Source organism: Amycolatopsis sp. NPDC114478, assembly GCF_055633805.1.
In genome coordinates this window covers 1-98,106 of the sequence record NZ_JBVKDO010000031.1, presented here as the reverse complement: position 1 = coordinate 98,106, position 98,106 = coordinate 1, and the positions used below count along the sequence as shown (strand labels likewise).

Below are 98,106 nucleotides of genomic sequence, written 5' to 3'. Positions count from 1 at the left end.
CTGCGCGTCCACAACCGCGTCACCGACCTCTACAACAACCCGATGAACCAGCTCGAACAACAGCTGCGGCTCACCGTGGAAGCGCTGCGGGAACGGCAAGAACACGAACTGGTCAACAACACCGACTTCGGGCTCCTGCACAACGTCGACCTCAAACACCGCCTCACCACCCGCACCGGACCACCCACCCCGCTGGACCTCGACGACCTGCTCTGCCGGCGCCGCAAGACGAAGTTCTTCCTCGCCCACCCCCGCGCGATCGCCGCGTTCGGCCGCGAATGCACCCGCACCCGCGTCTACCCCGACACCACCCTCCTCGACGGCAAACGCGTGATGGCCTGGCGTGGCGTCCCGATCCTGCCGTGCGACAAGATTCCCGTCACCGACGCCGGGACGACGTCGATCCTGGCGATGCGGACGGGCGAGGACGACGCCGGCGTCATCGCCCTGCGCCCGAAGGAGCTCCCCGACCAGTACCAGCCCGGGCTGAACGTCCGGTTCATGGGCATCAACGACCGGGCCGTGACGTCCTACCTGGTCAGTGCCTACCACTCGGCCGCCGTGCTGGTGCCGGACGCGCTCGGCGTCCTGGATCACGTGGAAACGGGTTCCTGACTTGCGTCTGACGCAATCATCAATTGTCAAAGTTGCGTGGCACGAGTACCACCGCGGCTCCTAACTTCGGAAGCGTCAACGAGTTCCCCGAAGAAGGAGCAGCACCATGCACGTGTTCGTCACCGGAGCGACGGGGTGGATCGGCACCGCCGTCGTCGACGAACTGCTCGGCGCCGGGCACGAGGTCACCGGCCTCGCCCGCTCGGACGCCGCGGCCCTCGCGCTCGCCAAGAAGGGCGCCCGGGTCCGCCGCGGCGACCTCGACGACCTCGACGGCCTCCGCGACGGCGCGATCGACGCCCACGCCGTCGTCCACCTGGGCAACAAGCACGACTGGGCGAACCCGGCCGAGAACAACCGGACCGAGCGCGCCGCCATCGAGGCGATGGCCGGAGCGCTCGCGGGCACCGACCGGCCGTTCCTGCTCGCCGGCGCGCTCGCGGGCCTGGTCCAGGGCCGGCCCGCGCTCGAAACCGACGTCTCCCCCGCGGTCGGCCCGGACTCGATGCGCGGTGGCGGCGAAAACCTCGCGTTCGAGTACGTCGAGAAGGGCGTCCGGGTGGTCAGCGTCCGCTTCGCGCCGTCGGTGCACGGCGTCGGCGACCACGGGTTCCTGGCCTCCGTCGCGGCGGCGGCCCGCCGGCACGGCGTGTCCGCGTACGTCGGCGACGGCACCGCGGCCTGGTCGGCGGTCCACCGCCCGGCCGCGGCCCGGCTCGTCCGGCTCGGCCTCGAGGCCGCCCCGGCGGGCGCGCGCCTGCACGCGGTCGCCGAGGAAGCCGTCACGACGCGCGAGATCGCCGAAGCGATCGGGCGCACGCTCGACGTGCCGGTGGTCTCGGTCGCCCCGGAGGACGCGGCGGAGCACTTCGGGTTCGTCGGCCGGTTCTTCGCGACGGACATGTCCGCGTCGAGCGCCCGCACCCGCGAGCTGCTCGGCTGGACCCCGTCCGGGCCGACGCTGGTCGAGGACATCGAGGCGGGTGCGTACGCGTGAACGCGACGGTAACCGCCTTCATGCTGGTCAAGACCACGCCCGAGTGGCTGGCCATGACGGTCGAGCAGCGGATCGAGGCGTTCCGCACCGAGATCGTCCCCGCGGTCGAGGAGAAGTCCAAGGGCGTCCGGTCGCGCTTTTACGACACCGAGTTCTACTCGGCGCGCGTGACCGACGTCTGGGTGTGGGAGGCCGTCGACCACGAGGCCTATCAGCTCCTGGTCGACGCCCTGCGCGAAACCCCCTTCTGGGACCGCTGGTTCGAGGTCGCCGAGATCCTGGTCGGGGTCGAGAACGGGTACGCAAGGAACTACGGCGTCGACGCGGTCGCCAGCATCACCTCCTAGAGCACGAAACCCGTCGGGAAGGGGTCATCGGGATCGAGCAGGTAGGTGGCGGTCCCGGTGATCCACGCCCGGCCCGAGAACTCGGGGATCACGGCCGGGACGCCGCCCACCTCCGTCTCGCCCACCAGTTCGCCGGTGAACGTCGTGCCGATGAACGAGCTGTTCTCGAACGGCGTGTGCAGCGGCAGCTCGCCCCGCGCGTGCAGCTGGGCCATCCGGGCGGAGGTGCCCGTGCCGCACGGCGAGCGGTCGAACCAACCGGGGTGGATGGCCATCGCGTTCTGCGATCTACGCGCGTCCGAGCCGGGCGCGAGGAACTGGACGTGCTTGCAGCCGCCGATCAGCGGGTCGGCCGGGTGCTTCGGCGGCCGCTGCTCGTTGATCGAGGCCATGATCTCCAGGCCCGCGCTCAGCATGCGGTCCTTCTCGGACCGCTCGAACGGGATGTCCACTTGGGACAGTTCGAGGATGGCGTAGAAGTTGCCGCCGTAGGCCAGGTCGTAGCGGACCTCGCCGAGGCCGGGCACGTCCACGACCGCGTCGCGCTCGGCGAGGAACGACGCCACGTTCCGCAGCTTGACCCGTTCGGCGCGCCCGTCGTGGACCGTGACCTCCGCGTGCACGAGCCCGGCCGGGGTGTCCAGGCGCACCACGGTCGTCGGCTCGGTCACCTCGACCATGCCCGTCTCGACCAGCACCGTCGCGACGCCGATCGTGCCGTGGCCGCACATCGGCAGGCAGCCGGACACCTCGATGTAGACGACGCCCCAGTCGGCGTCGTCGCGGCAGGGCGGCTGCAGGATCGCGCCGCTCATCGCCGAGTGCCCGCGCGGCTCGTGCATCAGGAACTGCCGGAGGTGGTCGAGGTGCGCCATGAAGTACCGGCGGCGCTCGGCCATCGTGTCGCCGGGGATCGGGCCGACGCCGCCGGTCACCACCCGGGTCGGCATGCCCTCGGTGTGCGAGTCGACCGCCGTGATCGCGCGTGAAGACCGCACCTACGCCACCCCCAGCGCGGCCAGCGCCCGGCCCATGTCGGCGCGGACCTGCTCGCGGTGGACGTCGGAGAGCGGCCCGCGCGGTGGCCGGCACGGCCCGCCGTAGCGGCCCACCATGTCCATCCCGAGCTTGATGGCCTGGACGAACTCGGTGCGCGAGTCCCAGCGGAACGCGGCCACCAGGGGCTCGTAGAGGGCGCGGGCCTCGTCGAGCTTGCCCGCCGTGGCCAGCTCGAACAGGCGCGCCGACTCGGCCGGGAACACGTTGGGGAACCCGGCGAACCAGCCGGTCGCGCCCATCAGGAGGCTTTCCACGACGACGTCGTCGGCGCCGCTGATCACGGCGAGTTCCGGTGCCCGTTCGCGGATTTCCAGCACGCGCCGGACGTCGCCGGAGAACTCCTTGACGGCGACGACGTTGTCGATCTGCGCGATTTCGGCGAGGAGGTCGGGTGTGAGGTCGACCTTCGTGTCGAAGGGGTTGTTGTAGACCATCACCGGCAGCCCGACCGACGCGACGGCTTCGAAGTGGGCGAGCACCTCGCCGCGGTTGGCGCGGTAGAGCGTCGGCGGGAGGCAGAGGACGCCGTGCGCGCCGTCTTCTGCCGCTGCCTCGGCCCAGTACTTGGCCTGGTGCGCGCCGGGTCCGTGGACGCCGACGACGACGATCCCGTCGCTGCCGACGGCCTCGATCGCGGTGCGGGCGACCCGGCGGCGTTCGTCGTCGGTGAGCGAGGAGTATTCGCCGAGGGAGCCGTTCGGGCCGACGCCGCGGCAGCCGTTCCCGACGAGCCAGCGGCAGTGTTCGGCGTAGGCGTCGTAGTCGACGGCCAGCCCGGCGGGGGCGGCGTCGTCGGTCTTGTACGGCAGCGCGGCGGCGACGACCACACCGCCGAGATCGCGAGTGCTCATGACTCTCCTTCGGGTGCGGCGAGCTCGCCCAGGCGGATCGGCTGGGCGATCGGTCGGTGGTGGCGTTCGGCGCCGCCGCAGAGCTCGGCGACGGTGGGGCCGCACATCCGGCCCTGGCACGGCCCGAGGCCGGCGCGGGTGCCGAGCTTGAGCGCGTGCGGACCCGGCATGACGGGGTCGGCGACGGCTTTCTTCAGCTGGCCGTAGGTGGTTTCTTCACAGCGGCAGACGATCGTGTCGTCGCGCAGCCAGCCGGACCAGGCGGCGCCGATCGGATGGGCGGTGTTCAGCCGGTGCGCGAACGCCCGGGCACGGTCACGTTTGCCGAGCAGGTCGCGGCTCGGGGTGCCCCCGGCGGCGGCGCACCCGGCGATCGCGCCTTCCGCGCGTGCGGCGTCCGCTCCGCCGATCCCGGTGATCTCTCCCGCAGCGAAAACGTTTGCGACGCTGGTGCGCTGGTCGTCGTCGATGCGGACGAAGCCGTCGTCGAGCACGCAGCCGGCGGCGACGGCCAGCTCGGGTTGCGGCACGAAGCCGTGCCCGACGCAGACGGCGTCGACGGCGTGGGTGCGTTCGGTGCCGGGGACGACCGACCAGTCCGCGCGGACGCGGGCGGTGACGACTTCGCGGACCCGGTCGTCCCCGCGGGCTTCGACCACGACGCGGCCGAAGCGGTACGGGACGCGGTGGCGGGCGAGCGTGGCGGCGTACCGGGCGAGTTCGGCGGCTTTGCCGGGGTGGACTTTCCCGGACCATCCTTTGAGGACGGTGGCGGCGGTGTTGGCTTCGAGGACGGCGACGACATCGGAGCCGACGGCCAGCAGCGACTCGGCGACGGGCAGCAGGAAGGGCCCGGCCCCGGCGACGAGAACGCGCTTGCCGACGGCGACCCGCTCCCCCTTGGCGAGGGCCTGGGCGGCGCCCGCGGTGTAGACGCCGGGCAGCTGCCAGCCGGGGAAAGGGAGGACGCGATCGTGCGCGCCGGTGGCGAGGACGAGGGCATCGGGTTCGAGGGTGAGCTTCTGCCGGGCGGAGCCGTCGGCCGGGCCGCGCAGGATGTGGATCCGGAGGGCGGGTGGAGGTCCGCCCGGGCTGGGGCTGCCGCCCCGGGCCGCCGCCGCGCCGGCCCCGACAGCCGCCCCGCCGGCACCAACAACCGCCGAGCCAGCACCGCCAGGCCCGGCAGCCGCCGCGCCGGCACCGCTGAAGCCGGAATCGCCCGTCCCAGGACTGCCGGGCCCGAGATCGCCAATCCCAGCACTGCCGTGCCCGAGATCGCCGGGCCCGGCGGCCGCGCCAGCGGCGGGGCCGAACTCGGCACCGCCGACCTCGCCGCCGCCCGCTGCTCCGGCGGCTGCGGCTTCGATGGCCCACACCGTGCTCTCCGGCCACCACTCGCAGCGGCTCAGCACTTCCCCGAAACCGTGCGGGTCCGCGTGGAACTTCCGGTGGTACTGCCCGCCCGGCGCGTCCGACTGGTCCACTACCGTCACCTCGGCCCCGGCCCTCAGGGCGTGCTCGGCGGCCGCCAGTCCGGCGGGCCCCGCGCCGATGATCACCACCCGCGTCATGCTTCCTCCTGGCGGGACTGGGTGCGGATCTCATCGCCGTCGGCGGCTCGGCGGCGGCAGGCGCGGACGTCGGGCACTCCGTTCACCGTCACCAGGCAGTCGAAGCACGCTCCGATCCCGCAGAACATCCCGCGCGGCGCGCCGGATCGCGTGGTGCGCCACGATGTTCGCCCGGTCGCCAGCAGGATCCCGGCCACCGTCTGTCCCGCGATGCCCGCCACCGGCTCGCCGTCGACGCTGATCTCGATCATGCCACCACCGCCGGACGGTCCACCGTGAACTCCTCCACCGGCATCGACAGCGGGGACCCGGTCAGCAGCTCGCGCAGCAGCCGAGCCGTGCCGACGCTCAGGCCGATGCCCGCGCCTTCGTGTCCCGTTGCGTGCCAAAGGTTTCCGAGCCGTGGGTCCTCGCCCAGGACCGGGAGGTGATCGTCCACATAGGGCCGGAAGCCGCCGTACGCGCGCATCACCGCGGCGTCCGCCAGCGACGGGAACAACCGCAGCGCCTTGACCGCGATCGCGCTCAGCACCGACGGCGCGATCGTGTCGTCGAACCCCACGCGGCGGCGCGACGAGCCGATCAGGACCGTGCCGCCCCGCGTCGACTCGACGACCGCCGACGTCTGCAGCTCGCCGTCGCCGGACCCGACCGCGCCCACGTAGTCGGCGTCGTACACCTTGTGCCGGACCACGCCGGGCATCGGCGTCGTCACCAGCACCTCGCCGCGGCGGGGCCGGACCGCGATCGGCGCACCCAGGCGCGCCGAAACCTCGCCCGCCCACGGGCCGGCCGCGTTCACGACGACGTCCGCCTCGAGGACCTCGCCGGGCACGCGGACCCCGGTGATCCGGTCACCGCGCACGACCGCGCCGGTGACCTCGGTGCCGGTGCGCAGGCGAGCGCCGTGCGCGAGGGCCGAACCGAGCAGGGCGAGGGTCGCGCCGGCCGGCTGGACCTGCGCGTCCTCCGGGTAGCGGACGGCGGCCGTCACCGCGCGGGTCAACCGAGGTTCGGCCGCGAAAAGGTCCACTGTGGACAGTTCTTCGACCAGCACCCCCGCCGAGACCTGCGAAGCCGCGAACGCCGTGAGCGCTTTCGCCCCGGCTTCGGTGGTGGCCACGACGATGCCGCCCTTCGGGTCGAACTCGCAGCCTTCGCCGAGTTCCGCCGCGATCTCCGGCCACAGCCGCGCCGAGAGCTGCGCGAGCCGGAGCTCCGCGCCCGGCCCCTTGTCCGAGACGAGCAGATTGCCTTCGCCGTGCGAAGTGGTGCCGCCCGCGGGCCGGCCGCGGTCGACGACCACGACGTCGAACCCGGCGAGGCTCAGCTCCCGGGCGCACGCCGCCCCGACGACACCGGCCCCGATCACCACCACCCGCGTTCGGTTCATCAACCCTCCGGTGTTCGGTAAAGCGAACGATCGGAGGTTAGGACTCGGGGGCCGGGGGTGTCAACGGGTGCGGCCGCCCGTCGAGCCGTTCGCCGTCGCGGTACTGCAGCAGCAGCACCGAACGCACGGGCGCCGCCAGCGCCGTGTAGCTGTGCGGCTCGCGGGCGTCGAAGGCGACGTAGTCCCCGGGTCCGAGGTCGACGGTCCGGCCGGCGACCTCCACGCGCAGCCCGCCGGTCTGCACGACGGTGTGCTCGACCCCGACGTGCCCCTGCGACCGCTGCGGCGCGTCCCCGCGGACGACCTGGTCGTAGACCTCGAAAACGCTGTTCCCCTCCTCGATCCGGCGCAGCGGCCGCAGGTCGACGCCCTCGCCGCGGAGCACCTCCACGTCGGCGGCGCGCACGACGGTCAGGCCGCCGCGGGGCCGGTGGTCGAGCAGGTCGGAGATGGCGACTTCGAGGGCGCGGGACAGGCTGAAGACGGTCTCGATGGTCGGGTTGCCGGTGCCCGCTTCCAGTTGCGAGAGGGTCGCCTTGCCGATGCCCGACCGCCGCGAGAGCTCGGACAGCGACAGGCCCCGGGCGGCCCGCGCGGCACGCAGGTTGACGGCGAGCATGTCCCGGATCGACGGCTCGGTCGCGGTCGTGCCGCCGTTCGGTAAAGCGTCCATCGAGCGTCGTCTCCGTTCGGTTTGCCGATCGCGGCCCATGATGCCACGCCGGACCGCCGTTGTCGTTCGGCTACACACCGGAAATGGCGAAGCAGTCGTTCCGCGCCTGCCACCCGAAAGCCCCGGTCGCCCGGTGGCTGCCGGCCGGGATCTACGTGGTGCTCGGGATCCTCGCGCTGGCCGAAGCTCTCCAGGGCGCGGAGCCGGCCCCGGTCGGGCTCGCCGTCGGCGTCGTGGTCCTGCTGCTCGGCCTCGGCTGGCCGGTCTTCTACGCGCGGCGCGTCGCCCGGGCGCTGCGGCCCTTCGCCGAGCCCGGGACCACCCGGCTCGAGCTGACCGACGCGGGGTACGCGGCCGAGGCTCCCGGGCGGGCGATCAGCCGGCTGTGGCCGACGTTCAAGAGCGCCGCGCTGGTGCGGGGGTTCTGGGTGCTGCGGACGGAGTCCGAGGGCACGCTCGCGTTCCCGGCGAGCGTGCTCGACGCCGCGCAGAACGAAGTGTTCCGCGCGGTCATGCGGGAAAAGGGTCTGCTGAAGCGTTAACTGCGGAGCCAGCCGCGGTAGGCGGCCAGGTCGACGTTGCTCCCGCAGACGATGGTGGCCACGTGCCGCCCGGCGAAGCGGTCGCGGTCTTCGAGGACCGCCGCCAGGCCGAGGGCCGCCGACGGCTCGACGACGAGACCCGCCTGCTCCAGGAACAGCCGCAGCCCGGCGATGATCGACGTCTCCCGCACCAGGACTGCGTCGTCGGCGACCTGCAGCAGGTCGTCGAGGACCTCCGGGATGGGGAAGCGGCCCGCGACGCCGTCGGCGATCGTGTCGGCCGAATCCGTGGTGACGACACGGCGTTCGCGCCACGACCGAGCCATCGCCGGCGCGCGTTCGGGCTGGATCGCGATCACTTCGGTGCCGGGGGCGAGAGATTTCAGGACGTGGCCGACGCCGGTCGCGAGCGCGCCGCCGCCGAGGGCGACGAGGACGGCGTCGAACGGGCCGGCGTCGGCCAGTTCGAGGCCGATCGTCGCCGCGCCTTCGCAGGTCTCGACGTCCAGGCTGTCCTCGACGAGCCGGACGCCCCGCTCCCGCGCCAGGTCCGCCGCACGGGAGCGGGCCGCCTCGAAGTCACCGTCCACCAGCTCCAAGCGGGCGCCGAACGCCCGGATGCGCTCGAGCTTCGCCGTGGGCGCGAACCGCGACGCCACGACGGTCACGTCGATCCCGCGGGGCCGTCCGGACAGGGCGAGGGCCTGCCCGAGGTTGCCGGCACTGGCGCACACGGCGGCGCGCTCACCGCGTTCGGCGAGACCGTGCGTGACGAGCTCGGTGCCGCGGCCTTTGAAGCTGCGGACGGGGTTGGCGGTTTCGAGCTTGACGCTGACCCCGCAGCCGAGTTCGCGTTCGAGGGGTTCGCAGCGGTAGAGCGGGCTGTCGAGGAAGACCGGATCGATCACCCGGCGGGCGGCCCGGATCCGGTCGAGGTCGAGGCGCGTGTCCGGCACAGTTTCGAGCCTAGTCGCGGAAATGAAGCCTGCCGACCGACGCGGGTTCCCGGGTCCGGAGCGCCCAGCGGGTCAGCCGCGGGAGGGGCGCGACGGCGACCAGGAACACCAGCGCGACGAGCACCCATCCCAGCGCGCCGAGGCCGCCGACCGCGAGGGTGAACACGCCGGGCCCGACCATCTGGACCGTCGCTGTGGCCGCTTCGCTCGCCCCTTGGTACGCCCCCTTCGCCTCCTCGCGCATGAGCCGCACCGACAGTCCCCAGTTCGCGGCCACGTAGCTCAGCTCGCCGACGACGTGCAGCACCGCGGCCAGGACGACGACCGTCACCGCGCCCGCTCCCCCGCCGCCGGCGGTCGTCGCCAGGAGCAGGCAGCTCGCAGCCAGGACCACCCCGGACACCACCGCCGTCCGGGCCGCCTGGCGCGCCGTGCGGCCAAAGCGGGCGAACGGGACCTGGAACACCGCGATGCCCACCGAGCTGAGCACGACCACGACCCCGCCGAGCCCCAGCGGCAGCCGCGTCGAGCCGGACAGCCACAGCGGCAACCCGGCCGACAGCATCGCCCAGCACAGGGACAGCACCGCCGTCACGCCGGCGACGCACAGGTACGGCCGGTCGCGCAGCACCTCCCGGGCGCCCGGGCGCCGGGCCGGGCGCTCTGAAGGTGCGGGCACCAGCAGCGTCGCGCCGGCCAGGACCAGGAAGCTCAGCACGTTGCCCACGATGGCCAGGGTGTACGCCCACTTCGCGTCGGCGGTCAGGACGAGCGCCCCGAGGCCGGCGCCGGCGGCGTACCCGACGTGCTGGGCGACCCGCTGCTGCGCCAGCGCGCGCAGCCGGTGCGCCGGGTCGGCGACCAGGCCGGTGACCAGCGCCGTCCGGATCGCGGTCCCGCCGGTGGCCAGCGCGGTGAAGGGCACCGTCACGGCCAGGAACGAGACCGGGCCGTCGACCACCAGGTAGCCGCCCATCGCGGCGGCGCGCACCAGGGTCACCGCCACCAGCACCGCCCGGGGACCGGCGCGGTCGGCGAACGCGCCCAGCGGCACCGCGGCGGCCATGCCCACGGCGCTCGCCACGGCCATGCCCGCGCCCACCGTCACCACCGGCAGCCCGAGGATCCGGGTGAAGTAGAGCGCCCAGATCGTGAACCACAGGCCGTCGCCGAGCGCGGAGACGCCGCGGCCCCACAGGAGACTTCTCATGCACCCACCCTTCACGAGAGCCTGAATGGTAAGCACGGCAATCACCGTTCAGCAACCCGTGAACGATGCTAGGATTCCGGCGTGCGCGGAATGGTCGAACCGGAAAGCGCGGTCCAGGCCGCGATCGTCGGGCTGACGCGGGAGCTGTCGGATCCCGTGCGGCTCACGGCGTTGCAGCTGCTCGCGGCCGAAGGCCCGCACACGATGGTGCAGCTGGCCGACGCGCTGGGCGTCACCGCGCCGCGGCTGGGCAACCACCTGGCACGGCTGCGGGAGGCCGGGCTGGTGACGGTCGAGCACTCCGGGCGCCACGCGCTGTACCGCGTCGGCCGCGACGACCTCCTGCCGGTGCTCACCGCGCTCGCCCGCTACGGCGGCAACGACTCGGTGACGCCCCCGCGCCCGGCAGAGTCCACTGTGGACATCGCGCACACGTGCTACGACCACGCGGCCGGCCGGCTCGGCGTGGCCGTGTTCGCCATGCTGGTCGACCGCGGCGCGCTGCGGCCCCCGGACGGCTCGGCGGCCGACCTGGCGCTGGGCAGTGACGCCTCGGCGTTCCACGACCTCGGCGTCGACCCGGCCACGGTGAACCCCGGCCGCCGGCGCTGGGCGACGGCGTGCCTCGACCGGACCAACCGCGTCCCCCACCTCGGCGGCGCCCTCGGCGGGCGGGTCCTGGACGCGCTCCTCGACGCGGAGCTCGTCCGGCGCGGGGACGCCGACCGCGAGCTCGTCGTCACCCCGCTCGGCCGCCGGAAACTCGGAGCGCTGCTGCCCGGCTTCTGAGCCCGCCGTATCCGGCGGGCCCCGTTCCGCCTCCTACAGACCTCGGGACTGTAACCGCGGGCGAGATCGATGCGACTCCCAAGCATCCCGAGTGGAGCGAAGGTGAACCGGATGAGCGAGCCGAGCCGCGCGCGGCGGCACCTGGTCGTCTGCTGCGACGGCACGTGGAACACGCCGGACCAGCAGCAACAGGGCCAGCCGGCCCCGTCGAACGTCGCGCGGATCCACCACGTGGTGGCCGAGCGCGACAACCAGCTGCGGTACTACCACCCCGGCGTCGGGACCGGGCCCGGCCTGCTCGACCACCTCGAAGGCGGGCTGGTCGGCAAAGGACTGTCCGAAAACATCAAGAGCGCCTACGGCTGGCTCGCCCGCACCTACGAGCCCGGCGACGCGATCCACCTGTTCGGGTTCAGCCGCGGGGCGTTCACCGTCCGCAGCCTCTCCGGCATGCTCAAGCGCTGCGGCCTGCCCGCGACGCTCAAGGACGCGGATTCGACGAAGTTCTGGGCCGAGGTCGACCGGCTCTTCGCCGACGTCTACCGGGCCGGGGCCGGCGAGGCGGCCTCACCGGTCCCGATCGAGTTCCTCGGGGTCTGGGACACCGTCGGCTCGCTCGGCATCCCGGACTGGCTCGGCCCGCTGAAGCTCGTCGAGGACCACGTCGGGCACCTCCCCCGGTTCCACGACACCAAGCTCGGCGAGCACGTCCGGCACGCCCGTCAGGCGCTCGCGATCGACGAGATGCGCGGCCCGTTCATGCCGACTCTGTGGTCCGAGGTGGCCGAGGACCGCGACGTCGCGCAGGTCTGGTTCCCGGGCGACCACTGCGACGTCGGCGGCGGCCACGACCGCACCGGCCTCTCCGACGCCGCACTCCGGTGGATGATCGACCAGTGCCAAGCCGCCGTTCCGGATCTCGTCTTCGACAAGGCGATGTACGAGCAGATCACGCCGGACGCCCAGGACGTGCTGCACAACTCGCTCCACAGCGTCTACACGGTCCTGTGCCCGGCGCCGCGGGCGTTCCCGTTCATCACCGCGGAGTCCCCCGACGTCGCTCAGTCCACTGTGGACCGGCAGACGGCACCGCCGATCACGACCGGCCCGTACCGCCCGGGAAAGCGGCTGGAGGTCGGCGGCTCCGCGACCGTCGACGTCTACGCGGGGAAACCGTGGAACTGGACGGGCCTCTACCTCGAGCCCGGCGACTACGCGTTCAGCGCCGAAGGGAGCTGGCTGAACGGGAAGGTCGCGCACCACCCCGACGGCACCGAAACCGACGCCCGCCTGGACCTCCAGGACGTCCTGCACGCCCTGGCCACGACGTCCTCCTGGCTCCAGACCCAGCTGGCGCGGCTGAACCACGCCGACGCCCGCTCGTTCGGCGGCCGCCGCTGCGAGGACGCGAAGTGGATGGCCCTGATCGGCGCGGTGGCGGCCCCGAACCTCGACGCCCACGACGTCCAGCAGCCGTACGACGCCATCCCGATCGGCGGCGGGGTGAAGCGGTGGACCAACAGGAAACCGGGCTACTTCTACGCCTACGCCAACGACAGCTGGCTGGGGTATTCGAGCAACCGGGGTTCGCTCAGGCTGACCGTCACGCGGCTCTGACCGTCCCTTCAGGTCCAGGTGGTCGCGGCGACGAACTGCTCGAACGTCCGGGGCGGCCGGCCGAGCGCGCGTTCGACGCCGTCGCGGAGGTCGGCACCCCGGCCTTCGCGCAGGTCCGCGAGCAAACCGGTGAGCAGCCGCGCCACCGGCGACGGGACGCCGAGGGAGATCTGCCGCTCGATGAATGCCTCAGGCTCGACGTCGACGTACTCGATCTCCCGGCCGGCGGCCCGTGAGATGAGCTCGACCGCCTCGCCGAACCCGACCGCCCGCGGGCCGGTCAGCTCGTAGACCTCGCCGTGGTGCCGGTCGCCGGTCAGTGCCGCCGCAGCGACGTCGGCGATGTCCTCCGCGTCGACGAAGGGGGCACCGCCGTCGCCGGCCGGCAGGCTCAGCACGCCATCGCGGACTCCCGGCGCCCACGGGCCTTCGCTGAAGTTCTGCGCGAACCACTGCGGACGCAGGATGGTCCAGCCCACACCCGAGCCGCGGACGGCCTGTTCGGCGGCGTGCAGCGGATGTCCCTCCTCCCCCGCCCGCGGGGCGGACAACAGGACCAGCCGGGACGCACCCGCGGCGACCGCGTCGGCGATGAAACGCGGCAGTCGCGCGGCCTGCAGGTCGGGTTCAACCAGGTAGACGGCTGTGACGCCGGCCAGCGACCAGGTGGCCGGGTCGCCGAGGTCGAACCCGCCGGCCCGGGAGGCGATCCGGGCGTTGCCGACTCGCTGGGCGACACGACGGCCGGTCTTGCCGGTGCCGCCGAGGATCAAAGTGGTCATGCCTCCAGGCAACCGCGAACTGGCAAGACGATCCATGGGAAAACGTCGATGATTCCTTTGTGATCGTCTACGGTCGGGTCATGGACGTGCTGAGCGACCTGCTGCACCGGGCCCGCGCCGCGGACGCGCTCGTCCGGCAGCTGATCCAGCGGCCGCCGTGGTCGATGACCTTCGCCGACCCCCCGGCGCTCACGCTCGTCGCCACCCTGGGCGGGCACGCGTTCGTCAGCCTCCGCGACGCCGAACCCGTCCGCCTCGCCGCCGGCGACATCGCCCTGGTTTCGGCCGCCGGCCACACGATCGCGGACGACCCGGCCACCGCACCCCAGGTCGTGATCCGGGGCGCGAAGAAGTACCCGCTCACCGCCGACGTGAGCCCGCGGGCGCCGCGCACCTACGGCGACGGCGCACCCGGCGCGACGACGATGCTGCGCGGTGCCTACGAACTCCACGGCGCCGCCGCCGAGCGGCTCCTGGGCACGCTCCCGCCGCTGGCGGTCGTGCCCGCCGGCCCCCGGACGCAGGCGGCGCTCGACCTCCTGGCCGGCGAGGTCGCCCGCGACGAACCGGGCCAGGACGCGGTGCTCCGCCGATTGCTGGACCTGGTCCTCGTGCTGGCGCTGCGCGCGTGGTGCGCGGCGACGGACACGCCGCCGGCCTGGTACCGCGCACTCGACGACGAGAGCGTCGGGGAGGCGCTGCGCCTGCTGCACGCCGAGCCCGCGCACCGGTGGACGGTCGCCTCGCTGGCCGCGCGAGTGGGGCTGTCGCGGGCCGCGTTCGCCGCGCGCTTCGCCCACCTCGTCGGCGAGCCGCCGCTGACCTACCTCACCGGCTGGCGGATGACGCTCGCCGCGGATCTGTTGCGCGACACCGAAGACACCGTCACCGCCGTCGCGAAGGCGGTCGGCTACGCAGACCCGTTCGCGTTCAGCGTGGCCTTCAAACGCCACCGCGGCGCCAGCCCGTCGGACTGGCGCCGCGGCCGGGTGGACGTCAGTCCGTGAGCGTGGCCGGGTCGCTGGTGCTCGGCCGGCCGTTCTCGAGGTGCCCCGCCAGGCGGCGCAGGAACTTCGGGTCGCGGTCCGAGGTCACCGAGACGTCGTACCAGTTGCCGCTGCGGTGGGTGTCGACGTGCTCGACGACCCGCGCGCCCGGCCGGAGCCGGCGCGTCGTCGAGCAGCGGCCGTACGCGTCCGCCACCGTCAGCTGCACGGTCGTGGTGCCGCTGTTGGTCAGGACCAGCGCGAAGTCGTCACCGTCCTGGTGAACGCTCACCTCCGGACCGGCGGTGCCGCCCCGGAACTGCCGCACGAACCCGTTGGGCCCGTAGGCGGTGTAGTCGTACGCCCCGGCGGCGGGCAACGCGGCCGCCAGCGACTTGCCGGCACCCACCGTGTACGTGCGCGGCTCGCCCGACGGCGTCACGACGTAGAACGCCGCCCCCGCGCGGCCGTGGTTGGCGAAGGTCACCGTCAGCTTGCCGTCCGCCAGCCGGGCGTCGGCCGCCAGGTCGTACGGGAGCGCCCGCGCCGGGCGCTGGCCGCGTTCCTGCTTGGGCAGCACGTTGTGCGCCGGGACGGCGGGCACGTAGTCCGGGTGCCGCTTGCGGTCCGGCGGCTCGTAGCCGGCGGTGTCCGGCAGCGCGGGCACCCGGGCGTCGGTGCGCGCGAAGTCGAACGCCGAGGTCAGGTCGCCGCAGACCGACCGGCGCCACGGCGTGATGTTCGGCTCCTGGACCCCGAAGCGGCGTTCGATGAACCGGATGATCGAGGTGTGGTCGAACGTCTCCGAGCAGACGTAGCCGCCCTTGCTCCACGGCGAGACCACGAGCATCGGGACGCGCTGGCCGAGCCCGTACGGACCGGCCGGGTGCGCCGCCGAGCCCGCGAAGATCTCACCCGTCGTGTCCACAGTGGACTGCCCGGCCGACGCGTACGGCGGGACGACGTGGTCGAAGAAGCCGTCGTTCTCGTCGTAGGTGATGAGCAGCGCGGTCTTGCTCCACACGTCCGGGTTCGCGGTCAGCGCGTCGAGCACCTGCGCGATGTACCAGGCGCCGTAGTTCACCGGCCAGTTCGGGTGCTCGCAGAACGCCTCGGGCGCGGTGATCCACGAGACCTGCGGCAGCTTCCCGGCCTTGACGTCGGCGCGCAGCTGGTCGAAGTAGCCTTCGCCGGCCTTGGCGTTCGTGCCGGTGCGGGCCTTGTCGTACAGCGGGTCGCCGGGCTTGGCGTCGCGGTAGGAGTTGAAGTACAGCAACGAGTTGTCGCCGTAGTTGCCGCGGTAGGCGTCGTCGATCCAGCCCCAGCCACCGGCGGCGTCGAGGCCGTCGCCGATGTCCTGGTAGATCTTCCACGAGACGCCGGCCCGCTCGAGCCGCTCGGGGTAGGTCGTCCAGGAGTAGCCCTTTTCGTCGTTGCCGAGGACCGGGCCGCCGCCCTGGCCGTCGTTGCCCGTGTACCCGGTCCACATGTAGTAGCGGTTCGGGTCGGTCGAGCCCATGAACGAGCAGTGGTAGGCGTCGCAGACGGTGAACGCGTCGGCCAGCGCGTAGTGGAACGGGATGTCCTCGCGCGTCAGGTACGCCATCGTGGTCGAGCCCTTGGCGGGCACCCACTTGTCGTACTTGCCGCCGTTCCACGCCGCGTGCGTGTCGTTCCAGCCGTGGGGCAGGTCCTGGATGAACTGCAGGCCCAGGTTGTCCGCTTCGGGGCGGAAGGGGTAGATGTCGCGCTTGCCGTCGGACTGCGCCCACACCGGCTTGCCGTTCGAAAGGGTCGCCGGCCGCGGGTCGCCGAAGCCGCGTACGCCGCGCATCGTGCCGAAGTAGTGGTCGAACGACCGGTTCTCCTGCATGAGGACCACGATGTGTTCGACGTCCCGAAGGGTGCCGGTGCGGTGGGCGGCGGGGATTTCGGCCGCGCGCGCGATGCTCGTCGAGAGCGCGGAAAGGGCGGCGGTGCCGCCGGCCAGCTGCAGGAAACGCCGTCGGTTGACGTCCGTCATGGGGACTCCGGGGGTGTGGGGGTGAAGAGCCGGGTCATTGTGCGTAGGGCTACGAGAACCTGTGCCGGGCCCGAGGCTAACTCCGGGCGAAACTCCGGTAAACGGCTTGACGCAGATACAGAAGTACGTACTAATGTAGTGTTTCACAATGAACGACTTCTCGAATGACCCCGACGACTCCCTGTACTCCCCCGACGTCCGAAGCGCGCTCGCCGGCTTCACCCGCGGCGAGGACACCGGCGCGCTCGAAGCGGCGGCCGCCGTCCGCGCGGCCGCGCGCAGCCTGGACCAGCTGCGCTCGCACGGCACCGACAGCCGCGGCCTCAGCTCCGGCGCGCTCGACATCCTGATCCGGCTCAGCGCGGCGGAGGCGAACGTCAAGGACCTCGCCGCGTCGGCCGGGGTCAGCTCGCGGAACGTGACGGGCCTGGTCGACACGCTGGAACGGGCCGGGCACGCGCGAAGGGTCCCGGACCCCCGCGACCGCCGGTCGGTCCTGGTCCGCATCACCGACGAGGGCCGGAGGTGGCTCGAGGAGTTCCGGCGGCCGTCGCAGCTGGCGATGGCGGCGTTGTTCCGCGGGTTCACGGAAGAGGAAACGACCCGGCTGCGCCACCTCTGCCTGCGGCTGGTGGAGAACCAGCAGCACCTCGCCCGGCACCTGGAGAACCGATGACCACTCGCGACACCGTCCAGGCCTACTCCCGCGCCCGCTTCGCCGGCGACGTCACGGCGGCGGCCGGGCAGCTCGCCGGCACGTTCACCTTCCGCAGCCCGCTGATCAGCTCCGACGACGCCCGCGGCCACCTCGCCGGCCTCGGCGGGTTCGTCAGCGTGATCACCGGCGTGGACATGCTCAGCGAGCTGTACGGCGAGTCGGAGGCGACGCTCGTCTACGACGTGCACACGGCGACGCCGGTCGGCACCCAGCGCACCGCCGAGCACTTCCGGCTCGAGGACGGGAAGATCACGGCGATCACGCTGATCTTCGACGCCACCCCGTGGCACCCGATCATGGCGGCGGCCGGGATGTGACAGCGGCGCCCGCCCGACTGCCCGGATCATGGAGGTCACGGGCTGAGCTCGAACACGGGCGGGGCACCGCCGCGAGCCGTGTACCCGGGCTCGCCGGGCACAAACGTCAGCCCGCGCGCAACGCGTAGCGGCGTTCGGCGTAGGCGAGGTCGTCCCGCCACAAGCGGGCCGCCGTGTGGCGCATCAACGGGCGGATCGCCGGTGCCAGCTTCGCCGCCACCGCGAAGCCCGGCCGCTCGGAAGCGGCGATCGTCGCCTCGATGACCGCCGTGCGCGGGCGGCCGTCGGGGCCCGGGCCGAGCGGGGTCGCGTGCGTCTCCACCACGCTGTCCAGCCCCTCGCCCTCGACGATGCGCATCACCACCGTGCGCGGCTCGGGGCACGTGAACTCCGCCAGCACCGGCACGCCCCAGCGGCCCGCCAGCCGGAACGTCACCTCCACCAGGAACCGGTCGTCGGCGTCGGGCACGTCGATCCCCTGCGGCGCTTCGAGCACCCGCAGGCGGCTGAACGAATACGGGTGGAACCACGCGCCGTGCCACGGGTCGAGGCGGTTGGCCACCACGTCCTCGGGTTCGCACGTCCCGGTCAGCGTCGCGACGGCGTCGATGCGGGACGGCCCCGCCGGGCGGGCCGGCACCACCGGCGAGTCCGACGGCTGCTCGCCGCCCAGGCTGTCCAGACGCGCCCAGACGAGCACGCCGTCGTCGTGCGCCGGCACCGGGGACCACGTCCCGCACCGGGAGCCGTCGATCCGCAGGCCGTGCCAGCGGCAGACCAGGCCGCCACCGTCGACCCGCGCGTCGGCCAGCGGCGCGCCGAGGTGCGGGCACGCGCCGGGGCCGATCCGGACGTCCCCCTCCGGTCCGCGCCACGCGACCAGCTCGCGGCCGCCGACGGTGACGCCGAACGGCCGGTCCGCGCGCACCTGCCGGCTCGCCGCGACGACGAACCAGTTGCCCGACGGGCGGGCCGAAGCGCGCTTACCCGCCGCCTCGATCACGGCGGGCGAGCAGTCTCGGTAGGTCGGTTCCTGCTTCGCCCAGCGCGGTTCCGCGAACGGCTGGACGGGCCATCGCCGCGGCCACCGCGCGGCGATCCGGCGGCTGACGTTCATCGGTCCATCGTGGCCGATCCGCATCGGGCTCGCAACGTCACCGAATTCGGCTGCCCAGCGAGCGCAAACGCGTTTGTCACGGTAAAACCGGGGTACCAGCCAGGCGATCCGGCGTGCCCCTCGATGCTCGCCGACTGGGTGCATCGTTTTTGCATCGCAAGACGGCGAGAGAGGAGCCCGGATGACCGCGACCTCCACGGCCGCCGGACCGGCGGCGTGGCTCGACGCGCTGCGCCGGCGCTGCGGGACCGACGTCCACGCCTTCGTCACCGAGCGGGTGCGCGAGCACTTCACCGGGCGGGCGGCGGACACCCCCGCCGCCCGCGCGCTGCCGGAGTTCGTCACCGGCGGCAAGTTCCTCCGCCCGATGTTCGCCTACACCGGCTGGCGCTGCGGCGGCCCCGAAGACGCCGCGGCCCTGCGCGCCGCGGCCAGCCTGGAGCTCCTGCACTGCTTCGCGCTGGCCCAGGACGACGTCATGGACGGCTCGGCCCGGCGCCGCGGCCGCCCGTCGCTGCACGTCCGGTTCGCGCGCTGGCACGAGGAACAGGGGCTGAGCGGCTCGGCGGCCCGGTTCGGCGAGTCGGCCGCGGTGCTCATGGGCGACCTGTTCCTCGTCTGGTCCGAACAGCTGCTGCGGGAAAGCGGTCTCGACGCCGGCGCCCTCGCCCGCGGTCGGCCCAGCTACGACCTGCTGCGGTCCGAACTGGCCGTCGGCCAGCTCGGCGACCTGGTGAACGACGCCCGCACGCTGCCGTCCTGGGCCGACGTCCTCGACGTCATCCGCCGCAAGTCCGGCAACTACACCGTCCGCCGCCCCCTGGAGTTCGGCGCGGCCCTGGCCGGCTGTCCCGAAGACGTCGTCACGGCACTCGGCACCTACGGCGGCCTGCTGGGCGAGGCGTTCCAGTTCCGCGACGACCTGCTGGGCGTGTTCGGCGACCCGGCGGTCACCGGCAAACCCGCGGGCGACGACCTGCGCGAGCGCAAGGCGTCCAGCGTCGTCGTGCTCGCCCGCGACCTGGCCGACCGCCGTCAGCGCACCGAGCTGAGCGAGCTCCTCGCCCTGGAGGAGGTCGACGACGCCGCCGTCACCGCGTGGCGCGCGCTGATCACGGCGACCGGCGCCCGCGACCAGCTCGAGAAGTTCATCGACGAGCGCGTCCGGCGCGCCTTGGAGGCGATCGACCTGGTCACCTTGCCGCGGCAGCCCGCTTCCGCGCTCACGGTCCTGGCGAACCGCTGCACCGAGCGCGTCCGATGAGGACGGTCACCGGGCGCACCGACCACGTCGTGGTGGTCGGGGCCGGCCTCGCCGGGCTGTCCGCCGCGCTGCACCTGGCGGGCCGGGGCCGGAAGGTCACCGTCGTCGAACGCGATCCCGGCCCCGGCGGCCGCGCCGGCCGGGTCGAGACCGGCGGCTACCACCTCGACACCGGGCCGACGGTGCTGACCATGCCGTCGATCCTCGCCGGCGCGTTCGCCGCCGCCGGCGCGGAACTGGCCGACCACCTGCGGCTCACGCGGCTCGACCCGGCCTACACCGCCCGGTTCGCCGACGGGTCCGTCCTGCCGGTGCACTCCGACGCCGACCGGATGACCGACGCCGTCCGCGAGTTCGCCGGGCCGGACGAAGCCGCCGGGTACCGCCGGCTGCGCGCCTGGCTGACCCGGCTGTACGCGGCGGAGTTCGACCGGTTCGTCGCGAGCAACATCGACTCGCCGCTCGGCCTGCTGTCGACGGACCTCGCCCGGCTCGTCGCGCTCGGCGGGTTCCGGCGCCTGGACCGGCGGATCGGCGCGTTCCTGCGCGACGAACGCCTCAAGCGCGTCTTCACCTTCCAGGCGCTCTACGCCGGTGAGTCGCCGATGCGGGCGCTCGCACTGTACGCGGTCATCTCCTACATGGACACCGTCGGCGGCGTGTACTTCCCCGAAGGCGGGATGGCGGCGGTGCCCCGGGCCATGGCCCGCGTCGCGGAAGGGGCCGGCGTGCGGTTCCGGTTCGGCGAACCGGTCCTGGCGCTCGAACGCCGGGGCGCGCGGGTCACCGCCGTCCGGACGTCCGAGGGCCGGCTCCCGTGCGACGCCGTGGTGCTGACGACGGAACCGCACGAGTCCTACCGCCTGCTGGGCCGCGCGCCGCGCCGCCCGGTCCCGCTGCGCCCGGCGCCGTCGGCGCTGGTGCTGCACACCGGCGGTGCCGGGGACTGGCCGGTCGGGCACCACACGATCTCCTTCGGCCGCGACTGGGCGTCGACCTTCCGCGAGCTCATCACCGACGGCAGTCGGATGAGCGACCCGTCCCTGCTGATCACCCGCCCGACGGCGACCGACCCCGGGCTGGCGCCGCCCGGACGGCAGCTGTTCTCGATCCTGGCGCCGGTCCCGAACCTCGAGCGCGGACCGCGCGACTGGGACGGCGAAGCCGAGCCGTACGCCAAGGAGATCCTCGACCACGTCCGCGCCGATCTGCTGCCCGGCTTCGAACCGGAGGCGTGGCACGTCATCGGGCCGGCCGACTGGGCGCGCCGCGGGATGGTCGCGGGGACGCCGTTCAGCTACGCGCACTCGTTCGTCCAAACCGGACCGTTCCGGCCGCGGAACCTGCCGCCGGGCACGGAGAACGTCGTGCTCGCGGGCGGCGGGACCGTGCCGGGGGTCGGCGTCCCGACCGTGCTGCTCTCCGGCCGGCTCGCCGCCGACCGGGTCACCGGGGAAGGAGCGGGATGACCCGCCGCGAGCTGGACGCCGCCGGCATCACCGGGTCCGGGCTGCGCGAGGCCTACCGGTACTGCCGGGAGCTCAACGCCCGGCACGGCCGCACCTACTTCCTCGCCACGCGCATGCTCGCGCCCGCGCAGCGGCCCGCCGTCCACGCGCTCTACGGGTTCGCCCGGCGCCTCGACGACCTCGTCGACGAGCCCGAGCCCGGCGCCACCCCGGACTCGATCGCCGCGACCCTGCTCGACGTCGAAGACGGGTTCCTGAAGGAGCTCGCCGCCGGGACGAGCGACGACCCGCTGCGCGCCGCCGTCATCGACACCGCGACCCGGTACGCCATCCCCGAGCCGCACTTCCGCGCGTTCTTCGCCTCGATGCGGATGGACCTGACCGTGACCGGCTACCCGAGCCGCGTCGCGCTCGACGAGTACGTGCACGGCTCGGCCGAGGTGATCGGGCTGCAGGTGCTGCCGATCCTCGGCACGGTCGTCCCCCGGGACGAGGCCGGGCCGCGGGCCGCCGCGCTGGGCAAGGCGTTCCAGCTGACCAACTTCCTGCGCGATGTCGCCGAGGACTTCGAGCGCGGCCGGGTCTACCTGCCGGCCGACGAGCTGGCCGCGGCCGGCGTCGACCGCGACCGGATCGGCTGGTGCGTCCGGACGCGCCGGCTCGACGCGGCGGTCCGGCGGGCGCTGGCCGAGCAGGTCGCGGCCACCCGCCGCGTCTACACCTACGCGCGGCCGGGCATCGCCATGCTGCACCCGGCGTCACAGCCGTGCGTGCGGACCGCGTACATCCTTTACGGAGGGATCCTGGACCGCATCGAAGCCTTGGGCTACAACGTGTTCGCCGGGCGGGCCCGCGTGCCGCGGTACCGGCGGCTGGCCGCGGCCGGCGACGCGCTCGTCCGGGCGCAGTGGGCGCGGCGCCGCCACCCGGCGGTGACGTGACGTGGGCCGCTGGGAATACCTGGTCGTGCTCGGCGCGTGCGTGCTGGTGACGTTGCCGCTGGAGCTGGCCGGCGCCCGCGCGTGGCGCAGGCCGCGGCAGCTCGCGCGCGCGGTGCTGCCGGTGGCGGCGGTGTTCCTCGTGTGGGACGTGCTGGCCATCGCGGCCGGCGTCTGGGACTTCGACCCGGCGTTCGTCACCGGGCTGCGAGTGCCGTTCGGCGTTCCGCTGGAAGAGGTGCTGTTCTTCGTCGTGATCCCGGTTTGCGGAGTGCTGACCTACGAAGCCGTCGACCTCACCGGGCAGCTGCTGCGCCGGCTCGCCCGGCCGATCGCCGACCGGCGGCGGGTGCGGCGCTGATGCCCTGGGGTTACACGGTTCCCGCCCTCGCCGCCGTCCTCGCGGTCGTCGCGGCGGAGGTCTTCCTCCTGCGCACCGGGCTGTTCCGGCGGACCACGTACTGGGTCACGATGGTGATCGTCATCGCCTTCCAGATCCCAGTGGACGGGTGGCTGACCAAGCTGTCGGCGCCGATCGTCCGCTACTCCCCCGCGGGCATCACCGGCTGGCGGTTCCCGTGGGACATCCCGGTGGAGGACTTCCTGTTCGGCTACGCCCTCGTCACCGCGGTCCTGCTCCTGTGGGAACGCGGCAAGTCGCGAAAGGACAGTGCATGAAAGGCAACGGCCTGCCCCGCGCCGAAGTGCCGGCCGCGTTCGACGCGGGCGCGGCGGCCTACGACCGGCTCGTCGGGCTCAACCCGGGCTACCACCGCGACCTGCGGCTTTCGGCGCGGCGGCTCGTCCGGCCGGGGCACCAGGGGCTGCGGATCCTCGACGCGGGCTGCGGCACGGGCGCGTCGACGGCCGCGCTGCTGGCGATCGCCCCGGACGCGCGCGTCACCGCGATCGACGCGTCGGGCGCGATGCTGGCGCAGGCGCGCGCGAAGTCCTGGCCGACCACAGTGGAGTTCCGGCACACACCAGTCGAGAAGCTGACCGGGGTGGCGGGGCCGTTCGACGCGATCCTCGCCGCGTACCTGCTGCGCAACGTCGACGACCCCGACGCCACCCTGCGGGCGTTGCGCGGCCTGCTGCGCCCGGGCGGGCAGCTGGCGTTGCACGAGTACTCCGTGCGCGACTCCCGCCGCGCGCGCTGGGTGTGGAACGCGGTGTGCGGCACGATCGTCATCCCGCTGGGCCGGGTCACCACCGGCGACGCCACGCTCTACCGGCACCTGCGCCGCAGCGTCGTGGCCTTCGACGGCGTCACCGAGCTGTGCTCGCGCTTGTCGCGCGCGGGCTTCACCGACGTCCGCACCGGCACGATGCCGGGCTGGTCCCGCGGGATCGTCCACACGGTCCTGGGCACCGCGCCGTGATCGCGGGCCGCGACCGCCGGGCCGAGACCCACCCCGCACCCGGCGGGCTGCCCGACGCCGGGCGGCTCGGCCGCCGTCCGCGCGTGGCCGTGATCGGCGGCGGCATCGCCGGGCTCGCCGCGGCGACCGGGCTCGCCGAGCGCGGTGTCGAGGTGACGGTCTTCGAGCGCGAGAACCAACTGGGCGGGCGCGCGGGCGGCTGGCCCGAGCGGCTGCCGGACGGCACCGGAGTCACCATGAGCCGCGGGTTCCACGCGTTCTTCCGCCAGTACTACAACCTGCGGGCGCTGCTCACGCGCACCGACCCGGGCCTGGAGCGGCTCGTCGCGGTACCCGACTACCCGCTGGTCGACCCGCACGGCCGCACCGACACGTTCGCCGGCCTGCCGCTGACGCCGCCGTTGAACGCGCTGGCGTTCGCCTTGCGCAGCCCGACGTTCCGGGCGCGCGACCTGGTGCGGCTGGACGGGCGGCGGGCGCTGCCGCTGGCGACCGTCCGTGTCCCTCGCGTCTACGAGCAGCTGGACCACCTCGACGCGGCGTCGTTCCTCAGCGCGATCAACTTCCCCGCGGCGGCGCGGCACCTGGCGTTCGAGGTGTTCTCGCGCAGCTTCTTCGCCGACCCGAGCGAGCTCTCCGCGGCCGAGCTCGCGACGATGTTCCACCTGTACTTCCTGGGCTCCTCGGAGGGCCTGCTCTTCGACGTGCCGGCCGAGCCGTTCCCGCAGGCGCTGTGGAACCCGCTCGGCGACTACCTTTCCGGGCGCGGCGTGGACATCCGCCTCGGGACGGCCGTGCGCGAAGTCGTGCGGGAGGACGACGGGTTCTTCGTCGACGGGACCCGGTTCGACGCGGCCGTGCTCGCCTGCGACGTAGCGGGGCTGCGCCGGATCGTCGCGGCGTCGCCCGGACTGGGCACGCCGTCGTGGCGGGCGGCGGTCGCGGGGCTGCGCACGGCGCCGCCGTTCGTGGTCCGCCGGCTGTGGCTCGACCGGCCGGTGCGCGCCGACCGGCCGGCGTTCCTGGGGACGGGCGGGCTGCCGCCGCTGGACAACATCAGCGTCCTGAACCGTTACGAGGGCGAAGCGCGCCGCTGGGCCGCGCGCACGGGTGGCTCGGTCGTCGAGGTGCACGCGTACGCGTCGCCGGACGGCGCGGGCCTGGACGGGCGCCTGCACGAGCTGTACCCCGAGACGGCGGCGGCGCGGGTGCTCGGCGAGATCACGGTGACGCGGCAGGACTGCCCGCTGTTCCCGGTCGGCGGGTTCGCCACCCGGCCGGCCGTGGTGACCCCGGAGCCCGGTCTGGTCCTGGCGGGCGACGCCATCCGGGTCGACCTGCCGGTGGCCCTCATGGAACGGGCGGCGACGACCGGCTGGGCGGCGGCGAACGAGCTGCTGACCGGCTGGGGCGTGGCGGGGCACCCGCTGCGGTCGGTGCCGAACCGCGGCCGGCTGCGCCTGCTCGACCGCCTGGTTTGACTCAGCGCGCGCCACCGGAACGAGGTGCGCGGGATCCACGCCGTACTCGGGACAAGGGGCGTCCGCGGTCAGCGACCACCGGCAGGTCCGGCGGCCTTCTCCCGGCGGCGGCGCGCCGCGAAGTCCTTGCTCTGCGCCCGCCGGCTGGTCACACTGCCGGCCTGGTGATCACTCACCGGCCGAGGTTGCCGAGCATCAAGCCGACGGTGAACTCGAACCGGTCGTGTCCGGCGCCCGAGGTCAGCTCGGCGGCGTAGCGGCGGGTCTGCGGAAACGTGTCGGCCGGCAGGGCGGCGAACCGGCTCAGCAGCTCGTCCCGGCCGACGACCCATTCGTCGTCCGGGTGCTTCCGCCGCTGCCGGACCAGCGACTGCTCCCAGGCGTAGGCGCTGACGTAGAGGGACAGGGCGTCGAGGGCCCAAGCGGCGGTCTGCGGCTCGATCCCGCCGGCGAGCATGATCGCGAAGAGGCCTTCGCGCACGCGCAGCGCGTCGAGGTTGGTGGGGACCGTGCCCAGCGCGGCCCGCGAGACCCCCGGGTACTTCAGGTACTGGTCGCGGATCTGCGCGTACGCGTCGAGGATCTGCGTCCGCCACCTGGCCGGGTCCGGCTCGGGCAGCACCACCTCGGAACAGAGCCGGCCGACGAGCAGGTCGTCGATGTCGTCCTTGTTGACGATGTGCGCGTACAGCGACGACGGCCCGGTGCCGAGCACCGCGGCGACCCGGCGGATGGTCAGCGCGTCGTAGCCCTCGGTGGCCACGACCTGCAGGGCCGCGTCGGTGATCCGGTCGACCGTGATGGGCTTCTTGGCCGACGACGCGGCGGAGTCCCCCGCGGGCTGGGCGTGGCGGGCGGCTCGGCGTTGCCGGGGGTCGGTGGGCATGCCGGTCACTCTAGCTTGCGACGAACTTAGTTCGGGTGGTAGAACTTAGTTCGTAATGGACGAACTAAGTTCGTGAGGTGCGAGATGCGAGTATCCATCGCCGGAGCCGGCCTGGGAGGCCTGTGCCTGGCGCAAGGCCTGCGCGGGGCCGGGATCGAAGCCGAGGTGTACGAGCGGGACCCGGCGATCACCGCACGGTTCCAGGGCTACCGGCTCGTGCTGAACCCGGCCGGGTTCGCGGCGCTGCAAGGCTGTCTTCCGCAACGCTGGCACCCGCTGCTGGACGCGATCGTCGGTGACGCCTACGGCGAGCGGCTGGTGTTGGACCCGCGGCTGAACAAGATCGGCGAACTCGGCCCTGGCCGGACCGGGACCGTGGTCGACCGGCACGTGCTCCGCCACCTGCTGCTGACCGGGCTCACCGTGCACACCGGAGCCGCCCTGACCGCCTACGAAGTGCTGGACGACGGCAGGGTCGAAGCCCGGTTCGCCGACCGCGACCCGGCCGTCGCCGACCTGCTCGTCGGCGCGGACGGGATCGGTTCCCGGGTCCGCGCGGTGCTCTCCCCGCGGACCACGCCGACCGACACCGGCGTCCGGTTCGTCATCGGCCGCACGCCGCTGACCGAGCAGTTCGCCGGCCTGAGCCGGGCGTTCGGCTCGAAGATCGCCGGCGACGGCGTGAGCCTGCTGCTCGGCGCGATGCGCTTCCGCACCCCGCCGAAGGAAGCGGCCGAACGACTGGCGCCCGAGGTGACCCTCCCCGACGTCCGCGACTACGTGCGGTGGGCCATGATCCTGCCGCCCGCCGGATCGGCCGGCTCGTCGCCGCAGGACGCCGTGCTGTCCGAAATGGACGGCTGGCACCCGGACCTGCGCGCGCTCGTCGAGCAGTCCGATCCGGACAACAGCACCCTGCTGTCCATCCGGGTGGTCGAACCCGGCGAACGCTGGGCACCCGGCCCGGTCACGCTCCTCGGCGACGCCATCCACGCCCCTCCCCGACCGGCGGCAACGGCGCGAACACCGCCCTGCGCGACGCCGACCTGCTTCGCCGCTGCCTGACCGACGGCCGCCAGGACCTTCTCGGCGCGGTCGGCGACTACGAGCGGCAGATGTTCGAGTACGGCGCCGAAGCCGTCCGCGACAGCCTCGACGCGCTTCCCGCCTACGTCCCGCAACGGGAATCGGTCTGACACGCGGCGAGCACGGCCGTGCTACGCGCGCTCGGCGCGGACCACCAGCGTCCGCGCCACCAGGTCGCCGATCCGCTGCCGGCGCTTGGTCGCCACGATGCTGACCACGGCCACGAGTCCCAGCAGCAGCCCGTCGACCGTGAGGAGCACCCATCGGATCAGGTAGGCGCGCGCTTTGGGCTGCCCGCCGCGCAGGGTCTGCACCCGCAGGCCCATCACCAGCATCCCGGGCGTGATCCCGCCCCGGCGCACCGGAACCCAGATCTGGATGACGATGTCGCAGGCGTAGGTGACGGCGAGGAACGCGATCGCCGGCGCCCACAGGATGAGCTTCGGTGGCACGAAACCCCACCGCACCAACGGAATGGCGACCAGGCCGGCGCCGAGCGCGGCGAAAACCCCGATGCCGACGGCAAGAGCCCAGTCCAGTACCGCTTGGACCACCCTGCGCCCGGCCATCCCCCACCGCTCCGCCGGCTCACCCGCGCGGTCGGCGACGGGCGGTTCCGGGGCCGATCCGGGTGAAGTGGTCACCGCGCTGACAGCACACTCGGCGAGTCTTCCACATCGGTCAAGCACCGCCGTCAGCCGAGCAAACCGCGTTGCCACGCCCAGATCGCGATCTCCGTGCGGTTGCGGAGCCCGAGCTTGCGCTGCACGCTCCCCAGGTGCGTCTTGACCGTCGACAGCGACACGCGCAGGTCGTCGGCGATCTCCGCGTTGGTGCGGCCCCGCGCGACCGCGAGCACGACGTCGGACTCCCGGTCGGTCAGGAGAGCCGGCGTCCCCTCCGCGCGCCGCCGGGCTTTTTCGGTGAACCGGGCCACCAGGCGCACCGTCACCGACGGCGAGACCATCGCCTCGCCGTTGGCCGCGGCGCGCACCGCGTCGACCAGCACCCGCGGCCCGGCGTCCTTGAGCAGGAACCCGCAGGCGCCGCCGAGCAACGCGGCGTAGACGTTCTCGTCGGCGTCGTAGGTCGTCACCACCACCACCTTCAGCGGGTCGGCCACCGCCGGCCCGGCCAGCAGCTCGGTCGCCCGCAGGCCGTTCACCTTAGGCATCCGGATGTCCATCAGCGTCACGTCGGGCCGCAACCGCCGTGCCAGCCGGACCGCGGTCTCGCCGTCGGCGGCCTCGGCGACCACCTCGATGTCCGGGGCGGCGTCGAGCACCAGCCGGAAACCGGTGCGCACCATCACCTGGTCGTCGGCCACCAGCACCCGGATGGTCATCAGATCCCCCGCGGCAACGCGTCGAAGGGCGCGTCTTCCCCGCCGAGCGGCAGGCGGGCCGCGACCCGCCACCGCGAGCCCGCCTCGGGCCCCGCGGTCAGGGTGCCGCCCAGCATGGCCAGCCGCTCGGTCATGCCGATGATCCCGAACCCGCCGGGCGAGGGCAGCGGAATCGCGGGCACGCCGTCGTTCCGGATCTCCAGCGCCAGCTCGTCGGCCTCGACGCGGGCGGAGACCGCCACTTCGGTCGCCGCCGGCGCGTGCCGCCGGACGTTGGTCAGCGCCTCGGTCACGACGCGGTGGATCGTCGTGGCGAGCTGGGCCGGCACCGGCAGCTGGTCCAGCTCCTCGGCGATGTCCGCCCGCGCGAAGGAGCCGGTGGCCGCGCGCACCGCGTCGCCGAGGACGGCGCCGGCGGGCGGCGGCACGCCCTCGGTGTCCCGCAGCATGCCGACGAGCCGGCGCGCGGCGGCCAGCGCCGCGCTCCCGGCTTCCTCGATCTCGCGGTAGACCGCGGCGTGGTTGTCCTCATCGGCCTTGGCCTCGGTGATCGCGCGGGCGGCCTGCACGCGCACGACGATGCCGCTGACGTGGTGGGACACCAGGTCGTGCAGCTCCCTGGCCAGCTGCAGCCGTTCGTGGCCGCGCACCCGCTCCAGCGCGTCCCGCTCCCGGCCGTCCGCCGCGCGCAGGATGAGCCCGACCCCGAGGCAGGCGCCCCAGTACGCCGCGGCCGCCACGGCCAGCAACGCCGCCGCCCCGTCCGATCCGTAGCGCAGCAACGGCGCCGCGATCATCACGACACCCAGCGCCGGTGCCAGCGCGGCCGCGCGCCTCGGCTCGAGCTTGCGGCCGGCCGACGCGGCGAGCACCCCGGTCGCGACGATTTCGGCGATCGGCGGCTGGCTCCGCGCGCCGGTCATGCTCGGCACGGCGGTGCCGAGCACCGACAGCGCGGCGACGGCGCTCCCCAGGAGGCCGATGTGGCGGGGGAAGCGCCGCCGCAGCACCACCAGTACCGGGACAGCCGTGCCCGTCGAGGCCAGCCCGCCCAGCGGGACGGCCCAGCCGGCGCCGCCTCCGTGCGTGCGCAGAACCAGCAGCACATCGGCGACCATCGCCGCGGCGAGCACCACGATCTCGGTGCCGAGCATGCCGCGCCGGGCTCGGGCCCCCGTTCCGCGCATGGCTGTCATGATCCACCGGCCGGGATCACCCCGCGCGCCGGGCTCCGGCGATGTAGCGGTTGGACGGTGGCAGGTAGCTGACCACGGTCGCGACGACCGCGATGCCGCAGCTCGCGTAGCCGGCCCACGACGGTTCCGTCGTCAGCAGTGAAGCGGCCTGGAGCAGGGTGATCACGGTGAGCGTGACGCGGGCCCAGTTGCGCCCGGCCTTCAGCTTGAACGACAGCCACAGGTAGACGAGCGCGATGACCACGGCGATGGCGACCGGGACGGCCTGCGCGACCAGCGTGAGCCGGTCGAGCTGGTCCTGCGTCATCGACGGGTTGGTGCGGCGGAGCGCCGCCGCGATTTCGTCGCGCGCGCTCAGGATGAGCAGCGCGCCGGCGATCGCGGAGACCGTGGACACGAGGAAGCCGAAGAAGGCGGCGATGATCGTGCCGGGCGGGTTCGCCCGGACCGTTTCGGTAGTCATACCGGGAAGTTAGGTCCCGCCGCGGCCCGGCACCCGCTGAGCCGCGGCCGTCTCGTACTTTCGGCCGAGGGAACGCGGCGAGCACTCCCCGTACGACTTGCCCGCTCAGCCGCGGGACCACTGCTGGTTCGCCGCGCCGGTGCAGGGCCAGATCACGAACGGCGTGCCGTCGGCCGTGCCGTGGCCCTGCACGTCGAGGCACTTGCCGGACCCGACGTTGACGACCGCGCCACCGGACTGGACCCGCCATTGCTGCGTGGCGGCGCCGGTGCAGCCGTGGATCTGCACCGCCGTGCCGTCGGCCGTCGCACCGCCGGCGGTCTCGAGGCACTTGGTGTCGAAGACCTTGAGCTGGTTCGTCGCCGTCGAGGTCCACGCCTGGTTGCTGCCGTTGTTGCACCCCCACAGCGCCGGTACCGTGCCATCGGCCTGGTTCGCCGCCGGGACGTCGGCGCACTTGCCCGACTCCGCGGACTTGAGGATGCCGTCGGTGTCGCCGCGGGCCCACTTCTGGTTGGCGGCCCCGGAGCAGTCCCAGAGCACCAGTGCGGTGCCGGGTGCCGTACCGTGCGCGCTCGCGTCGAGGCACCGGCCCGATCCGGCGTTGACGACCGAGCCGTCGGCGCCGACCGTCCACCGCTGCGGCGCGGAGTTGTCGCAGTCGTCGATCCGGACGGGTGCCCCGTTGGCCGCACCGCCGGCCAGGCACTTGGTGCCGTAGACGGTCAGCTGCCCGGCCGGGGTCGCGGTCCAGCTCTGGTTGGCGCCGCCGGTGCAGTCCCACAGGGCGACGGCGGTGCCGTTGGCCTGGCTCGCCGCCGGAACGTCGGCGCACAGCCCGGACTCCCGGCCTTTGAGGATGCCGCCGAAGTCGCCGTCGGCGTTCGGGGTGACGGAGACGTTGTCGAAGAGGTTCGTCTGGTAGCCGACGACACCCAGCCCGACGAGCCCGGTGGTGAACGCCGTGTCGGTGACCGCGCCGAGCACGACGCCGTCGACGCTCGCGGTGATCCGGTTGCCGCTGAACCCGAGCTTGACCGTGTGCCACGTGTTCAAGCCCAGCGCCGCACGGGAACCGGAGGCGAGGGTGGTGAGCACGCCACCGCTGCTGTTCTTGGCGATCGACCACGCGCCCGTGTCGGCGACGCGCAGCTGGTAGGCGGCTTGGTGGCTCTGCGGCCGGTTCTGCGGGCCGGCTCGCCCGAGCAGGGTCACCGTGCCGGCCTGCTGCATGTCGAGGTCGGCGCTGACGGTGTAGTTGCTCCAGTGCGGGTCGCCGGCGAGGGTGAAGGCGTCGCTGTCGTCCTGCCACTCGATCGGCCGGACCGGGGCGACCTGCTGCAGGCACTGCCCGCCGCGTCCGGCGGCGCAGGGGCGGACCTCGAACGAGCCCTGCATGTCGGAGAAGTACCTGGCGGCGCTGTGCGTGGGGTAGCCGTCGAAGGTCTCGGAGTAGGGCAGGCTCAGCGTTCCCGCCGCGGGACCGGTCGCGGTGCCCTTGCCCTGCCCGGTGGTCGTGGTGACCGTGTAGATCCGGTTCGGCTGCAGGGTCAGCGAGTACTTCCCCGCCGACGGGACGACGTCGGCCTGCTTCACGAAGTAGTCGGCGGCGTTCGAGGACCCGAGGTCGGTGGACCAGACGTGCACCGTGCCGCCGCTGAGGTTTCCGGAGACGGTGACGTCGACCGTCTGCGCGGCCGTCGCGCTGGTCGTTTCGTAGATGGTCGAGTAGTCGGTGCCGTTGACGGGTTTCAGGGAGATGTAGCTGCCTCCCGCGCGGTTCCCGCCGAGGTAGCCGCTCGCCGAACCGGTGAGGAACTTCCAGCCGGGCTGGGTGAACTGGGCCACCTGCGCGTTGGCCCACAGGTTCTTCCCGAGCTGGTAGGCGCCGGACCACGGCGTGTTCGCGGTGGCGAGACCGACCGTGCTGTAGGGCAGGTTCGTGTACAGGGCAGCGATGAGGGGCCAGTTCATAAAGCCGGTCATCTGGCCGTCGAGGTAGCCCCGGGTGATCGTGCGGATGTACGCGGCCGAGCCGGAATTGAAGTCCTGCGAGCCGAACTCGCTGGCCCACAGCGGTTTCCCGGTGGCGACGGCGTTCGCGGACGACGCGCAGGTGGTCGCCTCCGAGAGGTAGCCGCACGGGTAGTGGGAGCCGACGACGCCGACGGCCGCGTCGAACCGGCTGTCGGAGAGCATGTCGTCGGCGGTGTTCCAGCCGGTGTCGTCGCCGACGATCTGCACGGCGCTGTAGCCGCGGGCGTTGAGTGCCGAACGCAGGTTCTCGTACCAGGTCTTGTCGTGCCCGCGTTCGTTCCAGCCGCCGAGGTAGCCGATGGTCAGCCCGTGCTGCTTGGCGCAGTCCAGCCAGGAGATGTCGTAGTCGATCATGTCCTGGGACCAGAAGTTCCCGCCACCGACCCAGCCCGGCGCCGCCCACGGCAGCGCCACCAGCTTGATCGCCGGGTTGCGGGCGACCGCCTGTTCGCCGAGCCAGAACTCGTAGCCGGCGTCGCAGTTGATCTCACCGCGCACGTGCTGGTGGCTCGGCTCGGCACCGTCGGTGGAGTTCGCGTCCCCGCCGATCTCGAGCTTGAGCAGCTGCACCGCGGCGCCGTAACCCGGTTTGAACAGGTAGTCGAGGATCTGGGCCCGTTGCGCGGGCGGGTAGTCGATCAGCAACCGCGAATTCCCGCCCCCGCCGCTGATGGCGCCGACGCCGTCGAAGGTGCGCCCGGTGCTGCCGCCGTCGACGGCGATCGTGGTGGTGGCCGCGGACGCGGGCGTCGCGATCGCTCCGAGCGACGCGGCGGCGAGCAGAGCTGCCGGGAACAGGAGGAAAAGCCGGCGGGGTAGCGTGCCGCGGCGCATGGGAGGTCTCCTTCGGGCTCAGCAGGAAGGGCACTCGGAGTCGGACATCCGCGTTACCAGCACAGTGCCCGGCCCGACGTGGAGTCAAGGGCCGCCGGCGATCATGTCTCGTGATTGGTCCGGTCCAGTGGCTCGGGCTGAGCCTGCTTGACGCGGCAATTGCGGTTCCGTGCGGATCGCCGGCAAGGGAGGATGCCTGCCATGGGCTCGGACTGGCGGTGGACCTTGGCGTTACCCGAAGGAACGCTGACCCCCGTGACGGCCGAACGGTCGGAGCCGGCCCTCCGTCTTGATCGTCACTGCCGGGCCGAGTTTCTGCGCTGGTTGGCGGTGAAACGCGCTTTCTTCTGACGGTTCCCGCACGTGTTCATGTCACACCACCGGCGCGTGCGGCTTTGGCTGGTGTCGAAGAAGGCGGCCTGGCACGTCGGCGAGGCGCACAAGGCCAGTTTCCCGTCCCGTTCGCCGGCGATGATGCTGATCGCGTCGGCGGCGATCACGCCCAGGGCATCCTCCACAGAGGACGCCGAGCCGAGTCGCCAGCGCCGGTCGCCTTCGGGTGTCAGGATCGCCGCGGCGCGGCCTTGAGCGCTGCGCTCGTTGATGGTCCGGACAGCGGACTCGGGCAGCGCGTCCTTGGTGGCGGCCGCGGTGGCGGCGGCGTGGATCGCTTCCCGCAGTTCCCGGGCGAGTTCGAGCTGGGCGGCCGTGCAGGACTCCACGGCGAGGCCGTTCACGTTCAGCCAGTCGACGAGCCGCTCCGGCGTCGGAATGCGCTCCAGGGCGTTGCCCCGACGCTCGGTCAGCGTCCCCGTGAAGCTGGTCGCCAGCACGCTACCCAGCCGGAAGTCGGGGAACCCAGCACGCATGGAACCAGCTTAGCAGGTTGCTCCTCGGGACCGAGGCGTGTTAGAACCATCTAAGCCGGTTCACACGACGCCAGGAGGTCTCATGCCCGACGTGCACGCATTCGCAGCCCACGCGACCGACGCCGACCTCGACGACCTGCGCGCGCGACTGGCCGCGGCGCGGCTGCCGGAACCCGAGACGGTCGACCGCGCCGCGTCCGGTCCTCGCCGGTGGGACCAGGGCGTCCCGCTCGCCGATCTCGCCGAAGTCGTGGACTACTGGCGCACCGGGTACGACTGGCGTGCGTTCGAAGCGCGCCTCGACCGGATCGGCCAGTTCCGCACGGTCGTCGACGAACTGGGAATCCACTTCCTGCACCGCCGGTCCGCGCGCCCGGACGCCACTCCCCTGCTCTTGACGCACGGCTGGCCGGGCAGCGTCGCCGAGTTCGTCGACGTGATCGACGAGCTGGCCGATCCGGAAGACACCGGCGCACCGGCGTTCCACGTCGTGGCCCCGTCGTTGCCGGGCTTCGGCTACAGCGACAAGCCGGCCACCACCGGCTGGGGCACCGAAAAGATCGCGGCCGCCTGGGTCGAGCTCATGAAGAGGCTGGGCTACGACCGGTTCGCCGCCCACGGCGGCGACTGGGGTGGCGTGATCACGACGATCCTCGGCGGCCGGTTCCCGGAGAACGTCATCGGCATCCACACCACGACGGCGCAGGCACCGCCCGGCTTGCCCACGGACGGCCTGACGGCGCCGGAGCGCAAGTGGGCGCAGGAAACCCGCGATTTCTGGCGCGACCGCGCGGCGTACGCGAAACAGCAGGCGACGCGGCCGCAGACCATCGGCTACTCGCTCGTCGACTCACCGGTCGGGCTGCTCGCGTGGATCCTCGACAAGTTCGCCGAGTGGACGGACACGTCGGACACCCCGTTCGAGACGATTTCCGTCGACCGCGTCCTCGACGACGTCACGCTGTATTGGCTGACGCGCACCGGCGCGTCGGCCGCCCGCATCTACTACGAAAGCCACGACTCGCTCGACCCCGACCTGCGGGTCGACGTCCCGTCGGCGATCAGTGTGTATCCCCGCGACATCGAGAAGTGCCCGCGCCCGTGGGCGCAGGAGCGGTTCCGCCGGATCGTCCGATGGGGGTCACCCGAGTCCGGGGGCCATTTCCCGCCGCTGGAGGTTCCCGGCTTCTTCGTCGAGGATCTGCGAGAGGGGCTCGCGGCGGTACTGGCCGCCAGTCACTGAACCCGGCGGCCAGTGCGCCTCGACCTGGTGCACCTGGTCTCGGGCGCCGAGCTGCACCCGATCGCTGAGCGCGTGCTTGACAGATGCTCGGGTTTCCATCAGCTCAAGCTTGCGGCAGGATCGCCCTGGCCGCGTCGAGCAGGTCGATCTCGGCGGCGCGAACCTGCAGAGCCGAGGCCAGATCCACCATGTCCTGCCAGTAGTAGCCCAGATGCGCGAAGCGGTACTCATCCTCGGTCATCCAGTCTTCCCCGGGCACGATCTCGCGCGCGAGCCCGGCGACCGAGAGCCTGCCCTGGAGCAGCCCTTTGGCCAGTTCACCCAGCCACGACCCGGTTCCGCGATAGTCCACCGGCACCGAACCGGGCACTACGTCAGCCCTTCCGAACCCAGTTCTCGGCACCACACGACGGGCAGCGCAGCCGATACTCGCCACTGACGCCACCGTCATTCGGAAACCATTCGACTTCCAGAAGGTCGTCACCATTTTCCGGACAACGCACGTTTTCCCGAGCGCCCTCGGTGACGCGCTTGGCCGCCTCAATCCACGCTGAGCGGGTCATCAGTACCCTCCCCCGGCACCAGCTCGGTCTCGGGCCATGACTGTGGCGCGGGGCCGAACGCGCGTCGGGCGGCTCGGACTGCCAGAGCGGCCACGGTGGCGTTGGCACCACCGCCGATCACCGCGCCGATGCCGAACGGCGCCACTCGGCCGAGCACGATGATGCCCTGCTTGGTGCCGTACTTGGTGATGAAGTTCTTGCCCAGGACGCTGTTGATCTGGCGCAGCGTCGCCGTGGGCACCCTGTCGACGAGCTGGCGGGCCCAATGCCGACCGGTGCGCTCGGCGACCTTTCCGACAATGGTCGAGGAGCCCGACTGGCCGAGCAGGATCCCCATGACGAGCGTCCGCCGGCGTTCGATCTCGTCCAGCCGAACGCCGTGGACCTCGGCGACCGAGAGCACGAACAGGGTGCTCAGCTCGAGCGAAGAGAAGGCCTCGCCCGCCGACAGTGCCAGTGCGACCCCGGTGCCGACAGCGGGCGCGGCCGCGGTGGCCCCGACCGCGGCCCCGGTGCCCGCCAGGGCACTGACGTACATCCGCTCCAGGGTGCGAACCACCTCCGCCGGTGTCGCGTCCGGATTGCGCTGACGGGCCCGGGCGATGTTCTTGCGCACCAGCGGTGCCGGCAAGCCGATGGCCTTGTCCAGCAGCTCGAGGACCGGCCCGCTCGACGCCGGGACCGGTCGTTCAAGGGCATCAGAGGCCACAGCGAGCTCCTTCACGTCGTCAAGTCGTCGCCCAGTCTCGCACCGCGGCCAGCGCCCTTCGATCACCCGCGCCCGCCGCGTCACGCCGATCTTCACCGGAACACGAGGGTATGCAATGGCGTCCCGGGCGCGGCCGACGAGCGGATGCGCGGTCCTCGATGTCAGTTTGCCTCGGGATCTTCCAATGTGGGGATCACCGGTGACAAAAGGTGGTCGGCGTGCTCAGTGACCGTGCCCCGGGCCAGCCGGAAGACACGGAAGTCCGGCATGTGCTCGGGGTGCTCGTCGTCGTGGACGTAGAGCAACCCGTATGACCCGGGGGCGAGCCGACCGACCTTGGCGAACAAGTCGACCATCGCTGCTCCGTGCTGTCCGCTGCGATTCGGGTTCCCGCCCAGATGGATGTAGTAGGTGCCATTCATCGGCTGAAGATCCATCAACGCGTAACCGGCGAGCTCGTCGACCAGGCTTTGGATCTCGCCGAGCCGGAGTGGCGGTTCGTCGTCGAGTGCTTCGGCGGTCGGGCGAAGCGTTATCCACCCGTGGTACTCGAACATGGCGAGAGTCTATGAGATCAGGCTGCCGAGCCACTGCACGTCAACCGGTCACCCGTGGCTCCACGACCGGCTCTGTCCGGTCCCCGGTCGCGAGGCGGTTCGTGCTGAGGGGTGGCTCCTGCTCTAGGGTGCACACATGATTCTGCGGCGCACCCTGCTCGCGTTGGTGGCCCTGAGCGCGGCGATCGTCACCGGCTGCTCCTCGAGCGGCGACGCGTCGCTGCCCGAAGCCGGTGCCCTGCTCAAAGACAGCGCCACGGCCACGGGCGGCGTCACCAGCACGCACTTCACGATGAAGGTCAACGGCAGCGTGCCGGGCCTCAGCGTGCACAGCCTCGACGGTGACCTGACCAAGGCCAACGGCGGTGGCGCGAAGGGCACCGGCACGCTGGAGCTGCTGGGCCAGGTCGTCGACGCCCAGTTCGTCCTGGTGAACGGCTCGCTGTACATCAAGGGGCCCACCGGCGGGTTCCAGCAGATCCCCGCGGCGCTGAGCTCCTCGATCTACGACCCGTCCGCGATCCTCGACCCGCAGCGCGGCATCCCGAAGGTGCTGTCCTCGGTCCAGAACCCGAAGACGGACGGGAAGGAAGACGTCAACGGCACGCCGACGTACCGCGTGACCGGAACGGTGCCGAAGGACGCGCTGGCCGCCTTGGTGCCCGGGGTGTCCTCGGACGCGAACGCCACCTTCTGGCTCCGCCAGGACGGCGGCCACCTGCCGGTCAAGGCTTCGCTGGGGTACCCGGGCGGCGCCAGCGTGGACGTCACGCTGTCCGACGTGGACAAGCCGGTCACCATCACCGCGCCGGCGTGACCGGGCTGAACGGCGTGCGCGGCGGCCGCGCGCTCGCGGTCGGCGCCGGCGGTCTCGCCGTGCTGCTCGGCGCCCTGGACACCTACGTCGTGGTCGGCCTGCTGCGGCAGATCATCGACGACCTGAGCGTTCCGGTGAACCGGCTGGAGATCGTCACGCCGGTCATCACCGGCTACCTGCTCGGCTACGTGGCCGCGATGCCGCTGCTCGGCCAGTTCTCCGACCGGTTCGGCCGCAAGCTGCTGCTGCAGGCCTGCCTCGGCGGCTTCCTCGCCGGGTCGATCGTCACCGCCCTGGCCGGCACGGTCCCGGTCCTGGTCGCGGGCCGGGTGATCCAGGGAACCGCCGGGGGCGCGCTGCTCCCGGTCACCCTCGCGCTGGCCGCGGATCTGTGGCCGGGGAACCGCCGCTCCGCCGTGCTGGGGGCGGTCGGCGCCGCGCAGGAGCTCGGCAGTGTGCTCGGGCCGCTCTACGGCATCGGGCTGGCCGCCGTGACCGGCTGGCGTGGCGTGTTCTGGGTGAACGTCCCGCTGACCGTGCTGGCCGCCGTCGCGGTGCAGGTTTCCGTCCGGGGCGGCAAACCCGCCGAGCGGCCGCGCGTGGACCTCGTCGGTGTCCTGCTGCTGGCGCTCACGCTGGCGTTGCTCGTCATCGGCTTGGACAACCCGAACCCTCGCGAGCAGGTGCTGCCGTCGTGGGGAGTGCCGTTCCTGATCGGCGCCGGGCTCAGCCTGGCCGCGTTCCTCTGGTGGGAATCGCGCGCCAAGGTCCGGCTCATCGACACGGCGAACGTGTCACTGCGGCCGTTCCTCACCGCGCTCGGGACGAGCGTCGCCGCGGGGGCGGCGTTGATGATCACGCTGGTCGACGTCGACCTGTTCGCCCAGACACTGCTCGGGCGCGACGACGGCGGCAGCGTTGAACTCCTCCTGAGGTTCCTGGTCGCGCTGCCGGTCGGCGCGCTGCTCGGCGGCGTGCTCGCCACGCGGATCGGCGAACGCTGGATCGCCGGCGCCGGAATGCTGATCGCCGCCGGCGGCTACCTGCTGATGTCCCGCTGGCCCGCCGACGTTCTCGCGGCCAAGTCCGCGCTGGGGCTCCCGCGCCTAGACGTCGACCTGGCGCTGGCCGGACTGGGGCTCGGCCTGGTCATCGCCCCGCTATCGGCCGTCGCGCTGCGTGCCGTGCCGCGCGCCCAGCACGGCGTCGCGTCGGCTGCCGTCGTGGTCGCGCGGATGACCGGCATGCTGGTCGGCGTCGCTGCCGTGTCCGCCTTCGGCCTGCACTACTTCCACACGTTGACCGCATCGCTGAACCCACCGCTGCGGATCCTGTTCCCGTCCGCGCCGGCCTACGACCGAGCACTCGCCGACTACCTCGGCGCGGTCCGTGAGGCGCTGCTGACGGAGTACCGGGCGATCTTCCTGATCACATCCATCGTTTGCCTCGTCGGCGCGGCCGTCGCCGTGTCCATCGGCAGCCGGACGCCCAGGGCTGTCGTGAGCGGTGAGCCGGGCCGGTCATCCACGGCAGCTTGATCAGGCGTACGAGTCGGTCATCTCGACAAAAGCCTGCCGAGAAGCGTGCGTTCCGCTGCTACTGCCTCGCGAGTGCCCAGGGCATGAGTTTCTCGGCGAGCGCCCGGCTGAACGGACGCACCAGGTCTTGCAGCTCGGCGCAGGCGGACTCGCCGATGTGCGCGTAGGGAGTCACGCTGTTCTCGTCGGTCGCTTTCTCGATCTCCGCTCGGCGGGCCGCGCCGGCGGGGGTGAACATCAGGTCGGCGTCGCCGGTGAGCCAGTCCCGCTCACGGAGGCCGGTGATCGCTCCGCTCCAGTCCGCCTCGGACCACGCCCGGGACGTACGCAGGGTCTCGGCGGGGACGGCACCGGAGGCGGCGTGGGTGACGAGAGCTTCGACGCCGCTGAGGCCGGCCGTCAGCAGAGCGGCCACGTGGGCGTCGCCGCGGTACTCGCGCAACAGGGTCTGCGCGTGCCACAGGACCAGGTGGGGTTCGGTGGGCCACGGCAGGGCCGCGTGCGCGGCGAACAGGGGACGGCCGGTGACGTCGCCGGTGACCGTCTCGGCGGCCGTGCGCAGGAGGGCGGCGGCTCGGCTCATCTCGGGTGAGGTGATCGCGTCGCCCAGGGTGCCGCGCAGGGCCTGATCGGCCGCGGCGTAGCGGGCGGCGATGACCGCGGCCGGGTCGGTCACGGACCAGACGCCGGCGATCGACTCCTCGACGAGGACCGGGTTGAAGTTGTAGAAGGTGGCGACGACGACCGGCGCCGGGACCGCGCCGAGCGCCGCGGACCTCGACGCGAAGTAGCCGGCGCGGCCGCGGAGACCGAGTTCCCCGTACGCGGCAACGGCTTCCGGGGCGAAGTAGATCATTCCGTGGTAAGGCTCGAGCAATCGCCAGGTCCGCCGCGCCGTTTCGATCACCGGGTCAACATACCATCCGGTCGGTACGGCAGGGTACGACATCGTGCTCCACCGCTACACCGTTTTGCTCGAACTGTTCGACGGCCGGGAAGTCCGGATCATCACCGCCGACTGGTCGGACGCGGCCGAACCCCCACCGCTGTCGGCACAACACGCGTTCTGGAACCCGGGCGCCGGCCACTGGACGTCCCTGCTCACCGACGAAGACGAAACCGAGCCGGATTTCATCACCTACACCCACCTTTACGCCAGCCGTCGGCCTTGGCGACCCGGCCTCGTGGACAACCTGCTTCGCGCCGCCGCCGACTACGTCACCGCCGGTGTGATGATCACGAGCCTTGTCTTCGACCGCGTTCATCACCCCTACGACGGAGGCGCCGACGTCCTGCTGCCCGCAACCGGTGAACGCGACGACCTGAAACACCGTCACACCAACTGGCTCTCCGCCCACCCTTCGGGCTTCTGATCGGGTTGGGCGTCCACGATCGACCCCGGGCGCAGCGGCCACTCCGCGGAGGTCAGGCTGAGCCGGTCGTCGAACGGGTACCGATCACTTTCGTCCGCCGGCAGCGGCCCGCGGACGAAACAGCGGTGCAGCAACAGTTCTCGGCGCTCGTCCAGCGGCTCCGTCTCCTCCTCGGACCACCCCGCGCGAAGCGCCGGAGGATCGGCGCCGATGTCCACCTCGCCGTCCCAGTTGAAGTGCAGGCCGTCCTGGTCGGAGTAGAACCGGGGAAAACTGGTCCCCCACTGGGAGTTCGAACCCCAGCCGTGGGACAGGTCGGAGGTCGGGCGCTGCCCGCGGCGAAACGTGAAGTACAGCGTCGACGTCGTGGTCACGGTGGCGTCGACGAGGTGCTGCGGGGCCCGCACCCGGACACCGGCGCGGCTGAACAGCAGGTCGCCGAACCACAAGCCGGGCCACAGCACTTCCTCCACGGTCACGCCGGTCGCCGACGGGTCCTGCACCACGGCGGAGATCTCGTGGTGGAACGGGGAAAACGACTCGGCGTGCTCGAACGGCGTCAGTCCGATGGCCGAGAAGAACTCCGCGTGCTCGCCTTGACCGCCGAACCGCTCGATCAGGTAGTCGCTGACCCGGCTGAGCCCGTACAGCTTCATGATCCGCCACGGCTGCTCGTCGTCCCCGGCGGCAGGCACCCGTTCCCGCTTGCGGAGCGGTGCCAACGCGGCCAGGTGGTCGGCTGCCGCCGACCGCTGGTCACTCAGGTACGCCCGGCAGCCACCGGCGCCGTCGTCGTGCTCGAGCAAGCCTTCGTACAGCCGGCGGAAGTACCACCAGTCGAGTTCCACGGCGTGATCATGACCCAGGCCGCCGACACCCGCAACGACGTTCTGGCGAGCGGAATTGCGTTGGTCGAAGCACCATGATCGGGAACAATCGCCGGAATGGACATGCGCGCCCTTCTCGCCCGGATCGATCCGCTGGCCGCACCGGCACGGCGGCGGGTCTTCGCCGACACCGCCCGCGCGCTGGCCGGTTCCCCGCAGCTGTCCGCTCTGCTCGCGGAACTGGACGCCGTCCCCGGGCTTCCGCGCGCCTGGGCCGCGACGATGGCCGTCATCGCGGGCGACGACACGCACCTGCGTCACTGCCTCGTCGCGGCCGATGCCCGGGTCGCCGGCTTGGTGATGAATCACTGCGCCCGCCACGGCCGGCACCTCGACGTCCTCCTCGCGGCGCTGCCGACCGCCCCGCCCGCCTGGCGGCACACCCTCTACCGCGCGGTACGCGCCACCGGCGCCACCGAATGGGCCGAGGCCCTGCTGCCCCCGGTCCGCGCCCGCTTCGGCGACCACGAAGCCGCCGCCATCCTGGCTGCCTGCGATGCCGGCACCGTGACGGCCCTGTTGCCGGAACTGGACTTCGCCGTACCCAACCTCGCCGCGCTGGCCCGTCGGCACCCCGCCGTCGTGCTCGCGTACCTGCGCCGCCGGCTGACCGACGCCGCCGGCACCGGCCGCACCGCCGTGTGGGCGCGGTTCGCTCCCGCACTCGCGCACCTGGTCGAGCACGACGCCGGTGGGATCGTCGACCTGCTCGCGCACTCGGGGCCGCCGACCGGGCTGCCGGCCGGCGCGGACAGCTGGCTGGCCACGGCGGTCGCGGCCGATCCCGACCGGGTCGTCGCCATCCTCGCCGATTCCGCGCGGCGCATCCGGTTCCGGCCGGGCCGCGGTATCGAGCGCGCTCTGCGGCGGGCGTCGGACGAGTCCCTGACCGCGCTCGCGCGGACCTTCCTCGCCGACGTGCCCCGGTTGACGGCGCTGGTGCGCGGGCTCCCGCCCGCGCGGCGCACGACCGTCCTGAGTGGAGCGCTGGGCGAACGAACGCTCCGGCAGGCCGGGCTGCCGACCGCGTTGCTCGACGTCCTGCCGTGGCGGTCGCGGCACGAGGAAGCCCGCCGGCTGCTCGCCACCCGCCCCGTGGCCGACCACCCCGCGCTGCGGCTGGAGGCGACCGCCCGGTTGCCGTGGGCCGAAGCCGAGCCCCGCCTGCGCGCCGAGACGGCCCGGCCGGCCGCCGGGGAGCGCGCCACCGGCTACTCGCTGCTGATCGGCGCGGCGGCCGCGACCCGGGACCCCGGCGTCGTCGCCCGGGTGCTGACGTCGCTGACCCGGCTGCCCAACGAGCAGGACCCGGTCCGCCACGCCGCGCTCGCGGCCGTCGCCGCGGTTCCGGGCTGGCTGCTGCGCTCGGCCGATCCGTCCACAATGGTCAAGCTGGCCACCGACGCCGTCCAGGCCAGGGACGCGTCGTGGGGCACCCGGCAGGCGGTCGGCACCGTGGCCACCACCCTCGTCCGCCAGGGAACCCTCACAGCCCGGCCCGAGCTGCTTGAGTGCGGGCTGCGGATCCTGCAGCTGTCCGGTGGTCACGCGCGCACCCTCACCCAGTACCGGCTCGACCGGGACCTCCCCCGCGGCGCCGAGCACGCCGTGTGGTCCGCGCTGCGGCCGCGCATCGCCGCCGACGCCCGCGCCGGCCGCCACGACCTGGTCCTGGCCCTGGCCGCGGGTCTGCGACGGCGCGCGTGGGCGATGCCCGACCTGCAAGCCGCCGTGGGGGACGCGACCCGCGCGGCCGACGACAGCACGGTGCGGTGGGCGATCGAGCTGTGGCTGGCGCCGCCCGCGACCCGGGACGAACGCGTCGAGACGGTGCTGCGCCGCGACCCGTCCACGATCACCGTGACCGCCGTCGCGAACGCGATCAGCGGACGCCGGACCGACCTGCTCGACCGCGTGCTGGACCGGCCGCCGCACGGCCGGTTCGTCGCGCGGGGCGTCCGGCTGGTGCCGATGTTCGGCGGGGCGTTGCGGCACTGGCTGCCGCGTCAGGTCGCCCGGTACGCCGACCTGCTGGCCGACCTCGCCACCGTGCCCCGCAAGCCGGTCTGGGAGCGGGCGTCGGCCGTGCGGCGCCTGGCGGGCCTGCCCGGCGCCGCCGTCGACGACGTGCGGCCGTTCCTCCAGGACGACGAGGTCACCGTGGTCGAGGCGGCGCTGGCCGGGCTGGCCTGGACCGACCGGCCCGGTGACGCGCTGGGCACGTTGCTCGGCTACGCCGACACCGACCGCGCCCGGGTCGCGGTGTACGCGGCCGCGCGAGCCGCCCGGACAGTCCCGCCGGCCGAGCTGGGCGCCGCCCTCCGTCCCGTGCTCGCCGGCAAGAAGGTGACGGCGCGCAAGGAGGCGATCCGGCTGCTGGCCGAGCACCGCGTGCCGGACGCGGCCGGCGAGCTGGCGGCGCTGTGGGCGGCTCCGGACCTGCACCGGGACCTCCGCCGCGCGATCGTGTCGGCCGCGCGCCGGCTGCTCGAGGACGAACGCGCGTGGCAGTGGCTCACCGAAGCGACCTCGATGGCCGCGGTGGCCACGGCCTTGACCGAAGCCGCCCCGGCGACCATCGCCGAGCAGTACCGTGCGCGCTTCGGCGAGCTGGTCCGGAGCGTGGCGACCGACGCCGACCCGGACACCGCGCAGATCGGCTTGGCCGCCTGGCCGGCGTGGAGTGCCTGGGACCGCGAGGGGCCCGCCGCGCTGGTCGCCCGGATCGGCGACTTGACCAGCACGGCGACGTGGCAGTCGACGGTCGAGGCGGTGCTGGCGGCGGGCACGATCACCGGCGACCCGGCGCCGTTGCACGCGATGGTCACGACGCTCACCGGACTGGACGACGTCGTCATCGAGGGACGTGACCAGCCGGCGCGCCAACGATTGCGCTACATCGTCACCCGTTTCGCGCCCCGCGTGGACGGCAGCGGCGAGACGATGCGCGACGCGGCGGAGCGGCTGTCGACAACGCTGGCGGAACGGACGGAGTTCCGGACGGACGCGCTGACGCTGGCGATCGCCGCCCTCCCCCGCCGCGGCGACCCGCTGCCGGCCGTCCGCCGGCTCGCCGCCCTCGCCGACCGCCCGGCACTGGCTTGGCAGGCGGCGGACCGGCTGACGGCCTGGCTGGCCGGCCACGACCCGGACCGGCCGGAGCTGTTCGGCACCGCTCGGGCCCTCACCGCGGGCCCGGCGGAGGCGTCGCTGGCCGCGGGTATCGCGAGCCAGGCCGGCCCGCGCACCGGATGGTCAGGTCCGTGGCGCGAGCTGGTGCTGGAGTTGCGCGAGCATCCGGACGCCGACGTCCGCGAACGGGCGTCGCGTATCTGCCTTGCTCCGGAATGAGGTCCGCGTGAGACAGCTGGCCCATCGTCTTCGTGGAGGACACCGGCCAGCGTTCGGGAACCTGGGTCACCAGCGGCGCATACGGCCGGTGGTCTCAGGTCGTGTCCTGGCGCAAGGCGGCCGCCATCCATTCCTGGACCGCCGCCGTCTTGTCCGGGTCCGGCTTGGGGGTTCCGTTGATCGTCGCCACGAGCGTGGTGTACCTGGCCATCAGGTTCGTCCCGGTCAGCTGGGCGCGCCTCTGCGCCGATCTGGTCCGGTCGAAGCCGGCCATGGTGCGGCGGGCCTTTTCGATGTCGTGGTCACCCGTCATGGCCGCGACGAAACCGGCCGAGTCGGCCACCATCCGCTCGGCGATGTCCCGGGCCTGCGCGGAGTCCGCCGGGACGCCTGCCTGCTGCGCCGCCTGCGCTTCCAGGTAGAGGACCCGACGCCGCTCGGCGCGGGCCAGCATCTCCGGCGTGGCCATCAGCTTGCCCTGCTCGGTGCCGAAGGCGCGGTGGAAATAAGCCCGCAGCTCCGCGCGGAACCCGTCGTCCTGCACGATCTCGGCGAGTTCGATCCAGGCCTCGAGCTGCTCGGTGGACGGCTCTTCCGGCAGGTGCGGACGCCGGTTGTGCAGCCGTTCCAGGTAGCCGGGGTGGACGTCCAGACCGTCGGTCACGAAGTCCCAGAACCGGCTGATGAGCTCGTCGCGGTCGTCGTCGGACATCGACACGAGCTTGTGCATCAAGCTCACCTGTTCCGTGGTGGTGTGCTGCCGCACCATGGTCCGCAGCACCGCGCGGCGTGCGCGGAACTGCCGCAGCTGGTCCTCGACCAGCCGCAGGTGCCTGACGGCCAGGTCCTGCAGCGTGCTCTCCTCGGCCAGCACCCGGCGGATGTCGGCCAGACTCGCGCCGAGGTCACGCAGGGTGCGCACGAGTTCGAGCCGGGCGATGGCGTGCACGTCGTACTGCCGGAAGCCGCCTTCGGTGAGACTGGTGGGCGCGACGACGCCTTCGTCGGCGTAGAACCGGATCGCGCTCACACTCAAACCGGTGCGGCGGGCGACATCGCCGATGGGATACAGCTCGTTCATACCCGCCACTATGCGATCTCGACCTGCTTGAGAGTCAAGGCGGCCGGTTCCCGGAAGCCACCGATCCGCTGCTCGAGCAGTTCCGCCAGCCGCAGCGGGGTGCGGTCCTCGAACGCCGGGCCGATGAGCTGCACCCCGACCGGCAGGCCCTCGGGGGACCGGCCCGCGGGGATGGCAGTGGCGGGCAACCCGGGCATGGTGGCCAAGCCCGCCCAGACGAGCTGGTCGAAATACGGGTACTCCACGCCGTCGATGTCGATGCGCCGCTCCAGTGGATTGGGGTGGTGGTCGTGCGGGAACGCCGGCGTCGGCGTGATCGGGCAGACCACCGCGTCGAACTCGGCGAACAGCTGCCGCCAGCCGTGGCGGTGGGCCTCGCGGTCGTTGTTCGCCACCAACCATTCGCGGTGGGTGAAGTCCAGGGCGCGCACCCGCACCGCGTCGAGACTTACGTCGTCCGCGCTGAGGGTCGGCAGCTGCTCGATCGGGAATCGCGCGACCGAGCCCGAAATCAGCAGCTTCATGTACAGCGCTGCGGCTTCGGCGAGATCGGGCAGCAGCGGACTGCGCCGTTCGACGCGGGCGCCGCCGTCGGCGAGCGCGGCGGCCACCCGGTTGACGGCCGCCCGGACGGCGGCGCTGGTCGGGATGAGCGGGTGTTCGTCGAGGACCAGGACCCGGAAATCGGCGAGCCGCTCGTGGCGGGCCGGCGGCAGTGCCAAGCGGTGCGCCTTGCCGAACGTCAGCGGGTCCGGTCCGGCCATGACGTCGAGCAGGAGCGTGAGATCGCGGGCACTGCGCGCCATCGGGCCGACGACGGCGAGGTCGAGGTCGACCGGCAGGGCCGGCTCGGACGGCGCGACCATGCCGCGGCCGGCCGCCAGCCCGAGCGTCGGCTTGTGCGCGTAGACGCCGCAGAAGTGCGCGGGGGTGCGCAGCGAGCCGGCGAGGTCGGAGCCGATGGACAACGCGCCGAACCCGGACGCCAGGGCCGCCGCCGACCCGCCGGACGAACCGCCCGAGGTGCGGCCGGGATCCCACGGGTTGGTGGTGGTCCCGTAGATCTCGTTGAAGCTCTGGATGTCCTGCAGTCCCAGTGGGACATTGGTCTTGCCGAGCACCACCGCGCCCGCGGCCTTGAGCCGCGACACCTGCACCGCGTCCTCGGCCGGCACGTGGTCCCGATGCGGGGGCATGCCCCAGGTCGTGGGCAGCCCGGCGACGTCGTAGGACTCCTTGACCGTCACCGGAACGCCGAGCAGCGGCCGGTCCTCACCCCGCGCGCGTGCCTGGTCGGCCTGGCGCGCGGCGGCGCGTGCCCGGTCGAAGTCCGGTACGCAGATCGCGTTGACCACCTCGTCGTCGCGCTCGATGCGGGCGATCGCCTCGTCGGTCAGTTCCGCTGAAGTCACCGCACCGGCGCGCAACGCGGAAACGAGTTCTTCGGCCGTCTGATAGCTCCATTTCATGAATGCGAAGCTATCGAGAAGCCATTGCGGGCACGAAATTCGGATTCGCGCAACGAAGATCACCCGGGGCGCCGTAGGCCGGCTCCACCTCATAAGCCATGAAATGCCGCGTCGCGCAATAGGACGCAAGTCTCGCCGGCGCGAAGCGAGATGGACTTCTAATCCACCGACGCCGACGGCGGCAGCACCCTGCGGAAGAGCTGCGCGATCCGGTCGAGGTCGAGCTCGCGGGCCGTGGTCCCGAAGAGGACGTCGTAGAAGCCCGCCGCCAGGTCCGGCAGCCGGTCGGCCTCGGCGATGCCCAGCCGGAGCATCCGGGCGACCGACGACCACCGCGGCAGCTGTAGGAAGCGCCCGCAGTAGCGCACGACCGCTTCCGCCGCGTGGTCGGCGTACTCGGCGGGCGTGCGCATCCGCGCCCGAACAGGGTGCGGACGCGCTCGACGACCGCGAGGAACAGCTCGTCCTTGGTCGGGAAGTGCGCGTACAAGGAACGCTTCGACGTTTCCGCGCGCGCGGAAACTCGCGTCCATGGTGGTCCGCTCGAAGGTCGTCGTCGGGTCGCATCGCGATCGCGACGTCCTGGAGCACGCCCTCGACGGCGCCGACGCACTGTTCTGGCTCATGCCGGCGGCCCCCCGGCGAGCAGTCTTTAGGAGGCGTACGTCAGCGCCTCCATCCCGGGCGCCGACGCCGTCGTACGCCACGCGGTCCCGCGGGTCGTGGTCATCTCCGCGCTCGGGCGCGGGTCGCAGATCTACGCCGGCCACATCTCCGCGTCGCACGCGATGGAAGACCTCTTCCGCAGCACCGGCGCGCACGTGCGCGCCCTGGCCCTGCCCAGCTTCATGGACAACATCCTCCGGCAGGTGGCCTCGATCCGGAACGGCGTCGTCTCGGGCACGATCCCGGCCGGGTTCACCATGCCGCCGTCCGGTACGAGGCCGGGAACGCGCTGCCGTCGAACAGTTCCTCGTCGGCGAACGCGGCATCAACAACGCGATCCCGCGCACCGCCGAGAACACCACGCCGACCACCTTCCGCGCGTTCGCCGAGGAAGCCATCGCACCGGTTCTGGTTTAGCGAGCGGTGATCCGGCCTTTGCGGATCGCCGAGCGCAGCAGGAACGCCGCGGCGACGAGGCAGGACAGGATGCCGGCCACCCCCGCTTCCGGGCCGAAGGAGCCGCCGGTCAGCGCCGGCGGCCCGGACAACGCGGTGTGGACCAGGCCGCCGAACTCGCTCGACTTGCCCGACACCGCCGTGCCGAACCCCGCCTCGGCGACGTTCCAGGCGAAGTGGACGCCGATCGGCATCCAGAGCGCGCGGGTGGCGATGTAGGCGGCAGTGAGCAGGATGCCGCCTTGCAGGACGATGGCGGTGGCGCCCCACACCATCGCGCCCGTGCCGGTTTCGGAGGTTCCGGCCAGGTGCACCGCGCCGAAGAGCACCGCGGAAATCGCCAGGGCGGGCCAGGTCCCGAACCGCTCTTCGGCGATGCGGAAGAGCACGCCGCGGAACACGACTTCTTCCGTCACCGCGACGCAGGCCATGACGCCGAGCGTCGCCAGGAACTTCCAGGAGTCGCCTTCCGTGACCTGCCAGCCGCCGAAGACGAGGATGATCAGCATCGTCGCCAGGAAGGCACCGGCGCCGACGGCGATTCCGCCCAGCAGCCCGGGCAGCGCCCGGTCACGCGCGAGCTCCGGCACGGATCGCCGGTGTTCGACGAGCTTGCTCAGCCGTGCGTAGCAGAACAGCGTGGCACCGCCGACGGCCACGCCGACGACGAGGTCGACGACGCTGAAGCCGCTCAGGGCCACGGTGAGCTGTTGCGCGACGACCATCACGACCAGCATCGCGGCCAGCAGCAACGGAAAGCGCCACCGGCGCGACCAGGGTGCCGGGCGGCCGGTGGTCGCGCCGGTCGTGTCGTCGGCTGGGGAGGTCATGTCGGGTGATCCCTTCGGTTCCGGACAATGCGGGTTGCCGGAAAAGCTAGAAGGGGCGGCGGACCACGCGATTCCCCATTCCGAGGACATCGGCGGGTAGCTCGCACGGGGGATACTAGGCTCTGCGCCATGCCGACGACGTGGGTCAGCAAGCGGCTGGAGGCGGTCGGGAACCGGTGGCGGGCCTGCGACGCCGCGGTCGTGGACCGAGGGATCGCCGTGGTGTTCACCGTGCTGGCGTTCGTGCCGGCGCTGGCCACCATGGGCGCGGAGTTCGGCGACCTGCCGCGGCGGCCCGCCGACCTCTTTTCAGTGGTGCTCGTGCTGGCGCAGACGGTGCCGCTCGCCGTGCGCCGCACCCGGCCCGCCGCGTGCCTGGCGATCACGGGCCTCGCCTTCGCGGTCCACGAGTCGCTCGCCTACCAGCCGCAGTTCAGCACCGTGACCGTGTACCTGGCGCTGTATTCCGCCGGCGCGTACCTGGAGCGGTTCCGGCAGGCCACGGCCGGCCTGGCGACGGCCACGTACGTCGTGCTCTGCGTCGTCTTGACCGCCCTCGGCTCCCCCGACCGCCTGACCGAGTTTTCGGTCTTCTACTTGATCTTCGTCGTCTTGTGGGTGCTGGGCGCCTTCGTCCGGCACCGGCGGGCGGAAGAGTCCGAACGGCGCCGGTCGGCGGCGACCGCCGCGGCCGCCGCGGAACGGGCGCGCATCGCGCGGGAGCTGCACGACGTGATCACCCACCACGTCACCGCCATCGTCGTGCAGGCCGACGCCACGCAGTTCCTGGTCGGCTCACCGGACCGCGTCACCAAGGCGCTCACGGCGATGGGCGGGACCGGGCGGCAGGCGCTCGCCGAGCTGCGGCACCAGCTCGACGTCCTGGAAGCCACGGGCGAGTCCGCACCGCGGCCGTCGGTCCAGGGCACCGTGCGGGACCTGGTGGAGCGCACGCGCGCGAGCGGACAACCCGTCGAACTGGCCGAAACGGGCGATCCGCCGCCCCTCCCCCTCGACGTCTCCCTGGCCGTCTACCGGGTGGTGCAGGAGGGCCTGACGAACGCCGTCAAGTACGCCGCCGGGCAGCCGACCGAGGTGCGGACCGCCTATCTGGACGGCCGGGTCGAGGTCGAGGTCACCAACGCCGCCGCGCCGGTCCCGGTCTCGGTGGGGGTCCGGCGGGAGCTCGCCGGCGGGCGCGGTCTGACGGGGTTGCGGGCACGGGTCTCGGCCCTCGGCGGCGAGCTGACGGCGGGTGCACGGCCGGACGGCCGGTTCCGGCTGCGCGCGGTGGTCCCGATCGCCGGTGGTGCATGACCATCCGCGTGCTGATCTGCGAAGACCAGGAACTCGTCCGCACGGGCTATGCCACGGTTTTCGGGGCCCAGCCGGACATGGAGGTGGTCGGCGAAGCCGCCGACGGCGAGGCGGCGCTCGAAGCGAGCGAGCGCCTGAGCCCGGACGTCGTCGTCATGGACATCCACCTGCCGGGCCCGGACGGCATCGAGGTGACCCGGCGGATCGCGCGGCCCGGCGCCACCCGGCCGCCGAAGGTGCTCGTCGTGACGGCGTTCAACACCGACGAGTACGTCTACGAAGCGTTGCGCGCCGGGGCGAGCGGGTTCCTGCTCAAGGATTCCCCGGTGACCGAACTGGTGAACGGGATCCGCACGATCGCCCGGGGCGAGTCGCTGCTGGCGCCGGCGGTGACCCGGAGCCTCATCGGCCGTTTCGCCACCCGCGTCCGACCGGCGGCGCCGGACAGCCGGGCACCGGCGATCCTGTCCCCGCGCGAGCGCGAGGTGCTGCGGTTGATCGCGAAAGGCTTGTCCAACGCGGAGATCGCCGAGGAGCTGGGGCTCGGCTTCGAAACGGTGAAGACGTACGTTTCCAGCATTCTGACCAAATTGGACTTGCGGGACCGGGTGCAGGCGGTCGTGTTCGCTTACCGGACGGGGTTCGTCGGCAGTGAGTGAGGGTGCTAGAGGCTCGTCCAGCAGAACATGAGCTCCCCGGCTTCCCGAGCGCGTCGCGCGAGTCCGACGATCGACTCGACGAACTCCTGTGCGTGCGCGACGTCGACGTCGTGTTCTTCGATCCGTGCCCACTCCTGCGCCACGCGAGGCAGATCGTCGGCCTGGGCCAGCGCATCGCGGACCGAAGTGCCCAGCTCGGTCACCCAGGGGCCGTCGAAGTCGGCGTCTTCTTCGCCACCGGCCGGCCACACCAGGCGGTCGTCCACGAGGTCCGAACTCCACGGCACCTGCCGGATCGCGGCGATCATCCGGCCCAGCACGACCGTCGGATCGACGCCCTTCGCTTCGATCCCGTCGAACGCGGTGCCCACCGGCGTGGACCCGTCATCGGCATCCAGCACGCGTCGCACGGCGTCGGCATCGGGTGCGCGGAAGTAGTCGAACAACGGCATGCGACGGATTATGTCGGTACGGCGCCATCCGTGTCAGGCCGACCCGGGGTGGATGCCGTAGCCAGGACACGTCGCAGTCCGTCGAAGGTCGCGAGGACCCGTCGTGCCTCGTCTTGCATCGACCGCATGGCAGGATCAGCACCGGCGTCGGCGGCGAGGGCTTCCTGCCATAGCGTTCGTTCGGCCAGGCTGAGCGTGCTCGATCGCCACCGCCGCTGAGAAGTCGACTCCGACAACCCGGCGGCCGCTGCGCCGCGCGATCTCCAGCCCGTACGCGCCGCGACCGCACGCCAGATCCAGCAGAATTCGCCTAGCACGCAGGCCGAGCGCCGTCACGACCTCGTCGAGCCCGGGTCCGATAAGGCGGCGCCTCAGGGCCAGGCTCAGCAGGTGCCGTTCTGCACCGGGTAGTGGATGACGACCGCACCACCGGTGGCATAGTTGGCGACATCGGCAGTTACCTGCAGGCCCTGCGGAGACGACCTCGCCGCGGTCATTGCGGCGGCGTCAGCGAACTCGGCCTCGAAGACCGCGAAGTACGGCGTCTGTCCCTGTGTGGCCGCCACTTCGAAGCTGTAGCGCCACGCGAGCAGGCCGGGCATGCGCGTGACCAGCGGGAGATGGTTGTTGACGTAGTAGTCGCGGAAGTGGTCGGGATCGGCGGGCTCGGGATACAGGACCAACAGCTTGTGCATGACACCCTCCGTTCAGCGGCGCGCGACCACGACACCCCGGACGCAGGCCGTCGCCGTACCGCCGCCACCCTAAAGGCACACGAGCAGAAGTAACGAGCGAATATCCGCTGATGGCCTGGTATTCCGCGACCACTACGCAGCGGCGATCACCGTCCGGTCAGGCCGTGAGATGTAATGAACGTCTGCCTCCCGGCGACTTCGTGCTCGTGTCATATGGTGCGCTTCCCGGTGAGCCGGGTCCGATCCCGGTCGACGCGACGCGGTGGGCAGCCGGACTACCTCCGGACGCCTGGCCGGCGGGCTTCGCCACGAGCGGGAAGGTCTACCGCAACGAGGTCTTCGCCCTCGCCGAACGCTGGCGTGCGCGGGACGTCTCGAGCGTGCAACTCGCGGCGGGCGTATTGGCCTGGGGCACGGGATCCGCGGGTACGGACCGTATCGGACCGGCCGCATCCTCACCCTGGAACCGGCCGGCGAGCGGCTGGAAGCCGCGCTCGGCGGCCTGCGTCCGGACACCGTCACCCCGGCCGTGCTCGGAGACTGCTACGAGCGGTTCACGACCACCGCGAAGCTCCCCGGTCTCGGAGCTGCCTTCTTCACGAAGCTGCTCTACTTCACCGGCTATCGCCGCGGCAAAGGGGGGATCCAGCCGTTGATCCTGGACCGGGTCGTAGCGGGTCGGCTGCCCATGTCGGCAGGGCCGGCCGGGAAGTACCGCGCGGCCTGGTGGACCAGCACCTGGCTGACCTACCTGCACTGGGCAGCGGACCAAGCCGCCCGTCCCGAATTCGGCGACGAACCGGACCGCGTCGAGATGGCGCTCTTCACCGGCTCTTGGACGCCGTGACTTCCCCTTACCGGGTCGATGGCTCGTTTTGAACAGTAAGCCCAGTACGATTCCGATCATGACCGCGGACAAGTTCGTGCCGGACGGGTTCGATCCGCCGACCTCGCTTGTCACCGACCGGTTTCGCCTCGAACCGCTGGGGCCGCAGCACAATTCCGCCGATCATGCCGCGTGGATGTCGAGCATCGAGCACATCCGGGCCACTCCCGGCTACCAGCACCGCAACTGGCCACCCCTCGACGGCATGACTCCGGAGGCCAACCTTGCCGACCTTCGCCGTCACGCCGACGACTTCGCGCGGAACGCCGGTTTCACCTTCACGGTTCTCGACCCGCGTGACGACGACGTCATCGGTTGCGTCTACCTGTATCCCTCAGCCTCCGACGAATGGGACGTCACGGTGCGGTCCTGGGTGCGGACCGACAAATCAGACCTCGACGGACCGCTCGCCGAGGCCGTCGCACGCTGGCTTGCGACCGACTGGCCCTGGCCACGCGTAGACCGCTGCGGTCGCTGACCACGTCGAGGGCTCAACGTTTGCTCATGCGCAAGATCAACGCGACCGAGTCCTCCGAGTGGGCTGACGGAGTCAAAACCTCCTGCAAGAGCAGGCCACGCATCGCGGCAACAGTGACGGTGGCCAAAGTCAACGCTTCCCCAGGGTCGAGCCCTTCACGTTCCGCCAGCGACGCCAGCATCTTGGTCAGGTCGTCGAGCGAGTCGATGAACTCGCGGAAGTCCTCGGGGCTGTACGCGGCGAGTCCCACGACGTGGAAGAACCCTCGGACCCGCGACAGCTGCTCCGGGCGCGTGTAGGTCCGCCAGATCGCCACGACGAGGTCGTCGAACGTGCCCTGGCGGGCGGCCTCGACCAGGACCTCGTTGTCACGGGAGCGCTGCGCCCCGAGCATGGCCGCCAACACGCCCGGCAGTGACCCGAAGTGGTACCGCAAGAGCGCGTGGCTGGTATCGGCCCGGACGGCGATCTCGCGGAGCGACACCTCCGGCGCGGGCAGGTCCTCGCCGAAGGCGTCGAGAAGTCGAGCGAGGAGACGCTCCCGTGCGTCGCCCCGGCGTTCCGTGCTTGACAGGATCACTCCCACAGTTTATCCATTGGAAAAGAAGCGCCGCGTTGCCCCCACATGGTCGGAGCCGGCGCCGGCGGAGGGAACGACTCATGGGACCGTGTCAAGTGGTCGGTGCGACGGTCGTCGACGGATCGGGGCGCGACCCGGTCGACGCCGACGTCAGCATCGAAGACGGGCTCATCACCCAGGTGGGGGCCGCCGGCGAACGCGGCGAGCGCCTCGATGCCGGCGGCCTGACGATGACGCCCGGCCTGATCGACGCGCACGTCCACTTGGGATTGTCGAGCCCGATCCAGCCGCAGTTCTCGTTCCGGATCAGCGCCGCCGAGCTCGCGGCGGACATCTTCGCCACGGCCGGCGCGACGCTCGACGCCGGCTTCACCACCGTCCGGGACACCGGCGGGGTCGACGGCGGCCTCGTCACCACGATCGCGAAGGGCAAGGTCAGAGGTCCTCGCGTGCTCTCGTGCGGACCGGTCCAGTGCCAGATCGGCGGGCACGGCTACTACGGAGCCGAGTGGGAACCCACCGAGCTGTGGAGCGACCACCACCTCCCCGGCCTGTGCGCCCTGTCCATGATGTCCGGCAACGCGGACGAGCTGCGGCGCAACGTGCGCGAGGCCTTCCGTCGCGGGGCCTCCTTCCTGAAGCTCTGCGTGACCGGCGGAGTGGTCGGCGCGCACGACCGGCTGACCGACACCCAGTTCACCGTCGAGGAGATCGCCGTCGCCGTCGAGGAAGCCGCGGCGCGGGGCACCTACGTCACGGTGCACGCCCACAACAACGACGGCATCCGCAACGCGATCGAAGCCGGGGTGCGCTGCGTCGAGCACGGCACCGACCTCGACGAGTCCACGGCCACCCTGATGGCCACGCGCGGGGTCGCCCTCGTGCCCACGTTCGCCGTCGTCGAGCAGCTGCTGTACGACACCGCCGGCGCCGGCCTCGACGCGTCGACCCGCGATCGGGTGCTGGGTGTTCGTGAGCGGATGACCGACGCGCTCGCCGTCGCCAAGGAAGCCGGGGTGCGGATCGGGCTGGGTTCCGACCTCATCGGCCCGGCTCAGGACCGCCGCGGCGAAGAGCTCAGGCTGCGCGCGAAGCTCGAAACTCCCATGGACGCCCTCGTGGCGGCCACCAAGACCAACGCCGAGATCCTCGGCCTGTCCGGCCGGGTCGGGGTCATCGCTCCCGGCGCGCAGGCCGACCTCGTGTTGTGGAACGGCAACCCGGTCGAAGACCCGGAGCTGTTCGCTGATCCCGCCAATGCCGTCCTCGTCATGCAGGCCGGCCGAATCGTGAAGGACCTCCGGTGAGCACCATGTGGCAGGGCTGCCTCGCCGACACCGACTACTTCGAGCTGCGTTCCGGCGGAGGGCACGACTACGGCGTCTGGGTCACCACGCCACCGGGCTACGACCCCGCCGCGACGCGAGCGCCCGCCGTGTACGTGCTCGACGGCAACTGGGCCGTGGGCATGACGGCGCCGCTCATCGTCACCCAGAAAGACCCCATGCAGCAGATCCAGCCGTACATCCAGGTCAGCGTCGGCTACGCGGGCGAGGACGCGCAGCACTGGGCGCGGCTGCGCAACCGAGACCTCGTGCCGCCCGGCGAGCCCATCGCCCCGGAGTTCGTCGACGCCGTGGAGACGGGAATCCGGACGGGTGCGATGACCCGCGAGGAAGCCGACGCCTACCTCGCCGAATTGAAGGAAACCCACGCCGACGCGTTTCTGGGCTTCCTCACCGAGGAACTGCACCCGCGGATCGAACGCGACTACGGCACGGCTCCGAGCGGTCACGGCCTCTTCGGCTACTCCTACGGCGGGCTCTTCAGCCTCTACGCCTGGCTCACCGGCAACACGCTCTTCGAGAGCATCGGAGCGGGCAGCCCCGGTGTCGTCGGTGAAGACAGCCAGGTTTTCGCGATGCTCGAGAAACTGGGTGACAGCCTGCCCGCCGCCAAGCTCCACCTGACGGTCAACGACCAAGAGCTTCTCGGAGACCTCGCCGTCTACCAGAACCTCGCGAAGAACGCGGCCACCGTCCTGCACCGGCTGACCGCCGGCGGCGGAGCCGTCACCAGCGCGGTCCTGCGCGAAACGCACGTGACCGGCCTGCAGGCCTCGTTCCTCAGCTACCTCAGGACCTGCCGTGCCCGGTGAGCGCGCGAGTGCCGAGGTGGTCGTGATCGGGGCCGGGGTGATCGGTGCGTCGATCGCCCTCGAGCTGGCGCGGGCGGGGCACCGGGTGATCGTGCTCGACCGGGCCTCGGGGGCCGGCCAGGGATCGACCTCGGCATCGAGTGCGGTCGTCCGGTTCAACTTCTCCACCACCGCCGGGGTCGCGACGGCGTGGGAAGCGCACTTCGGCTGGCTCGACTGGGCCGGCCACCTCGGGCACGACGTCGGCGATCTGGCGGTGTTCCGCAAGAGCGGGCTGGTCATGCTGGACGTCGAGGCGGCTCCGCGTGCGTCCTGGCTTCCGTTGTTCGACGAGATCGGTGTCCCGTACGAAGAATGGGACAGCGCGACCTTGGCCGAGCGCGTCCCGGGGATCGACACCGGCCGCTATTGGCCGCCGAAGCGGCTCGACGACGAGGAATTCTGGGAGGACGCGAAAACCTCGCTCGGTGGCGTGTACACCCCGGACGCCGGTTACGTCTCGGACCCGGGCCTCGCCGCCGTGAACCTCGCCGCCGCGGCCTCGGCGTGCGGCGCGGAGTTCCGCTTCCGCAGCACGGTGACAGCGGTGGAGAAGGCCGGCGGCCGCGTGACGTCGGTGCGGCTGTCGGACGGCACGCGGATCCCTTGTGCCGTCGTGGTCAACGCGGCCGGTCCGTGGTCGGGCGCGGTGAACCGGTTGGCCGGCGTGGGTTCCGACTTCACGGTCGGTTTGCGCCCGATGAGACAGGAAGTGGCGCACGTGCCGGTCCGGGAGGGCTACGGCGGGCCGGTGGTGGCGGACATGGACCTGGGCACGTACTTCCGCGGTGAAGTCGGCGGGGACCTGCTCGTCGGCGGAACGGAACCGGAGTGCGATCCGCTGCAGTGGACCGACGACCCGGACACCGTCGACGTCCACCCGACGGCCGCGGTCTTCGAGGCCCAGGTGACGCGGGCCGCGCGGCGGGTGCCCGACCTGGCGGTGCCCAACCGGGCGCGCGGCGTGGTCGGCGTCTACGACGTCGCCGACGATTGGACGCCGATCTACGACCGCACCGAACTTGCGGGCTTCTACGTCGCGATCGGCACGAGCGGCAACCAGTTCAAGAACGCGCCGGTCGTGGGGCAGCTGATGACGGAGCTGATCGACCGGGTGGAGAACGGCGCCGACCACGACGCGGCGCCCGTCCGGTTCCGGGCCCCGCGCACCGGCCTGGAGATCGACCTGGGCGCGTTCTCCCGCAAGCGCACCCGGAACACCGCGAACTCGGGCACGGTGCTGGGCTGAGCCGGAACCCGGACCAACCGCTGCCGCGCCTCCAGGCTCTTCTGGCAGTGCGTGAGCCGGGCCGATCCGGTGTAGCGGATCCGCCGCCGCCCGCGACTTGTCGGAGCAGGACGCGGGCTTCTTTGTCGAGTGGGCTGGCCGAAGTGGTCGCGCGGTGTGGCTGATAGCGGGCGGAATCGTGACGTGGGCGGTGATCCACTTCGGGTTGCTGAACTGGCTCGGAGACGCGCATCATCCCTGGCGCCCCATCGTGGAGGGCGTGAGCTGGGTCGCCGGAATCGGCGCGTTGGCCGTCGCCGTATTGGCGCTGCCGGTTCCGTCGCTGCGGACGCAAGGCGAACCCGACTCCGCGCAGCCCGGCTCTTGGGCTCGATTCAAGGGAGCGAAGTCACCGCATGGACAACGGCATCAACTCCGGCGGCTGGAGACGACGGGCGAAAGAACGAGGTGCCTGGCGGAGGCCCGCTGAGTCCTCAGTGGCTCACCCCGGTTCCGGTGGACACAGCCGCCCACGGACACCGCTCCGCGGCCCGGGTTTGAGCCGGCCGCGCTCGTGGTACTGACCGGGATCATCGCTTTTCCCGGCTTCGGAGGGTGCTCGTGCAGATCCAGGTCAACACCGACCACAACATCCACGGTGGCGAAGGGCTGGCCACCTACGTGACCACCGAACTGGAGAACAGCCTCTCCCGGTTCGGCGGGTGGTTGACCCGGGTGGAGGTGCACCTCAGCGAGGACGGCGGCAGCAAGCCGGAAGACAAGAAGTGCGTGATCGAAGCCCGGCCCGGTGGCAAGCAACCCGTCGCCGTGACCCACCACGCCGCCACCGTCGATGACGCCTACGCCGGTGCGGCGCACAAATTGGGGCGGGTACTGGATTCCCGGTACTCCCGCGCCCACGACCACAAGGGCAGCGACAGCATCCGGCACATGCCTCCTCCGGAGGACGAGGACGTCGAGCAGGACGAGACGCGGGGCTGAGCGAGCGCCGCCCGCCGGTCGGGGCCGGCGGGCGGCGCGACCGCTCAGACCCGGCCCGGGTCGCTCGGGTGGGGCTTCAGCGGTGTCACCGTCACCGCCATCCACACGTGCAGCGGCATCGACTCCAGCACCGCCTGCAGCTCTCCCTCGTCCGCGGCCGCGAACAACCCGATCGTGTGCCACTCCCCCGGCGCCTCCGGCGGCTTCCACAACCGCAGGATGTGGCCCTGCGCCGCCAGTTCGCCGGTGTGCGCCGCCTCGCGACGGCGCGTGGCCGCCACCTCTTCGTCCGGGGTGCCCGGCGGGACCGTGGTCCTCATGTCGACGAGGAATTCCATCATCAGAGCCTCGAGACCTGGTAGTGGGCGATCAACCACGCGTCGCCCACCCGCCGGACGACCACGCTCAGGTGCACCGACAGCGTAGGCCGGTCCGTGAAGCCGAAGTCGACCTCCGCATACCCGAGGACCACGTCCTCCGCCAGCCGGCGGGACTCCACGATCCGGTAGTCCGCCGTCATGCCGAGCGGCTGCGACGCGTAGTACGCGGCCACGCCGTCGCGGCCCACGCTGTACGGGTGCAGGCCCTGGAAGATCGCGTCTTCGGTGAACGACTCCGCGACCCGGGCCGGCTCGTGCGCGTCGACCGCCGACTTCCACGCGTCCAGCACTCCGGTCAAGATGTCCATGACCTCAGTGTCCCGCGCTCTGGCCGCCGTCGACGTGCAGGATTTCGCCCGTCACGAACGGCGCGCCCTCCAGGTAGACGACCGCGTCGGCGATGTCGCCCGGGTCGCCGATCCGCCCGACCGGGTGCAGGCCCGCGAGCGCTTCGTGCGTCGACGCCGGGTGCATCGGGGTGCGGATGATGCCCGGTGACACGGCGTTCACGCGCACGCCGCGCGTGGCGTACTCGATCGCCAGGGACTTCGTGACCGCGTTCAGCCCGCCCTTGGTCAGCGACGCCAGCGCCGACGGCACCGCGCTGTTCGCGTGGTCGGTGAGGCTGGTCGTCACGTTGACGACGTGCCCGCCGCCGACCTCGAGCATCGCGGCGATCGCGCGCTGGGTGACCTCGAAGAAGCCGCGCAGGTTCACGCCGGTCACCAGGTCGAAGTCGGCGGCGGTGTACTCGGTGAAGGGCTTCGCGATGAAGACGCCGGCGTTGTTCACCAGCGTGTCGACGCGGCCGAACGTCGCCAGCGCCTGCTCGATCACGCGGGCGCCGACCGCCGGATCGGCGATGTCGCCCGCGACGGTCAGGATCCCGGCGTCACCCGACGGGGTGATGGATCGCGAGTTCGCGACCACGGCGTAGCCGAGCTTCCGGTACGCCTCGACCACGGCCGCGCCGATGCCCTGCGAGGCGCCGGTGACGACCGCGACCTTCTGGGTGCTCATGAAAACCTCCTGGTGGGTGGTGCTTCCAGAGCCGAGGATCTGCTCGCCGGACCCGGTCCGCCACGACCGGTTCGCTCTCAGCTGGAAGGCCGTACCTCCCACCGCATTAAGCTCGCGGTATGGAGCTACGCCAGCTTCGGTACTTCGTGGCCGTCGCCACAGAACTGAACTTCGGCCGGGCCGCGGAGCGGTTGCGCATCGCCGGGCCGTCGCTGTCCCAGCAGATCAAGGCGCTCGAACGCGACCTCGGCGTGCGGCTCTTCGACCGCGACCGCCGCTCGGTCACCCTCACCGAATGCGGCGAGTCGCTGCTGCCGCAGGTCCGCGCGCTGCTGGAGCAGGCCGACGAGCTGCGCCGCTCGGCAGCCGGGATCGCCGCCCGCGAGCCGGTGCGGCTGGGGTACGTCAACTGGCGGCCCGCCGACCTGCTCGACCGCGTCGCGGGCGTCGCGCACCTGCACGTCGACACGTGGGTGCTGCCCTCGCACGCGCAGCTGAACCGGGTCGCCGACCGGAGCATCGACCTGGCGATCTGCTGGGCGCGGGCCGCCGACCTGGCCGGACACGACCTCGAAGCCCACCTGCTCGGTGCGGACCGGCTCCACGCGATCGGCACCGGCACCGCGGACGTCGAAGCGAAGGACGTCCTCGTGCTGGTCGACGCCGACGCCGCCAGCTGGGCGTCGTGGAACGCTTACGCCGAGGAGTTCGCGGAGGCCACCGGCGCACGGGTCGTGCGCATCCAGGACGGCGGCATCACCGGCCCGGCGTACTTCGACCACGTCCGGCGACTGCGGCGCCCGGTGCTCAACTCGCCCAAGGGCCAGACGGCGCCGGTCCCGCCCGATCTCGCGCGCCGGCCGGTGACCGGCCCGGCGCCGTTCTGGACGTGGTCGCTGGTGTCCCGCCGGGACGAGCCCCGCGCGCCGGTCCGGGCCACCATCGAGGCGCTCACCCGGGACGTCGGCTCGCCGGACCTCGAGTGGCTGCCGGCGGACGACCCGCACGCGGCGCTCAGCCGAACGCCCGCACCGCCACGTCCTGCCAGTCGTTCCACGTCTTGAGCCGGGCCTGGTACTCGTCGGTGACCGCGGCCAGGGACTTGCCGAGGAACATCCGCAGGGGCGGGTCGGCGGCGTCGACGAGTTCGAGGATCGCCGCGCGGGTGGCGTGCGGGTCGCCGACCTCCCAGTGGCCCTCGCCGACGGCCGGGTAGTCGGGGTTCGGCGTGCTCCGGCGCGAGCCGACGTCCAGCCACTCGGTGGCGTAGGGACCGGGCTCGAGGTTGGTGACGTGGATGCCGACCTCCGCGACTTCCTGCGCCAGGGACTGGGAAAGCCCTTCCAGCGCCCACTTCGACGCGTGGTAGGCGCCGATGCCGGGGAACGCGATCACGCCGCCCTCGCTGGTGACCTGGACGATGTGGCCGTGACGCTGGGCGCGCAGGATCGGCAGGGCCGCCTGCGTGACCCAGAGGGCGCCGAAGAAGTTCGTCTCCAGCTGGGCGCGGACGTCGTCCTCGGTGAGCTCTTCGACGCGGCCGAAGTGCCCGTAGCCGGCGTTGTTGACGACGACGTCGAGCCCGCCGAAGTGGTCGGCGGCTTCCTGGACGGCGGCGAACGCGGCGGCGCGGTCGGTGACGTCGAGGCGGAGCGGGAGGACGGCGTCGCCGTGCTTTTCGACGAGGTCGTCGAGCTGCCGGGGGTTCCGCGCGGTCGCGGCGACGCGGTCGCCGCGGTCGAGGGCGGCTTCGGTCCAGTGGCGGCCGAAGCCCTTCGAGGATCCTGTGATGAACCAAATCATGCTTCCATGCTGGGCCTGCCGGCCCATGAGCACCAGCGATGTCTTTTCATGAGAGCCATGCGGTCCGGTCATGGCTAGGCTGACGGCATGAGCGAAGTGACGCTGGCCGGCCTGCGGGTCGTCCGGGAGGTCGCGGCGACCGGCTCGTTCACGGCGGCGGCCGCGTCGCTGGGCTACACGCAGTCGGCGATCTCGCGGCAGGTGGCGATGATGGAGGCCGCCGCCGGCACGGCGTTGTTCGAGCGGCACGCGCGCGGGGTGCGGCCGACCCCGGCCGGCGCGTCGCTGGCCCGGCACGCGGCGAGCGCGCTGGCGGTCGTCGACACCGCGGAGCAGGAGCTGGCCGGCCTGCGCGACCGGCTGGCGGGCCGGCTGTCGGTCGGCGCGTTCCCGGCCGCGGCGTCTGTCCTGGTCCCCCGGGCGCTGGCTGTCCTGCGCACGCGGCACCCCGGGCTGGCCGTCACGCTCGACGAAGGGGCAACGCCGGCGTTGCTCGCCCGCCTGCGCGGCGGCCGCACGGAGGTGGTGGTGATCGGCGTCGGCGAGGGGCTGCCGGGCTACGACCTCGCGGGCCTGCACCAGGACGTGCTGACCGAGGACGACCTGCGCGTCGCGGTCCCGGCCGGGCACCGGCTCGCCCGGCGGGGGCGGGCCGAGGTGGCGGACCTGCGGGAGGAGACGTGGATAGTCGGCCGCGGCGGCCGGGGCGAGCCCCAGTTCGGCGCGTGGCCGACGCTGTCCGAGCCGCGGGTCGGGTGGGCGGTCCGGAGCTGGACGACCCGCCTGGGCATGGTGGCGGCCGGGCTGGGGGTGGCGCTGTTGCCGGGTGTTGCGGCGGCGTCGGTGCCGGCCGGGGTGGTGGTGGTCCCGGTGGAGGACCCGGCGTGGCGCGGGCGGAGTGCGGTGGTGGTTACTCGGCCGGGGCGGTCGGCGGGTGCCTCTGCCGTGGTCGAGGCGCTGCGGGAGCAGGCCGCCGCGTTGCGCGGCTGACACCGGGCGGCCGGAGCGCGGCCCGGCCGCTCGGCGGCGCCACCGCGGTGGTCGAGGGGCTGCGGGAACAGGCCGCCGCGTTGCGCGGCTGGCACCGGGCGGCCGGAGCACGGTGCGGCCGCTCGGCGGGCGCCACCGCCACGGTCGAGGCGCTGCGGGAGCAAGCCACTGCGTTGCCCGGCTGACACCGGGCGGCCGGACCGCGGTGCGGTCACCAGCCCGGCCGGTCGGCGGGCGCCACCGCCGCGGTCGAGGCCCTGCGGGAACAGGCCACCGCGTTGCGCGGCTGGCACCGGGCGGCCGGAGTCCTCCGGCAACAGGCCTCCGCCCTGACATCGGGGGACGAAACCTGCCCACCCACGGCCGCCCGCGTCGGGGGACAATCAAACTCATGGAGCCCACCGGTCAGCCGAAGGAGCTCGGCGACTTCCTCAAGGCGCGCCGCGCGCAGCTGGACCCGCGCGATGTCGGCCTGCCGGAACCCTCCTCGCCGCGGCGCGTGGCCGGGCTTCGCCGCGAGGAGGTCGCGCAGCTCGCCGCGATCAGCGTCGACTACCTGACGCGGCTCGAACAGGGGCGGGTGCAGGCGTCGTCTTCGGTGCTCGCCACCCTCGCCCGCGCACTGCGGCTGGACGACGACCAGCAGTCCTATGTGTACGAACTCGCCGGCAAACCCTTCCGCCGGCCGCGGCGCCGGGCGGGCGAAAAGCTGCGTCCGGCCATGAAACGGCTCCTCGACCAGCTGGCGGAGACGCCCGCGATGGTGCTCGGCCGGCGGCTGGACATCGTCGCGTGGAACGACTCCGCTGCGGCCTTGTTCACCGACTTCGCGCGCTACCCGGCGAACCGCCGCAACTACGTCTACCTGCTCTTCGCCGACCCGCAGGTGCGCGCGCTCCACGTCGACTGGGACGAAGCGGCCCGCACGGCGGTGGCGGCCCTGCACCTGGAAGCCGCGCGCGACCCGGACGCGCCGGAGCTGGCGGAGCTCGTCGGCGAGCTGGCCGTGCACCACCCGGAGTTCCGCACGTGGTGGGCGGCCCACCACGTGACGAGCCAGGGCTACGGCGTCAAGCACTACCACCACCCGGTGGTCGGCGCCCTCACGCTGGACTGCGACATGTGGGAAAGCCCCGACGGCAGCGGCCAACGTCTGATGGTCCTGACGGCGGAACCGGGCTCGGCGGCGCACGAAGCGTTGCGGATCCTGGCTTCGTGGACCGCCGAGCCCGTCACCGGGTGATCACTCGCCGGCGGGACCGCGGCTACCGGCGCACCAGCACCGCGGTCGCGACGATGCCCGCCACCACGACCGCCGCCAGCGCCAGCATGCTGATCCCCATGCCGTGCGCGAAAGCCGCGCGGGCGGCCGGCGCCAGGTGCGCGTCCACCGCGAGCGCGCCCGCCAGTGAGCCCTCCGCGGCCTCGCGCGCTTGCGGTGGCAGCGAAGCCGTCGCCGAGCGGATCGAATCCGTGTACGCGGCGGAAAGGACGCTGCCGACGAGCGCGATCCCCAGTGCCGCACCGATTTCGCGCGTCGCGTCGTTGACCGCCGACGCCACGCCGTACTGCGACGGCGGCACGCTGTCGAGGATCGCGCTCGTCGCCGCCGGGGCCGTCACGCCGATCCCCGCGCCCAGCACGCACACCGCGATCGCCAAGGCGACATAACCACTTCCGGCGTCCAGCTGTCCGATGAGGACCATGCCGACGACGACCACCGCGAGCCCGGCGCACGTCACCGCCCGCAGCCCGAACCGGCGGACCAGCGGCGCCGAAGCCAGCGACAACGGGAAGAGCGACACCGCGACCGGCCACAGCGCCAGCCCCGACTTCAGCGCCGAATACCCCTGCACCAGCTGCAAGTACTGCGCCAGCGCGTAGAACATCCCGAACGCCGCGGTGAACTGGACGGCCACCGAGACCGAGCCGGCCGCGAAGGACGCGTTGCCGAACAGCCGGACGTCCAGCAGCGGTGACGCGCGGCGCAGCTCGTAGACGACGAAGAGCACGCCCAGCACGAGCCCGCCCGCGATCGACCCGAGCACGACGCCGTCGCCCCAGCCGAGATCCGCGACGCGCAGGATGCCGTACACCACCGCCCCGATCGCCAGCGCGCTGAGCACCGCGCCGGCGACGTCGAAGGCGTGCGGACGGCGGTCGCGCGACGTCGGCACGGTCAGGCTCGCGGCCACCAGGACGACCGACAGCACCGCCGGCCCGAGGAACACCGAGTGCCACGAGAAGTGCTGCAGCAGGACACCGGCGAGCACCAGGCCGCCGAGCCCGCCGACGCCGGCGACCGCCGCCCAGATCCCGATCGCCCGCCCGCGCCGTTGCGCCGGGAAGCTCGCGGTGATGATCGACAGGGTGGCCGGCATGATCATCGCGGCGCCGGACCCGGTGACGGCCCGGGCGACGATCAGCCACGTCGACGTGTCGAGGAAGACGGGCGCGGCGCAGCCCACGGCGAAGACGAGCAGGCCGGCGACGAGCACCCCGCGCCGCCCGTACCGGTCCCCCAGGGCGCCGGCGGGCAGCACGAGCGCGGCGAGCACGAGCGTGTAGACGTCGACGATCCACGTCTGTTCGGCCTGGCTCGCCCCGGTGTCGGCGGCGAGCGCGGGCAGGGCGGCGTTGACGATGGTCACCATGGCGATCACCAGGCCGACAGCGGTGCACATCAAGCCGACGGTCCACGCGCGGCGGCCGGTGGACAGGACGACGTCGCCGGTTGGTTCGAGCTCCGCCCGCATGCACCTCGCCCCTCGTCGGTGGCCCCGGTCTCCCCCGACGCTACGTGCGGGAACCGAGACCCGGAGGGGGGCTCGGTCTCAGTTTCCGCCTGATGGGGACTACGAGCTGGGAGGTTCGAACGCCACTGAACGGCCTCGCTTCACCCGCGGGCATTCGAGCCATCTCGACCGGGTCGAATACCCTCGCGCGGCTCAATTCGAGCGGGGCTTGAGCACGTCCTCGACGAGCGTGGCGATCATGCCGCGCGGGACGCTCGCGCCGGTCAAAGCCGCGTACACCAGCGGGCCCACCAAAGCGTCGAGCGCCGCGTCGGGTCCCAGCCGAGGAGCGATCTCGCCCGCCTCCATCGCGCGCGTCACCATTGCTCGCTCCTGCTCGCGGCGCGGGCCCAGGTAGCGCTCCTGGAAGCTCTGGGCCGTCACGGGGTCGTGCTGGGCCTGGGCCAGCAGCGTCAGCAGGACTTTGCCCGACGGGACCGGGATGCCCTTGGCGCTGTCCTCGACGAGCGTGTCGAGGAGGATCTCGACCTTCGACGGCCACCAGCGGTAGATCGTCTGCTTGGCGACGTCGGCGCGGCGCGCGATCGCCTCGATCGTCAGCGCGGCGAAGCCGTGTTCGGCGAGCAGGTCGTCCGCGGCGTGCAGCACGGCCAGGCGCGCGGCTTCGTCGCGCCGGTTTCTCGGGACTTCACCACCTGAAGGAGTTCCCTTGTCCCCCCAAGCAAGCCCTCGTCGCCGGCGAGCTGCTCCGCCCTGGACGGCGTCGAGATCGAGTCCCTGGAGATGACGAGCGGGCAGCGTCTCGCTGAACACGACCGGCACGGCAAGCCCGTGCCGTGGTAGGTCACCGCGCCACGGCGTACGCCTGCTGACCCCGGGGACTCGCGGCCGCCAGGACGAACCCGTCGTCGAAACCCGTCGCGCACACCTTTCCCAAGGACTTCTCCCCCGCCAACACGACGTCGTGGCCGCGCTCGCGCAGCTGCTCGACCACCTCGGACGGGCAGCCGGCCTCGACGACCAGGCTGTTCGGGCGGGCCGAGCGGGGTGCGAACGACGACGGGACCTGGTCGGTGTGGAACGCCCGCTGCTCGATCGCCGCCTGCGGGCTCAGGCCGCCGTCCACGTGGCTGACGAAGAAGTTCAGCGTCCACTGGTCCTGCTGGTCGCCGCCCGGAGTGCCGAACGCCAGGTGCGGGCGGCCGTCCTTGGTCACCAACGTCGGGCTGAGGGTGGTCCGCGGGCGCTTGCCCGGCGCGACCGTGTTCGGGTGCCCCTCGGTCAGCAGCGCCATCTGGCCGCGGGTGCCGAGCGGGAAGCCGAGCCCGGGGATGACCGGCGAGCTCTTCAGCCAGCCGCCGCTCGGCGTCGCGACGACCATGTTGCCCTCGCGGTCCGACGCGCTGATGCAGCACGTGTCCCCCTTGGCCGCGGTCAGCTTCACCACCGCCGGGATCCCGTCGGCGAGCTGGGCGCGCCAGTCCGGGTCGGCCGGGGCGGGCAGCGGCGGCTCCGGGAACCAGCCGTCCAGACCCGGGCGCAGCGCCCCGCACGCCCGCTCCCCCACCAGGGCACGACGAGCCGCCGCGTACGACGGGTCGAGCAAGCGACGAAGCGGCACATCGGAAAATTCCGGGTCGCCGTAGAAGGCCTCCCGGTCGGCGAAGGCGAGCTTCGCGCATTCGACGACCGTGTGCAGGTGCTCGGCGCCGCCGTGGTCCATCGCCGCCAGGTCGAACCCCTCCAGCAGGCCCAGCTGCTGCAGGAACACCGGGCCCTGCGACCACGGGCCCGCTTTGTGCACGGTGTGGCCGCGGTAGTCCGCGGTGAGCGCCGGCTCGATCGCCGGCCGCCAGGACGCCAGGTCGTGGCCGGTCAGCAGGCCGCCGTTGCGGCGGCCGGTGGAGTCCAGCGGCTCGGCCGTGGCCAGGTACTTGTCGATCGCCTCGGCGACGAACCCCCGGTAGAACACGGCGACAGCGGCGTCGATCCGGTTCTCGCGCCCGCCCGGGGCGGCCTCGGACTCGGCGAGGATGCGCCGGTAGGTTGCGGCCAGGGGCCGGTTGCGCAGCCGGGACCCCGGCCGCGGCGGCCGCCCGTCCGGCAGGTAGACCTCGCCGGATGCCGTCCACTCCTCGCGGAACAGCGGCGCGAGCACCTCGATCATGTCCGCCGCCTTGGGCAGCAGCGGAAACCCGTCCGAGGCGTAGGCGATCGCCGGGGCGAGCACCGTGCCGAGGTCGAGCCGCCCGCGGTCGCGCAGCAGCCGCAGCCACGCGCCGAACGCGCCGGGCACGACGGCCGGCAGCAGGCCCGACCCGGGGATCGCGTCGACGCCGCGGTCGCGGAACGCCTGGGGCGTCGCCGCTTCCGGCATCGGGCCCTGGCCGCAGATGACCTCGACGTCGCCGGTCGCGCCGTCGTGGACCAGGATCGGGACGTCGCCGCCCGGGCCGTTGAGGTGCGGTTCGACGACCTGGATGACCAGGGCCGTCGCGACGGCCGCGTCGAAGGCGTTGCCGCCGAGGTCGAACATCGCCGTGCCGGCGGCCGAAGCCAGCCAGTGCGTGGAGGACACGGCCCCGCGGGTGCCGAGCAGTTCGGGTCGGTCGAGCACGTCAGCTTCCCTTCTCGCGGTCCGGGTCGGCCAGTTCGCCGGACCCGGCCGGCAGCACGGCCCCGGACACCGAAGCCGACACCGGCCGGCCGTCGGCGACCCGGACCGAACAGTACAAAGTGGACGGACGCCCTTGCTCCCGGCCTTGGCGCAGCGTGAAGTCGTGCACGCCGTCGCCGGTGAGCCGGCCCGCCTCGACGAGCCAGACGCCGAGGCCGAGCGCGGCCGACGAGCACGCCGGGTCCTCCGGCATCCCGTAGCCGGGCGCGAACAGGCGGCCGTGCGCGGTGTTCGTCGCCGGGTCCCAGCTGAACACGAGCACGTCGGCGAGGCCGGCCGCGGCCATGGCCGCGAAGTCCGGTTCCGCGGCCGCGACGGCGTCCGCGCGCACCGGCAGGAAGTGGAACGCGGGACCGAAGCCGCACGCGGCGGGGCGGGCGCCGTCGGCTGCGGGGGCGGGCAGGCCGACGGCGCCGAGCAGGGTCCCCGGGTCGAGCGGTTCGCTCTCCAGGGGGTCGTTCGCGGTGATCTTGCCCGCTTCGGCCGTCACGTCCAGGGGCAGCCGCTTCGGCCCGCACTCCTGCACGACGCGCCCGGCGGGCACCAGGCCGAGCCGCGCGAGCGTCACCGCCGTGCCGACGCTGGAGTGGCCGCCGAACGGCGACTCCGCCTCGGGGGTGAAGACGCGGACGCGGTAGTGGGCGCCGGTGCCGGTGGGCGGCAGGACGAACGCCGTCTCGGTGTGGTTGATCTCGCGGGCCAGCGCCTGCATGCCCGCGGTGTCGAGGTCGCCGGCCTTCGGGACTACGCCGAGCGCGCTGCCGGCGTAGACGTGGTCGGCGAACATGTTGACGATCTCGTACGCGGGCATGCTGCTCCCTTCAGGAGAGGTCCAGCTCGTCGAGGACGCGCTCATCCCCTTGGTAGGGCTCGGATTCGCGGGGCCAATGCACGACCAGATCGGTGAAGCCGAGGTCGGCGAACGTGCCCGAGGCGTCCCGGAAGGACTGCGCGGAGTCCAGCACGCCCCCGACGGTCGCGCCGGTCACCAGCAGCTTCCCCGCCGACGCCGGATCCCGGCCCGCCGCGACGCAGGCGTCCTCGAACGCCCGGAGCTGGTCCTTCAGCTCCGGGACGACCAGGTCCCAGCGGCGGGCGTCGAACCGGCCCGGCGCGCCCGCGGTCAGCCACGTCTCGCCGTATCGCGCGGCCAGGCCCATCGCCTTCGGGCCGGTCGCCGCGACCGCGAACGGCACCCGCGGCCGCTGCACGCACCCCGGCTCCATCCACGCGTCTTCGCAGCGGTAGTACTGGCCTTCGTACGACGTGAGCGGCTGCCGCAGGAGCAGCTCCGTCAGCTCGAGGAACTCCGCGAACCGCGCGGAGCGGCTACCCGATGGCGCGACACCGAAGACGCTCTCGTCGTAGCCCCCGGCCCCCGACCCGACGCCGCAGATCAGCCGGCCACCGGAAATGTCGTCGAGCGTCATCAGCTCCTTGGCGAACGGCACCGGGTGGCGGAACGTCGGTGTCGCGACGAGCGAGCCGAGCCGCATCCTCGACGTCACCCCGGCCGCGGCGGTGAGCGTCGGCAGGCAGCCGAACCAGGTCTCGTCGCGCAGCCAGCGCCACATCAGGTGGTCGTAGGTCCAGGCGTGGTCGAACCCGAGCTCTTCGGCGCGGCGCCAGCGGTCCCGCGCGGCGGACCAGCGCTGCTCGGGCAGCAGGACGATGCCGTGGCGCACGGCTCAGTCCGCCGGCGAGCCGGCGGCGCACGCGGCGACGTCGGCGAGCAGGCCGACGAACCCGGCCTCGCAGGAGCGGACCTCGGGACTGGTCAGCTCCGCCGGCGGGTCCGTGGCGTCGGACACGGAGTCGACACCGTTGACGGACACGTCCAGCGCCACGGCGTTGAGCCGCCGCAGCAGCTGCGCGACGACGTCGGGCAGCGACGTGGGCGCCCGCAGCGTCATGAAGTAGTTGTCGTAGACGGCGCTCAGCACGTCCGGGTGGGTCGGCTCGGCGGCGCCGGACGCGTCCTGCAGCAGCGACCGGCCACTGGGCACCAGCTTCGCCGCGATGCCGCCGTGGACCCGTTGGTAGAAGCCGACTTCGTCGCGCAGCGCCCGGACGCCGGGCGAGTCGTCGTCCGGCAGGCCCTTGCCGCGGTAGAGGTCGCGGACCGGGGCGAAGTCCGGTGCCCAGGTGCCGCTGAACCCGCGGTGCTGCAGGAACATGCTCGGCCGGATGACCTCGTGGTAGACGTCGATCGGTGTCGAGCTGGTGTAGAGCAGCATCGCGCTGAAGCCGCGGGTGAACAGGGCCGCCGAGGCCAGTGCGGCCTCGCGGTCGCGCTCGCCGCGTTCGGCCAGCGCCAGTTCGCGGGCGACCAGCTGCCACAGCACGAACGTCACCTGGTGGCCGGTGATCCAGCGGAACCAGTAGAGCCGGTCGGACGACTCGACGGGCTCGACCGCGCCCGGCGCACCGCTGCGGGAGAGGTCTTCGAGGTGCGTGCACAGGCCCGCGAAACGGGAGCACGGGCCGTCGCCGTCGGGTTCGGTGCCCGCGTCGGGGATGGTCAGCGGTTCGAGACCGTAGGGGAAGTCGCCGAAGTCCCACCCCTCGCGCACGGGGACCTCGGTGAGCACGGGGACGGTCATCACGCGGCCTCCGGAATCCAGGTGAATTCGTATTCCAGGCCGTTGACGTCGAACGCGTAGAAACTTTGCACGCCGTCGGCGTCGGTGACGATCTCCGTCGCCGGTTCGTCGCGGACGAAATGGTAGCGGCCGGATTCGTACAGTTTCATCCAGTGGCGCTGCCACGCGCGCATTTCGGCGGCCGAGCCGACCTCCATGCAGACGTGCTGGAACTGCGCTTCGCCGGGATCGGGTGCCTGAACCCCCTCGCCGGCGCGTTCGAAGAGGTGGAACCGGGTGCCGCCGGCCCGCAGCTCGACGAGCTTGACGATGCCGGGCAGCCGGCTCGTGGTCAGCTCGGAGAACTCCTCCAGGGACCAGTTTTCCGTGCAACCGAAGAATTCCTGGTACCAGGAGACGCAGTTGCCGAGGTCGGCGGTCTGGATCCCCAGGTGATGGAAGGTGGCCGCGCGCAGCGGGGCGAGGCGCGGCGACTCGAGGGTCGCCACGGCGTTCTCGGTCATGGTCGCCATCCTTTCTTCCGGCGCCGGTTCACATTCCCAGACGGCGCCTCGAGAGTGGCCTTGATGGATCATGGGGGGCGGCGGTGAATACAACCGCCCGATCTCCTTCGAGCCTACATTGGTTGCCGCCGGGAAATCAAGTTGGCGGCAAAAGAATTTCGATTCTCCCTTAAGCCGCGCGCGATCCTCCAGTACGATCGGGAGACATGAGCGAAGACCAGTGGACGAAAATCGACACCTACACCTCGGCCTTGATGGTGGAGCACGACGCCGCCCTGGACCTCGCGGCCAAGGCGAGCGCCGAGGCCGGGCTGCCGGAGATCGCGGTGGCACCCAACCAGGGCAAGTTCCTCCACCTGCTCGCCCGCACGCACGGCGCGCGCCGGATCCTCGAGGTCGGCGCGTTCGGCGGCTACAGCGCGATCTGGCTGGCCCGCGCGCTGCCCGAGGGCGGCACGCTGACCACGCTGGAGGCCGAGCCCTCGTTCGCCGAGGTCGCGCGGCGGAACATCGACAACGCCGGCCTGTCCGACGTGGTCGACCTGCGCGTCGGCAAGGCCCTCGACACGCTGCCGGCGCTGGCCGGCGGCGAGCCGTTCGACTTCGTGTTCATCGACGCCGACAAGGCGAACATCCCGGAGTACTTCGGCTGGGCCTTGAAGCTGACCCGCCCGGGCAGCGTGATCGTCGTGGACAACGTGGTGCTCGACGGGCTCGTCGTCGAGGCCGACAGCCCCAACCCGGCGGTTCAGGGCGTGCGCAAGTTCAACCAGCTGGTGGCCGACGAGCCGCGCGTCACCGCGACGACCGTGCAGACCGTCGGCAGCCGCGGCCACGACGGGTTCTGCCTGATGCTCGTCGAGAGCTGAGGAACCCCCGATCGGAGGGCCTTCCCGCACCGCGGGGAGGCCCTCCGTCCATTCGGGACCCACGTCAGAGCCGATCGGGGTTGATCAGGTCCGGGGCGGTCCAGCCGTCGAGGTCGTACTCGGCCAGGCACTGCTCGGCGAACCCCTTGTAGCCGTCCACCTGCCCGGACATCTGCTGCGCCGTCAGCATCTCGATCCGGACGTTCTCGTGGTTGCCCGAGAAGTTCCGCTCGTAGAGCTCGTTGCGGCCGGCGAACTCGGTGCCGACGGAGTCCCAGATCAGCTTCATCAGCTTGACCCGCTCGACGGCGTCGTAGCCGGACGAACCCCGGACGTACTTGTCCAGGTAGGGCCGCAGCTCCGGGTTCTGGAAGTCACTGGCGTGCGAGTTGAGGTAGATCAGCGCGCTGCCCAGGTCCTGGTGGATGATCTCGCGCACCCGTGGGTAGCCGATCGTCATGAACCAGCGGTAGGCCATGCCGTAGTCGAGCTTCGGCAGCAGCGCGCCGTCCTTCCACGGGTCCGGGTTCAGCGCCATGGCGTCGCTCAGGCCCCAGAACATGTTGCGCCACGCCAGAACTTCGCCGATCCGGGTCTGGATGCCACGGAAGTCCTTGGTGCCGGTGACGTCGACACCCTTGAGCAACAGCCCCGCCAGGAAGTCCAGTTTGACGGCCAGCCGCGTCACGCCGTGGAACGTCGAGCGGTTCAGGAACCCCGACGCCGACAGGAAAGTCGCCGCCTTGGCCTGGTCGCCGTAGACGAAGACGTTCTCCCACGGGATCTTCACCTTGTCGAGCACGAAGATCGTGTCGTTCTCGTCGAGGCGGCTGGACAGCGGGTAGTCGAACGGGCTGCCCATCGTGTCGGCCTGCAGCGCGTACGACGGCCGGCAGATCAGCTTGAGCCCCGGCGAGTCCATCGGCAGCGTCGCCACCAGCGCGAACTCGCGCTTCTTCACCGGCAGCCCGTAGTGGGCGATGAAGTTGCCGTGCGTCAGCGCGGACCCGGTCGCGACGACCTTGGCGCCGCTGACGACCAGGCCGTCGTCGCGCTCCTCCTCGACGTGCACGAACACGTCCCCGACGTCGTCGGCCGCCTTGTGCCGGTCGACCGGCGGGTTGATGATCGCGTGGTTCCAGAACAGGACCTTCTCCTGCGCCTCGGCGTACCAGCGGCGCGCGTTGCCCTCGAACTCGCCGTAGTAGCCCGGGTCGACGCCCAGGGTGGCGAGGAAGCTCGCCTTGTAGTCCGGGCTGCGGCCGAGCCAGCCGTAGCTCATCCTGGCCCACTCGGCGATCGCGTCCCGGTCACCCAGGAGGTCCTTTGTGGACCTCGGGGCGCGGAAGAACTTGTGCGTGAACCCGCCGCTGCCGGTGTCGGTCGGCGTGGTCAGCACGTCCTTCTTCGCCGGGTCGTGCAGCGCGTCGTAGAGCCGGGCCGTCATCCGCGCGGTGTTGCGGAACGCGGGGTGCTTTGTCACGTCGTCGACGCGCTCGCCGTAGGCCCAGATCTCGCGGTCGTCGCGGATGCTTTCCAGGTACTCGTCCCCGGTCATCGGCCGGGTCGTCGTCTCGTTCACCTGATTGCCTCCCATCGTTGCGGGGCCGGGCCGTCCAGGGACCACGACCAGTGCGGTGCTTCGGGTTCTTCGGCCAGGCGCGGGAACTCGCCGCCGAAGAACAGCAGCGGCCGCCCGCCGGCCAGGTCGAGGCCGGTCACCTCGCCGACGTGCAGCACGTGGTCGCCGCCGTCGTAGGCGCGCCACGGCGTGCACTCGACGTGCCCGACCGTGCCCGCGAGCCGCGGCACCGGCGAGTCGAGGTCGGCCCAGGGCACGGCGTCGTCGGCCATGGGCTTGCCGGCGAAGTGCAGGGCGACGTCGCGCTGGTCCTCGGCCAGGATGTTGACGACGAACGGACCGTCGCCGAGGTGCTGGACCGAGCGGCTACGCCGGTCCAGCGAGACCAGCACGAGCGGCGGGTCCAGCGACACGGACGTGAACGCGTTGACGGTCGCGCCGCGCACCAGCTCGCCGCGGCGGTAGGTCACGACGGTGACGCCGGTGGTGAAGTGGCCGAGGAAGGCCCTCAGCCTCGCCCGGTCGAACGCCGGGGCGGATGTGGTCATGGGGTTCCTCCTTCGGTGGCGTGGTCGACGACATCACGCAGGATGGCCGGCCCGTCCTCGGTGAGGAACGACTCGGCGTGGAACTGGATGGTCGCCAGCCGCGGCCCGCGCAGGCCGATGACCTGGTCGTCGAGGCCGCGCACGACGTCGGCGGCCGCGCGGCCGGGCACTTCGACGCGGTCGTCGGGGGTGCGCGCGGCGAAGCTGTTGTAGAACCCCACCGCCCGGCGCTCGCCGTCGATCGTCACGTGCGCCTGACGCCCCTGGTTGGGCCGCGCGAGCCGCTGGACGGGCAGGCCCAGCTCCGCGCAGAGCACCTGGTGGCCCAGGCAGACCCCGGCGAGGGGACGGCCCGAGCGCAGCAGGTCCGCGGCCAGCGCGCGCAGCCGGCCGACCTTCGCGCCCTCGACGTCGTTGGGATCGCCCGGCCCGGGGCCGAGCAGCACGAGGTCGTGCTCCGGCAGCTCACCGGTGTCCCACGGCACGGTCGTCACCGCGCAGTTCACCGACTTCAGCTGGTAGGCCAGCATCGCGGTGAACGCGTCTTCGGCGTCGACGACGGTGATGCGCACCCGCGAGCCGCGGCCGGGGCGGGTGCCGTCGAGCCAGAACCGCGACTTGCCCCGGTTGCGGGCCTTCAGCGCGGAGCGCACCTCATCGGACGACGTCGGCGGCGGGGGCGTCGCGGACTGGCGGGCCTCGCCGGACAGCGACTTCAGGACGGCCGACACCTTCGCCGTCGTCTCGGCGGCTTCCGACAGCGGCGCGGACTCGCGCACGATCGTCGACCCGGCCGCCAGCCGGACGTCGCCGCCCGGCGAGATGTCCGCGGTGCGGATGAGGATCGCCGAGTCCAGCGAGCGCCGGCCGTCGTCGTCGCTGCCGACGAGCCCGATGACGCCGCTGTAGTAGCCGCGCCCCTTCGGCTCGTACCGGCGGATCACCCGGCAGGCGTTGACCAGCGGGCTGCCGGTGACGGTCGGCGCGAGCAGCGTGTGCCGCAGCACCTCGGTCAGCGGCTTGCCGGTCTCGCCTTCGAGGGAGTACTCCGTGTGCGCGAGCCGCGACATGCGCCGCAGCCGCGGCCCGGACACCCGGATGCCGCGGTCGCACAGCTCGGCCATCATCTTGAGCTCCTCGTCGACGACCATGCAAAGCTCGTCGGCCTCCTTCTCGTCGTGGAGGAACTCGAGCAGGCCATCGGCGTCGGCGCCGCCCTCCGGGTAGCGGTAGGTGCCGCTGATCGGGTTCATCGTGACCGTGCGGTCGAACAGCCGGACGTGCTGCTCCGGCGTGCTGCCCAGCAGGTAGCGCTCGCCGGTGAAGACCAGGAACGTCCAGTACGCGCCGGCTTCCGCGCCGAGCAGGCGCTTGAACACCGCCCGCGCGACGTCGTCGTCGAAGCCCGGGAACCGGCCGCGCAGGCTGCGGGAGAGCACGAAGTTCGCGCCCTCGCCGGCGCCGATCTCGTCGTCGAGGATCCGCTCGACCGTGCGGGCGTACTCGTCGTCGCCGAGGTCGAACGCGCGGTTCTCCAGCGGCGGGGCGTGGTCGGGCAGCGCGGCCAGGGTCTCGGCGACGGTCAGCGTCGCCTGCGACTCGATGTCCATCACCTGCAGCGGGACCTGGTCGTCCGGGCAGTCGTAGCCGCGCTCGGCGAGCTGCCGGTACGGGAGCAGGACCAGCTTGGTGTGCCGGCCGCGGCCCTCCCACGACCCCTCGTCGAGCGTGAGGTCGGCCAGCCGTTCGGCCGTGCGGACCGGCCCGGAGACGACCTCGACCTGGTCGCCGCGGCCGCTGCCGGGCCGGTGCAGGATCGCGTACGGCGACCCCGCGCGGATCGGCAGCCGGCTCACGCGACCACCGCGCCTTCCAGCTGCCCGGCCAGCGCCGCCGTCGTCGTGGCGACCGCGCAGTTGCGGGCCGCGTAGTCGACGGCCAGCCGGTGCTCGTCCGGGCCGAAGTCGGCGACCGCGTCCGCGACGAAGAACGTCTCGATGTCGTGCGTGAACGCCTCGACGGCGGTGACCAGGCAGCCGACGTGGGCGTAGATCCCGCAGACGATCAGCTGGTCGCGCCCGGCCGCCCGGAGCCGGTCGAGCAGGTCGGTGCGGTGGAACGCGCTGTAGCGCCACTTGGTCAGCACGAGGTCGGCCGGTGTCGGCGTGAGCTCGTCGATCACCTGCCGGTCGGCCGGGGTGGCCTTCATGCCCGGGCCCCAGATGTCCTGCAGCAGCCCGCGGTCCTCGGGCGTCATCGAGCCGGGCTGGGCGGTGTAGTACACCGGGATCCCCAGCCGGTCCGCGGTTTCCCGCAGCCGGACGATGTTGCCGACCAGCGTGCGCCGCAGCTCGCCGTCTTGGGCGTAGAAGCCGACGAAGTAGCGCTGCATGTCGTGGATCAGCAGGGCCGCGCGGCCCGGGTGGGCCCGCCAGCCCGCGGTGCTGACCGGGACGGTCGTGGGCAGGTCGTACGGTTCGATCGTGATGCCGCTCATCAGGCCTCCTTTCAGACCGCGCCGAGGGCCGCGCCGCCGTCGACGAGCAGGGTCGCGAGGGTGACGTGCCGGGCGTCGTCGGACAGCAGGAACGCCACGCTGCGGGCGACGTCCTCGGGCGAGCCGATGCGCCCGAGCGGGATGCCCAGCCGGAACTGACCGGGATCGCCGTCCAAAGTGGACTGCGAGCCGGTCTCGTCCGTCCACATGGACCGGAGCATCGGGGTGTCGGTCGAGCCAGGCGCGACGACGTTGCAGCGGATGCCGAGCGGCGCGAGGTCCAGGCCGAGGCTGTGGGTCAGGCTGGTCGCGGCGGCCTTCGACGCGGCGTAGGCGGCCATGTGGCTGCGCGGCACGCCGGCGGCGTTCGACGCCACGGTGACGATCGAGCCGTTCTTCCGCGTGGCCATCCGGCGGGAGACCGCCCGGCAGACGTGGAAGACGCCGGTCGCGTTGACCGCGAAGGTCGCGTTCCAGTCCTCGTCGGACAGCTCGGCGACCCGGCCCATCCGCAGCACGCCGGCGACGTTCGCCAGGCCGGAAATGGGGCCGAAGCCGTTCTCGACGCGTTCGACGGCGGCGTCGACCTCCGCGCTGGAGGTGACGTCCACGGTGTAGGTGTAGACGCTGTGGCCTTCGTCCAGCAGCGGCTTCGCGACCAGGGCCAGGGCGGCTTCGTCGCGGTCGAACAGCGCGAGGGTGTGCCCGCGCCCGGCCAGCAGGGTCGCCGTCGCGGCGCCGATCCCGCTCGCCGCGCCGGTCACCAAGGTCACACGCGCAGTGTTCGATGATTCGCTCGCAAGCTCGCTCATGACGCCAGCTCCGTCCTCAGTTCGTGGGTGGCCTCCGGCTGCCAGTGCGCGGTCAGCGCGACGGCCTGGGTCAGGTTCAGCCGCGGGTCGCACAGCGTCGTGTAGCCGGGGCCGCGCGACGCCGTGATGCCGGCGCCGTGGCACTCCGAGATCTCGCTCGGCGACGCTTCCATGTGCAGCCCGGCGCACGCGCCGCCTTCGACGGTGACGATCCGGACGAACTGGCGCAGCTCGTTCATGATGTCCTCGAGCCAGCGGACCTTGAGGCCGTCGTCGGCGACGACGGTGTTGCCGTGCATCGGGTCGCACAGCCACAGCACCGGGTGCCCGGCGTCGCGCACCGCGCGCACCAGCGGCGCGAGCTGCCCGATCCGGGCGGCGCCGAACCGCGGGATCAGCGTGAGGCGCCCGGGGGTGCGGAAGGGGTCGATCCGCCCGCACAGCTCGAGGACGTCCTCGATCGACGCCTTCGCGCTCACCTTCGCCGCCACCGGGTTGACCACAGTGGACAGCAGGTGCACGTGGGCGCCGTCCGGGCGCCGGGTCCGCTCGCCGATCCACGGCCAGTGCGTCGACGCCAGGTAGGCGCGTCCGCCCGGCATCCGGCGCACCAGCGGGACCTCGTAGTCCAGCAGCAGCGCCTCGTGGCTGGTCCAGATCCGCTCGGCCGGGTCGGCGCCCGCACCGCGGCCGAGGCGCCCGATCGACGCGCGGACGTCGAGCGCGGCCTGGTGCGCGGCCAGGATCCGGGTGGGGTCGGGGGTGCGGGCTTCGGCCGTCGGCTCGGGGCTGTTGACGATCGGGCCGCGGTAGACCGGCAGCTCCCGGCCGTCGACCTCCTCGACGTTCGCCGAACGCGGCTTGGCGTACTGGCCCGCGATCCGGCCGACCTCCAGGACCGGGCGGCCGGAGCCGACGCGCATCACTTCGGCGAGCGTGTCGAGCATGCCGACCTTTCGGGCGACCGCGTGGACGCCGGTGTCGGCCGGGTCCTCGGCGCAGTCGCCGGCCTGCAGGACGCAGAACTCGCCTTCGGCCGCGCGGGCCAGCAGGGACCGCAGCTGGAGCACTTCGGCGGGGCCGACGACGTCCTCACGCTCGGCCAGGGTGTCGCGGACCTCGGCGAGTTCCGCCGGGTCGGGCCATTCGGGTTGCTGGGCGGCCGGGTAGCCGGTCAGGGTCTCGGCGCTCGGCTCGGGGGTGCGGTGCAGCACCGGCCGGGCTCGTGCGGGCAGAGTCTTCCTCATCGCGCATTCCTTGCTGGAGAGGGAAAATCGGGAAAGAACGGGGGCGATACGGCCTCAGCCGGCGAATTCGCCCGTTTCACGGAAATAGCCGATCATTCTCGTGAACACGGCCGGGGTGATCTCCGGCCAGCGCAGGCCCAGCCGGGCCAGCTCGCGTCCGGTGCGCTCGTTGGCGTAGGTGTTGTCGCCGATGTCGAGCGCGCCTTCCTGGTAGAGCGGAGCCATCGCGGACAGCGGGTTGTCGCGGTCGGCGAGCGCCGCCCGCCACTCCCCCACCGGGATCTCCCGCAGCGGGTACCCCAGGTCGCGGATGGCCCGGTAAACGACGTCGAAGGTCTTGATGTCCGGGTTGAACAGGTGCCACGTCCGGTTTTCCGCGGGCCGCGCCCGCGCCAGCCGGACCAGCGCGCGGCCGACGAAGTCGACCGGCAGCAGGTCGGTGTCGTGCTCCTCGGGCGGCGGGACGACGCCCAGCTCGAGGAAGCTCTTGACCTGGCGCCAGAGGAAGTCTTCGGTCTGCAGGGCGCCGGTCTCGCTGTCGCCGGCGATCCGGCCGATGCGGTAGATCGTCACCGGCACCCCGCGGTCGCGGGCCAGCCGCGCGACCTCTTCGGCGACCCACTTGCTCTGCGTGTAGCCGATCGTGAGGTCGTCGGCGTCGTCCGGGACGTCGTCCTCGGTGATCGCCCCGGCCCGCGGCTTCGGCGAGAACACCGCCACGGTCGAGGTGTAGTGCACCGGCTTGACCGGCCCGGCCGCGGCGAACTCGACGACCCGGACCAGACCGTCCACATTGGCCTGCTTCACCGACGCGTAGGGCGCGACGAAGTTGATGTGCGCGGCCGTGTGGTGGATCGTGCCGACGCGGTGGGCGAGGTCGTCGTAGTCCTTTTCGGACAGTCCCAGCCGCTCGGCGGCGAGGTCGCCCGGCACGGCGGTGACGCGGTCTCGATCGAGGAACTCGCCGATGCCGTAGCGGCCGGCCGTCTCGGCGATCCGCTCCCACGCGCTTTCGGCGTCCGAAGCGCGGACCAGGCAGTGCACCCGGCCGGTCGTCTCGGCCAGCAGCTCGCGCAGCAGGTGGATGCCGAGGAACCCGGTCGCGCCGGTGAGCAGGACGTCCTCGGCGGTCGCCGGACCTTCGGTGGCCCGGATGTGCTCCGGCAGCTTCACGTCGGCGCGCAGGTCGACGCGGCCGCCGTCGTCGGTGCCGGCCACCAGGGCGTCGATGCGCGCGGCCATCCCGCCGACGGTCGGGTCGTCGAACAGCGTCCGCAGCGGGACGTCGACGTCGAAGCGCTTGCGCAGCCGGTACATCAGCTCGGTCGCCAGGATCGAGTGCCCGCCGGCGGCGAAGAAGTCCTCGTCGAGGCCGACCTCGCCGGTGCCCAGCAGGTCCGTCCACGCTTCGGCGACGGCCAGCTCGGTCGGCGTTTCCGGCGGCCGGGACGAGCCCGCCGTGCCGGGGTCGAACAGGTCCGGCAGCGCCTTGCGGTCGATCTTGCCGCTGGGCGCGATCGGCAGCGCGGCGAGCCGCACGAAGTGCGACGGCACCAGGTAGTCCGGCAGCGACCCGGCCAGCGCGGCGCGCACCGCGACCGGGTCGATCTCGTCGTCGGTGACAAGGTAGCCGGCCAGCCGCCGGTCGCCCGCGCCGAACGCCACCGCGGCGACGGCGGACGCGCGGACGCCGGGCAGCTCGTTGAGCGCCGCTTCGACTTCGGCGGGTTCGACGCGGTAGCCGCGGATCTTGATCTGGGTGTCGGCGCGCCCGAGGTAGTCGAACTCACCGTCGCGGTCGTAGCGGACCAGGTCGCCGGTCCGGTAGAGGCGCCCGAACGGCGTCTCGACGAACCGTTCGCGGGTCTGCTCGGGCAGGCCGTGGTAGCCGGGCGAAAGCAGGTCGCCGCCGAGGTACAGCTCCCCCGGCACGCCGGGCGGAACGAGCCGGCCGCCCTCGTCGAGGGCCAGCATCGACAGGCCCCCGATCGGGCCGCCGATCGACGGCGCCTCCGGCCACCCGGCCGGGTCCCCGGTCAGCTCGTGCGCGGACGCGAGGTGCGTCTCGGACGGGCCGTACATGTTGAGGAACCGGATTTCCGGCCGGCGGGCGAAGAACTCGCGGATCTGCGGGGTGATCACCAGCTGTTCGCCGACGGAGGCGACCTCCACCAGGTCCGGGAACGGCTTGTCCTCGGCCACTGCGGCCAGCTGCTGCACGGCGACGTACGGCAGGTAGGTCCGCGAAATCCGGTGGTCGCGCAGGAAGCCGCTGAGCCGGTGCAGGTCCTTCTGCAGGTCTTCGTCGATCAGGACGAGCGTGCCGCCCGCGCAGAGCGTCCCCAGGATCTCCATCACCGAGACGTCGAACGACAGCGTCATGTACTGCAGCGTCCGGCCGGTCGCGCCGATGGGCGAGGTCCGGCGCATGTACTCGACGAGGTTGGTGACTGTGGCTTCGGTGAGCACGACGCCCTTGGGCCGCCCGGTGGAGCCGGACGTGTAGATCACGTAGATCTCGTCGTCGCCGCTCTTCAGCCGCCCCAGATCGGTTTCGTCGCCCGCCTCCGGCTCCACGGACTCCAGCACCAGCGCGACGCCGGAGTCGGCCAGCATGTACTCGATCCGCTCGGCGGGGTAGGACGGGTCGACCGGCACGTACGCGGCCCCCGCCTTCAGGACCCCCAGCAGCGCGACGACCATCTCCGGCGACCGCGGCACGTGGATGCCGACGCGGTCGCCGCGTCCGACGCCCTTCGCCCGCAGGTCCCGGGCGAGGCGGTTGGCGCGGCCGTTGAGCTCGCGGTAGGTCAGCACGCGGTCGCCGTGCTCCAGCGCGGGTGCGTCCGGCGTGACCGCGGCCTGCGTCTCGAACAGCTCCGCGACCGGGCGGCGGGTGGTGTCCTCCGCCGGCGGCGCGCACCAGTCCAGGACCTCCCGCTCCTGCTCTTCCGACAGGAGTCCCAGGTCGCCGACCGTGCCGGCGGGGTGCTCGACGAGGGCGTCGAGCAGCCGGACGTACCGGTCGCCGAACGCCTCGACGGTCTCGCGCTCGAACAACGCCGTGTCGTACTCGAAGACCCCGCGCAGCGCGGTGCCGTCCTGCTCGACGATCAGCGACAGGTCGTACTTCGAGCTGCGGCTGACGTAGAGGTCGAGGTCGGCGTCCAGGCCGAGCCGGTCCAGGGCGGCCCAGTCGGAGTCCGGGAGCACGAACATGGTCTGGAAGACCGGCGAGTGGCTCGGGCTGCGCGGCGGGTTGACCCGCTCGATGACCTTCTCGAACGGCGCGTCCTTGTGCCGCAGCGCCTCGGTGACCTCGGTGCTCGCCTGCGCGTACAGCTCCCGCAGCGGCAGGTCCGCGCGCACGGTGTGGCGGAAGACGACCATGTTGACGAAGTAGCCGAGCATGTCGGCCGTCTCGGGCAGGTCCCGCAGCGAGACCGGGCTGCCGACGAGGAGGTCGTCCTGGCGCGTGTGCAGGTGCAGGAACGCCGCGTAGGCGGCCTCCAGCAGCATGAACAACGTGACACGCTCGTCGGCGGCGAGCCGGCGCAGCCGGTCGGCCAGCTCCGGCGGGAGGTCGAAGCGGACGATGTCGCCGCGGTGGGACTGCTCCTGCGGCCGCGGCCGGTCCGTCGGCAGGTCCAGCAGCGGCAACGGCCCGGCGAGCCGCGTCTCCCAGTGCGCGAGCAGCTCTTCCAACCGCTCCCCGCGGACGGTTTCCCGTTGCCGGCGGGCGAAGTCGCGGTACTGCGGCCGGGGTTCGCCTTCGTCGTAGGCGTCCCCGGCGAGCGCGGCGTGGTAGCGGGTGAACCACTCGGTGAGGAACACCCCGGCCGAAGCCGCGTCGAAGACGATGTGGTGGATGCTGCACACGACGTGCGTCGGCCCGTCGGGCTCGACCGCGCAGACCACCTTGACCAGCGGCCCGGCGGCCAGGTCGAACTCGGTGTCGACGACTTCGGCGACGACGTCGTCCAGTGGCCGGCCGGCGCTCGGCTCGACGACCGAGAAGTCGCAGGCCGGTTCCGCGCCGACGTGCTGGCGGACGTCGCCGTCCTCGGCGGTGAACGTGGTCCGCAGGATTTCGTGGCGGGCCAGCAGCGCACGCAGGCTGTCGTGGAGCACGCCGGTGTCGAGCGGCGTCTTGACGGTGAAGACGAACGGCGCGTTGTAAGCCGCCGGGTGCGGCGAGTACTGGTCAATGAACCAGATGCCGCGCTGGCCGTAGGAGGCTGGCGCGGGACCGTCCGCCGGGGTCGCGGTCAGCCCGGGCGGGCCGCCGCGCAGTTCGTCGATGTGGCGTGCCAGGTCGGCGGGATCTTCGTGCCGCCGGACGTCGTCGGCCCCCAGGGTGACCCCCAGCAGCGCACTGAGCAGCCCGGCGAACTGCTCGTGGCCGGCCGCACCGTCGACGGTGACGCCGGAGCGGGTCCGGCGGATCACCGACTCGAGTGGGTTTTCCATGGTGTCAGTACCTCTCCGATCATCGCGGCCCCCCGTGCGTCGGTTCGGTCTGCCGGCTCAGCGGGCGGAGGCGCCCGCTCGCAGCGACTCGATGTGCTCGGCCAGCCCGCGGACGGTGCCGTGCCGGAACACGTCTTCGGGGCGCACTTCGACCGCGAAGACCGACTGCAGCCCGGAAGCGAACTTCACGAAGTGCAGGGAATTGCCGCCGTGCCCGACGAACGGGTCGGTGGCGGAGTAGTCGTCGGTGCCGATGATGTCGCGCCACATCTGCAGGATGACCGTTTCGAGGGGGTTCGTCATGGGCTGCTCCTTTTCTTCCCGGGACCGGGCGCGCGGGTCGTGCAGGGCGGCCCGGTCGATCTTTCCGTTGAGGTTCGCCGGCATCGCGTCGAGCCGGCGGAAGTCCGAGGGGATCATGTACTCCGGCAGGGAGTCGGCGAGCTGGGCGATGAGTTCGCCGGTGCCGATCTCCTGGCCGCTCCAGGTGGTGTAGAACGCGACGAGGCTCTTTTCGTTGGCCTCGTTGCCGAACGCCTTGACGACGGCGTGCTCGACGTCGTCGAACGACTTCAGGGCGAGCTCGACGGCGCTGGTCTCGACGCGGAACCCGCGGATCTTCACCAGGCTGTCGGACCGGCCGACGAGCACGACGTCGCCGTCGGGCGTCAGCCGGGCCAGGTCACCGGTGCGGTAGCGCGTGCCGCCGTCGATGAACTTCTCGGCCTGGACGTCCGGCAGGTCCAGGTACCCGTTGGCGACGCCGAGGCCGCCGATGACCAGCTCGCCGGCGTCGCCGGGCGGGCACGGCTTGAGGTCCTGGTCGAGCACCTCCATGGTGACGCCGGCGAGGGGTTTGCCGACCGGCACCCGGTCGAGGTCGCGGACCGCCGGCGTGACCGGGTACAGCGACGAGATGGCCGAGTTTTCGGTGCAGCCGTAGCCGTTGAAGATCGCGGCGGTGGTGTGCTCCGCGGCGGTCGCCAGGTGCGCCGGGGACGGGAAGTCGCCGCTGACCATGATCACGCGCAGCTCGCGCAGGACGTCGAGCTCGTTGTCGACCAAGAGGTTGAACAGCCCGCAAGGCAGGCTCAGCACACTGACCCCGCGCTTCTTGACGACGTCCCGCAGATCGGACAGCGACGGCAGGCCCGGCGGCAGGAGGACGAGCTCGGCGCCGTTGAGCAGGCTCAGCCAGAACTCGTTGCCGGACGCGGCGAAGGAGAACGCGGCCAGCTGCACCAGGCAGTCGTCCGGGGTCACCGTCAGCTTCGGGTCGGCGACGGCCAGCCGGGCGAGGCCGCGGTGGGCCAGCCGGACGCCCTTGGGCCGCCCGGTGGACCCGGAGGTGAAGAGGACGAACGCGTCGTCCCCGGCGGCCGGCGCCGTGGGCAGGTTGCCGTCCTCGTGTGAAGCGCTTTCCCCGACGAGGTCGGCGACGTGCGCCTGCCGGACCGGCAGATCCGCCTCGGCCAGCGACGGCTGTCCCTGGTGGACGACCGTCCGCAGGCCGGTCGCCTCGACGATGTGGCGGATCATCCGGGCCGGGTAGGCCGGGTTGAGCGGGACGACGCAGCCGCCGGCCTTGAGGACCGCGAGCAGCGTGACCACGAGGTCCGTCGAGCGGTCGAGGAAGAGACCGGCCGGGGCGCCGTCGCGGACCTGCATCACGCGCAGGGTCCGGGCGAGCCGGTTGGCGCGGGCGTTCAAGTCCGCATAGGACACTTCGGGGCCGTCGCCGCTCAGGGCCGTCCGATGTGGATGGTCGGCGGCGGCGCGCTCGAACAGCCGCGGCAGCACGAGTTCTTCGCGCCCGGCCGGATTTCCGTCGACGGGCATGGATTCCCCCTGTCCGATGCCGCCGCGCACGGCGGCAGCAATGATCAATCGGGATGAGATGATTTCTTTTCAGCAACCAGTATGCAAAGGGCCCGGAGGACTGTCAACCCGCCGGAAATCGTCGAATACTCAAATAACCGAGGGTCGCGCTTATCGCCTGAAAACGATTACCTGAGAAAATGGTGAATAGCGGTGAATTCGCGCGCGAACGGTACCGGCCGGCGCGGGTGCCGCAACTCGGGCGCGGGGATCCGGGGTGGATTGACGACCATCAGCGGTGCGCGCTGCTCCGATCGGCGCAATGGGAGGCGCGGGGGCCCGGCGTGCACGCGGCGTGACATCGCCGCGGCCGCGTTTGGGCACCCCGGAGCCGGGGAATCCGCCACACGGTGTGCACGTCTGGGGGCCGGGCGTGACCGGCGCGGCTCAGACGTCGCGGAGCGGGAAAGGCTGGGGTGTGGAGTGCAGCGAGTCGGCGACCTTCCGGCAGAGCTCGGCGAACAGGCTCGCCTCGCCCGCGGTCAGCGCGGCGCCGGCGACCTTCGCGGTCTCCCGGCGGCCCTGAGCTGCGCGCATGAGGAACTCTTCGCCCTCTTCGGTCAGCGACGTCGTCTGCTCGCGCCGGTCGGTGCCGCGCGAGGTCTGCTCGATGAGGAACTGGTCCTTGAGCACGCGCAGCAGCTTGGACGTGCTCTGGCGCGAGATGCCCAGGGACTCCCCGATCGCCGAGGGCGTCAGCGGGCCGTGGATCCGCAGCGTCTCCAGCACGTCGTACTGCGACCAGGTGATCTTCTCCGGGGTCGCGCGCGTGCGCCGCGCCACCAGCACGCATTGGAGGTAGGAGAGCGCGTTCTCCAGCTCGCCGGGACGGCCCGGCGGGGCGGTCGGGGAACCGTGGAACTTCGTCATTGCCCACCTCAGCTTTCGAGGGAAAGCGCACCGCAGTCGGAAGATCAGAGGATATCACTTCCCGTTCGCCCGCAGGTCACCCTCGCGGCACGGTACTCCTCGCGCGGCCGCGAAGGACTCGAGCTGGTAAAGTGATTGCCGTACGGAAACCAATCGTCCGATCGACCCCGGTGCCGCGCACGCGCCGTCCCGGGACGAGGAGGCGCAGGTCATGGCGAACGGGCAGACCCGGCGCACCGGCGGCCACATCGTGCTCGAGGGTGCGTGCGAGAACAACCTGAAGAACGTCTCGCTCTGCATCCCCAAGGGCGAGATCACCGTGTTCACCGGCGTGTCGGGCTCGGGCAAGTCGTCGATCGTGTTCGACACGATCGCGGTCGAGTCGCAGCGGCAGCTCAGCGAGACGTTCAGCTGGTTCATCCGCAACCGGCTGCCCAAGCACGAGCGGCCGCGCGCGGAGCGGATGAGCAACCTGTCCACGGCGATCGTCGTGGACCAGAAGCCGATCGGCGGCAACGCCCGCTCGACGGTCGGCACGATGAGCGAGATCCACGCGATGCTGCGCGTGCTGTTCTCCCGGTACGGCAAGCCGAGCGCGGGGTCGTCGAACCTGTACTCGTTCAACGACCCGCAGGGCATGTGCGAGGAGTGCCAGGGCCTCGGCAAGACCACGAAACTCGACCTCGACCTGCTGATCGACTACGACAAGTCGCTCAACGAGGGCGCGCTGGACTCGCCGCTGTTCGCCATCGGCACCTACATGTGGCAGCTCTACGCGCAGTCCGGGCTGTTCGACCCGGACAAGCCGCTCAAGAAGTTCACCAAGAAGGAATGGGACCTCCTGCTGCACGGCGGCGGGTTCCGGGTGGACCGCTCGGGCAAGCGGCAGAACTACTCGAACGAATACGAAGGCGTCGTCGTCAAGCTCACCCGCCGCTACCTCAAGAACGGCCTGGACACGCTCAAGGAGCGCGACCGCCGCGAGGTCGAGAAGATCGTGGTCGAAGGGCCGTGCGCGGTGTGCAAGGGCGGCCGGCTGAACCAGGCGGCGCTCGCGTCGAAGATCCACGGCAAGTCCATCGCCGACCACTGCGCGATGGAGGTCAGCGAGCTGATCGCCGAGCTGAAGTCCCTCGACCTCCCGGCGGCGAAGTCGGTGCTGGCCGGCGCGCTCGCGGCGCTCGAGCGCGTCGAAGCGATCGGGCTGGGGTACTTGAGTCTCGACCGCGAGACCTCGACGCTGTCCGGCGGTGAGGGCCAGCGCCTCAAGACCGTCAAGCACCTCGGCAGCAGCCTCACCGACCTGACCTACGTCTTCGACGAGCCGAGCGTCGGGCTGCACCCCCGGGACGTGCACCGGCTCAACGAGCTGCTGTGCGAGCTGCGGGACAAGGGCAACACGGTCCTGGTCGTCGAGCACGACCGCGACGTCATCGCCATCGCCGACCACGTCGTCGACATGGGCCCCGGCGCGGGCACGCACGGCGGCGAAGTCGTCTTCGAAGGCACGGTCAAGCAGCTGCGGCGAGCGTCGACGCTCACCGGCAAGTGCCTGACGCACATCCCCGGGCTCAAGGAGGAGTTCCGCGAGGCGACCGGGCAGCTGCCCATCAAGAAAGCCGATCTGCACAACCTGCACGACGTGACGGTCGACATCCCGACCGGCGTGCTCACCGTGGTGACCGGGGTGGCGGGGTCGGGCAAGAGCACCCTCGTGTCGGGGGCGCTCCGGCAGCAGCACCCGGACGCGGTGATGATCGACCAGTCGGCCATCGGGGTGTCGACGCGCTCGACGCCGGCGACCTACCTGGACGTCATGGACGTCATCCGGAAGCTGTTCGCCGAGGCCAACAACGCGCAACCGGGCCTGTTCAGCTTCAACTCCGAAGGCGGCTGCCCGGAGTGCAAGGGCCGCGGCGTCATCGAGACGGACCTGGCGTACATGGACCCGGTGACGACGATCTGCGAAGCGTGCGACGGGCAGCGCTACCGGCCCGAGGTGCTGGACAAGACGTTGCGGGGCAAGAACATCGTCGACGTCCTCGCGCTGACCGTCGAAGAGGCGCTCGGCTTCTTCGACGAAGAGGCGATCACGCGCAAGCTGGAACTGCTGGCCGAAGTCGGGCTTTCGTATCTGACGCTCGGGCAGCCGCTGTCGACGTTGTCCGGCGGCGAGCGGCAGCGCGTCAAGCTCGCGCACCGGCTGCGCGAGACCGGCAACGTCTACCTGTTCGACGAACCGACCACCGGCCTGCACATGGCCGACATCGGGCACCTGCTGGACCTGCTGGACCGCTTGGTGGACGGCGGCAACACGGTCGTGGTGATCGAGCACGACCTCGACGTCGTGAAGCACGCGGACTGGGTGATCGACCTGGGCCCGGAAGCCGGGCGCCACGGCGGTCGCGTGCTGTTCGAAGGCACGCCGGAGAAGCTGCTGAAGGACCGCAAGTCCTATACGGCCGAATACCTGCGGGCGGACCTCGAGAACGTCAAGTGATTTCCCGGCGTATTCGTTAACTGTCCACTAAGGACTCGATAACTCGCGGATTTTAGTTGATCCACAAGGGAAATAGTTGACACTTCACCCCATCGCGTGATTACCATGGTTGCCTGAAAGCAACCATCGGATAGGAGATGCGCATGTCCCGTGGCACGACCAAGGACCGCCTCCCCGACGGGCAGCTGCGATTCGGCTTCATGTGGCTCAGCTCGCCGACGCCCACCGCGACGTCCAAGGCGGTCGCCGACCGCAACCCGGACTCGCTCGACCCGGCCACGCAGATGGACCTCGCCCGCCGCGTCGAAGACATCGGCATGGACTACGTCTTCTTCGCCGACGGCTACATCACCCACGGCGAGAACAGCGCCCGCATCGGGCACGCCCAGCCGCACATCTCGGCGCCGATCTACGCGCCGGTCGTGATGGCCGCGACGCAGCACATCGGCGTCGTCACCACCATGCACACCCGGTACCTCTCCCCCGGCGTCATCGCCCGTCTCGGCGCCAACCTGGACGCCCTCAGCGGCGGCCGCTGGGGCTGGAACATCGTGCCGGGCTGGAAAACGCCGGAAGCCGAGCTGCTCGGCGCGCCCACCGACACCGACCACGACCTGCGCTACAAGATCACCACCGAGGCCGTGGAAGCCGTCAAGACGCTGTGGGCTTCGCGCGGCGAGCACGTCGAGTTCCACGGCGAGTACCACGACCTGCGCGGCAGCCTGATCGGCCCGCACATCGAGCAGCAGCCGTGGCCGTGCCTGTTCAACGCGGGCGTCTCGGCCGCGGGCCAGCAGCTGATCGCCGAGACCTGCGACTTCGCGTTCACGCCGTTGCCCGACGACTACTCGAAGGTCCGCAAGACCGTCGACTCCCTGGCCGAGCGCACCGAAGCCGCCGGCCGGGACCCCCTCGACGTCAACATGGCGGGCGCGGTCGGCGTGCTGCTCGGCAAGACCGACACGGAGGCCCAGGAGAAGTTCTCGTGGGTGCGCGACTCGCTCGACATGGGCGCCGCCCGCGACATCGCGACCGAGCTGATGGGCGGCAGCGAGACCTACCAGGAGAACTACGAGGGCGAGTTCGACGACATCGCCCGCACGCTCGGCCTGGCGTGCGGCAGCAAGGTGCTGGTCGGGTCGCCGGAGACGGTCGCCGGGCAGCTGCTGGACCTGCACCGCGAGACCGGCGTGCGCGGGTTCATGTTCCTGCCGGTGATGTACGAAGCCGAGCAGATCGAGCTGATGGGCGAGGTCTTCCCGTACCTGGAGAAGGCGAACGTCTGGACCCCGCCCGCGGAGCGCGGCTGGAGCTGGTGACGGTGCCCGCACCCACCCCCGCCGACCTGCGCCGGCACCTCGGCGAGGACCTGCGCGGCCTGCGCCCGCCCCGGACGGCGATCGTCGTCGGGGCGGGGCTGGCGGGCCTCGCCGCCGCGTACGAGCTGCACCGGGCCGGCTGCGAAGTCACCGTCCTCGAAGCCACCGAACGCGCCGGCGGCCGGGCCCGCACCCTGCGGCAGCCGTTCGCCGACGGCCTGCAAGTCGAGGCCGGGGCGATGACCGTGACGCCGGAATGCCACTACGTCACCCACTACCGGCAGCGGCTCGGCGTCGGGCTGGACCGGTCGGACCTGCTCGACCAGGACTTCTCCTACTTCGTCGACGGCAAGTTCGTCCGGCCGGACGCGGATTCCCTGGCGGCGGCGGGGCTTCCGCTCGCCGAGCACGAGCGCGGCCTCGGCGTGCCGGAGCTGATCGCCCGGTACGTCACGGCGGCGGCCGACGAGCTCGGCGCCGAACTGACCGCGCCGCACTGGGCGCCCTCGGCCGACCTCGAGGAGCTCGATCAATCCTCTGTCGACGAAGTGCTGCGCGCCCGGGGCGCCTCGCAGACGGCGATCGACCTCATGGAACCGATGTTCCTCGAGATGCGCGGTGGCGACCTGCTTTCGGCCTCGGCGTTGTCGTGGCTGCGTCATGAAAGCGGTTACCGCTCGCTGCTGACCTCGACCGAAGGGTGGGGCAAGATCGCCGGCGGCACCGACGAGCTGCCCCGCGCCTTCGCCCACGAGCTGCGCGACCGCATCCGCTACCGCGCCCCGGTCGTGCGGCTCGACCAGGACGACGACTCGGCCACGGTGACCTACCTCGACCACGGACGGCCGGCCCGGGCCGCCGCCGACCGGGTCGTGGTCACGGTGCCGTTCAGCGCGATCCGCCACGTCGACGTCAGCCACGCGCGGCTGACCGAGGCCAAGATCGAGGCGACGCGCAAGCTGCGGTACGCGTCCATCGTCCGGGTGTACCTGCAGGTGCGCGAGCAGTTCTGGAAGGGGCACAACGTCTCGGTGTCGACGGACCTGCCGATCCGCTGGGTCCGCGACGCGACGGCGAACCAGCCCGGCCCCAGGCGGATCCTGGAGGTCCTGATGACGGGCTGGCGCGCCCGCGCGATCGCGGCGATGACCGGCGAGGAGCGCGTGCGGTTCGCGCTGGACCACGTCGACACGATGTTCCCGGGGGCGCACGAGCAGTTCGAGCTGGGGGTTTCGGTGGCGTGGGACCACGAGCCGTGGATCGAAGGGTCGTACGTCCTGCCCGAGCGCGGCCACAGCAAGCTGATGCCGGCCATTCGCGCTCCGGAGCACCGCATCCACTTCGCGGGTGAGCACACGAGCTTCGAACCCAACGGCGGGTCGATGAACTACGCGCTCGAGTCGGGGGTCCGGGCGTTCGTCGAACTGAGCACCGCGGCCTGAGCCGCCGGTGTATTTTTCCGCGGCCCCGCGCCCTCTCCTCACCAGGAAGTCCAGGTGAGGGGGCGAACTCCGATGAAGGTGTGCTGGAGCGCGGCGGTCGCGGCCGTGGTTCTCGTGGCGGGGTGCGGCGGGACGTCCGCGCCCGGAAACCCGACGGCGGCACCCGGTGAACCGGCTCCGGTGACGCCCGGGGCCCCGGCGGAGCCGACCGGGCAACCGGAGCCGGATCCGCCCCGGGGTTCGGATTCGCCTCCGCCCGGGGCGCTGGGCAGCCCGATCGAGTACGACAGCACCCAGGTCGGGTCGGGCGACCGCCTGGCCAAGGACGTCCGGGATTCCATCCAAGGGCAACTGGACGAAGACACCAGGGGCCTGGGCTGCCCGCGCCCGCGGTGCGGCATCACCGTCGTGATCGACGGCCGGGCAAGCGCTTGCGCCAAGCGGCTCACGCCCGCCAAGGAGGTCCGGCGCGGCGGGGTCATCACCGTCCACACCGGACCGTGCCCGGACACCCGGGATCCGGTGCCGCCGGCGGAAAGCACCCCTGACACGCCTTCGGAAGCACCGTAGGTTCCCGTGCCCGCGGTCTCCGGCACCGTCCGCCGCACCGGCCTGCGGCGGCCAGCACCCGTGGACGGCGCTGCCCGCACGAAGGCCGGGGCCTCGCAAGCCGGCAAGGTCATCGCGTCGGTGGCGGCGAACCTCGCGCTGTCCAGTGCGTTGCTGTACTTCTTCGGGCTCGTCTACACGCAGAAGTTCTTCGGCTACTTCCGGGTGCACTACGCCGTGCTCGACCAGACCTCGGACGAGATCCTCGCGCGCGGCGCTTTCGGGCTGCACCTGCCGATCGGCGCCGCGGCGGGGATCGGGCTCGGCTCGTTCGCCGTCGTCCGGCTCGCGCGGTTCCTGCTGCCGGACCGGACCGGGCCAGGCTGGCCCGCTTCGGTCCGCCGTTCGCGACGATCGCGGGCGTGGCCCTGGTCGGGGTCACCGTGCCCGAGGTGCTCGGCGTCGATCCGTTCGGCTTCCACGCCGGGTTGCCGGGGCTCGCGTTCGCGGTCGGCGTGGTCCTCGCGGTGGTCGGCTGACGCCCGGCGAACACGCCCCGGCGTTCCTCGTCGCCGAATGGATCACCACGTACCTGCTCGTCGCGTTCGGGCTGTTCTGGGCGGTCTCCGACTACTCCGCCCAGGTCGGGGTCCGGGAGGCGTTCGCCACGGCGGTCCGGATCTCCGCGATGCCGGCCGTGACCGTCTACAGCGAGCGCGGCCTCAGCCTCGAAGCGGACGGTGTCCGGCAAGTCGTGTGCGGCCAGCCGGAAGCCGCGTACCGGTACCGGTACACGGGGTTGAAGCTGCTGCTCCAGTCCGGCGGGCAATACGTGTTCGTGACCGCGCGCTGGCGGACATCGGACGGCGTGTTGTTCGTCGTCCCCCGCTCGGCCGCGCTGCGCCTGGAGTTCGCCCCGCCCGGCACGAGGCCGAGCGGGACGTGCTGACCCTCAGAAGCCCGGGAAAACCCGGCGCAGGTCGTCGAGCGTGACGCTCCCCTCGACCGTGACGCCCTGGTCGTACGGCGCCTTGAGCCGGCCGCTGAGCAGCCGGACGAACGCCTCCGCCGGCCCGGTGAACGTCGCCGACGGCGCCTCCAGGTGGTCCACCACGGTCACCGAGTCGTCGATCACCAGGCCGCCACCGGGCACCGCGACCGACACCGGGTTCGCCAGCTCGGCCGGCTTCGCGAAGAAGCCCACCAAGAAGCCCACCGGCCCGGCCAGGAGGTCGACGATCACCTCCGCCGACTCGGCGGACACCCCGGCCGCCGGGTCGAACGCCACCCGCACGTCCCACGAGTGGTTGGCGACCTCGTTGAGCCGCATGCCCAGCGCCGTCACCAGCGGGACCGGCTCCGGCAGGAAGCCGAGGTCGACGGTCAGCGACGAACGCTGCTCGGCCGTGAGCGCCTCGACCGCCTCGAGCCAGCGGGCGTTGTGCTCCAGGAACCCTTCGGCCTGCGCGCGCGGCGTGGACGAGTCCCAGCGGGCCCAGATCGTCGGGTTGTCTTCGGCCTCGACGGTCTCCCCCGCGGCCCGGGCGATGGGCGCGCGGCCGATCTCCGCGCCGCTGCCGAGGTGGGAGACGGCCTGGGCGACGGTCCACTCCTCGGCGCCGCTGGGCGCGGCCAGCTGCTCGTCGGTGAGGGTGCGGACGAGGCCGGCGAGCACGTCGTGCTCGGCGCGCAGGGCGGCGATCGTGCGGTCCACGAGTTGGTTCATGCCCACCCTCAACTCGCGGGTGGACGCGGATGTTCCGTGGATCACCCCCCGATTCGGCGCGTACCGGTATTCGTGCGGCCGAACAGCTGCTGGGCGACGGTCTCGCACACCTCGGCCCCGTACCGGTGCCCGTTCCCCTGCTCCGGGTAGTGCACCATGACCGCGAGTACCCAGCGGTCCCAGATCGCCAGGCAGTCCACCGTCCACCAGGTCCCGTGCCGGGTCCAGCCGTTCCCGACCGCCGGGCGCAGACCGGCGAAGGCCGGCGCGTCCGGGATGCCGAACGCGTCGCCCGCGTCGACCGACCGCATGACGTCGAGCAGCTTGTCCCGCCACCGCTGGCTCAGGCCCGGACCGCGGGCCACGCACCGGCCGAGCAGGCTCGCGTCGGCCGCGGACATCGTGGTCTTGGACCACCAGCCCGGGTGGAGCACCGTCTCGCGCAGCCCGCAGGTCCGGATCATCCGCGCGATCGAAGTGTCGCCGCCGAGCCGGAGGTACAGCGTCCGGGCGGCGCGGTCGTCGCCGCCGCGGATCATCCGGGTCACCCGGCCCTCGTCCTCGGCCGAGATCCGCGAGTCCCGCGTAGCGAGGTAGTCGACGGCGATCCAGATCTCGACCAGGGATTCGGCCGTGGTGCGCAGGGTCCCGTCGCCGACCACGGCGCCGGTGTCGATCTCCCGCAACGCCCACGACCACTCGCCGCGGACGTCGACGGTCACCCCGGCCCGCTCCGGGATCTTGGCCGGCGACGGTGGTAGGTAGGAAACCGGCAGTTCGACCGCCGCGGGCGTTCTCGCGGGGCGAACCCAGACCGCCGCGGTGAGCGCGCCGAAGACGAGGCCGGCCAGGACGACGAGCACGGAAACACGCATCGGGACCCCCTCGGCCGGGCGAGGCCCGGGCTCATCGGGTGAGCCGGACCGAATCCAGCAACGCCCGCGCCGCCGCCTTGTTGGGGTACGAGCTGTTCATCTCGAGGGTGTACCCGCCGAGTTTCCGGCTCTGGTGCGCGGGCAGCGGATCTTTCGGGTCGGCGCCACCCGTCGATTCGCCGGTACCGGTCAGGAACACGAACAGGGAGAAGCACCGGGGGTCGAGCGGTGCCAGGTTGGCCTCGAGGTCGGGGCAGAGCACCAGGGTGTTGGTCTCGGGCTCGCTGGTGAACCCCGCGACCTTCTGCCCGCCGGGGACCTGCAGCGACTTCAGCGGGGACGCGAGCACCGGCGGCGTGGTGCCGATCTTCGCCAGCAGGGCGAGCATCTGCTCGGCCGTCACCGGCTTCGTGGTCCGCACCCGGACCCACCGCTGCGGGCCGTCCTGCCACATGACCGTCTTCGGGTGCGCGATCTGGGCGGCGGCCGTGGGTTTCGCGGGCAGCGCGCTTGCGGGGGCGCGGCCGTCCTCGACGTCGATGTCGAACCCGTACCGGTGGTCCTGCCCGTAGTGGAGGCTGGCGGAGTGCGGGTGGACGGCCCAGAACAGCAGCTCCCAGGACTTGTCCTCGAGACTGATCGCCGGCGCGGCCGGGGGCACCTCGGCGGCGTCCGGTGCCTCGCTCGCCACGGGGCTCGCGAGGGTGGCCGGCGGCGTCGCCGGAGTAGCCCGGTTCAGCAGTCCGACCGCCCCGGCGCCGAGGGCGGCCACGGTGAGCGTCACCGCGGCGACGCTGGTCGCCCGGCGCCGCCGGATCCGCCGGGTGGCGCCGGCGAGCACGGCACCCGGATCGGGGGCCAGGTACTCCCGGTCGCGCAGCACGCGGCGCAGCTCGTCGAGGTCGGTCATCACACGCTCTCCTTGCCTTCTTCGATCCCGACGCGCAGCGAGCTGAGGCCACGCGAGATGTGACTGCGCACGGTCCCGGGCGCGCACCCGAGGACGGCGGCGATCTCGGCGTCGTCGCGGTCCTCGTAGAACCGCAGCACGATCGACGCCCGCTGGGCCCGGCTCAGCCGCGCGAGCAGCCCGCTGAGCTGGTCGGCATCGGCGATCCGCCGCGCCGGATCGGGCGCGGTCGGCTCCCGGATCAGGGCGACGTCCGCCGTGGGGTGCACGGACCGCTGGTACCACCGGCGCCGCCAGCCGAGATAGCCGTTGACGACCATCTTCCGCAGGTAGAGCTCGGGCCGATCGGCCGCCGCCACCTGCCGCCACCCGCGGTGCGCCCGCACGAGCGCGTCCTGGACGACGTCCTGGGCCAGCTCCCGGTCCCCGGTGAGAACGGCGGCGAACCGCACCAGGCCCGGCAGCTGCTCGCGCGAGAACTCTTCGAACTGCACACCCTTAAGATGCCGCTGCCCCGGTGGGCTGTTGCAGTTGCGGCCGAGATTGTTCGGACCACCGAGAACGGCGCCGGTCCCCGGCGACTCAGACGCTAAAGCGGTCCGGGTGGGCCTCGGCCCAGTCGCGTGCCCACTGCTCGGGCGGTTCCGACAGCAGCTGCTCGGGAGCGAGCCAGTCGTAGAGCTCGGCGTAGGACAGCACCCGGTGCGGGTCGACGCGGCGGCGCAGCATGTGCGGGCGCAGCTCGGCGGGGAACCGGACGCCCATCGACGCCATGATCCGCTGGGCGCCGGTCACGGTGGCGCGCTGGAAGCGCTCGACGCGCAGGGACTTGTCCGCGACGTCCAGGGCGCGGGCGCGCCGGGCGTCCTGGGTGGTGACGCCGACCGGGCAGGTGTTCGTGTGGCAGCGCTGCGCCTGGATGCACCCGACGGCGAACATCATCGCCCGCGCCGCGTTGGTGTAGTCCGCGCCCTGCACCAGCCGCTTGACGATGTCGGCGCCGGTGGCGACCTTGCCGCTGGCGCCGATCTTGATCCGGTCGCGCAAGCCGGTGCCGACGAGTGCATTGTGGACGGTGATCAGCCCTTCGGTCAGCGGCGTTCCGATGTGGTCGGCGAACTCCAGCGGCGCGGCGCCGGTGCCGCCCTCGGCGCCGTCGACGATGATGAAGTCCGGCGTGACGCCCTCGGCGAGCATGGCCTTGCAGACGGCGAGGAACTGCCGACGCGAGCCGACGCAGAGCTTGAACCCGGTCGGCTTGCCGCCGGCCAGCCGCCGCAGCTCGGCGAGGAACAGCACCAGCTCGCGCGGAGTCGAGAAGACCCGGTGGTACGGCGGGGAGATGACGGTCTTGCCCTGGGGTACATCGCGGACGCGGGCGATCTCCGCGTTCACCTTGCCACCGGGCAGCACCCCGCCGATGCCGGGTTTCGCGCCCTGGGAAAGCTTCAGCGACACGCATTTGACGGCGTCGTGGGCGGCTTTGCCGGCGAATTCCGCTTTGTCGAAGTCACCGTCGCCGGTGCGGCAGCCGAAGTAGCCGGTGCCGATTTCCCAGACGAGGTCACCGCCGTGCCGGAGGTGGTATTCGGACAGGCCGCCTTCGCCGGTGTCGTGGGCGAAACCGCCGAGCGCGGCGCCTTTGTTGAGGGCGAGAATGGCGTTGGCCGAAAGGGAACCGAAACTCATCGCCGACACGTTCAGCAGCGCCATGTCGTACGGCCGCGTGCAGTCCGGCCCGCCGATCCGGATCCGGGGCGGGTCGTCCGGGGGCGCGACCGGGGTCATCGAGTGGACGAGGGATTCGTAGCCGTCGGCGTAGACGTCGCGCTCGGTCCCGAACGGCTCTTCGGCGTCGGTGCCCTTGGCCCGCTGGTAGACGATGCTGCGGACGTCCCGGTCGTAGGGGCGGCCGTCGAAGTTGCGTTCGACGAAGTACTGCTGCAGCTCGGGCCGCACGGCTTCGAGGAGGAACCGCAGGTGCCCGAGCACCGGGTAGTTCCGCAGGACCGAGTGCTTGCGCTGAACCAGATCCCGGCAGCCGACGGCGGCGAGCACGAGCAGCGGAACGGCGAGCAGCCACCACCACGGGCCGGCGGCCACGGCGAGCGCGCCGGCGCCGAGCGCCAGCAGGACGAGCACGGCGACCGCACCGAATCTGACCACGAACCGAAAGTTATCCGCGCCGCCGCCCGGGTGCAGCTCGAGCGCACCGTTCGGGGTGTTCACGACACCGATGAGGCATTCGTCCCACGACGGGCGTCGCCGCAACGGCCGAGTCCGCTGGCCCCTCCGGCCGCTCGGCCACGTCGCAGCCAGCGCGTGCGGTCCGGCGGAGTTAGAGCGTGTCTCATTTGGCGAGTTTCCTGTAGCAAGTGATGGCGGCGCCGAGGGTGAGGAAGGCGAGGTAGTGGCTGGGTTTGCGTTCGTAGC

The 98,106-nt window shown here is 72.1% G+C and carries 93 protein-coding genes and 3 pseudogenes; 39 read left to right on the top strand and 57 right to left on the bottom strand.

Annotation, left to right across the window (positions count from 1 at the left end):
• The 3 genes and pseudogenes from ACZ7OH_RS46705 to ACZ7OH_RS46695 form a co-directional block, all read left to right on the top strand.
• Positions 1 to 615: pseudogene (locus ACZ7OH_RS46705) on the top strand (Crp/Fnr family transcriptional regulator); the annotation flags it as partial.
• A gap of 106 nt (positions 616 to 721) precedes the next feature.
• Positions 722 to 1,612: an NAD-dependent epimerase/dehydratase family protein gene (locus ACZ7OH_RS46700; protein ID WP_470286821.1), complete on the top strand. Its 891-nt coding sequence runs from the start codon at positions 722 to 724 to the stop codon at positions 1,610 to 1,612.
• Positions 1,609 to 1,959 carry a darcynin family protein gene (locus ACZ7OH_RS46695; RefSeq protein WP_470286820.1) on the top strand — a complete coding sequence of 117 codons (351 nt, stop codon included), beginning with the start codon at positions 1,609 to 1,611 and terminating at the stop codon, positions 1,957 to 1,959. The genes ACZ7OH_RS46700 and ACZ7OH_RS46695 overlap by 4 nt, the downstream gene beginning before the upstream one ends.
• Here the strand turns inward: ACZ7OH_RS46695 and ACZ7OH_RS46690 are convergent.
• The 6 genes from ACZ7OH_RS46690 to ACZ7OH_RS46665 are packed head-to-tail and all read right to left on the bottom strand — an operon-like array spanning position 1,956 to position 7,506.
• Entirely contained in the window at positions 1,956 to 2,957 is a 1,002-nt protein-coding gene (locus tag ACZ7OH_RS46690) for a proline racemase family protein (protein ID WP_470286819.1), read from the bottom strand. The genes ACZ7OH_RS46695 and ACZ7OH_RS46690 overlap by 4 nt on opposite strands.
• On the bottom strand, positions 2,958 to 3,869 hold the full coding sequence (locus ACZ7OH_RS46685; RefSeq protein WP_470286818.1) for a dihydrodipicolinate synthase family protein: 912 nt from the start codon (positions 3,867 to 3,869) through the stop codon (positions 2,958 to 2,960).
• Positions 3,866 to 5,440: an FAD/NAD(P)-dependent oxidoreductase gene (locus ACZ7OH_RS46680; RefSeq protein ID WP_470286817.1), complete on the bottom strand. Its 1,575-nt coding sequence runs from the start codon at positions 5,438 to 5,440 to the stop codon at positions 3,866 to 3,868. The genes ACZ7OH_RS46685 and ACZ7OH_RS46680 overlap by 4 nt, the downstream gene beginning before the upstream one ends.
• On the bottom strand, positions 5,437 to 5,691 hold the full coding sequence (locus ACZ7OH_RS46675; RefSeq protein ID WP_470286816.1) for a (2Fe-2S)-binding protein: 255 nt from the start codon (positions 5,689 to 5,691) through the stop codon (positions 5,437 to 5,439). The genes ACZ7OH_RS46680 and ACZ7OH_RS46675 overlap by 4 nt, the downstream gene beginning before the upstream one ends.
• Positions 5,688 to 6,833, bottom strand: coding sequence for an NAD(P)/FAD-dependent oxidoreductase (locus ACZ7OH_RS46670; RefSeq protein ID WP_470286815.1), 1,146 nt, complete (start codon positions 6,831 to 6,833; stop codon positions 5,688 to 5,690). Before ACZ7OH_RS46670 ends, ACZ7OH_RS46675 begins: the two co-directional genes overlap by 4 nt.
• Positions 6,834 to 6,870: 37 nt before the next feature.
• Entirely contained in the window at positions 6,871 to 7,506 is a 636-nt protein-coding gene (locus ACZ7OH_RS46665) for a helix-turn-helix domain-containing protein (protein ID WP_470286814.1), read from the bottom strand.
• Positions 7,507 to 7,589: 83 nt separating this feature from the next.
• On the opposite strand from ACZ7OH_RS46665, the gene ACZ7OH_RS46660 reads away from it, so the two are divergent.
• Positions 7,590 to 8,048: a hypothetical protein gene (locus tag ACZ7OH_RS46660; RefSeq protein ID WP_470286813.1), complete on the top strand. Its 459-nt coding sequence runs from the start codon at positions 7,590 to 7,592 to the stop codon at positions 8,046 to 8,048.
• Here the strand turns inward: ACZ7OH_RS46660 and ACZ7OH_RS46655 are convergent.
• Complete coding sequence (locus tag ACZ7OH_RS46655) at positions 8,045 to 9,004, bottom strand: threonine ammonia-lyase (protein ID WP_470286812.1); 960 nt, start codon at positions 9,002 to 9,004, stop codon at positions 8,045 to 8,047. The two genes, ACZ7OH_RS46660 and ACZ7OH_RS46655, sit on opposite strands and share 4 nt — an antisense overlap.
• A gap of 10 nt (positions 9,005 to 9,014) precedes the next feature.
• Complete coding sequence (locus tag ACZ7OH_RS46650; protein ID WP_470286811.1) at positions 9,015 to 10,214, bottom strand: MFS transporter; 1,200 nt, start codon at positions 10,212 to 10,214, stop codon at positions 9,015 to 9,017.
• A gap of 90 nt (positions 10,215 to 10,304) precedes the next feature.
• On the opposite strand from ACZ7OH_RS46650, the gene ACZ7OH_RS46645 reads away from it, so the two are divergent.
• Together ACZ7OH_RS46645 and ACZ7OH_RS46640 are read left to right on the top strand one after the other, a co-directional pair.
• On the top strand, positions 10,305 to 11,003 hold the full coding sequence (locus ACZ7OH_RS46645; RefSeq protein WP_470286823.1) for an ArsR/SmtB family transcription factor: 699 nt from the start codon (positions 10,305 to 10,307) through the stop codon (positions 11,001 to 11,003).
• Positions 11,004 to 11,114: 111 nt separating this feature from the next.
• On the top strand, positions 11,115 to 12,620 hold the full coding sequence (locus tag ACZ7OH_RS46640; RefSeq protein ID WP_470286810.1) for a DUF2235 domain-containing protein: 1,506 nt from the start codon (positions 11,115 to 11,117) through the stop codon (positions 12,618 to 12,620).
• An 8-nt stretch (positions 12,621 to 12,628) separates the two neighbouring features.
• On the opposite strand, the gene ACZ7OH_RS46635 is transcribed toward ACZ7OH_RS46640, so the two are convergent.
• Positions 12,629 to 13,402 carry an NmrA family NAD(P)-binding protein gene (locus tag ACZ7OH_RS46635; RefSeq protein ID WP_470286809.1) on the bottom strand — a complete coding sequence of 258 codons (774 nt, stop codon included), beginning with the start codon at positions 13,400 to 13,402 and terminating at the stop codon, positions 12,629 to 12,631.
• 80 nt (positions 13,403 to 13,482) lie between these two features.
• Between ACZ7OH_RS46635 and ACZ7OH_RS46630 the strand changes: the two genes are divergently transcribed.
• Positions 13,483 to 14,409, top strand: a complete 927-nt coding sequence (locus ACZ7OH_RS46630; protein ID WP_470286808.1) for an AraC family transcriptional regulator — start codon at positions 13,483 to 13,485, stop codon at positions 14,407 to 14,409.
• Here the strand turns inward: ACZ7OH_RS46630 and ACZ7OH_RS46625 are convergent.
• Positions 14,399 to 16,411 (bottom strand): phosphocholine-specific phospholipase C, encoded by a 2,013-nt coding sequence (locus ACZ7OH_RS46625; protein ID WP_470286807.1) that lies wholly within the window; start codon positions 16,409 to 16,411, stop codon positions 14,399 to 14,401. The genes ACZ7OH_RS46630 and ACZ7OH_RS46625 overlap by 11 nt on opposite strands.
• A gap of 148 nt (positions 16,412 to 16,559) precedes the next feature.
• Here ACZ7OH_RS46625 and ACZ7OH_RS46620 point away from each other — a divergent pair, with 148 nt between their 5' ends.
• The gene (locus ACZ7OH_RS46620) at positions 16,560 to 17,087 is read left to right on the top strand and encodes a MarR family winged helix-turn-helix transcriptional regulator (protein ID WP_470286806.1); all 528 of its coding nucleotides are present in this window, start codon (positions 16,560 to 16,562) and stop codon (positions 17,085 to 17,087) included.
• Positions 17,084 to 17,446, top strand: a complete 363-nt coding sequence (locus ACZ7OH_RS46615) for a nuclear transport factor 2-like protein (RefSeq protein WP_470286805.1) — start codon at positions 17,084 to 17,086, stop codon at positions 17,444 to 17,446. The genes ACZ7OH_RS46620 and ACZ7OH_RS46615 overlap by 4 nt, the downstream gene beginning before the upstream one ends.
• A gap of 106 nt (positions 17,447 to 17,552) precedes the next feature.
• Here ACZ7OH_RS46615 and ACZ7OH_RS46610 read toward each other — a convergent pair whose 3' ends face one another.
• Positions 17,553 to 18,563, bottom strand: a complete 1,011-nt coding sequence (locus ACZ7OH_RS46610; protein WP_470286804.1) for a DUF5914 domain-containing protein — start codon at positions 18,561 to 18,563, stop codon at positions 17,553 to 17,555.
• Between the two features lie 181 nt (positions 18,564 to 18,744).
• Between ACZ7OH_RS46610 and ACZ7OH_RS46605 the strand changes: the two genes are divergently transcribed.
• The 7 genes from ACZ7OH_RS46605 to ACZ7OH_RS46575 are packed head-to-tail and all read left to right on the top strand — an operon-like array spanning position 18,745 to position 25,097.
• The gene (locus ACZ7OH_RS46605; protein ID WP_470286803.1) at positions 18,745 to 19,827 is read left to right on the top strand and encodes a polyprenyl synthetase family protein; all 1,083 of its coding nucleotides are present in this window, start codon (positions 18,745 to 18,747) and stop codon (positions 19,825 to 19,827) included.
• Positions 19,824 to 21,296, top strand: coding sequence for a phytoene desaturase family protein (crtI, locus tag ACZ7OH_RS46600; RefSeq protein ID WP_470286802.1), 1,473 nt, complete (start codon positions 19,824 to 19,826; stop codon positions 21,294 to 21,296). Before ACZ7OH_RS46605 ends, crtI begins: the two co-directional genes overlap by 4 nt.
• The gene (locus tag ACZ7OH_RS46595; RefSeq protein WP_470286801.1) at positions 21,293 to 22,237 is read left to right on the top strand and encodes a phytoene/squalene synthase family protein; all 945 of its coding nucleotides are present in this window, start codon (positions 21,293 to 21,295) and stop codon (positions 22,235 to 22,237) included. The genes crtI and ACZ7OH_RS46595 overlap by 4 nt, the downstream gene beginning before the upstream one ends.
• 1 nt (position 22,238) lies before the next feature.
• Positions 22,239 to 22,595, top strand: a complete 357-nt coding sequence (locus ACZ7OH_RS46590) for a lycopene cyclase domain-containing protein (protein WP_470286800.1) — start codon at positions 22,239 to 22,241, stop codon at positions 22,593 to 22,595.
• Positions 22,595 to 22,912 (top strand): lycopene cyclase domain-containing protein, encoded by a 318-nt coding sequence (locus ACZ7OH_RS46585; protein WP_400891752.1) that lies wholly within the window; start codon positions 22,595 to 22,597, stop codon positions 22,910 to 22,912. The genes ACZ7OH_RS46590 and ACZ7OH_RS46585 overlap by 1 nt, the downstream gene beginning before the upstream one ends.
• On the top strand, positions 22,909 to 23,616 hold the full coding sequence (locus tag ACZ7OH_RS46580) for a class I SAM-dependent methyltransferase (RefSeq protein ID WP_470286799.1): 708 nt from the start codon (positions 22,909 to 22,911) through the stop codon (positions 23,614 to 23,616). The genes ACZ7OH_RS46585 and ACZ7OH_RS46580 overlap by 4 nt, the downstream gene beginning before the upstream one ends.
• Positions 23,613 to 25,097 (top strand): FAD-dependent oxidoreductase, encoded by a 1,485-nt coding sequence (locus ACZ7OH_RS46575; RefSeq protein ID WP_470286798.1) that lies wholly within the window; start codon positions 23,613 to 23,615, stop codon positions 25,095 to 25,097. Before ACZ7OH_RS46580 ends, ACZ7OH_RS46575 begins: the two co-directional genes overlap by 4 nt.
• Positions 25,098 to 25,269: 172 nt before the next feature.
• Here the strand turns inward: ACZ7OH_RS46575 and ACZ7OH_RS46570 are convergent, their stop codons facing one another.
• Complete coding sequence (locus tag ACZ7OH_RS46570; RefSeq protein WP_470286797.1) at positions 25,270 to 25,992, bottom strand: TetR/AcrR family transcriptional regulator; 723 nt, start codon at positions 25,990 to 25,992, stop codon at positions 25,270 to 25,272.
• Positions 25,993 to 26,067: 75 nt separating this feature from the next.
• On the opposite strand from ACZ7OH_RS46570, the gene ACZ7OH_RS46565 reads away from it, so the two are divergent.
• On the top strand, positions 26,068 to 27,048 hold the full coding sequence (locus ACZ7OH_RS46565; RefSeq protein WP_470286796.1) for an FAD-dependent oxidoreductase: 981 nt from the start codon (positions 26,068 to 26,070) through the stop codon (positions 27,046 to 27,048).
• A gap of 152 nt (positions 27,049 to 27,200) precedes the next feature.
• Here the strand turns inward: ACZ7OH_RS46565 and ACZ7OH_RS46560 are convergent, their stop codons facing one another.
• The 6 genes from ACZ7OH_RS46560 to ACZ7OH_RS46535 form a co-directional block, all read right to left on the bottom strand.
• Positions 27,201 to 27,713, bottom strand: a complete 513-nt coding sequence (locus tag ACZ7OH_RS46560; protein ID WP_470286795.1) for an RDD family protein — start codon at positions 27,711 to 27,713, stop codon at positions 27,201 to 27,203.
• A gap of 50 nt (positions 27,714 to 27,763) precedes the next feature.
• Positions 27,764 to 28,414 carry a response regulator gene (locus ACZ7OH_RS46555; protein WP_470286794.1) on the bottom strand — a complete coding sequence of 217 codons (651 nt, stop codon included), beginning with the start codon at positions 28,412 to 28,414 and terminating at the stop codon, positions 27,764 to 27,766.
• Positions 28,414 to 29,601: a sensor histidine kinase gene (locus tag ACZ7OH_RS46550; RefSeq protein ID WP_470286793.1), complete on the bottom strand. Its 1,188-nt coding sequence runs from the start codon at positions 29,599 to 29,601 to the stop codon at positions 28,414 to 28,416. Before ACZ7OH_RS46550 ends, ACZ7OH_RS46555 begins: the two co-directional genes overlap by 1 nt.
• A 25-nt stretch (positions 29,602 to 29,626) precedes the next feature.
• A complete protein-coding gene (locus tag ACZ7OH_RS46545) occupies positions 29,627 to 30,073 on the bottom strand; it encodes a hypothetical protein (RefSeq protein ID WP_470286792.1) in 447 nt (148 codons plus the stop codon).
• A gap of 105 nt (positions 30,074 to 30,178) precedes the next feature.
• Positions 30,179 to 32,944 (bottom strand): ricin-type beta-trefoil lectin domain protein, encoded by a 2,766-nt coding sequence (locus tag ACZ7OH_RS46540; RefSeq protein WP_470286791.1) that lies wholly within the window; start codon positions 32,942 to 32,944, stop codon positions 30,179 to 30,181.
• Positions 32,945 to 33,240: 296 nt separating this feature from the next.
• Entirely contained in the window at positions 33,241 to 33,813 is a 573-nt protein-coding gene (locus tag ACZ7OH_RS46535; protein ID WP_470286790.1) for a CGNR zinc finger domain-containing protein, read from the bottom strand.
• A gap of 82 nt (positions 33,814 to 33,895) precedes the next feature.
• Here ACZ7OH_RS46535 and ACZ7OH_RS46530 point away from each other — a divergent pair, with 82 nt between their 5' ends.
• The gene (locus tag ACZ7OH_RS46530) at positions 33,896 to 35,056 is read left to right on the top strand and encodes an epoxide hydrolase family protein (protein WP_470286789.1); all 1,161 of its coding nucleotides are present in this window, start codon (positions 33,896 to 33,898) and stop codon (positions 35,054 to 35,056) included.
• 103 nt (positions 35,057 to 35,159) lie between these two features.
• Here the strand turns inward: ACZ7OH_RS46530 and ACZ7OH_RS46525 are convergent, their stop codons facing one another.
• The 4 genes from ACZ7OH_RS46525 to ACZ7OH_RS46510 form a co-directional block, all read right to left on the bottom strand.
• Positions 35,160 to 35,426 carry a hypothetical protein gene (locus ACZ7OH_RS46525; RefSeq protein WP_470286788.1) on the bottom strand — a complete coding sequence of 89 codons (267 nt, stop codon included), beginning with the start codon at positions 35,424 to 35,426 and terminating at the stop codon, positions 35,160 to 35,162.
• Positions 35,427 to 35,430: 4 nt separating this feature from the next.
• Positions 35,431 to 35,619 carry a hypothetical protein gene (locus ACZ7OH_RS46520; protein ID WP_470286787.1) on the bottom strand — a complete coding sequence of 63 codons (189 nt, stop codon included), beginning with the start codon at positions 35,617 to 35,619 and terminating at the stop codon, positions 35,431 to 35,433.
• A complete protein-coding gene (locus tag ACZ7OH_RS46515; RefSeq protein WP_470286786.1) occupies positions 35,597 to 36,424 on the bottom strand; it encodes a hypothetical protein in 828 nt (275 codons plus the stop codon). The genes ACZ7OH_RS46520 and ACZ7OH_RS46515 overlap by 23 nt, the downstream gene beginning before the upstream one ends.
• Positions 36,425 to 36,489: 65 nt before the next feature.
• Positions 36,490 to 36,885 carry an Imm7 family immunity protein gene (locus ACZ7OH_RS46510; protein ID WP_470286785.1) on the bottom strand — a complete coding sequence of 132 codons (396 nt, stop codon included), beginning with the start codon at positions 36,883 to 36,885 and terminating at the stop codon, positions 36,490 to 36,492.
• Positions 36,886 to 37,021: 136 nt separating this feature from the next.
• On the opposite strand from ACZ7OH_RS46510, the gene ACZ7OH_RS46505 reads away from it, so the two are divergent.
• Positions 37,022 to 37,702, top strand: a complete 681-nt coding sequence (locus tag ACZ7OH_RS46505; protein WP_470286784.1) for an LppX_LprAFG lipoprotein — start codon at positions 37,022 to 37,024, stop codon at positions 37,700 to 37,702.
• Positions 37,699 to 39,240 (top strand): MFS transporter, encoded by a 1,542-nt coding sequence (locus ACZ7OH_RS46500; protein WP_470286783.1) that lies wholly within the window; start codon positions 37,699 to 37,701, stop codon positions 39,238 to 39,240. Before ACZ7OH_RS46505 ends, ACZ7OH_RS46500 begins: the two co-directional genes overlap by 4 nt.
• Before the next feature lie 58 nt (positions 39,241 to 39,298).
• Here the strand turns inward: ACZ7OH_RS46500 and ACZ7OH_RS46495 are convergent, their stop codons facing one another.
• Positions 39,299 to 40,147: an SCO6745 family protein gene (locus ACZ7OH_RS46495; RefSeq protein ID WP_470286782.1), complete on the bottom strand. Its 849-nt coding sequence runs from the start codon at positions 40,145 to 40,147 to the stop codon at positions 39,299 to 39,301.
• Between the two features lie 43 nt (positions 40,148 to 40,190).
• Between ACZ7OH_RS46495 and ACZ7OH_RS46490 the strand changes: the two genes are divergently transcribed.
• Entirely contained in the window at positions 40,191 to 40,613 is a 423-nt protein-coding gene (locus ACZ7OH_RS46490; RefSeq protein WP_470286781.1) for a DUF3885 domain-containing protein, read from the top strand.
• On the opposite strand, the gene ACZ7OH_RS46485 is transcribed toward ACZ7OH_RS46490, so the two are convergent.
• Positions 40,574 to 41,461, bottom strand: a complete 888-nt coding sequence (locus ACZ7OH_RS46485; RefSeq protein WP_470286780.1) for a hypothetical protein — start codon at positions 41,459 to 41,461, stop codon at positions 40,574 to 40,576. The genes ACZ7OH_RS46490 and ACZ7OH_RS46485 overlap by 40 nt on opposite strands.
• Before the next feature lie 96 nt (positions 41,462 to 41,557).
• Between ACZ7OH_RS46485 and ACZ7OH_RS46480 the strand changes: the two genes are divergently transcribed.
• The gene (locus ACZ7OH_RS46480; protein WP_470286779.1) at positions 41,558 to 44,851 is read left to right on the top strand and encodes a hypothetical protein; all 3,294 of its coding nucleotides are present in this window, start codon (positions 41,558 to 41,560) and stop codon (positions 44,849 to 44,851) included.
• 94 nt (positions 44,852 to 44,945) lie between these two features.
• On the opposite strand, the gene ACZ7OH_RS46475 is transcribed toward ACZ7OH_RS46480, so the two are convergent.
• The 5 genes and pseudogenes from ACZ7OH_RS46475 to ACZ7OH_RS46455 all read right to left on the bottom strand — a co-directional run bounded on the left by ACZ7OH_RS46475 (position 44,946) and on the right by ACZ7OH_RS46455 (position 49,353).
• Positions 44,946 to 45,932 carry a MerR family transcriptional regulator gene (locus tag ACZ7OH_RS46475; protein ID WP_470286778.1) on the bottom strand — a complete coding sequence of 329 codons (987 nt, stop codon included), beginning with the start codon at positions 45,930 to 45,932 and terminating at the stop codon, positions 44,946 to 44,948.
• An 8-nt stretch (positions 45,933 to 45,940) separates the two neighbouring features.
• Entirely contained in the window at positions 45,941 to 47,401 is a 1,461-nt protein-coding gene (locus tag ACZ7OH_RS46470) for an amidase (protein ID WP_470286777.1), read from the bottom strand.
• Positions 47,402 to 47,559: 158 nt separating this feature from the next.
• Entirely contained in the window at positions 47,560 to 47,814 is a 255-nt protein-coding gene (locus ACZ7OH_RS46465; protein WP_470286824.1) for a hypothetical protein, read from the bottom strand.
• Between the two features lie 68 nt (positions 47,815 to 47,882).
• A pseudogene (locus ACZ7OH_RS46460) lies at positions 47,883 to 48,014 on the bottom strand (hypothetical protein); the annotation flags it as partial.
• 466 nt (positions 48,015 to 48,480) lie between these two features.
• Entirely contained in the window at positions 48,481 to 49,353 is an 873-nt protein-coding gene (locus ACZ7OH_RS46455) for a lysostaphin resistance A-like protein (RefSeq protein ID WP_470286776.1), read from the bottom strand.
• Between the two features lie 129 nt (positions 49,354 to 49,482).
• Here ACZ7OH_RS46455 and ACZ7OH_RS46450 point away from each other — a divergent pair, with 129 nt between their 5' ends.
• Complete coding sequence (locus ACZ7OH_RS46450) at positions 49,483 to 50,670, top strand: sensor histidine kinase (protein ID WP_470286775.1); 1,188 nt, start codon at positions 49,483 to 49,485, stop codon at positions 50,668 to 50,670.
• Positions 50,667 to 51,329, top strand: coding sequence for a response regulator (locus tag ACZ7OH_RS46445; RefSeq protein WP_470286774.1), 663 nt, complete (start codon positions 50,667 to 50,669; stop codon positions 51,327 to 51,329). The genes ACZ7OH_RS46450 and ACZ7OH_RS46445 overlap by 4 nt, the downstream gene beginning before the upstream one ends.
• A gap of 5 nt (positions 51,330 to 51,334) precedes the next feature.
• Here ACZ7OH_RS46445 and ACZ7OH_RS46440 read toward each other — a convergent pair whose 3' ends face one another.
• Together ACZ7OH_RS46440 and ACZ7OH_RS46435 are read right to left on the bottom strand one after the other, a co-directional pair.
• Positions 51,335 to 51,781: a hypothetical protein gene (locus tag ACZ7OH_RS46440; RefSeq protein WP_470286773.1), complete on the bottom strand. Its 447-nt coding sequence runs from the start codon at positions 51,779 to 51,781 to the stop codon at positions 51,335 to 51,337.
• 383 nt (positions 51,782 to 52,164) lie between these two features.
• Positions 52,165 to 52,476 (bottom strand): EthD family reductase, encoded by a 312-nt coding sequence (locus ACZ7OH_RS46435; protein WP_470286772.1) that lies wholly within the window; start codon positions 52,474 to 52,476, stop codon positions 52,165 to 52,167.
• Between the two features lie 110 nt (positions 52,477 to 52,586).
• Here ACZ7OH_RS46435 and ACZ7OH_RS46430 point away from each other — a divergent pair.
• A pseudogene (locus tag ACZ7OH_RS46430) lies at positions 52,587 to 53,323 on the top strand (8-oxoguanine DNA glycosylase OGG fold protein).
• A 58-nt stretch (positions 53,324 to 53,381) separates the two neighbouring features.
• A complete protein-coding gene (locus ACZ7OH_RS46425; RefSeq protein WP_470286771.1) occupies positions 53,382 to 53,840 on the top strand; it encodes a GNAT family N-acetyltransferase in 459 nt (152 codons plus the stop codon).
• 13 nt (positions 53,841 to 53,853) lie between these two features.
• On the opposite strand, the gene ACZ7OH_RS46420 is transcribed toward ACZ7OH_RS46425, so the two are convergent.
• Entirely contained in the window at positions 53,854 to 54,426 is a 573-nt protein-coding gene (locus ACZ7OH_RS46420; RefSeq protein WP_470286770.1) for a TetR/AcrR family transcriptional regulator, read from the bottom strand.
• Positions 54,427 to 54,500: 74 nt separating this feature from the next.
• Between ACZ7OH_RS46420 and ACZ7OH_RS46415 the strand changes: the two genes are divergently transcribed.
• From ACZ7OH_RS46415 to ACZ7OH_RS46400, 4 genes are all read left to right on the top strand, one after another.
• A complete protein-coding gene (locus ACZ7OH_RS46415; protein ID WP_470286769.1) occupies positions 54,501 to 55,727 on the top strand; it encodes a metal-dependent hydrolase family protein in 1,227 nt (408 codons plus the stop codon).
• Positions 55,724 to 56,578, top strand: coding sequence for an alpha/beta hydrolase (locus ACZ7OH_RS46410; RefSeq protein ID WP_470286768.1), 855 nt, complete (start codon positions 55,724 to 55,726; stop codon positions 56,576 to 56,578). Before ACZ7OH_RS46415 ends, ACZ7OH_RS46410 begins: the two co-directional genes overlap by 4 nt.
• Positions 56,568 to 57,866, top strand: a complete 1,299-nt coding sequence (locus ACZ7OH_RS46405; protein ID WP_470286767.1) for an NAD(P)/FAD-dependent oxidoreductase — start codon at positions 56,568 to 56,570, stop codon at positions 57,864 to 57,866. The genes ACZ7OH_RS46410 and ACZ7OH_RS46405 overlap by 11 nt, the downstream gene beginning before the upstream one ends.
• A gap of 594 nt (positions 57,867 to 58,460) precedes the next feature.
• Positions 58,461 to 58,847, top strand: a complete 387-nt coding sequence (locus ACZ7OH_RS46400; RefSeq protein ID WP_470286766.1) for an HPF/RaiA family ribosome-associated protein — start codon at positions 58,461 to 58,463, stop codon at positions 58,845 to 58,847.
• Between the two features lie 44 nt (positions 58,848 to 58,891).
• On the opposite strand, the gene ACZ7OH_RS46395 is transcribed toward ACZ7OH_RS46400, so the two are convergent.
• Genes ACZ7OH_RS46395 through ACZ7OH_RS46385 form a run of 3 tightly spaced genes read right to left on the bottom strand, consistent with a single transcriptional unit; the run spans position 58,892 to position 60,247 of the window.
• Entirely contained in the window at positions 58,892 to 59,185 is a 294-nt protein-coding gene (locus ACZ7OH_RS46395; RefSeq protein WP_470286765.1) for a muconolactone Delta-isomerase family protein, read from the bottom strand.
• A gap of 2 nt (positions 59,186 to 59,187) precedes the next feature.
• Entirely contained in the window at positions 59,188 to 59,535 is a 348-nt protein-coding gene (locus ACZ7OH_RS46390; protein WP_470286764.1) for an SgcJ/EcaC family oxidoreductase, read from the bottom strand.
• 4 nt (positions 59,536 to 59,539) lie between these two features.
• Positions 59,540 to 60,247, bottom strand: a complete 708-nt coding sequence (locus ACZ7OH_RS46385; RefSeq protein WP_470286763.1) for an SDR family NAD(P)-dependent oxidoreductase — start codon at positions 60,245 to 60,247, stop codon at positions 59,540 to 59,542.
• A gap of 119 nt (positions 60,248 to 60,366) precedes the next feature.
• On the opposite strand from ACZ7OH_RS46385, the gene ACZ7OH_RS46380 reads away from it, so the two are divergent.
• Entirely contained in the window at positions 60,367 to 61,311 is a 945-nt protein-coding gene (locus tag ACZ7OH_RS46380) for a LysR family transcriptional regulator (protein WP_470286762.1), read from the top strand.
• Here ACZ7OH_RS46380 and ACZ7OH_RS46375 read toward each other — a convergent pair.
• A complete protein-coding gene (locus ACZ7OH_RS46375; protein ID WP_470286761.1) occupies positions 61,262 to 62,050 on the bottom strand; it encodes an SDR family NAD(P)-dependent oxidoreductase in 789 nt (262 codons plus the stop codon). The two genes, ACZ7OH_RS46380 and ACZ7OH_RS46375, sit on opposite strands and share 50 nt — an antisense overlap.
• 87 nt (positions 62,051 to 62,137) lie before the next feature.
• Here ACZ7OH_RS46375 and ACZ7OH_RS46370 point away from each other — a divergent pair, with 87 nt between their 5' ends.
• Positions 62,138 to 63,040, top strand: coding sequence for a LysR family transcriptional regulator (locus ACZ7OH_RS46370; RefSeq protein WP_470286760.1), 903 nt, complete (start codon positions 62,138 to 62,140; stop codon positions 63,038 to 63,040).
• A gap of 391 nt (positions 63,041 to 63,431) precedes the next feature.
• On the top strand, positions 63,432 to 64,283 hold the full coding sequence (locus tag ACZ7OH_RS46365; protein WP_470286759.1) for a helix-turn-helix domain-containing protein: 852 nt from the start codon (positions 63,432 to 63,434) through the stop codon (positions 64,281 to 64,283).
• A 22-nt stretch (positions 64,284 to 64,305) separates the two neighbouring features.
• Here ACZ7OH_RS46365 and ACZ7OH_RS46360 read toward each other — a convergent pair whose 3' ends face one another.
• From ACZ7OH_RS46360 to ACZ7OH_RS46330, 7 genes are all read right to left on the bottom strand, one after another.
• Positions 64,306 to 65,796, bottom strand: a complete 1,491-nt coding sequence (locus ACZ7OH_RS46360; protein ID WP_470286758.1) for an MFS transporter — start codon at positions 65,794 to 65,796, stop codon at positions 64,306 to 64,308.
• A gap of 192 nt (positions 65,797 to 65,988) precedes the next feature.
• Positions 65,989 to 66,444 (bottom strand): TetR/AcrR family transcriptional regulator, encoded by a 456-nt coding sequence (locus ACZ7OH_RS46355; protein WP_470286757.1) that lies wholly within the window; start codon positions 66,442 to 66,444, stop codon positions 65,989 to 65,991.
• A 196-nt stretch (positions 66,445 to 66,640) separates the two neighbouring features.
• Entirely contained in the window at positions 66,641 to 68,413 is a 1,773-nt protein-coding gene (locus tag ACZ7OH_RS46350; protein ID WP_470286756.1) for a gamma-glutamyltransferase family protein, read from the bottom strand.
• Between the two features lies 1 nt (position 68,414).
• Positions 68,415 to 69,284, bottom strand: a complete 870-nt coding sequence (locus ACZ7OH_RS46345; protein ID WP_470286755.1) for a PhzF family phenazine biosynthesis protein — start codon at positions 69,282 to 69,284, stop codon at positions 68,415 to 68,417.
• Between the two features lie 10 nt (positions 69,285 to 69,294).
• Complete coding sequence (locus ACZ7OH_RS46340) at positions 69,295 to 70,158, bottom strand: LLM class flavin-dependent oxidoreductase (RefSeq protein ID WP_470286754.1); 864 nt, start codon at positions 70,156 to 70,158, stop codon at positions 69,295 to 69,297.
• 3 nt (positions 70,159 to 70,161) lie between these two features.
• Entirely contained in the window at positions 70,162 to 71,076 is a 915-nt protein-coding gene (locus ACZ7OH_RS46335) for a hypothetical protein (protein WP_470286753.1), read from the bottom strand.
• On the bottom strand, positions 71,076 to 71,579 hold the full coding sequence (locus tag ACZ7OH_RS46330) for a VOC family protein (protein WP_470286752.1): 504 nt from the start codon (positions 71,577 to 71,579) through the stop codon (positions 71,076 to 71,078). The genes ACZ7OH_RS46335 and ACZ7OH_RS46330 overlap by 1 nt, the downstream gene beginning before the upstream one ends.
• Before the next feature lie 206 nt (positions 71,580 to 71,785).
• Between ACZ7OH_RS46330 and ACZ7OH_RS46325 the strand changes: the two genes are divergently transcribed.
• Positions 71,786 to 72,448 carry an O-methyltransferase gene (locus ACZ7OH_RS46325; RefSeq protein ID WP_470286751.1) on the top strand — a complete coding sequence of 221 codons (663 nt, stop codon included), beginning with the start codon at positions 71,786 to 71,788 and terminating at the stop codon, positions 72,446 to 72,448.
• A 64-nt stretch (positions 72,449 to 72,512) separates the two neighbouring features.
• On the opposite strand, the gene ACZ7OH_RS46320 is transcribed toward ACZ7OH_RS46325, so the two are convergent.
• The 9 genes from ACZ7OH_RS46320 to ACZ7OH_RS46280 all read right to left on the bottom strand — a co-directional run bounded on the left by ACZ7OH_RS46320 (position 72,513) and on the right by ACZ7OH_RS46280 (position 86,352).
• Positions 72,513 to 74,006 carry a 4-hydroxyphenylacetate 3-hydroxylase family protein gene (locus tag ACZ7OH_RS46320; protein WP_470286822.1) on the bottom strand — a complete coding sequence of 498 codons (1,494 nt, stop codon included), beginning with the start codon at positions 74,004 to 74,006 and terminating at the stop codon, positions 72,513 to 72,515.
• Positions 74,007 to 74,026: 20 nt separating this feature from the next.
• A complete protein-coding gene (locus ACZ7OH_RS46315) occupies positions 74,027 to 74,578 on the bottom strand; it encodes a flavin reductase family protein (protein ID WP_470286750.1) in 552 nt (183 codons plus the stop codon).
• Positions 74,575 to 76,434: an anthranilate synthase family protein gene (locus tag ACZ7OH_RS46310; RefSeq protein ID WP_470286749.1), complete on the bottom strand. Its 1,860-nt coding sequence runs from the start codon at positions 76,432 to 76,434 to the stop codon at positions 74,575 to 74,577. The genes ACZ7OH_RS46315 and ACZ7OH_RS46310 overlap by 4 nt, the downstream gene beginning before the upstream one ends.
• Positions 76,431 to 77,075 carry an isochorismatase family protein gene (locus ACZ7OH_RS46305; RefSeq protein WP_470286748.1) on the bottom strand — a complete coding sequence of 215 codons (645 nt, stop codon included), beginning with the start codon at positions 77,073 to 77,075 and terminating at the stop codon, positions 76,431 to 76,433. The genes ACZ7OH_RS46310 and ACZ7OH_RS46305 overlap by 4 nt, the downstream gene beginning before the upstream one ends.
• A gap of 11 nt (positions 77,076 to 77,086) precedes the next feature.
• Positions 77,087 to 77,887, bottom strand: coding sequence for a 2,3-dihydro-2,3-dihydroxybenzoate dehydrogenase (locus tag ACZ7OH_RS46300; RefSeq protein ID WP_470286747.1), 801 nt, complete (start codon positions 77,885 to 77,887; stop codon positions 77,087 to 77,089).
• On the bottom strand, positions 77,884 to 79,134 hold the full coding sequence (locus ACZ7OH_RS46295; protein WP_470286746.1) for a 3-deoxy-7-phosphoheptulonate synthase: 1,251 nt from the start codon (positions 79,132 to 79,134) through the stop codon (positions 77,884 to 77,886). Before ACZ7OH_RS46295 ends, ACZ7OH_RS46300 begins: the two co-directional genes overlap by 4 nt.
• 54 nt (positions 79,135 to 79,188) lie before the next feature.
• Positions 79,189 to 83,604, bottom strand: a complete 4,416-nt coding sequence (locus ACZ7OH_RS46290) for a non-ribosomal peptide synthetase family protein (RefSeq protein ID WP_470286745.1) — start codon at positions 83,602 to 83,604, stop codon at positions 79,189 to 79,191.
• Between the two features lie 57 nt (positions 83,605 to 83,661).
• The gene (locus tag ACZ7OH_RS46285; RefSeq protein ID WP_470286744.1) at positions 83,662 to 85,443 is read right to left on the bottom strand and encodes a non-ribosomal peptide synthetase; all 1,782 of its coding nucleotides are present in this window, start codon (positions 85,441 to 85,443) and stop codon (positions 83,662 to 83,664) included.
• Between the two features lie 426 nt (positions 85,444 to 85,869).
• Positions 85,870 to 86,352, bottom strand: a complete 483-nt coding sequence (locus tag ACZ7OH_RS46280) for a MarR family winged helix-turn-helix transcriptional regulator (RefSeq protein ID WP_470286743.1) — start codon at positions 86,350 to 86,352, stop codon at positions 85,870 to 85,872.
• Positions 86,353 to 86,563: 211 nt separating this feature from the next.
• On the opposite strand from ACZ7OH_RS46280, the gene ACZ7OH_RS46275 reads away from it, so the two are divergent.
• The 5 genes from ACZ7OH_RS46275 (at position 86,564) to ACZ7OH_RS46255 (ending at position 93,111) form a co-directional block, all read left to right on the top strand.
• Positions 86,564 to 88,852 carry an ATP-binding cassette domain-containing protein gene (locus ACZ7OH_RS46275; RefSeq protein ID WP_470286742.1) on the top strand — a complete coding sequence of 763 codons (2,289 nt, stop codon included), beginning with the start codon at positions 86,564 to 86,566 and terminating at the stop codon, positions 88,850 to 88,852.
• 143 nt (positions 88,853 to 88,995) lie between these two features.
• The gene (locus ACZ7OH_RS46270) at positions 88,996 to 90,171 is read left to right on the top strand and encodes an LLM class flavin-dependent oxidoreductase (RefSeq protein ID WP_400882861.1); all 1,176 of its coding nucleotides are present in this window, start codon (positions 88,996 to 88,998) and stop codon (positions 90,169 to 90,171) included.
• A gap of 2 nt (positions 90,172 to 90,173) precedes the next feature.
• Entirely contained in the window at positions 90,174 to 91,613 is a 1,440-nt protein-coding gene (locus ACZ7OH_RS46265) for a flavin monoamine oxidase family protein (RefSeq protein WP_470286741.1), read from the top strand.
• Positions 91,614 to 91,667: 54 nt separating this feature from the next.
• Positions 91,668 to 92,183, top strand: coding sequence for a hypothetical protein (locus ACZ7OH_RS46260; protein ID WP_470286740.1), 516 nt, complete (start codon positions 91,668 to 91,670; stop codon positions 92,181 to 92,183).
• 676 nt (positions 92,184 to 92,859) lie between these two features.
• Positions 92,860 to 93,111: a hypothetical protein gene (locus ACZ7OH_RS46255; protein WP_470286739.1), complete on the top strand. Its 252-nt coding sequence runs from the start codon at positions 92,860 to 92,862 to the stop codon at positions 93,109 to 93,111.
• A gap of 3 nt (positions 93,112 to 93,114) precedes the next feature.
• Here ACZ7OH_RS46255 and ACZ7OH_RS46250 read toward each other — a convergent pair whose 3' ends face one another.
• The 5 genes from ACZ7OH_RS46250 to ACZ7OH_RS46230 form a co-directional block, all read right to left on the bottom strand.
• Positions 93,115 to 93,888: a maleylpyruvate isomerase family mycothiol-dependent enzyme gene (locus tag ACZ7OH_RS46250; protein WP_470286738.1), complete on the bottom strand. Its 774-nt coding sequence runs from the start codon at positions 93,886 to 93,888 to the stop codon at positions 93,115 to 93,117.
• Between the two features lie 41 nt (positions 93,889 to 93,929).
• Positions 93,930 to 94,763, bottom strand: a complete 834-nt coding sequence (locus tag ACZ7OH_RS46245; protein ID WP_470286737.1) for a serine hydrolase — start codon at positions 94,761 to 94,763, stop codon at positions 93,930 to 93,932.
• 31 nt (positions 94,764 to 94,794) lie between these two features.
• On the bottom strand, positions 94,795 to 95,673 hold the full coding sequence (locus ACZ7OH_RS46240) for a hypothetical protein (RefSeq protein WP_470286736.1): 879 nt from the start codon (positions 95,671 to 95,673) through the stop codon (positions 94,795 to 94,797).
• On the bottom strand, positions 95,673 to 96,167 hold the full coding sequence (locus ACZ7OH_RS46235) for a SigE family RNA polymerase sigma factor (RefSeq protein ID WP_470286735.1): 495 nt from the start codon (positions 96,165 to 96,167) through the stop codon (positions 95,673 to 95,675). The genes ACZ7OH_RS46240 and ACZ7OH_RS46235 overlap by 1 nt, the downstream gene beginning before the upstream one ends.
• An 88-nt stretch (positions 96,168 to 96,255) precedes the next feature.
• Positions 96,256 to 97,839 (bottom strand): FMN-binding glutamate synthase family protein, encoded by a 1,584-nt coding sequence (locus ACZ7OH_RS46230; protein ID WP_470286734.1) that lies wholly within the window; start codon positions 97,837 to 97,839, stop codon positions 96,256 to 96,258.
• Between the last annotated feature and the right edge of the window lie 267 nt (positions 97,840 to 98,106).

Bases quoted from the DNA above. Each gene is read 5' to 3' on its own strand.
- ACZ7OH_RS46700 (WP_470286821.1), top strand. From the start codon at position 722: ATGCACGTGTTCGTCACCGGAGCGACGGGGTGGATCGGCACCGCCGTC.
- ACZ7OH_RS46685 (WP_470286818.1), bottom strand. From the start codon at position 3,869: ATGAGCACTCGCGATCTCGGCGGTGTGGTCGTCGCCGCCGCGCTGCCG.
- ACZ7OH_RS46680 (WP_470286817.1), bottom strand. From the start codon at position 5,440: ATGACGCGGGTGGTGATCATCGGCGCGGGGCCCGCCGGACTGGCGGCC.
- ACZ7OH_RS46675 (WP_470286816.1), bottom strand. From the start codon at position 5,691: ATGATCGAGATCAGCGTCGACGGCGAGCCGGTGGCGGGCATCGCGGGA.
- ACZ7OH_RS46670 (WP_470286815.1), bottom strand. From the start codon at position 6,833: ATGAACCGAACGCGGGTGGTGGTGATCGGGGCCGGTGTCGTCGGGGCG.
- ACZ7OH_RS46665 (WP_470286814.1), bottom strand. From the start codon at position 7,506: ATGGACGCTTTACCGAACGGCGGCACGACCGCGACCGAGCCGTCGATC.
- ACZ7OH_RS46660 (WP_470286813.1), top strand. From the start codon at position 7,590: ATGGCGAAGCAGTCGTTCCGCGCCTGCCACCCGAAAGCCCCGGTCGCC.
- ACZ7OH_RS46650 (WP_470286811.1), bottom strand. From the start codon at position 10,214: ATGAGAAGTCTCCTGTGGGGCCGCGGCGTCTCCGCGCTCGGCGACGGC.
- ACZ7OH_RS46645 (WP_470286823.1), top strand. From the start codon at position 10,305: ATGGTCGAACCGGAAAGCGCGGTCCAGGCCGCGATCGTCGGGCTGACG.
- ACZ7OH_RS46640 (WP_470286810.1), top strand. From the start codon at position 11,115: ATGAGCGAGCCGAGCCGCGCGCGGCGGCACCTGGTCGTCTGCTGCGAC.
- ACZ7OH_RS46635 (WP_470286809.1), bottom strand. From the start codon at position 13,402: ATGACCACTTTGATCCTCGGCGGCACCGGCAAGACCGGCCGTCGTGTC.
- ACZ7OH_RS46630 (WP_470286808.1), top strand. From the start codon at position 13,483: ATGGACGTGCTGAGCGACCTGCTGCACCGGGCCCGCGCCGCGGACGCG.
- ACZ7OH_RS46625 (WP_470286807.1), bottom strand. From the start codon at position 16,411: ATGACGGACGTCAACCGACGGCGTTTCCTGCAGCTGGCCGGCGGCACC.
- ACZ7OH_RS46620 (WP_470286806.1), top strand. From the start codon at position 16,560: ATGAACGACTTCTCGAATGACCCCGACGACTCCCTGTACTCCCCCGAC.
- ACZ7OH_RS46615 (WP_470286805.1), top strand. From the start codon at position 17,084: ATGACCACTCGCGACACCGTCCAGGCCTACTCCCGCGCCCGCTTCGCC.
- ACZ7OH_RS46610 (WP_470286804.1), bottom strand. From the start codon at position 18,563: ATGAACGTCAGCCGCCGGATCGCCGCGCGGTGGCCGCGGCGATGGCCC.
- ACZ7OH_RS46605 (WP_470286803.1), top strand. From the start codon at position 18,745: ATGACCGCGACCTCCACGGCCGCCGGACCGGCGGCGTGGCTCGACGCG.
- crtI (WP_470286802.1), top strand. From the start codon at position 19,824: ATGAGGACGGTCACCGGGCGCACCGACCACGTCGTGGTGGTCGGGGCC.
- ACZ7OH_RS46595 (WP_470286801.1), top strand. From the start codon at position 21,293: ATGACCCGCCGCGAGCTGGACGCCGCCGGCATCACCGGGTCCGGGCTG.
- ACZ7OH_RS46585 (WP_400891752.1), top strand. From the start codon at position 22,595: ATGCCCTGGGGTTACACGGTTCCCGCCCTCGCCGCCGTCCTCGCGGTC.
- ACZ7OH_RS46580 (WP_470286799.1), top strand. From the start codon at position 22,909: ATGAAAGGCAACGGCCTGCCCCGCGCCGAAGTGCCGGCCGCGTTCGAC.
- ACZ7OH_RS46565 (WP_470286796.1), top strand. From the start codon at position 26,068: ATGCGAGTATCCATCGCCGGAGCCGGCCTGGGAGGCCTGTGCCTGGCG.
- ACZ7OH_RS46555 (WP_470286794.1), bottom strand. From the start codon at position 28,414: ATGACCATCCGGGTGCTGGTGGCCGACGACCAGGTGATGGTGCGCACC.
- ACZ7OH_RS46550 (WP_470286793.1), bottom strand. From the start codon at position 29,601: ATGCGCGGAACGGGGGCCCGAGCCCGGCGCGGCATGCTCGGCACCGAG.
- ACZ7OH_RS46545 (WP_470286792.1), bottom strand. From the start codon at position 30,073: ATGACTACCGAAACGGTCCGGGCGAACCCGCCCGGCACGATCATCGCC.
- ACZ7OH_RS46540 (WP_470286791.1), bottom strand. From the start codon at position 32,944: ATGCGCCGCGGCACGCTACCCCGCCGGCTTTTCCTCCTGTTCCCGGCA.
- ACZ7OH_RS46535 (WP_470286790.1), bottom strand. From the start codon at position 33,813: ATGCGTGCTGGGTTCCCCGACTTCCGGCTGGGTAGCGTGCTGGCGACC.
- ACZ7OH_RS46530 (WP_470286789.1), top strand. From the start codon at position 33,896: ATGCCCGACGTGCACGCATTCGCAGCCCACGCGACCGACGCCGACCTC.
- ACZ7OH_RS46520 (WP_470286787.1), bottom strand. From the start codon at position 35,619: ATGACCCGCTCAGCGTGGATTGAGGCGGCCAAGCGCGTCACCGAGGGC.
- ACZ7OH_RS46510 (WP_470286785.1), bottom strand. From the start codon at position 36,885: ATGTTCGAGTACCACGGGTGGATAACGCTTCGCCCGACCGCCGAAGCA.
- ACZ7OH_RS46505 (WP_470286784.1), top strand. From the start codon at position 37,022: ATGATTCTGCGGCGCACCCTGCTCGCGTTGGTGGCCCTGAGCGCGGCG.
- ACZ7OH_RS46480 (WP_470286779.1), top strand. From the start codon at position 41,558: ATGGACATGCGCGCCCTTCTCGCCCGGATCGATCCGCTGGCCGCACCG.
- ACZ7OH_RS46475 (WP_470286778.1), bottom strand. From the start codon at position 45,932: ATGAACGAGCTGTATCCCATCGGCGATGTCGCCCGCCGCACCGGTTTG.
- ACZ7OH_RS46470 (WP_470286777.1), bottom strand. From the start codon at position 47,401: ATGAAATGGAGCTATCAGACGGCCGAAGAACTCGTTTCCGCGTTGCGC.
- ACZ7OH_RS46465 (WP_470286824.1), bottom strand. From the start codon at position 47,814: ATGCGCACGCCCGCCGAGTACGCCGACCACGCGGCGGAAGCGGTCGTG.
- ACZ7OH_RS46455 (WP_470286776.1), bottom strand. From the start codon at position 49,353: ATGACCTCCCCAGCCGACGACACGACCGGCGCGACCACCGGCCGCCCG.
- ACZ7OH_RS46450 (WP_470286775.1), top strand. From the start codon at position 49,483: ATGCCGACGACGTGGGTCAGCAAGCGGCTGGAGGCGGTCGGGAACCGG.
- ACZ7OH_RS46445 (WP_470286774.1), top strand. From the start codon at position 50,667: ATGACCATCCGCGTGCTGATCTGCGAAGACCAGGAACTCGTCCGCACG.
- ACZ7OH_RS46440 (WP_470286773.1), bottom strand. From the start codon at position 51,781: ATGCCGTTGTTCGACTACTTCCGCGCACCCGATGCCGACGCCGTGCGA.
- ACZ7OH_RS46435 (WP_470286772.1), bottom strand. From the start codon at position 52,476: ATGCACAAGCTGTTGGTCCTGTATCCCGAGCCCGCCGATCCCGACCAC.
- ACZ7OH_RS46425 (WP_470286771.1), top strand. From the start codon at position 53,382: ATGACCGCGGACAAGTTCGTGCCGGACGGGTTCGATCCGCCGACCTCG.
- ACZ7OH_RS46415 (WP_470286769.1), top strand. From the start codon at position 54,501: ATGGGACCGTGTCAAGTGGTCGGTGCGACGGTCGTCGACGGATCGGGG.
- ACZ7OH_RS46395 (WP_470286765.1), bottom strand. From the start codon at position 59,185: ATGGAATTCCTCGTCGACATGAGGACCACGGTCCCGCCGGGCACCCCG.
- ACZ7OH_RS46390 (WP_470286764.1), bottom strand. From the start codon at position 59,535: ATGGACATCTTGACCGGAGTGCTGGACGCGTGGAAGTCGGCGGTCGAC.
- ACZ7OH_RS46385 (WP_470286763.1), bottom strand. From the start codon at position 60,247: ATGAGCACCCAGAAGGTCGCGGTCGTCACCGGCGCCTCGCAGGGCATC.
- ACZ7OH_RS46380 (WP_470286762.1), top strand. From the start codon at position 60,367: ATGGAGCTACGCCAGCTTCGGTACTTCGTGGCCGTCGCCACAGAACTG.
- ACZ7OH_RS46375 (WP_470286761.1), bottom strand. From the start codon at position 62,050: ATGATTTGGTTCATCACAGGATCCTCGAAGGGCTTCGGCCGCCACTGG.
- ACZ7OH_RS46370 (WP_470286760.1), top strand. From the start codon at position 62,138: ATGAGCGAAGTGACGCTGGCCGGCCTGCGGGTCGTCCGGGAGGTCGCG.
- ACZ7OH_RS46365 (WP_470286759.1), top strand. From the start codon at position 63,432: ATGGAGCCCACCGGTCAGCCGAAGGAGCTCGGCGACTTCCTCAAGGCG.
- ACZ7OH_RS46360 (WP_470286758.1), bottom strand. From the start codon at position 65,796: ATGCGGGCGGAGCTCGAACCAACCGGCGACGTCGTCCTGTCCACCGGC.
- ACZ7OH_RS46345 (WP_470286755.1), bottom strand. From the start codon at position 69,284: ATGCCCGCGTACGAGATCGTCAACATGTTCGCCGACCACGTCTACGCC.
- ACZ7OH_RS46335 (WP_470286753.1), bottom strand. From the start codon at position 71,076: ATGACCGTCCCCGTGCTCACCGAGGTCCCCGTGCGCGAGGGGTGGGAC.
- ACZ7OH_RS46330 (WP_470286752.1), bottom strand. From the start codon at position 71,579: ATGACCGAGAACGCCGTGGCGACCCTCGAGTCGCCGCGCCTCGCCCCG.
- ACZ7OH_RS46325 (WP_470286751.1), top strand. From the start codon at position 71,786: ATGAGCGAAGACCAGTGGACGAAAATCGACACCTACACCTCGGCCTTG.
- ACZ7OH_RS46320 (WP_470286822.1), bottom strand. From the start codon at position 74,006: ATGACCGGGGACGAGTACCTGGAAAGCATCCGCGACGACCGCGAGATC.
- ACZ7OH_RS46315 (WP_470286750.1), bottom strand. From the start codon at position 74,578: ATGACCACATCCGCCCCGGCGTTCGACCGGGCGAGGCTGAGGGCCTTC.
- ACZ7OH_RS46305 (WP_470286748.1), bottom strand. From the start codon at position 77,075: ATGAGCGGCATCACGATCGAACCGTACGACCTGCCCACGACCGTCCCG.
- ACZ7OH_RS46300 (WP_470286747.1), bottom strand. From the start codon at position 77,887: ATGAGCGAGCTTGCGAGCGAATCATCGAACACTGCGCGTGTGACCTTG.
- ACZ7OH_RS46295 (WP_470286746.1), bottom strand. From the start codon at position 79,134: ATGAGGAAGACTCTGCCCGCACGAGCCCGGCCGGTGCTGCACCGCACC.
- ACZ7OH_RS46290 (WP_470286745.1), bottom strand. From the start codon at position 83,604: ATGGAAAACCCACTCGAGTCGGTGATCCGCCGGACCCGCTCCGGCGTC.
- ACZ7OH_RS46285 (WP_470286744.1), bottom strand. From the start codon at position 85,443: ATGCCCGTCGACGGAAATCCGGCCGGGCGCGAAGAACTCGTGCTGCCG.
- ACZ7OH_RS46280 (WP_470286743.1), bottom strand. From the start codon at position 86,352: ATGACGAAGTTCCACGGTTCCCCGACCGCCCCGCCGGGCCGTCCCGGC.
- ACZ7OH_RS46275 (WP_470286742.1), top strand. From the start codon at position 86,564: ATGGCGAACGGGCAGACCCGGCGCACCGGCGGCCACATCGTGCTCGAG.
- ACZ7OH_RS46270 (WP_400882861.1), top strand. From the start codon at position 88,996: ATGTCCCGTGGCACGACCAAGGACCGCCTCCCCGACGGGCAGCTGCGA.
- ACZ7OH_RS46250 (WP_470286738.1), bottom strand. From the start codon at position 93,888: ATGAACCAACTCGTGGACCGCACGATCGCCGCCCTGCGCGCCGAGCAC.
- ACZ7OH_RS46245 (WP_470286737.1), bottom strand. From the start codon at position 94,763: ATGCGTGTTTCCGTGCTCGTCGTCCTGGCCGGCCTCGTCTTCGGCGCG.
- ACZ7OH_RS46240 (WP_470286736.1), bottom strand. From the start codon at position 95,673: ATGACCGACCTCGACGAGCTGCGCCGCGTGCTGCGCGACCGGGAGTAC.